101 protein-coding genes, 5 tRNA genes, 1 pseudogene and 1 riboswitch (2 of these 108 cut by a window edge) are annotated in these 115,343 nt (G+C 44.9%); of the genes and pseudogenes, 53 read left to right on the top strand and 54 right to left on the bottom strand.

The features are described 5' to 3' along the window. From FNC98_RS06315 to ybgC, 15 genes are all read right to left on the bottom strand, one after another. Positions 1-740: the 5' portion of a peptidylprolyl isomerase gene (locus FNC98_RS06315; RefSeq protein WP_143580451.1), read on the bottom strand. It extends 58 nt beyond the left edge of the window; the window shows 740 of its 798 coding nt (coding positions 1-740); it begins with the start codon at positions 738-740; the stop codon falls past the left edge of the window. Positions 741-762: 22 nt separating this feature from the next. Then, positions 763-2,379, bottom strand: a complete 1,617-nt coding sequence (locus tag FNC98_RS06310; protein ID WP_260680511.1) for an agmatinase family protein — start codon at positions 2,377-2,379, stop codon at positions 763-765. Between the two features lie 486 nt (positions 2,380-2,865). Continuing rightward, positions 2,866-2,953: transfer RNA gene (locus tag FNC98_RS06305), tRNA-Ser, on the bottom strand. Between the two features lie 479 nt (positions 2,954-3,432). After that, positions 3,433-4,476 carry a quinolinate synthase NadA gene (gene nadA, locus FNC98_RS06300; RefSeq protein ID WP_143580450.1) on the bottom strand — a complete coding sequence of 348 codons (1,044 nt, stop codon included), beginning with the start codon at positions 4,474-4,476 and terminating at the stop codon, positions 3,433-3,435. A gap of 474 nt (positions 4,477-4,950) precedes the next feature. Then, positions 4,951-5,026: transfer RNA gene (locus FNC98_RS06295), tRNA-Lys, on the bottom strand. A 76-nt stretch (positions 5,027-5,102) separates the two neighbouring features. Then, a tRNA-Lys gene (locus FNC98_RS06290) sits at positions 5,103-5,178 on the bottom strand. 57 nt (positions 5,179-5,235) lie between these two features. Beyond that, positions 5,236-5,311 (bottom strand) — tRNA-Lys (locus tag FNC98_RS06285). Positions 5,312-5,347: 36 nt separating this feature from the next. Continuing rightward, a tRNA-Lys gene (locus FNC98_RS06280) sits at positions 5,348-5,423 on the bottom strand. A 174-nt stretch (positions 5,424-5,597) separates the two neighbouring features. Next, the gene (ybgF, locus tag FNC98_RS06275; RefSeq protein ID WP_143580449.1) at positions 5,598-6,386 is read right to left on the bottom strand and encodes a tol-pal system protein YbgF; all 789 of its coding nucleotides are present in this window, start codon (positions 6,384-6,386) and stop codon (positions 5,598-5,600) included. Positions 6,387-6,411: 25 nt separating this feature from the next. Then, positions 6,412-6,963 carry a peptidoglycan-associated lipoprotein Pal gene (pal, locus tag FNC98_RS06270; RefSeq protein ID WP_143580448.1) on the bottom strand — a complete coding sequence of 184 codons (552 nt, stop codon included), beginning with the start codon at positions 6,961-6,963 and terminating at the stop codon, positions 6,412-6,414. Positions 6,964-7,008: 45 nt separating this feature from the next. Next, positions 7,009-8,361: a Tol-Pal system beta propeller repeat protein TolB gene (gene tolB, locus FNC98_RS06265; RefSeq protein ID WP_143580447.1), complete on the bottom strand. Its 1,353-nt coding sequence runs from the start codon at positions 8,359-8,361 to the stop codon at positions 7,009-7,011. Between the two features lie 61 nt (positions 8,362-8,422). Further along, the gene (gene tolA / locus FNC98_RS06260; protein WP_260680510.1) at positions 8,423-9,394 is read right to left on the bottom strand and encodes a cell envelope integrity protein TolA; all 972 of its coding nucleotides are present in this window, start codon (positions 9,392-9,394) and stop codon (positions 8,423-8,425) included. Positions 9,395-9,397: 3 nt separating this feature from the next. Beyond that, a complete protein-coding gene (tolR, locus tag FNC98_RS06255) occupies positions 9,398-9,823 on the bottom strand; it encodes a protein TolR (protein WP_143580446.1) in 426 nt (141 codons plus the stop codon). A gap of 18 nt (positions 9,824-9,841) precedes the next feature. Then, positions 9,842-10,522, bottom strand: a complete 681-nt coding sequence (tolQ, locus tag FNC98_RS06250; RefSeq protein WP_143580445.1) for a protein TolQ — start codon at positions 10,520-10,522, stop codon at positions 9,842-9,844. Beyond that, a complete protein-coding gene (ybgC, locus tag FNC98_RS06245) occupies positions 10,512-10,937 on the bottom strand; it encodes a tol-pal system-associated acyl-CoA thioesterase (RefSeq protein WP_143580444.1) in 426 nt (141 codons plus the stop codon). Before ybgC ends, tolQ begins: the two co-directional genes overlap by 11 nt. Positions 10,938-11,762: 825 nt before the next feature. Here ybgC and FNC98_RS16880 point away from each other — a divergent pair. Genes FNC98_RS16880 through FNC98_RS16865 form a run of 4 tightly spaced genes read left to right on the top strand, consistent with a single transcriptional unit; the run spans position 11,763 to position 13,205 of the window. Then, positions 11,763-12,215: a sulfatase-like hydrolase/transferase gene (locus FNC98_RS16880; protein ID WP_221932927.1), complete on the top strand. Its 453-nt coding sequence runs from the start codon at positions 11,763-11,765 to the stop codon at positions 12,213-12,215. After that, a complete protein-coding gene (locus tag FNC98_RS17070) occupies positions 12,182-12,526 on the top strand; it encodes a sulfatase-like hydrolase/transferase (protein WP_221932948.1) in 345 nt (114 codons plus the stop codon). Before FNC98_RS16880 ends, FNC98_RS17070 begins: the two co-directional genes overlap by 34 nt. Further along, on the top strand, positions 12,526-12,765 hold the full coding sequence (locus tag FNC98_RS17065) for a sulfatase-like hydrolase/transferase (protein ID WP_221932926.1): 240 nt from the start codon (positions 12,526-12,528) through the stop codon (positions 12,763-12,765). The genes FNC98_RS17070 and FNC98_RS17065 overlap by 1 nt, the downstream gene beginning before the upstream one ends. Then, positions 12,744-13,205, top strand: coding sequence for a sulfatase/phosphatase domain-containing protein (locus FNC98_RS16865; protein WP_221932925.1), 462 nt, complete (start codon positions 12,744-12,746; stop codon positions 13,203-13,205). Before FNC98_RS17065 ends, FNC98_RS16865 begins: the two co-directional genes overlap by 22 nt. A gap of 67 nt (positions 13,206-13,272) precedes the next feature. On the opposite strand, the gene FNC98_RS06235 is transcribed toward FNC98_RS16865, so the two are convergent. Continuing rightward, positions 13,273-14,499: an NADH:flavin oxidoreductase/NADH oxidase family protein gene (locus FNC98_RS06235; protein WP_143580443.1), complete on the bottom strand. Its 1,227-nt coding sequence runs from the start codon at positions 14,497-14,499 to the stop codon at positions 13,273-13,275. 240 nt (positions 14,500-14,739) lie between these two features. Between FNC98_RS06235 and FNC98_RS06230 the strand changes: the two genes are divergently transcribed. Further along, positions 14,740-15,090 (top strand): hypothetical protein, encoded by a 351-nt coding sequence (locus FNC98_RS06230; protein WP_143580442.1) that lies wholly within the window; start codon positions 14,740-14,742, stop codon positions 15,088-15,090. A gap of 904 nt (positions 15,091-15,994) precedes the next feature. On the opposite strand, the gene FNC98_RS06225 is transcribed toward FNC98_RS06230, so the two are convergent. Further along, on the bottom strand, positions 15,995-16,489 hold the full coding sequence (locus tag FNC98_RS06225; RefSeq protein ID WP_143580441.1) for a hypothetical protein: 495 nt from the start codon (positions 16,487-16,489) through the stop codon (positions 15,995-15,997). Between the two features lie 251 nt (positions 16,490-16,740). Between FNC98_RS06225 and FNC98_RS06220 the strand changes: the two genes are divergently transcribed. The 13 genes from FNC98_RS06220 (at position 16,741) to ggt (ending at position 30,196) form a co-directional block, all read left to right on the top strand. Further along, on the top strand, positions 16,741-17,721 hold the full coding sequence (locus tag FNC98_RS06220) for an XdhC family protein (protein ID WP_143580440.1): 981 nt from the start codon (positions 16,741-16,743) through the stop codon (positions 17,719-17,721). Then, entirely contained in the window at positions 17,705-18,406 is a 702-nt protein-coding gene (locus FNC98_RS06215; RefSeq protein ID WP_143580439.1) for an NTP transferase domain-containing protein, read from the top strand. The genes FNC98_RS06220 and FNC98_RS06215 overlap by 17 nt, the downstream gene beginning before the upstream one ends. 400 nt (positions 18,407-18,806) lie before the next feature. After that, a complete protein-coding gene (hisG, locus tag FNC98_RS06210; RefSeq protein WP_143580438.1) occupies positions 18,807-19,712 on the top strand; it encodes an ATP phosphoribosyltransferase in 906 nt (301 codons plus the stop codon). Between the two features lie 2 nt (positions 19,713-19,714). Continuing rightward, positions 19,715-21,031, top strand: coding sequence for a histidinol dehydrogenase (gene hisD, locus FNC98_RS06205; protein ID WP_143580437.1), 1,317 nt, complete (start codon positions 19,715-19,717; stop codon positions 21,029-21,031). After that, positions 21,028-22,164: a histidinol-phosphate transaminase gene (gene hisC, locus FNC98_RS06200; protein ID WP_143580436.1), complete on the top strand. Its 1,137-nt coding sequence runs from the start codon at positions 21,028-21,030 to the stop codon at positions 22,162-22,164. Before hisD ends, hisC begins: the two co-directional genes overlap by 4 nt. A 71-nt stretch (positions 22,165-22,235) precedes the next feature. After that, entirely contained in the window at positions 22,236-23,306 is a 1,071-nt protein-coding gene (gene hisB, locus FNC98_RS06195; protein WP_143580435.1) for a bifunctional histidinol-phosphatase/imidazoleglycerol-phosphate dehydratase HisB, read from the top strand. Continuing rightward, on the top strand, positions 23,303-23,983 hold the full coding sequence (gene hisH, locus FNC98_RS06190) for an imidazole glycerol phosphate synthase subunit HisH (protein WP_143580434.1): 681 nt from the start codon (positions 23,303-23,305) through the stop codon (positions 23,981-23,983). The genes hisB and hisH overlap by 4 nt, the downstream gene beginning before the upstream one ends. Continuing rightward, positions 23,980-24,717 (top strand): 1-(5-phosphoribosyl)-5-[(5-phosphoribosylamino)methylideneamino]imidazole-4-carboxamide isomerase, encoded by a 738-nt coding sequence (hisA, locus tag FNC98_RS06185; RefSeq protein ID WP_143580433.1) that lies wholly within the window; start codon positions 23,980-23,982, stop codon positions 24,715-24,717. Before hisH ends, hisA begins: the two co-directional genes overlap by 4 nt. Then, on the top strand, positions 24,699-25,472 hold the full coding sequence (gene hisF / locus FNC98_RS06180; protein ID WP_143580432.1) for an imidazole glycerol phosphate synthase subunit HisF: 774 nt from the start codon (positions 24,699-24,701) through the stop codon (positions 25,470-25,472). Before hisA ends, hisF begins: the two co-directional genes overlap by 19 nt. Before the next feature lie 198 nt (positions 25,473-25,670). Next, positions 25,671-26,288, top strand: coding sequence for a bifunctional phosphoribosyl-AMP cyclohydrolase/phosphoribosyl-ATP diphosphatase HisIE (gene hisIE, locus FNC98_RS06175; RefSeq protein ID WP_143580431.1), 618 nt, complete (start codon positions 25,671-25,673; stop codon positions 26,286-26,288). Between the two features lie 24 nt (positions 26,289-26,312). Beyond that, positions 26,313-26,804, top strand: a complete 492-nt coding sequence (locus tag FNC98_RS06170) for a GNAT family N-acetyltransferase (RefSeq protein ID WP_143580430.1) — start codon at positions 26,313-26,315, stop codon at positions 26,802-26,804. Between the two features lie 33 nt (positions 26,805-26,837). Further along, positions 26,838-27,779 (top strand): alpha/beta fold hydrolase, encoded by a 942-nt coding sequence (locus tag FNC98_RS06165; protein ID WP_143580429.1) that lies wholly within the window; start codon positions 26,838-26,840, stop codon positions 27,777-27,779. Between the two features lie 722 nt (positions 27,780-28,501). Continuing rightward, positions 28,502-30,196 (top strand): gamma-glutamyltransferase, encoded by a 1,695-nt coding sequence (gene ggt, locus FNC98_RS06160; RefSeq protein WP_144035482.1) that lies wholly within the window; start codon positions 28,502-28,504, stop codon positions 30,194-30,196. Positions 30,197-30,308: 112 nt separating this feature from the next. Here the strand turns inward: ggt and FNC98_RS06155 are convergent, their stop codons facing one another. Continuing rightward, entirely contained in the window at positions 30,309-31,280 is a 972-nt protein-coding gene (locus tag FNC98_RS06155; RefSeq protein ID WP_143580428.1) for an MBL fold metallo-hydrolase, read from the bottom strand. A gap of 487 nt (positions 31,281-31,767) precedes the next feature. On the opposite strand from FNC98_RS06155, the gene FNC98_RS06150 reads away from it, so the two are divergent. After that, positions 31,768-33,780 carry an amidohydrolase family protein gene (locus FNC98_RS06150; protein ID WP_143580427.1) on the top strand — a complete coding sequence of 671 codons (2,013 nt, stop codon included), beginning with the start codon at positions 31,768-31,770 and terminating at the stop codon, positions 33,778-33,780. A gap of 626 nt (positions 33,781-34,406) precedes the next feature. On the opposite strand, the gene FNC98_RS06145 is transcribed toward FNC98_RS06150, so the two are convergent. From FNC98_RS06145 to FNC98_RS06050, 20 genes are all read right to left on the bottom strand, one after another. Then, positions 34,407-34,814, bottom strand: coding sequence for a rod shape-determining protein (locus tag FNC98_RS06145; RefSeq protein WP_143580426.1), 408 nt, complete (start codon positions 34,812-34,814; stop codon positions 34,407-34,409). 72 nt (positions 34,815-34,886) lie between these two features. Then, the gene (locus FNC98_RS06140; protein ID WP_143580425.1) at positions 34,887-35,906 is read right to left on the bottom strand and encodes a TolB family protein; all 1,020 of its coding nucleotides are present in this window, start codon (positions 35,904-35,906) and stop codon (positions 34,887-34,889) included. 80 nt (positions 35,907-35,986) lie between these two features. Beyond that, a complete protein-coding gene (locus FNC98_RS06135; RefSeq protein WP_221932924.1) occupies positions 35,987-36,841 on the bottom strand; it encodes a tRNA-uridine aminocarboxypropyltransferase in 855 nt (284 codons plus the stop codon). A gap of 14 nt (positions 36,842-36,855) precedes the next feature. Further along, entirely contained in the window at positions 36,856-37,392 is a 537-nt protein-coding gene (locus tag FNC98_RS06130; protein ID WP_409574565.1) for a YcgN family cysteine cluster protein, read from the bottom strand. Between the two features lie 23 nt (positions 37,393-37,415). Then, complete coding sequence (locus FNC98_RS06125) at positions 37,416-38,459, bottom strand: lytic transglycosylase domain-containing protein (protein ID WP_143580424.1); 1,044 nt, start codon at positions 38,457-38,459, stop codon at positions 37,416-37,418. Between the two features lie 14 nt (positions 38,460-38,473). Beyond that, positions 38,474-38,752: a YcgL domain-containing protein gene (locus FNC98_RS06120; protein ID WP_143580423.1), complete on the bottom strand. Its 279-nt coding sequence runs from the start codon at positions 38,750-38,752 to the stop codon at positions 38,474-38,476. A gap of 424 nt (positions 38,753-39,176) precedes the next feature. Continuing rightward, the gene (gene rnd, locus FNC98_RS06115) at positions 39,177-40,319 is read right to left on the bottom strand and encodes a ribonuclease D (RefSeq protein ID WP_143580422.1); all 1,143 of its coding nucleotides are present in this window, start codon (positions 40,317-40,319) and stop codon (positions 39,177-39,179) included. A 458-nt stretch (positions 40,320-40,777) separates the two neighbouring features. Beyond that, a complete protein-coding gene (gene fadD / locus FNC98_RS06110; RefSeq protein ID WP_143580421.1) occupies positions 40,778-42,433 on the bottom strand; it encodes a long-chain-fatty-acid--CoA ligase FadD in 1,656 nt (551 codons plus the stop codon). Positions 42,434-42,840: 407 nt separating this feature from the next. After that, entirely contained in the window at positions 42,841-43,767 is a 927-nt protein-coding gene (locus tag FNC98_RS06105; RefSeq protein ID WP_143580420.1) for an alpha/beta hydrolase, read from the bottom strand. After that, positions 43,764-44,429, bottom strand: a complete 666-nt coding sequence (locus tag FNC98_RS06100) for a M50 family metallopeptidase (RefSeq protein WP_143580419.1) — start codon at positions 44,427-44,429, stop codon at positions 43,764-43,766. The genes FNC98_RS06105 and FNC98_RS06100 overlap by 4 nt, the downstream gene beginning before the upstream one ends. A gap of 148 nt (positions 44,430-44,577) precedes the next feature. Next, positions 44,578-45,282 (bottom strand): tRNA (adenosine(37)-N6)-threonylcarbamoyltransferase complex dimerization subunit type 1 TsaB, encoded by a 705-nt coding sequence (gene tsaB, locus FNC98_RS06095; RefSeq protein ID WP_143580418.1) that lies wholly within the window; start codon positions 45,280-45,282, stop codon positions 44,578-44,580. A gap of 30 nt (positions 45,283-45,312) precedes the next feature. Further along, a complete protein-coding gene (locus tag FNC98_RS06090; RefSeq protein ID WP_143580417.1) occupies positions 45,313-47,262 on the bottom strand; it encodes an ATP-dependent DNA helicase in 1,950 nt (649 codons plus the stop codon). Between the two features lie 184 nt (positions 47,263-47,446). Continuing rightward, the gene (gene adk, locus FNC98_RS06085) at positions 47,447-48,091 is read right to left on the bottom strand and encodes an adenylate kinase (protein WP_143580416.1); all 645 of its coding nucleotides are present in this window, start codon (positions 48,089-48,091) and stop codon (positions 47,447-47,449) included. 276 nt (positions 48,092-48,367) lie between these two features. After that, the gene (gene htpG, locus FNC98_RS06080; RefSeq protein ID WP_143580415.1) at positions 48,368-50,308 is read right to left on the bottom strand and encodes a molecular chaperone HtpG; all 1,941 of its coding nucleotides are present in this window, start codon (positions 50,306-50,308) and stop codon (positions 48,368-48,370) included. Between the two features lie 148 nt (positions 50,309-50,456). After that, complete coding sequence (gene recR, locus FNC98_RS06075) at positions 50,457-51,056, bottom strand: recombination mediator RecR (protein WP_143580414.1); 600 nt, start codon at positions 51,054-51,056, stop codon at positions 50,457-50,459. Between the two features lie 62 nt (positions 51,057-51,118). Continuing rightward, positions 51,119-51,988: a DMT family transporter gene (locus FNC98_RS06070; RefSeq protein ID WP_185968080.1), complete on the bottom strand. Its 870-nt coding sequence runs from the start codon at positions 51,986-51,988 to the stop codon at positions 51,119-51,121. Positions 51,989-52,051: 63 nt separating this feature from the next. Then, the gene (locus tag FNC98_RS06065) at positions 52,052-52,789 is read right to left on the bottom strand and encodes a hypothetical protein (RefSeq protein WP_143580413.1); all 738 of its coding nucleotides are present in this window, start codon (positions 52,787-52,789) and stop codon (positions 52,052-52,054) included. Beyond that, positions 52,789-53,454, bottom strand: a complete 666-nt coding sequence (locus FNC98_RS06060; protein WP_143580412.1) for an RNA polymerase sigma factor — start codon at positions 53,452-53,454, stop codon at positions 52,789-52,791. The genes FNC98_RS06065 and FNC98_RS06060 overlap by 1 nt, the downstream gene beginning before the upstream one ends. Positions 53,455-53,556: 102 nt before the next feature. Continuing rightward, positions 53,557-54,168 carry an energy transducer TonB gene (locus FNC98_RS06055; RefSeq protein WP_143580411.1) on the bottom strand — a complete coding sequence of 204 codons (612 nt, stop codon included), beginning with the start codon at positions 54,166-54,168 and terminating at the stop codon, positions 53,557-53,559. A gap of 196 nt (positions 54,169-54,364) precedes the next feature. Further along, entirely contained in the window at positions 54,365-54,976 is a 612-nt protein-coding gene (locus tag FNC98_RS06050) for an energy transducer TonB (RefSeq protein WP_143580410.1), read from the bottom strand. Positions 54,977-55,433: 457 nt separating this feature from the next. Between FNC98_RS06050 and FNC98_RS06045 the strand changes: the two genes are divergently transcribed. Continuing rightward, positions 55,434-55,829, top strand: a complete 396-nt coding sequence (locus FNC98_RS06045; protein WP_143580409.1) for an MAPEG family protein — start codon at positions 55,434-55,436, stop codon at positions 55,827-55,829. Positions 55,830-55,890: 61 nt separating this feature from the next. Here the strand turns inward: FNC98_RS06045 and ruvB are convergent, their stop codons facing one another. The 4 genes from ruvB to aspS form a co-directional block, all read right to left on the bottom strand. Next, positions 55,891-56,901: a Holliday junction branch migration DNA helicase RuvB gene (gene ruvB, locus FNC98_RS06040; protein ID WP_143580408.1), complete on the bottom strand. Its 1,011-nt coding sequence runs from the start codon at positions 56,899-56,901 to the stop codon at positions 55,891-55,893. 48 nt (positions 56,902-56,949) lie between these two features. Further along, positions 56,950-57,576: a Holliday junction branch migration protein RuvA gene (ruvA, locus tag FNC98_RS06035; protein WP_143580407.1), complete on the bottom strand. Its 627-nt coding sequence runs from the start codon at positions 57,574-57,576 to the stop codon at positions 56,950-56,952. Between the two features lie 194 nt (positions 57,577-57,770). After that, positions 57,771-58,298 carry a crossover junction endodeoxyribonuclease RuvC gene (gene ruvC, locus FNC98_RS06030; protein ID WP_143580406.1) on the bottom strand — a complete coding sequence of 176 codons (528 nt, stop codon included), beginning with the start codon at positions 58,296-58,298 and terminating at the stop codon, positions 57,771-57,773. A 186-nt stretch (positions 58,299-58,484) separates the two neighbouring features. After that, the gene (gene aspS / locus FNC98_RS06025) at positions 58,485-60,266 is read right to left on the bottom strand and encodes an aspartate--tRNA ligase (RefSeq protein ID WP_143580405.1); all 1,782 of its coding nucleotides are present in this window, start codon (positions 60,264-60,266) and stop codon (positions 58,485-58,487) included. A 535-nt stretch (positions 60,267-60,801) separates the two neighbouring features. Between aspS and cmoA the strand changes: the two genes are divergently transcribed. Beyond that, positions 60,802-61,548 (top strand): carboxy-S-adenosyl-L-methionine synthase CmoA, encoded by a 747-nt coding sequence (gene cmoA / locus FNC98_RS06020; RefSeq protein WP_143580404.1) that lies wholly within the window; start codon positions 60,802-60,804, stop codon positions 61,546-61,548. A 16-nt stretch (positions 61,549-61,564) separates the two neighbouring features. Further along, positions 61,565-62,530, top strand: coding sequence for a tRNA 5-methoxyuridine(34)/uridine 5-oxyacetic acid(34) synthase CmoB (gene cmoB / locus FNC98_RS06015; protein WP_143580403.1), 966 nt, complete (start codon positions 61,565-61,567; stop codon positions 62,528-62,530). A gap of 511 nt (positions 62,531-63,041) precedes the next feature. Here the strand turns inward: cmoB and FNC98_RS06010 are convergent. Then, positions 63,042-63,464, bottom strand: coding sequence for a hypothetical protein (locus FNC98_RS06010; protein ID WP_143580402.1), 423 nt, complete (start codon positions 63,462-63,464; stop codon positions 63,042-63,044). A 96-nt stretch (positions 63,465-63,560) separates the two neighbouring features. On the opposite strand from FNC98_RS06010, the gene FNC98_RS06005 reads away from it, so the two are divergent. Both FNC98_RS06005 and FNC98_RS06000 read left to right on the top strand, forming a co-directional pair. Continuing rightward, positions 63,561-64,907 (top strand): anti-phage deoxyguanosine triphosphatase, encoded by a 1,347-nt coding sequence (locus FNC98_RS06005; RefSeq protein WP_144035478.1) that lies wholly within the window; start codon positions 63,561-63,563, stop codon positions 64,905-64,907. An 89-nt stretch (positions 64,908-64,996) separates the two neighbouring features. Next, a complete protein-coding gene (locus FNC98_RS06000; protein ID WP_143580401.1) occupies positions 64,997-65,413 on the top strand; it encodes an ACT domain-containing protein in 417 nt (138 codons plus the stop codon). A gap of 51 nt (positions 65,414-65,464) precedes the next feature. Here the strand turns inward: FNC98_RS06000 and FNC98_RS05995 are convergent, their stop codons facing one another. Further along, positions 65,465-66,553, bottom strand: coding sequence for a choloylglycine hydrolase family protein (locus FNC98_RS05995; RefSeq protein ID WP_221932923.1), 1,089 nt, complete (start codon positions 66,551-66,553; stop codon positions 65,465-65,467). A gap of 136 nt (positions 66,554-66,689) precedes the next feature. Between FNC98_RS05995 and FNC98_RS05990 the strand changes: the two genes are divergently transcribed. Further along, entirely contained in the window at positions 66,690-67,742 is a 1,053-nt protein-coding gene (locus FNC98_RS05990) for a patatin-like phospholipase family protein (RefSeq protein ID WP_143580400.1), read from the top strand. Positions 67,743-67,866: 124 nt separating this feature from the next. Here FNC98_RS05990 and FNC98_RS05985 read toward each other — a convergent pair whose 3' ends face one another. The 4 genes from FNC98_RS05985 to FNC98_RS05970 all read right to left on the bottom strand — a co-directional run bounded on the left by FNC98_RS05985 (position 67,867) and on the right by FNC98_RS05970 (position 71,707). Next, positions 67,867-68,250 (bottom strand): VOC family protein, encoded by a 384-nt coding sequence (locus FNC98_RS05985; protein ID WP_143580399.1) that lies wholly within the window; start codon positions 68,248-68,250, stop codon positions 67,867-67,869. A 16-nt stretch (positions 68,251-68,266) separates the two neighbouring features. Beyond that, a complete protein-coding gene (locus FNC98_RS05980; RefSeq protein ID WP_260680650.1) occupies positions 68,267-70,132 on the bottom strand; it encodes a serine/threonine protein kinase in 1,866 nt (621 codons plus the stop codon). 44 nt (positions 70,133-70,176) lie between these two features. Next, positions 70,177-71,247 (bottom strand): CNNM domain-containing protein, encoded by a 1,071-nt coding sequence (locus FNC98_RS05975; protein WP_143580398.1) that lies wholly within the window; start codon positions 71,245-71,247, stop codon positions 70,177-70,179. Between the two features lie 64 nt (positions 71,248-71,311). After that, positions 71,312-71,707 (bottom strand): diacylglycerol kinase, encoded by a 396-nt coding sequence (locus FNC98_RS05970; RefSeq protein ID WP_143580397.1) that lies wholly within the window; start codon positions 71,705-71,707, stop codon positions 71,312-71,314. A gap of 491 nt (positions 71,708-72,198) precedes the next feature. On the opposite strand from FNC98_RS05970, the gene FNC98_RS05965 reads away from it, so the two are divergent. Beyond that, positions 72,199-74,106, top strand: coding sequence for an EAL domain-containing protein (locus FNC98_RS05965; protein WP_143580396.1), 1,908 nt, complete (start codon positions 72,199-72,201; stop codon positions 74,104-74,106). Between the two features lie 1,101 nt (positions 74,107-75,207). Here FNC98_RS05965 and FNC98_RS05960 read toward each other — a convergent pair. After that, a complete protein-coding gene (locus FNC98_RS05960) occupies positions 75,208-75,654 on the bottom strand; it encodes a hypothetical protein (protein WP_143580395.1) in 447 nt (148 codons plus the stop codon). Between FNC98_RS05960 and FNC98_RS05955 the strand changes: the two genes are divergently transcribed. Next, positions 75,624-76,820: a PQQ-dependent sugar dehydrogenase gene (locus tag FNC98_RS05955; RefSeq protein WP_143580394.1), complete on the top strand. Its 1,197-nt coding sequence runs from the start codon at positions 75,624-75,626 to the stop codon at positions 76,818-76,820. The genes FNC98_RS05960 and FNC98_RS05955 overlap by 31 nt on opposite strands. A 92-nt stretch (positions 76,821-76,912) precedes the next feature. On the opposite strand, the gene FNC98_RS05950 is transcribed toward FNC98_RS05955, so the two are convergent. After that, positions 76,913-78,163 (bottom strand): cyanophycinase, encoded by a 1,251-nt coding sequence (locus FNC98_RS05950; protein ID WP_143580393.1) that lies wholly within the window; start codon positions 78,161-78,163, stop codon positions 76,913-76,915. 406 nt (positions 78,164-78,569) lie between these two features. Between FNC98_RS05950 and rsxA the strand changes: the two genes are divergently transcribed. From rsxA to FNC98_RS05870, 16 genes are all read left to right on the top strand, one after another. Then, positions 78,570-79,148, top strand: coding sequence for an electron transport complex subunit RsxA (gene rsxA, locus FNC98_RS05945; RefSeq protein WP_143580392.1), 579 nt, complete (start codon positions 78,570-78,572; stop codon positions 79,146-79,148). 2 nt (positions 79,149-79,150) lie between these two features. After that, a complete protein-coding gene (gene rsxB, locus FNC98_RS05940) occupies positions 79,151-79,705 on the top strand; it encodes an electron transport complex subunit RsxB (RefSeq protein WP_143580391.1) in 555 nt (184 codons plus the stop codon). 9 nt (positions 79,706-79,714) lie between these two features. Further along, the gene (gene rsxC / locus FNC98_RS05935; protein ID WP_143580390.1) at positions 79,715-83,020 is read left to right on the top strand and encodes an electron transport complex subunit RsxC; all 3,306 of its coding nucleotides are present in this window, start codon (positions 79,715-79,717) and stop codon (positions 83,018-83,020) included. A gap of 2 nt (positions 83,021-83,022) precedes the next feature. Then, on the top strand, positions 83,023-84,087 hold the full coding sequence (gene rsxD / locus FNC98_RS05930; protein WP_143580389.1) for an electron transport complex subunit RsxD: 1,065 nt from the start codon (positions 83,023-83,025) through the stop codon (positions 84,085-84,087). Continuing rightward, positions 84,084-84,722, top strand: coding sequence for an electron transport complex subunit RsxG (gene rsxG, locus FNC98_RS05925; protein WP_143580388.1), 639 nt, complete (start codon positions 84,084-84,086; stop codon positions 84,720-84,722). The genes rsxD and rsxG overlap by 4 nt, the downstream gene beginning before the upstream one ends. Beyond that, positions 84,715-85,509 carry an electron transport complex subunit E gene (locus FNC98_RS05920; protein ID WP_143580387.1) on the top strand — a complete coding sequence of 265 codons (795 nt, stop codon included), beginning with the start codon at positions 84,715-84,717 and terminating at the stop codon, positions 85,507-85,509. The genes rsxG and FNC98_RS05920 overlap by 8 nt, the downstream gene beginning before the upstream one ends. 11 nt (positions 85,510-85,520) lie before the next feature. Then, complete coding sequence (nth, locus tag FNC98_RS05915; RefSeq protein WP_143580386.1) at positions 85,521-86,156, top strand: endonuclease III; 636 nt, start codon at positions 85,521-85,523, stop codon at positions 86,154-86,156. Positions 86,157-86,165: 9 nt separating this feature from the next. Next, positions 86,166-86,555, top strand: coding sequence for a lactoylglutathione lyase (gene gloA, locus FNC98_RS05910; protein ID WP_143580385.1), 390 nt, complete (start codon positions 86,166-86,168; stop codon positions 86,553-86,555). A 142-nt stretch (positions 86,556-86,697) separates the two neighbouring features. Beyond that, positions 86,698-87,240, top strand: coding sequence for a YaeQ family protein (locus tag FNC98_RS05905; protein ID WP_143580384.1), 543 nt, complete (start codon positions 86,698-86,700; stop codon positions 87,238-87,240). A gap of 90 nt (positions 87,241-87,330) precedes the next feature. Beyond that, positions 87,331-88,671, top strand: coding sequence for a M28 family peptidase (locus tag FNC98_RS05900; RefSeq protein ID WP_143580383.1), 1,341 nt, complete (start codon positions 87,331-87,333; stop codon positions 88,669-88,671). A 92-nt stretch (positions 88,672-88,763) separates the two neighbouring features. Continuing rightward, positions 88,764-90,608 carry a DUF885 domain-containing protein gene (locus tag FNC98_RS05895; RefSeq protein ID WP_143580382.1) on the top strand — a complete coding sequence of 615 codons (1,845 nt, stop codon included), beginning with the start codon at positions 88,764-88,766 and terminating at the stop codon, positions 90,606-90,608. A 196-nt stretch (positions 90,609-90,804) separates the two neighbouring features. Further along, entirely contained in the window at positions 90,805-93,204 is a 2,400-nt protein-coding gene (locus tag FNC98_RS05890; RefSeq protein WP_143580381.1) for an ATP-binding protein, read from the top strand. Between the two features lie 169 nt (positions 93,205-93,373). Further along, positions 93,374-93,742, top strand: coding sequence for an Rcs stress response system protein RcsF (gene rcsF / locus FNC98_RS05885; protein ID WP_185968079.1), 369 nt, complete (start codon positions 93,374-93,376; stop codon positions 93,740-93,742). Between the two features lie 2 nt (positions 93,743-93,744). Then, positions 93,745-94,458 (top strand): tRNA (N6-threonylcarbamoyladenosine(37)-N6)-methyltransferase TrmO, encoded by a 714-nt coding sequence (tsaA, locus tag FNC98_RS05880; RefSeq protein ID WP_143580379.1) that lies wholly within the window; start codon positions 93,745-93,747, stop codon positions 94,456-94,458. 69 nt (positions 94,459-94,527) lie between these two features. Then, positions 94,528-95,610: an OprO/OprP family phosphate-selective porin gene (locus FNC98_RS05875; protein WP_221932922.1), complete on the top strand. Its 1,083-nt coding sequence runs from the start codon at positions 94,528-94,530 to the stop codon at positions 95,608-95,610. 73 nt (positions 95,611-95,683) lie between these two features. Continuing rightward, positions 95,684-96,733: an MBL fold metallo-hydrolase gene (locus FNC98_RS05870; protein ID WP_185968078.1), complete on the top strand. Its 1,050-nt coding sequence runs from the start codon at positions 95,684-95,686 to the stop codon at positions 96,731-96,733. Positions 96,734-96,809: 76 nt separating this feature from the next. On the opposite strand, the gene FNC98_RS05865 is transcribed toward FNC98_RS05870, so the two are convergent. Further along, positions 96,810-98,378: a sodium/sugar symporter gene (locus tag FNC98_RS05865; RefSeq protein ID WP_143580377.1), complete on the bottom strand. Its 1,569-nt coding sequence runs from the start codon at positions 98,376-98,378 to the stop codon at positions 96,810-96,812. A gap of 518 nt (positions 98,379-98,896) precedes the next feature. Here FNC98_RS05865 and FNC98_RS05860 point away from each other — a divergent pair. Then, positions 98,897-99,883 carry a rhodanese-related sulfurtransferase gene (locus FNC98_RS05860; RefSeq protein WP_143580376.1) on the top strand — a complete coding sequence of 329 codons (987 nt, stop codon included), beginning with the start codon at positions 98,897-98,899 and terminating at the stop codon, positions 99,881-99,883. 1,049 nt (positions 99,884-100,932) lie between these two features. Beyond that, complete coding sequence (locus FNC98_RS05850; RefSeq protein ID WP_143580374.1) at positions 100,933-102,648, top strand: proline--tRNA ligase; 1,716 nt, start codon at positions 100,933-100,935, stop codon at positions 102,646-102,648. A 187-nt stretch (positions 102,649-102,835) separates the two neighbouring features. Here FNC98_RS05850 and FNC98_RS05845 read toward each other — a convergent pair whose 3' ends face one another. Next, positions 102,836-103,528 carry a hypothetical protein gene (locus FNC98_RS05845; protein WP_143580373.1) on the bottom strand — a complete coding sequence of 231 codons (693 nt, stop codon included), beginning with the start codon at positions 103,526-103,528 and terminating at the stop codon, positions 102,836-102,838. Positions 103,529-103,742: 214 nt separating this feature from the next. Here FNC98_RS05845 and FNC98_RS05840 point away from each other — a divergent pair, with 214 nt between their 5' ends. Then, positions 103,743-104,945 carry an iron-containing alcohol dehydrogenase gene (locus FNC98_RS05840; protein WP_260680494.1) on the top strand — a complete coding sequence of 401 codons (1,203 nt, stop codon included), beginning with the start codon at positions 103,743-103,745 and terminating at the stop codon, positions 104,943-104,945. Between the two features lie 93 nt (positions 104,946-105,038). On the opposite strand, the gene FNC98_RS05835 is transcribed toward FNC98_RS05840, so the two are convergent. Both FNC98_RS05835 and FNC98_RS05830 read right to left on the bottom strand, forming a co-directional pair. Continuing rightward, positions 105,039-106,346, bottom strand: coding sequence for a hypothetical protein (locus FNC98_RS05835; RefSeq protein ID WP_143580372.1), 1,308 nt, complete (start codon positions 106,344-106,346; stop codon positions 105,039-105,041). A 70-nt stretch (positions 106,347-106,416) separates the two neighbouring features. Further along, entirely contained in the window at positions 106,417-107,022 is a 606-nt protein-coding gene (locus FNC98_RS05830) for a lecithin retinol acyltransferase family protein (protein WP_143580371.1), read from the bottom strand. A 152-nt stretch (positions 107,023-107,174) separates the two neighbouring features. Here FNC98_RS05830 and FNC98_RS05825 point away from each other — a divergent pair, with 152 nt between their 5' ends. The 7 genes and pseudogenes from FNC98_RS05825 to FNC98_RS05795 form a co-directional block, all read left to right on the top strand. Continuing rightward, positions 107,175-108,392, top strand: a complete 1,218-nt coding sequence (locus FNC98_RS05825) for a pyridoxal phosphate-dependent aminotransferase (RefSeq protein WP_143580370.1) — start codon at positions 107,175-107,177, stop codon at positions 108,390-108,392. Positions 108,393-108,420: 28 nt separating this feature from the next. Next, positions 108,421-109,067 (top strand): annotated as a pseudogene (gene yfbR, locus FNC98_RS17060) (5'-deoxynucleotidase). 1,055 nt (positions 109,068-110,122) lie between these two features. Beyond that, positions 110,123-110,375: riboswitch (cobalamin riboswitch) on the top strand. A 205-nt stretch (positions 110,376-110,580) separates the two neighbouring features. Further along, a complete protein-coding gene (locus tag FNC98_RS05815; RefSeq protein WP_185968077.1) occupies positions 110,581-111,405 on the top strand; it encodes an ABC transporter ATP-binding protein in 825 nt (274 codons plus the stop codon). Next, the gene (locus FNC98_RS05810) at positions 111,402-112,388 is read left to right on the top strand and encodes a FecCD family ABC transporter permease (protein ID WP_143580368.1); all 987 of its coding nucleotides are present in this window, start codon (positions 111,402-111,404) and stop codon (positions 112,386-112,388) included. Before FNC98_RS05815 ends, FNC98_RS05810 begins: the two co-directional genes overlap by 4 nt. A 44-nt stretch (positions 112,389-112,432) precedes the next feature. After that, complete coding sequence (locus tag FNC98_RS05805) at positions 112,433-113,953, top strand: cobyric acid synthase (protein ID WP_143580367.1); 1,521 nt, start codon at positions 112,433-112,435, stop codon at positions 113,951-113,953. Continuing rightward, entirely contained in the window at positions 113,943-114,575 is a 633-nt protein-coding gene (gene cobO, locus FNC98_RS05800; RefSeq protein WP_143580366.1) for a cob(I)yrinic acid a,c-diamide adenosyltransferase, read from the top strand. Before FNC98_RS05805 ends, cobO begins: the two co-directional genes overlap by 11 nt. Beyond that, positions 114,575-115,343, top strand: the 5' portion of a protein-coding gene (locus FNC98_RS05795; RefSeq protein WP_260680493.1) for a cobalamin-binding protein. The gene runs 146 nt beyond the window's last position; 769 of the gene's 915 nt are visible here — the first part of the coding sequence; it begins with the start codon at positions 114,575-114,577; its stop codon lies beyond the right edge, outside the window. The genes cobO and FNC98_RS05795 overlap by 1 nt, the downstream gene beginning before the upstream one ends.

The raw sequence follows: 115,343 nt of genomic DNA, 5'->3' as shown, positions 1-115,343 counted from the left end.
TCGATCGACTCTCTCTCCAAAGCCGTTGTTACATCGATTCTAACCTGGTCTCGTATATCTGGGTACGGTATCAGCCTCGGGGCATGCCACTCCCGAACCCTGGTAACAAACCAACCATTGTCTCCGACAGACATAGCAAACCACTTGCCTTGTTCAGCCCTCTCTAACTGCTCCAACTGAGCCTTATCATAAAGCGCACGCAGTACACTTTTTCCGTAGCGGTCAAAGCTACGCCGCTGAACCTTGCCGATGTGTTTCAACTCTGGCTCTTTAGCCAAAAGAAACAATATTTGCGTGGTGTTCTTTGGTGCTTCGGGAAAATGAAACTGGTCAAAACTGATCTCAGATTCCGTTTTGTATATATCGAGATTACTGGAATAGTAATCCAGTAATTCGCCTTCGTCAGGAAGGTTAATATTGCTGACCATGTCCAGACGCATTCGCTCGACTAATACATCCCGAACTCTAGGGTCGTAACGATGAATCCCTTGTTCAAGGGCTTCCAGAAACAGGATTTCCCTATCAATAAACGCTTGAATGGTTCTCGCTTCCTCTTGTTGTTGCAAGGGCCTGCCAAGAAGCATAACTCGCTCTTCAAGTAATTGATTTTTGGTATAGTCGGAAACATCAACAGAATAGGTTGCGGTAGGTTTGTAATAGCTATGGACGCTGAAGATGATGGCACCACATAAGATAAACAGCCAGAGCGGATCCTTGATTAACCGGTCAATGAAAAGCATACCTATTCCCTAAAATCACAAATCAGCGTTCGTTTGGCTCATTACTATTTTTCTTCTCTTCTGGCTTTTTTCCTGTGCCATAGAGAGGGTCTGTTTTTTCCGTTTTTTCCGCTGCAACTGCTTTCATTCCGGCTTCAGGTTGCTGGTGTTCTGTGGTCAGTTCGGAATAGTAGTTTTCTTCAAAAATGCCCTTTTTGTGCATCGCAATGCCCGTCAAACAAGCGTTAACAATATAGTTAGCATTCATGGCAGAACGATAGGTTGGGTCCAGATTTGGCGCTAGCTCAACCAGTTCAAATCCAATAATATCGTTTTGTGCGCAAAGATTTCTGACGATTGGCATCGCTTCACGCATTGTCAGTCCGCCTGGGACTGGTGTACCTGTGCCTGGAATAAAAGCCGGGTCCAGAACATCAACGTCAAATGAAATAAAGAGTTTCTCAGTATTCTCCCGTGCTTCGCGAAGTGCATCTGTCATAACTGCATCCCAGCCACGTTTTTCAACCTCTGCCATGGTATGGTATCGCATGCCATTAGTTCGCATCCATTCAAAACCTTCCTTGCCAGGCCACCCGCCACGCAACCCTACCTGTATGAAATTTTTACCGGGAATGTGACCTTCCTTTATGAGGCGGTATACCGGTTGACCATGGGTAATAAAATGAGCGGCACCTTTGCCGGCATCATAATGTGAGTCAAAGTGAATCACACTAAAACTACCTTTCCCATGAACGTCTGCAAGGCCTGCAACATCGGGGTACTCTAGGCTATGGTCACCGCCGATGATAAAAGGTATAGCGCCAGTTTTAGCAATTTCAGCGACGCGCTCACGCACATGATGTACCGTAACCTCAGTGCTCCAGTTATCGACGGCGATATCGCCGTAATCGACAACCATCAACTCTTTACTGGGGTTGATCATGGTGGTCATATCGATTTCGCCGATCCCTTGCTCATTGCGCATTGCCATTGGCCCAAACTTCTGACCTCGGTGATAGCTCCCCATATCCAGAGGTGCGCCAACAATCGCAACCTCAACCTTACCTGCAATCAGATCTTCTGGGTATAAGGCGATAGGAAACCCACCAAAAGTTGCGATACCGCTCGTTGGTTCAGCGTACCGACTTACGTGAAAAGGCCCTGGTTCACGTTTTGGCTCAACATCCCTTGGACGCGCGACTTTCCACCAATTAAACCATGAGGAATCTGTATTCAATGGAATAGCTGACAAGTCAGAATCTTTGTTGTACGCATATTGGGAAAGGGTCGATTGAACTGCGTCGATGTACGCTTCGATTTCCTCTGTCGATTTTTTTTCGAGAACAACAATAAGTTTTTCTCGTGAACCCGCAAAAATCTCAGCATCCTTTTTTTGCAGAAACATGCGCTTCTCTTCAGGTAACGAAGCAACGCGCTCAGCCAACCAGTCAGGAAGTTGAATAAGTTTTTCTTTCTCCCCTTCCTGAGCCAGTGAAACTATTGAGACAGGTGCGAGTACCATTGTAAATGCTAATGCCTTTAAGCCTCGTCCAATATGCTTGCTTAACCATGGAGTTAATTTTGTACGCATCTTGACTTCACCTTCCCTTAGTTCAATCGTTAGTAACTCTATAATCGACTCGAAAGCAAATAAATTCAAGTTTTACTGCAAGTTGCAGTACTTTACATGATGAATTGACTTGGTTTAACACAAATGAACTTGGACGAAATTTCGACCATTATTAATCACCTTTTTGACAATCAACACTTACCAAATACAGCGAAACTGGCACACGATAATAGAGAGTTTTTTACTGAATAATGGCGGTTATAAACAAGGATGTTTTGTATGCCTACATCACATGAATGTAAAAGATAACGGTTATAAACATGGATGTTTTGTATGCAATCATTCCAGGGATGGAAGAAATGATTGTTATCGACATGGACGTCGTGTATGCCGACATCACATGGATGTAATAGATGTCGGCGACGGAGAGATATATCAAATACGTCCTGTATTTGACCCTGCGGGCGCGCAAGCGCGTGAAAATTTGCTCCAGACAAATTTTTCGAACTCCGAGTTCTCATCTCTCCAAGTATCAATAAAAAAGGCCCTGGTAAAAACCAGAGCCTTATTTATTAATGGCGGTGACGGAGAGATTCGAACTCTCGATACGTTTCCGTATACACACTTTCCAGGCGTGCTCCTTCAGCCACTCGGACACGTCACCTAAAATCGAATTGTAGTTTCAAACACTGTGTGCGTGAATGAGCGCGTATGTTAGGGAAAATTTTGCTTGGAAGCAAGTAGAAATCCGAAAACTTAAGTTTGTTTGCCGCTTTTTTCACCTAAAAAGCGGCAAAGACGGCAGAGCACAGATCGTAACCTTGATTACTCGCAAAGGTCAGGAAAAGCGCTCTGTCTGTCATCTGAATTCTGTGCACTGTCCACTTCGCTTAGACAGCAGACTGCAGATCGTAACCTTGGTTACTCGAAGTGCTCAGAAAAAGCAAACTTGCCAAGATTTCCGTATTCTGTAATCTGTAGTCTTCCATCTCATTCTGTGCACTGTCCACTTCGCTTAGACAGCAGAGCACAGATCCCAACCTCGGTTACTCGCAGAGTGCAGAAAAAGCAACCTTGCCAAGATATCCGTATCCTGTAGTCTGCCATCTTTTAGCCTTTGTCCGATAAACAAAGGCTAAACCGTTATCGATTCTTTAATTGCGCCGAAAAGTCGAGCATGCGGTTTAAGGATTTCAATGCGCCGTCGCGTAGATCCATATCGACAAAGATTTCTCGACCGGTACCATCGATTAGGGCATCATGAATGGCTTTTAAGCCGTTCATTGCCATCCAGGGGCAATGTGCACAGCTTTTACAGGTTGCGCCCTCACCTGCGGTTGGTGCTTCGAAAAATTCTTTTTCCGGGCACAACTGCTGCATCTTGTAGAAGATACCGCGATCGGTAGCCACGATGAATTTGTTGTTATCCAGCTCTTGAGCCGCTTTGATAAGCTGGCTGGTTGAACCAACAGCATCGGCCAAATCGATGACGGAAGCTGGAGACTCTGGATGCACAAGTACGGCCGCATCTGGATGCAAGGCTTTCATGTCTGCCAAAGCTTTGGTTTTGAATTCGTCATGAACGATACAGGCACCATCCCACATCAGCATGTCAGCACCGGTTTGCTTTTCAATGTAAGCGCCAAGGTGCTTGTCCGGGCCCCAGATAATCTTTTCGCCCTGCTCGTCCAGGTGCTCTACGATTTCCAGTGCGCAGGATGAGGTTACAATCCAATCCGCGCGAGCTTTTACTTCGGTAGAGGTATTTGCATAAACCACTACGATGCGATCCGGGTGCTTATCACAAAACTCATTAAATTCTTTGATTGGACAGCCCAGATCCAATGAACAGGTGGCTTCCAAAGTTGGCATTAATACGGTTTTTTCAGGGGTTAACACCTTAGCGGTTTCCCCCATGAACTTAACACCAGCGACAATTAAAGTTTCTGCCGGATGTTGATTACCAAAGCGCGCCATCTCCAGAGAATCGGCAACACAGCCACCGGTTTCTTCCGCCAATGCCTGAATTTCAGGATCGGTGTAATAATGGGCAACTAGAACCGCGTTCTTTTCCTTTAACAGCTGTTTGATTTTATCTTTGTACGCGTCTTTCTCCGCATCGCTCAGCTTTGCCGGCTTGGCAGGAAAGGTGTAATCAAAATCAACGGCTAAGGTGGTCTCTAACATTCGTAAACAACTCGTGGGACTTAAAAACTGCCGCATATTATAAATCAATCGATTTTAAATGCCTATAGTCCTGAAGAGCAGCAAATAGCACGCAATCGAAGATTGCTCCTGGCACACGATGAACGACATCGTTTCTAGCATGCGATAAACGACATCGCTTCGGGTAGCGGGTAAAAGCGGCTCTTAACTCGAAAGGCGTTTAGAATAAGTACACAATCAAAGATTGTTTCGGGTACGTGGCAAACGACGCCACTTCGGGTAGCGGGTAAAAGCGGCTCTTAACTCGAAAGGCGTTTAGAATACGGTACACAATCAAAGATTGCTGCGGGTAGTGAGTAAAGCGGCTCTCACCTCGAAGGGCGTTTTCTGCCCGTACTCGGAGTCAAAATTTATTTTGACGTACTCGGAGTGAATGGAACATTCACGTACTTAAAGTAAATTTGATTAAAATGATAATTTACGTACTGAAGAAAGTGGTGGGTCGTGAAGGATTTGAACCTTCGACAAATTGGTTAAAAGCCAACTGCTCTACCAACTGAGCTAACGACCCTAAGATATGTCAAAACAAATGCAATAACATTATAAAACGTAGTGCATAAAACAAGTTTTGGGAAACTTGAAGAAAGTGGTGGGTCGTGAAGGATTTGAACCTTCGACAAATTGGTTAAAAGCCAACTGCTCTACCAACTGAGCTAACGACCCTTGAGATATGTATTCACTAAATCTAGTGGACAAAGTGAATTTTTGGAAACTTGAAGGTGGTGGGTCGTGAAGGATTTGAACCTTCGACAAATTGGTTAAAAGCCAACTGCTCTACCAACTGAGCTAACGACCCTTATCAAGTTTTCAAATTGTACTTCTGAGGAAGAAGTGGTGGGTCGTGAAGGATTTGAACCTTCGACAAATTGGTTAAAAGCCAACTGCTCTACCAACTGAGCTAACGACCCACTTTGTGCTGCCAAGGCCTTGTGCCTCAACGCGGGGCATATGATACTCATATTAATTTTTAGTGCAACAACAAATTTGTTTTTTTTCGAAAATCCGGTTTGTTTGCACAAAATCTCAGCAGATAGAACATCTTATCGACTAGCACGGTCGATAAGATGCTGATAATACCAAGGTTAAAGGTTGTTTAAACGAGTTTGCGCGAGCTGCGCTGCAGAAGAGTTTGCGTATTCGTTAATGACCTTACGATACATCTGACGGGCTTTGGCCACGTCGTTTTGCTTTTGCGCCACCATACCGGCTTTAAGCATGGCATCGCTGCGCTTATTGGAACCTTCGTGGTTATCAATAACGATATTGAATTCCGCTTCGGCTTCTTGCAACTGACCTTTGTTAAACAACAATTGTCCTAACCAGTAATGGGCATTTGCCGCATAGCTGGAATTCGGATACTGGCGGGTAAAGGCTTTGAATTCCTGAATCGCCTGATCATATTTCTTTTCTTTCAACACCAGGTTAACGGCGCGATCATAAGATTCGTTTTCCGATAAATCGGCGGAATAATTAACGTTTGAGCCACCACCGGTATTATTGGTCGATGCAACCGGTTTTGCAGGCGGTGCACTTTTCATCGACGCGACTCTGTCCAGTTCCTGGTATAGCTCACGTTGACGTTGAAGAATCTGACTAATGGTGTAGGCCTGCTCTTCACTAACGCCCCGAAGTTCACTGACTTCAGTTTGTAATTCGTCAATCTGCAATTGCATATCATTTAGCGCACGGTTACGGGTTTGAACAGCACGTTTTAATGCCTCAACTTCATCCGTGGATGTCGTTGTTGTATTGGCAGACTGGTTGTTGGCAGGAGGTTGGTTAATATCCAGGACTGGAGCGGGTTGAGCAGCCAGTGCCACTGGGGCACCGGCTATAACCGCTAAACCTAATAAAAGATTATACGATTTCATTTAACGTCCTTTTGGAAAAACGTTATTAGTAAACTAGAACCGCACGACGGTTTTTAGCGAATGCTGATTCAGTGCGAGAGTTTACTGCAGGCTTCTCTTCACCGTAGCTAACGGTTTCGATTTGAGAAGAAGAAACACCAGCGTTTTCAAGATAACGTTGAACCGCTTGTGCACGACGCTCACCAAGAGCGATGTTGTACTCAGGAGTACCACGCTCATCGGCGTGACCTTCGATAACAACTTTAGCGTTAGCGTTGTTTGCTAAGAATTCAGCGTGAGCGTTCAACGTAGCAGTAACGTCAGAGCTTAGCTTAGAAGTATCGAAATCGAAGTAAATGGTATTGTCAGCAAGAAGCTTTTGCTTCTCTTCTTCTTTAATTTGCTCAAGACGAGCAGCTTCTGCCGCTGCTGCAGCTTCTGCTTGTGCTTCGCGCTCTGCTTGTGCCTGTGCTTCAGCTTGTGCTTGTGCCTGACGTGCTGCTTCTTCTTCGTCAACAGTTGAAGTTGAAGAACAAGCTGCAAGAGCCATCAATGGCAATGCAACTGCCATACCTTTTACTACTTTATTAAAGCGCATTTTTTTCCTTAATAATTTTAATAACAATGAGTTAACTAATTTTTATTATAAAAATGGTGACCATGCTGGTGATTTAACCTGCCCGTTTAACGCTGGTAAGCGGGCTTTAAATCGACCATCTAAGGAAACCAAGCCCAGAACCTGACGGTTATGGTGCAAAGTACTATAGATTATCATGCCACCATTGGGGGCAATACTTGGCGACTCATCCAATCGGGTTGTTGTTAGAACCTGAAAATTGTTTGAGCCTAATTCTTGCTTCGCAAGATGGTATTGTCCTTGTGTACGGTTAACCATGACTAGTTGACGACCGTCTGGTGTAATCGAACCTCCCAGGTTCATTTCACCGTCAAAAGTTAGCCTTCTCACTTTACCATCTGACAAATTTACTCGATATAGCTGCGCTTTACCACCCCGTTCTGAGGTAAAAACCAGAGAATTTCCATCCGGAGTCCAATTTGGCTCAGTGTCAATAGCCCTGTGGCGCGTTATACGGCGTAATTTTTTCGTTGCCAGCTCCATGACGTACACTTCCGGGTTACCATCTTTTGATAACACCATGGCCATATGTTTGCCGTCCGGAGACCAGCGCGGTGCACCATTAATACCCTTAAAGCTACTTAATAATTCACGCTTAGCCGTGTAAATATCCTGAACATAAATTTGCGCCTGACGATCTTCAAAGGTTACATAAGCAAGCTTACGACCATCCGGAGACCAGGTTGGTGACATCAAAGGTTCACGGGAGCTTAATAATACCTGTTCGTTGTAACCATCGTAATCGGCCATTACCAGCTGGTAAGGACGATCGCCACTGTCACGAACAATGATATAAGCGATACGAGTCTGGAAAGCGCCACGAACGCCAGTTAGCTTTTCATATACGCTGTCAGAAATTTGGTGAGCTTTCGGACGAAACAGGTTGCTAGAGATATATTGCGTCGGAGTTGAGTCAATCAGAATATGTTCATCGGATTGTACCAGTTGACCATTTTGCAATGAACGACGGTCGGAACCCACCAACTGACCTTTAACAATATCAACCAGCTGGAATGATACTAAAAACTGATCAATACCTGCTTCTTCGATATTACCTAAAACAATAGCTTCAACACCGATATCTGCCCAGGCCTGATAATCGATGTCATCAATCGTTGCCGGTATTTGTGGCATGTTCACCTGGCTAATCGGATTAAACTTACCGCTGCGCAGTAAATCATCACTTACTACCTTAGTAATGTTCTCAGGCAGTGGCGTGGTACCCGAATATTTAAATGGCAATACAGCAATTGGGCGAGCGCTGTCGACACCACCGGTGATAACAATATCCAGCTCAGCCATCGCCTTGCCCAGGCCCATGGTGAAAAAGATTAAGATAAACAAACTCTTTTTAAACATAATACTTCTTATTTTCCATTGTTTTCGTGGTTATTTTTCAATGAAACCCAAAACAGGTCAATTAAAATTCCGGTGCGTATTTTAAATTGATTAATGACATTTTCTCAAATACATCCGGATCTTTAGACACAGGTAATGTCCCGGCTTTGTTTACCGCTTTCACCGCTTCCTGGCAGACAATCTGGTCACCTTTTGTCGGCGTTACACTGATCACGAACCCAGAAGGCGCTAACTTAATGCGTAAATCACAGGATTTACCTTTCATGGTATTTTCATCCATGATGAAATTACGCTGAATAGTTTGAGTGATTAACGCTACGTATTTCTGTACTTCCGTCAGAACCTGTTGATTGCGCGCCTGCTGACGGCGTTGCATTTCCTCGGCCATTTGCTGTTCCAGCATACGTTGCTGCTCAGCTCGCTCTGCCGCTTCTTTTTTGCGACGTCGCTCTTCCGCCTCACGTTGCTTGCGGGCTTCTTCAGCTTTTTTCGCAGCTTCTTCCTCTTTTAAGCGTTTAGCTTTTGCATCGGCTGCAGCTTTTTCTGCCTGCTGACGCTCCTGCTCTTTCTTACGTCGCGCTTTCTCTTCCGCGTCGGCTTTAGCTTTTGCTTTTTTCGCCGCATCATCGGCTTTGCGTTTTTCCACTTCTAACCGTTTAATACGCTCCGCTTCCTGCTGACGCTTTTTCTGTGCTTCAGCTGCCCGGCGCTCTAATTCTTTAATGCGCTTGTCTTCTCTTTCTTTTGCTGCGGCTTTTTGTTGCTCAAGCTTTTCAACTTGTTTTTGTAGTTTGCTTTGATCAACCACAACGGCATCGATAACCGGCATACTAGGTTGCGGCATAGCCACAGGTTTCGGCGAAAAATCCGCATTGATTAACAGTGCCGCACCAAGGCCAATATGCAGCATCAATGCTACAGACAAGGCAATGGAATAGGTCTGTTTGCTGGTCTTTCCTTCCGGCAGATAGGTAAAGATCCCCATAAAGAACCCGACGATGCCACCGATTAATTTCTTAAGTACTGCAAACATGGTTTATTCGTTCTCCACCGAATCCGTCATCAGACCGACAGAAGGAACACCGGCTTTTTGCAGTAACACCATTAATTGAATAATGGAGTTGTATGACACGTTACCATCACCATTCACCACCACGGGTGTGTCAGGCTCAACCTGCAGGTGGGCAACCACTAAGGTTGCTAATTCATCAGGCTCTAATGGCTCTGTTTTGCTGTCACCCACATTCAGATAAAAGTTACCATTGATATCTACACTGGCAACCAATGGCGTTTTCGAATCCTGATCCATAGGTTCAGCATCCGCCTGCGGTAAATCCACTTTTACACCCTGGGTGATGAGCGGCGCGGTTACCATAAAGATAATCAGCAATACCAGCATGACATCGATGTAGGGAACAACGTTTATCTCGGCAACGCGTTTTCGTTTGGCTCTAACGTACATGGTTTAGCTCCTAGACGCTTATGCGCGTGGTGTCATCGCCTGACGTTGCAAGATACTGGAGAATTCTTCCATAAAGTTGCCGTAGCTGTTCTCAATCTTTTCAACACTGTGGGAGAAACGGTTAAATGCCATAACCGCCGGAATTGCCGCAAATAGGCCCATCGCCGTTGCGATCAATGCTTCTGCAATACCCGGTGCAACCATTGCTAGGGTAGCTTGTTGAACAGCGCCTAGTGCAATAAAGGAATTCATAATTCCCCATACAGTACCGAATAGCCCAATGTAAGGACTAATCGAACCAACGGTCGCCAGAAAAGACAAATGCGTTTCCAGACCATCGACTTCGCGGGATAAGGCAACGCGCATCGCACGATGGGTGCCATCGACCACCGCCTGCGGGCTGGAATCTGGAGATTTGCGAATTCTTGCGAACTCTTTAAAGCCAGCCATAAACAAGCTTTCGATGCCGGTGACACTGCCACGGGCACTGATTTCTTTATATAGACGCGATAAATCGGCGCCTGACCAGAACTTATCTTCGAATTGTTCAGCTTGAACTTTGGCTTTATTTAGCGCTTTTGAGCGCTGGATGATCATCGTCCAGGAGGCAATAGAAAAACCTAACAGACAAAGCATCACAGATTTTACAAGGACACTGGCCTGCATAAACAGATCGATAAAAGATAATTCAGAGTGCACTGGTTAAAGCTCCTAATATTTGCTCTGGAATAGCACAAGGTTTGGCGCGTTGTAAATTAACGCTGGCGACAAGTACGGTCAGTTGGCACAACAAGGTTCCTTCCTGATTTGTTATCACCTGCTCAAACGTCAAGCTGGCTTTTTTTAATTGTTTAACAGTTGTGGAAATGGTTAACAGATCATCTAGCTTTGCCGATGCTTTGTTATCCATCTCAACACGCCTGACTACAAAACCCAGATTTTGTTCAAGGAAAAATGATTGGGAAATACCTAACGAACGTAGCCATTCAGTTCTGGCGCGCTCGGCAAACTTTAAATAATTTGCATAATAGACGATGCCACCGGCGTCAGTGTCTTCGTAATATACTCTGAGCTGGTAGTCGAAATGGCTTGTTGTGATGTTTTTATCACTCATTAGCGTATTTATTATTAGTCCCAATTGAGTTGACTTATATTAAGCCAAGATTGCCGCGACACTCAAGGGAATAAAGGCGCTATTTGAGAGTTTTTTTGTCGATAGAAAAAGACTTTACAAATTTTCTATGGCATTGGTTTTTCTTACTTTGTAACAAAAGATCCTGTCAATCGCAAAAAGATCATTATTCCAGCTGATTCTAATTACTTTTTTTTAGCCTTATATATCAACAAAGTTACATTTGATTACACTTTAGACGCCCATTGACATTGGCTTTAAGCTGCATTCTCACAAAAACCACTAAAAACCACTAACCCATTAGAAAAACTAATGCGAAAAAATAATTTTTTTAGTTTGTCGAATTCCACCCTCGTCACTAAAATACGCACCATCTTATGAACATCCTTGATTTGGGATACATGTTCCTGGATTTATTTAACTTCCTTCTATCAACTATTTGTTGGCCCGCTACTTAGCGGGCTTTTTTTTTATACAGGGATTGTATTTCGTCGTGAAATAGCCTCCATGATTTCTCGACATTCAATACGTCCATGTATCTTTCCTTGCGATCCATGGATGGTGCTAGCAAGGGTTTGCCGGTAACAAGGGAGGGTTTATACATGGGTTGTTTATGGGGTCAGTGTCAATTATAGAAATAACAAACCTCATAAAAACATGTAGTTAACTTGGATAAGTTAATACTCTGTCCCCCTAAGAATACTCCATCTCCAACAATAATTACTGTCGTAACCTAGTCACAATTGACATCGACCATAAGTAAATTTTCCATACTTTCAGCTTGTTGTCTAAGAGCTCAGTGTAAAGATGATCAAGCATATAACCTTACTTCTTACCCTACCCCTTGCGTTAACTGGCTACTCCCCCCTCTCTTTCGCCGATGACAAACCTAATATCGTCATTATATTCATGGATAATTTGGGTTGGGGCGAGCCTGGATTTAATGGTGGCGGCATCGTCCGCGGAGCAGCTACCCCAAGATTGGATCAAATTGCCAATGAAGGGCTAAGGCTCACTAACTTTAATATCGAAGTGCAATGCACGCCGTCACGCTCCGCTCTAATGACCGGACGTTATGCCATCCGCAGTGGTAACGGCACGGTCCCGCTTGGTGAAGGCGTTTACGGTTTAGTGCAATGGGAAGTCACGATGGCGGAGATGTTATCAGAAGCTAGCTATGCCACGGGGATGTTTGGCAAATGGTATCTGGGCAGAACTAAAGGCAGATTCCCTACGGACCGGGTTTTGACGAATCGTTAGGTGTACCCAACTCTACCGATGAATCGGTTTATACATCGGCGCCAGGTTTTACCGAATCAGGTTTACCTGAAACCTATGTAATGGATGGTACAAAAGGAAAAACACTGAAAAAAGTCAGCCCCTATCGTCTTGATTATCGGCCATTGATTGACCGCGACCTAACCGACCGCGCCCTTGATTTCATGCGCAAACAAGCCAAAGCCGACAAACCATTTTTTGTTTATTTACGTTATACGGCGACCCATTTCCCAACCATGCCCCACCCCGATTTTGCCGGCAAATCCGGTAATGGGTTTGGGCAGATTTATTAATGCAAATTGATGCCTATACCGGTGAAATCATCGACACTCTGGATGAGCTGGATATCAGCGACAACACCATATTAATCTTCACCGCCGATAATGGCCCGGAAGCACTCAATGTTGGTGAGACTAACTTGACGGTAGAAACCGCAGCACATGGCTCAGCGGGCCCATGGCGAGGCAGTTTGTTTACCGGATTTGAAGGTGCTCTGCGAGTGCTTTTGCAATGCGCTGGCCGGATAAAATAAAGCCTGGTGGCGCCAGTGATGAAATTGTTCATGCCATGGACTTGTTCCCTACCCTTGCAAACATCGCCGGCGGCGAGGTACCTGATGACAGAGTCATGGATGGTATTGATGTATCGGATTTTCTGCTTGGCAAGCAGAAAAAATCTGGTCGCGAAGGCTTTGTCGTGTATATGGGCAATGACATTTTCGGGGTGAAATGGCGAAACTGGAAAGTCCACTTTAAAGAACAGGATAGTTGGGATTCAACCCTTCGCACCTTCACTATGCCAAGAGTGTACAACCTACACAGCGATCCATTTGAACGAGACAATGTGTTATTTCCCAATACCTGGGTGCTAAAAGCCGCTTTGCCGCAACTGGAAGAGCATGTTGCTTCGTTACAAGAAGAGCCGCCGATTAAAATGGGCACGCCGGACCCTTATGAGCCGTCCAGTAAGTAAATTGCGATAAAGGACTTTGAGGTCAGAGTGAGTAATAATGACTCTGCCCCCCATGAAAAGGTTTACTCTAGTCGATGAAGTTTTTGCGGTAGCGCTTATTTAATCGCGCTAGCTTTACTTGATCTAACATCAGGCTCACAACCGGGTGAATAGGCCGGGAAATTTTGTTGTGACCGTGGCGGCTCAAATGACGACGAATGGTAGCCATGGTTGCTAAAGCACGAGCTGTTTTACCCTTAAGCTTCACTTTCGGCAACTTAGGTTTGAACTCAGTGCGAGACTGCCACCACAATGGTAGATCTGGTTGCACAGCAAGGGCACTCGCCATACCAATTAATTCAATTTTACTTGCCAGTACTTTTGAAGCAGTACTGTAATTGCTGATACCACCAGTTACCATCAATGGCATCTTCGCCACTTTTAATAACTTCTGCGCAAAGCTAAGGAAATAGGCTTCTCTCGCCAACGTAAATTCATCGGCGACTCGCCCCTGCATCGCCGGTGCTTCATAGTTACCGCCAGAAATTTCTACAAACTCCACCTGATGCTGATTCAGCATCTCGATAACGTCAGCCGCATCTTCGGTTGAAAATCCACCACGTTGGAAATCCGCTGAATTTAGTTTAACCGCAACGATAAACTCCGACCCAACCGCCTCGCGGATCTGGCTAACCACAGCAAGCAACAACCTGGCGCGATTTTCAATATTACCACCCCATTTATCCTGACGCTGATTAGTTTTTGGCGAAAGAAACTGATTGATTAAATAGCCGTGAGCCGCATGAATCTGCACACCATTAAAGCCAGCTAATTGTGCCTGTTTACTGGTGGCAACAAAACGTTCAATAACATCTTCAATATCGGTTTCTGTCATAGCTGTTGGCTCTGCAAACATCGAAGAATGCTTGCCTAAATCCAGGGCAACTGCCGATGGTGCTATTGCTTTACCGCCCTGGCGCTTAAATACCTGACGGCCGGGATGGTTGATTTGCATGATGAGCTTACACTCGCTTTTATCAACCACAGAGCTCCACTCACGAAACGCATCCAGATTTGATTCCGCTTCTAATGCAATGCCACCGGGTCCGGTCATCGCCAAACGATCAACCATAACATTACCGGTGATAATGGCACCTACGCCCCCCCGCACCCATTGCCTGTAAAGATTCACAAGCTCATTGGATGGACCGAGTTTGGCGTCACCTAAATTTTCTTCCATTGCCGCCTTCACCAGACGATTTTTAATCACCTGACCATTGGCTAATTTAAGTGGTGTAAAAGGGCTTAGTAACATAAAGCGTCGACAAATTTTTATTGAATTAATGAATGGCTCGATTTTTACCCGATACACGGGCCAAACACAACGGCCGGTTACAAATTAACGCACTTTTTCCTCTACGCTAGCCATCCCAAAAAAGTTCATTTAATTCAGAGGGTTGAAAAGATTACCAGCAACCCAATATCAAGTATTAATTGAACAAAATGATGAAATACAAAAACTTAGCAAATTTGCAGATAAAGGGATCAAATCCGCATGGAATGGCAAAGATTAACGAAAACTCAAAAATTTCTCATAACCCTGGCTTTTATTGCGGTGTTACCTTTCGCGCCAGATCTTAAGCTGATAGCCGATATCGCCGGCATAGAGGTGTTGCTTTCGTGTTTGCTGATTTACTATCGTCCGGTGCTAATAAAACTGCAAACTGCGCTTAATGAAGGTAAGCAAATGTTGCGGATTTTCCAGTATTGTATTGGCAGTGCAGTGGTGAATCGCCCCGGCGTTTATTTCACTCAGGCCTCGTTTTACACCCTTGCAGTATTTCTATTTGGTACCAGCTCGTTCGCCCTGATATTTCTCATGCCTGGATTGTTGATTAGCGTTTAGGGCTTTTAGGTTGCGCTGAGATTCTGGCATGCCTTGGCGGCTTAGTTTTCGGAATACCTTTCTAGTTTAGATTCCGGATCGGGGTCCGGAATGACGAGTTACACTAAGATCCCGGAACATGGTCCGGGATGACGGTTTGGCGGAGCCCAACCAATCCTATACGTCATACCGGGGTCGCCCGGTATCTCTGGTTTTACATTTAGCTACTACATTAGTTGTGCCATAAAGATTCCGGATCGGAGTCCGGAATGACGAGTTACGCTAAGATCCCGGATCGGAGTCCGGAAAGACGATTCACGCTAAGATCCCGGAACATGGTCCGGGATGACGGTTTGGCGGAGCCCAACCAATCCTATACGTCATACCGGGGTCGCCCGGTATCTCTGGTTTTACATTTAGCTACTACATTAGTTGTGCCATAAAGATTCCGGATCGGAGTCCGGAATGACGAGTTACGCTAAGATCCCGGATCGGAGTCCGGGATGACGGTTTGGCGGAGCCCAACCAATCCTATACGTCATACCGGGGTCGCCCGGTATCTCAGGTTTTACATTTAGCTACTACATTAGTTGTGCCATAAAGATTCCGGATCGGAGTCCGGAATGACGAGTTACGCTTAGATCCCGGAACATGGTCCGGGATGACGGTTTGGCGGAGCCCAACCAATCCTTCACGTCATACCGGGGTCGCCCGGTATCTCAGGTTTTACATTTAGCTACTACATTAGTTGTGCCATAAAGATTCCGGATCGGGGTCCGGAATGACGATTTACGCTAAGATTCCGGATCGGGGTCCGGAATGACGAGTTACGCTTAGATCCCGGAACATGGTCCGGGATGACGGTGCATTATCGGAGTCCGGGATGACGGTACATTATCGGAGTCAGGAATGACGAAAAACTGAATTAGCTACCCGTCAGTTCAATTTCTGCCTGCTCGAGAAGCTGTTCATATCGTGTCTGATCAATCTTGCCTTTTTTCTTCAGTATCCTGGCCCGCTCCAGTTTGTCGTAATAAGCCACTTCCAATGCGCCTAGAACATTGCCGTATTCGCGGTCAGTAATTTGTCCCGATTCATAATAGTGAGCGGCAAGAGCCTGGTCCCACTCATCCCCTTTGGGAGGTTCGGGTACGGTGAAATCAACCGACATAAGCGAGTCATCCTGCAACTGATAACCCTCTTCAATCAGGTTTTTTGCACAATGCATATTGATATAGTCTACGGTTTGATCCGAGACATGCCAGTCGACGTAAAAACCTACACAACTGACCTGACGCTCGGTTTGCTGATGGGACAAAGATACTTCTTTGTACGCACAGCCTCCAAGACCAAATATGGTTAAGAACAGCAACAGTGGGGGTATTCGCTTGTTCCGTTTGAGATAGAGATGTAACTCCATATCGCTAATCCTCATCGGTAAAATTCTGAAGGAAATCCTTCGTTCCGTGAATTTAGTTAAGCTTGATACCAGCTCTTTCCAAACTGGCTCAAAATTCATACTGCCTTGGTTTACAACGATTTTCAACCAGGTTTGTGGGTGACAAGATTGTAGTTTGAGCCGGGATCTCATATCCTTAGCAGAGAACATAGGGGCTAGAGAGATACCTGAAATTTTCTTACCCCTTTAAAAATTATTTTTAAGATATCTATATGCAATTAACGGATTTTGACGTACTCAAGCAGGCCAATGTCTGGTTTGAACAGCGAAAAACGTTCTGGATGTGTACCATCATAGGCACCTACGGAAGCGCCCCCCGCCCTATTGGCTCAATTTTTATCACCGATGGCAACCAGCGTGTTGGTTCAATCTCAGGAGGATGTCTGGAAGATGCCTTCGTTGAAATGCTGGAACGCGGGGAATTTGAGCCTCATGACCAAATTTTTGTCTACGGGAAGCACCTGGACGACACCAATGTGGTTAAGGAACTCCCTTGTGGCGGCACCATTCGTTTATTGGTCGAGCCAATTACCCAAAATGACGACAATCGCGACCACCTGAAAGTCTGGCTCGCAAACGCAGAAGCGAAAAAGCCGTGTCAGCGCATCATCGACTTATCTTCCAAGAACAGTCACAAGCAGCTTATCGAACTTGCTAATGAAACGGCTCAGGTTATTGATGAAACCGAAACCACCATTACTCTCACCTATGGTCAGGTTTGGTCGCTACTACTGCTTGGCATTGGCCAGGTTACCCAACATGTTGCCGAGCTTGGCATTATGGCTGGATACGACGTTAAGCTTTGCGATATGCGCAAAGAGCTGGGAGACAGCTGGACCTTTACCAAAGACAATGGCGGCGTTGATATTGAATGGCGCTCTCCCGATGAGTTTATCGAACAGTATGCCAATGAACGCAGTGCCGTTCTCGCCCTCGCTCACGATCCTCGCATCGATGATGTGGGCTTAATGACCGTTTTTGAAACCGATGCGTTCTACGTTGGCGCTATGGGTTCTTCCAGAACCAGTGCCAAGCGCCAGGAACGCCTGCAGCGTATTTGTGGCTTTAGTGATAAAGAATTTGAACGCCTGCATGCACCGGTGGGCCTTCCTATTGGCAGTAAGACCCCAGTAGAAATTGCGATTGCCATTATGGCCGACATCATTCGGGTAAGAAATGGCAAACCCAAGTAACTCTCCACAACGAAACCAAACAACTAATCAACCAGGCAGCCAATCAGGTAACGAAAAAGTCAGCCAGGTAGAGAAAGTAGCGGGCGATGAGACAGTAGCTATCGTCCTCGCCGCTGGGTTTTCTAAACGCTTTGGTAGTGATAAACGCTTTCACCCGCTGCAACTGAGCAACAAAGAAACCGTGCAATCAAAACCTTTGTTGCAGGCAACTCTGGACAGCATTGTCCCTCAGTTTCAACACATCGTTGTCGTGCATCGCTTTGAAGATGAGGACATTTTAGCACTGTTGAAACATTACCCTGTCAATGCAGTAGCTGCCCCAAAAGCACCAATCGGATTAGGCGTCAGCCTTGCAACTGCAGCAAAATATATACTTGAGAAAACCCAGCCACCAAAACGGTTGATGGTGTTTTTAGGAGACATGCCAAATATCAAACATGCCACCATTGAGCAGTTGTTGGCACAGTCTGCTAAATCTCCAGATGCTGTAGTTCGGCCTCGTTATCAAGGAAAGTCCGGTCATCCGGTTTGCCTGCCTGCCACCTTCTTAAAAGCTCTCACCTCATTAAATCGTGATGAAGGTGCTGCAGCGTTGATCCAAACGTCTAATTGTCCCGTTTTAAGAGTCGACGTGAATGATAGCGGTGTATTGTTCGACATAGATACGCCAGAGCAATCGGGATAACTCCGAACAGGTAGCATCGGCCAGACTTGTTAATATCAAGTACAACGGTTGACGATAGAAAGCCGCGTTGTTATTCCATTTAGGTATATACATATTCACAAAAAATTAACCTTTAGAGCTTGACGAAGCCAAGGTGTAACCTTTAAGGTTATAAAAACATCAAGTAATCACTCTAATTGTTGTTCCCAGTTATGACGATAGAGCGAATCAGAATCCAATTTACAAGAGAGTACAACAGACATGATAAATACCCTGAGCTTGCACCATCACCATCATATCAACGGTTAGCCCTCAGGTTATTCGCTGAGAGGCTATGGACCTTTCAGTGTAAGTGCTCAAAAAGCAGATGCCCCGAAAGAGTCCACTTTTTCGGGTTTTTTATTTTTTGGAGCAATGAAACATGATTAACAATGATAACGGACGATTAAGAATCGCCATTCAAAAATCCGGACGCTTGTCCGACTCTTCTCAAGATTTATTCAAACGCTGTGGTCTGAAAATATCTCTTGCCGACCGCAAACTTCTTGCCCACGTTGGCAATATGCCAATTGATTTAATGTTGGTTCGCTCCAGCGATATTCCAGGCTTGGTCATGGATGGGGTGTGTGATATCGGTATTGTTGGTGACAATACTCTGGAAGAGCACGCACTGCAGCGCAAGCTTAATGGTGAAGCCAGTGCTTATAACAAAATCTGTTCGTTAAAGTTTGGTGGCTGTCGCCTGTCTATCGCCTTACCCGAAGAGGTGGACTATCAGGGCATCAAATCTTTAGACGGCCTGCGTCTGGCAACCACTTACCCTCGCCTGTTAAATCGCTTTGCCGAACAAAACGGCATTAAGTTCGAAACCTGTCGCCTAAATGGCTCGGTTGAAGTTGCACCGCGCGTGGGTCTAGCCGACGGCATTTGTGATTTAGTTTCTACCGGCACTACTCTTGAGGCCAATGGCTTAAAAGAAGTCGAAGTTATCTACACCTCAAAAGCGGCCCTTATCAGCGGCGAAAAGCCTTTGTCAGGTGAAAAAGCAAAGATCTTCGACAAGCTGTTGCCTCGTATTCAAGGGGTACTGAAAGCCAGAGAAAGTAAATACATCATGTTGCACGCGCCTAAAGATAAGCTTTCGGAAGTTATCACCTTAATGCCGGGCTCTGAAACACCGACTGTTTTGCCACTGGCGGAGCGTGATGACAGAGTTGCCGTGCACATGGTAAGCACCGAAACGTTTTTCTGGGAGACCATGGAAGAGCTTAAAGATTTAGGTTGTAACTCCATTCTTGTTTTACCAATTGAAAAAATGATGGGATAACCATGATCACCTGGCAGCAACTCAGTAAACAAGAACAAGTCTCGGTATTAGCTCGCCCTGCGATTAGCGACAACCTGGTACTTGAACAAAACGTTAGAAGCATCATCGACGCGGTTCGCGATAATGGCGATACCGCCTTGCTTGATTTCACCCAGACATTTGATGGCGTGACACTCGATGATTTGCGTCTACCTGAATCTCATGTGCAACGTGCCGAACAAGCGTTAACGGTTGAGCGTAAACAAGCGATTCAAACCGCTTATGAGCAAATCAAAGCATTTCACAGCGCTCAACAATTTCAGGATATCAAGGTTGAAACCCGACCTGGCGTTACCTGTCAGCTAAAATCAGAGCCGATTGAATCGGTTGGTTTATATATTCCCGCAGGCTCTGCGCCACTGCCTTCTACGGTATTAATGTTAGGTGTTCCTGCCGAACTTGCCGGTTGTGAACGTGTGGTATTAGTTTGCCCGCCAGATAAAAACGGCGACTTGGCCAATGAAATCATCTATGCCGCAGCGGTCTGTGGTATCAAAGAGATTTACCGCATTGGTGGCGCGCAGGCGATAGCGGCACTGGCGCTTGGCAGTGAAACCTTAGCGCCGGTTAATAAAGTTTTTGGCCCGGGTAACAAATTCGTCACCGAAGCAAAGAAACAGTTATCACAATCGGTGCCTGGCTTTGCTATCGACATGCCGGCTGGCCCTTCTGAGTTACTAGTCATTGCTGATGCCGGTGCTAACCCAGTATTTGTCACCGCTGACCTATTATCTCAAGCAGAACACGGCCCGGATTCACAAGTGATTCTGTTAAGCGATAGCGAGCAAATGATAGAAGCGGTTGGACAAGAGCTACAAACGCAGCTCTCTACTCTACCCCGCAAAGACATTGCCGAAAAAGCACTTGAACAAAGCCGTTTGATTTTATGCGCCAGCCTCGATGAAGCGGCCATCGTTTCAAATTTATACGGCCCTGAGCACTTAAGCCTGCAGGTTCGTGACACTGACGCATTACTTGGCAAAGTTCGCAACGCCGGATCCATCTTTGTTGGCGATTACTCACCTGAATCTGCTGGTGATTACGCCAGTGGTACTAACCACGTACTACCTACTTATGGCTATTCAAAAGTGATCTCATCATTATCACTTTCGGACTTTAGCCGTCGCTACACGGTGCAAACTCTGACTAAATCGGGATTAGAAAGCCTGGCGCAAACCATTGTTGAGCTGACCGATGCCGAAGGATTGGACGCTCACCAACGAGCAGTAACCTTGCGTGTTAATGCAAGCTCTGAAAACGCAGAGGGGACGCAGGCATGAGTATCGAAATAAACGCAAATCCGCAAAGCGACACCGCTAAAGAAAATACTGACAACAGTGTTCTTAATCTGGTTCGACAGGACGTTATCGATATGGTTGCTTATCAATCGGCGCGCCGCGAACAATCCGGCGGTACCGTATGGCTTAACGCTAATGAGCAAGGTGGCAACAACGTATTCTCACAACCGATTGAACAGTTAAACCGCTATCCGGATTTTCAACCTTCTGCTCTGATTAATGCTTATGCCAGTTACGCTCAGGTAAGCACTAAGCAATTGCTGGCTACACGCGGAGCCGATGAAGCCATCGAAGTTTTGATCCGTACCTTTTGTGAGCCGGGCAAGGACAATATCGTCATTTGTCCGCCAACCTATGGCATGTATGCCATCAGCGCTAAAGGGCATCTGACCGACACCACGACGGTGCAATTAACCTCAGAATTGCAGCTGGATTTAGCGGCGTTAGAGCAACAAATAGGCAAATGTAAACTGGTATTTATTTGCTCACCAAATAACCCAACGGGCGATTTAATCAATCAACAGGACATCATTCAAACACTGAAAATGTTCTCTGGCAAAGCGCTTGTGGTAGTTGATGAGGCTTATATCGATTATTGTATGCAAGCCTCTTGCGTAGAGCTTTTAGAGCAATTTGAGAATCTGGTTATTTTACGAACCCTGTCAAAGGCATTTGGATTAGCCGGGCTTCGTTGTGGTTTTGCCATCGCCAATCCTCAGGTTATCGAGCTGATGAGTAAGATCATTGCCCCTTATCCGATTGCCAAACCTGTGGCAGACATTGCCAGCGCCGCCCTATCCTCTGAAGCCACGTTAACGTTGCAACGTGATATCAAGCGCACACTTGAGCTCAGAGAAGAAATTGTCATCGAGCTCAAAGTGCTGCCTTGGGTTGAACAAGTATTTACCAGCAAAGCTAACTTTGTTTTGTTTCGCACAACAGATACACAAAAGTGCCAGCAGCTGTTTGCATTTATGAGCGAAAACGGGGTGTTAATTCGCAACCAATCCAAACAGTTAACCCTGGAAAATTGTCTGCGAATATCCATTGGCTCGGAGCAGGAACTGAACGAATTTAAGCGTCTGCTAGCAGCGTTTAACCAGACGATTTCATAAATGCCCGGCATTTAACGTATTAGTGTATTTAGAAATTCCGAATTAAGAAAATCCGAAGTAAGAAGATAAACATGCAAACCAATAATATTTTATTTATCGACCGCGATGGCACCTTAATTGAAGAGCCAGTAACGGATAAACAAGTCGATAGTCTGGAAAAGCTGGTGCTTGAACCTCAGGTTATTCCGGTACTGTTGAAACTGATGGAGAAAGGCTACCAGTTGGTACTGGTTTCTAATCAGGACGGTTTAGGGACGGATAGCTTTCCTCAGGAAGATTTTGATCTGGCTCACGATAAAATGCTGGAGATCTTTCTCTCCCAGGGCGTTAAGTTTGCCGACCAGCTGATTTGTCCGCACTTTGAAGAGGACAACTGCAGTTGTCGCAAACCAAAGCTGGGTTTAGTCAGCGACTACCTGCAGCAGCGCCGCATTAATTTTGCCAACTCTTACGTGATTGGCGACCGGGAAACCGATTTACAGCTGGCCGCAAATATGGGCATTCCAGGATTACAGTATCAACGCGATGGCCTTAACTGGCCGGCAATTGCCGAGCTATTGCTCACCAGCCCGCGCGAAGCAACCGTGGTTCGCACCACCAAAGAGACCGATATTCGTGTTAGCGTCAATCTTGATAAGCGCGGTGGCAACAGCATTGAAACCGGCATTGGCTTTTTCGATCACATGCTGGATCAAATTGCCACCCACGGTGGTTTCTCACTGCAATGTAAAGTCGATGGCGATTTACACATTGATGACCATCACAGTGTTGAAGATACCGCTCTGGCGTTAGGTGAAGTATTAAGACAAGCCCTTGGCGATAAGCGTGGCATTAACCGATTTGGTTTTGTCTTGCCTATGGATGAGTGCCGTGCCGAATGTAGCCTGGATTTATCCGGCCGCGCGCACATTGAATTTAACGCCGAATTTACCGATAACCGTGTTGGCGGTATGTCGACGCAAATGGTTGGTCACTTCTTTAAATCATTAAGTGATGCGATGGCGATTACCTTGCACCTATCAACGTCTGAAGGCAACTGTCACCACCAGGTTGAGAGTCTGTTTAAAGTGTTCGGCCGAGCGCTTGGTCAGGCTATCACCGTAAGCTCTGATGAACTGCCTAGCTCGAAAGGTGTGCTATGAGCCAACAGCAAGCCAGTGTAGAAAATAGTGCAGTAACCAATGCAGAAACCAGTGCCGTGATAGTGGATACAAGCTGCGCCAATATCAATTCGTTAAAGTTTGCTATTGAACGCCTGGGTTATAACGTTGCAGTCTCTCGTGATGAAAGCTTGATTCGCCAGGCTCCCCGGGTATTTCTGCCGGGCGTTGGTTCAGCAGAATATGCCATGCAAGGCATTAATGAGCTGGCGTTAAAACAACTTATCACCTCGTTAACCCAACCTGTGCTTGGTATTTGTCTTGGCATGCAATTGCTGACCAGAGAATCCTTTGAAAATGGCGTGCAGACCGATTGTCTGAACCTTATCGATACCGACGTTAGGGGTATCGATATCTCTGGTGCGAGTGACAAACAATCCGATGGTTCTGGATTACGTTTACCGCACATGGGCTGGAACACCTTGAGCAACATCAGTGATAACCCGCTGTTTACTGGCATTAGCGAAGACGATTATTTCTACTTTGTACATAGCTACTGTGCACCGGTATCCGCGCACACCTTAGCCCAATGTCAGTACGGCCAGGATTTTTCCGCCAGCCTTAATCAGAATAATTTTTATGGCGTGCAGTTTCACCCGGAACGTTCCGGACAAAGTGGCGCGCGATTATTACGAAATTTTATGGAGTTAGTTTCATGATCATCCCTGCGATTGATTTAATTGAAGGCACGGTTGTGCGCTTGTTTCAGGGCGATTACCAACAAAAAACCGAATATGCGTTAGAGCCAATGCAGGTTCTGAAAAGCTATGCCGAGCAAGGCGCAAGCTGGCTGCATATTGTCGATTTAACCGGCGCAAAAGATCCGGCAAAACGTCAACTGCCATTAATTAAAGCCCTGACCGATGCCAAACTATTAAAAATCCAAACCGGTGGCGGTATCCGTACCCGTGAAGAAGTCAAAGATTTGCTCGACTCTGGCGTTGAGCGTGTGGTGATTGGCTCGGTTGCGGTGAGCAAGCAAGATGAAGTCAGCCAATGGTTTGAAGAATTTGGCAGTGATAAAATCGTCCTTGCCCTTGATATCAACATTGACGAAGACGGCAATAAAGTTGTGGCAACCCATGGTTGGCAGCAAAGCTCAGGGGTAACGTTAGAAGAGTTAATTGCCACCTATCGCAAAGTCGGTCTGCAACACGTTTTGTGTACCGACATCAGCAAAGATGGCACCTTGCAAGGCTCTAATGTCAGCCTTTACCAAGAAGTAAAAGCTGAGTTTCCTGATATCTGCTGGCAATCTTCAGGCGGCATTGGCGCATTAAGTGATATTGAAGCCCTGATCCCAACAAATGTGGACGGTGTTATTTTGGGCCGCGCATTATTGGAAGGAAAATTCACCTTAACGGAGGCTATCCAATGTTGGCAAAAAGGATAATTCCCTGCCTGGATGTACGCGATGGTCTGGTGGTAAAAGGCGTTAAGTTTCGCAATCATGAAATCATTGGCGATATCGTTCCTCTGGCGCAAAAATACGCCGAGCAAGGCGCCGACGAGTTGGTGTTTTATGATATTACCGCCAGTGCCGATGGCCGCACTCTGGACAGAAGCTGGGTGGAGCGTATTGCCAAAGTTATCGACATTCCTTTTTGTGTCGCTGGTGGCATTAAGAGTGAAGCAGATGCTCAGAAAATGTTATCCATGGGCGCTGACAAAATCTCCATTAACTCACCTGCCCTTGCCGATCCGGATTTGATTAATCGCTTGAATCGCCAGTTTGGCCAGCAATGTGTCGTTATTGGCATCGACTCTTACTTTGATGAGCAAACTGGCCAGTATCAGGTGTATCAATATACCGGTGATGAAACGAAATCCTCGAAAACTCGCTGGCAGACGGTGGACTGGGTTAAGGAAGTTCAAAGCCGTGGTGCTGGAGAAATTGTTCTCAATGTGATGAACCAGGATGGTGTGCGACAGGGATACGATATCGAACAACTTAGCATGGTTCGTGAAGTCGCTAATATACCGCTAATTGCCTCTGGCGGCGCTGGCACTATGGAACACTTTGCCGACGTATTTAAACAAGCCGATGTTGACGGCGCGTTAGCTGCCAGCGTATTTCACAAGGGCATAATTGCCATTGAAGATTTAAAAGCATATTTGCGCCAGCAAAATGTGCCCATGCGAAATTAAATGCGAAATTAGGAAATTACTAATTAATAAAATTAATAATTTAGAATAAAGAATTCCGGATAAAAAATTAAATTCTGTATTCAGAATTGGTGTTAGCCACATTAAAGTCTGAACTCTGAATTCTTTTATCAATAACATTGAGTCCTGCGGTTTAAATCACTTTGATTAAGGAAAGCAGGCGAAATAGAGTAATAAATTATGATAGTTACGGCCGACAACGTTTCAGAACTTGCCTGGGATAAAATGCAAGGCATGATCCCTGCCATAATCCAACACGCAGATACCGGAGCGGTATTGATGCAAGGCTTCATGAATAAAGACGCACTGGACAAGACCTTAGAAATATCAAAAGCGACGTTTTTCTCCCGTTCCAAGCAACGCCTTTGGACCAAAGGTGAAACATCGAATAACACATTGGATGTACAAACCATTTATACCGATTGTGACAAAGACTCGTTATTGCTTGTCTGTCGTCCCAATGGACCTACTTGTCACTTGGGCGATGACTCTTGTTTTCCAGAGCAGGAATTTAATCAAAAACACTTTTTGTCCTTGCTAGAGCAAGTGGTAAAACAGCGTCAGTTTGATAAGCCAGAGGACAGTTATACTGCCAAATTATTGAGCCAGGGCACCAAGCGTTCGGCGCAAAAAGTTGGCGAAGAAGGTGTCGAAGTAGCGCTTGCGGCGGCAACAGGTGATCGCGACGAGTTATTGCAGGAATGTGCCGATTTGTTCTACCACACCCTAGTGTTACTTCGTGATCAGGATGTAGATTTAAGCGAAGTTATGGCAGTATTAAAGAATCGTCATCGTTAACAAGATTTAGGTTTTATCATCCCTATGACATCTCTTGCCATTGAATATCAAGCAAAACATTTTAATGAACTTAGCGCCGCCGAACTTTATCAGGCGCTAAAACTCAGAGTCGACGTGTTTGTCGTTGAGCAAACCTGTTATTACCCAGAGCTGGACAATAAAGATATCGACGCTGAGGTTCTGCATCTGTTTGCTTTTGATAACAACGGCACTGCAAATGAGCTAGGCCTTAAACCACTAGCAGCCTATCTGAGAATTCTCCCGCCGGGCCTTTGTTATCCGGGTATGGTTGCCATTGGCCGGGTAGCAACGGATATGGACTATCGCGGCAAAGGTCTTGGCCATCCTTTAATGAGAGAAGCTTTGCGTCTTTGCCAGCAATATTGGCCAGATTTTAGCGTAAAAATCTCCGCTCAGGAGCACCTTGAAGCCTTCTACAACAAGCATGGATTTACCCGTATCTCTGATATGTATTTAGAAGACGGAATTCCTCATATAGAAATGCTCAAAGATTAGAATAGACGAATAGAACGAACAAAAGTGACCAAGATGAATACCAGCAACGGCGCAATTAAAACAGATAACTGGAACCTCGAACTGTTAGAGGATGATTCCGGCTACCAGGTGCCGTTGGAAGTCTTTCGGCCAGAAGATCATCTTGGCAATTATGTTGAGAGCTCTCTTAAGAGTAATATCGAGTGCGACCTCGAAGGTGAACCAGCAACAAAGCAACACCTGATGTTGTTGCCTGCCATGGGGATGGCTGCCCGGTATTATCGGCCATTTGCTCAGCAACTCGCCAGGCAAAACATTACCGTATATTTGTTTGAGCAACGTGGCCATGGCCACAGCAGTATGCGCCCAGGACGAAAGTGTAATTATGGTTTTAAGGAGTATATCGCTGACATTGAACTCGCCAGCGCTTATGTATCAGAGAAGCATGATAATCAACCGATAAACCTGATGGGCCACAGTTTAGGTGGTCATCTGGCAAGCTGCTTTACTGCGTTAAATCCTAACCAAGTCGATCGAATCATTCTTTCTGGATGCGCATCCCCTTATCACAAAGCGTTTGATCGTAAGACCGGATTTTTACTGCAGGGCCTTTATCACAGCATTCCGCTAATGAATAAGGTACTTGGCTATTATCACGGTGAATTTACTGGATTTGCAGGCAAAGAAGGTCAGCAGTTAATGCTCGATTGGCGCAATCTTGTATTGACCAACATCTATAAAGCTAAAGGTGTAGAAAAGGATTTTGAGCATCATTTGCAAGGCTTTTCTGGCGACATTTTAAGCCTGCAGTTTAGTGAAGATATCTATGCCCCACCCCAGCCAAGTCAGCTGGTATTAGACAAATACCCCGCCGCCAACATCGAAACCATCACCCTTACCTCAGACGATTTAGGCTTTAGCGCCGATCATTTCCGCTGGGCTCGAAAACCAGAAGTTAGCGCGAGTACCGTGCATAACTGGCTGGTGAAGAGTTAGCGAAACCTAAAGTGCGGGACTTGAAACTGCATCAGTACGTATCGTAAACGATACTCCGAGGACGTGGCAGAAAGCGCCACTTCGGGTACACAATCAAAGATTGTTCCGGGTACGCGACACAAAACGTCGCTTCGAGTGAGGTAAGCTTCGCTTCGCAGGTGGAAGTGAAAGGTGGAAGGTGGAAGGTGGAAGGTTTTGGCCAGGGATGGACTATATGCCGAAAATGCACTAATACATGGATGTATGTAGGTAGAATAACGCAGGAGCAGTTATCGAGGAGCAATTTTCGGTGGAAGAAAAAGCAAAAACTCTTGCGTCATACCGTGATACTGCACGGTATCTCAGGTGTGAGACGAGTGTCTCTTAAGTGTCATACTCGGTCTGTTAGCAATTGCTAATATACGTATGTTTGGAGTTGTTAATCCTTTATTGAGACTCTTCCAAAGCAAACTAACATTTCACACCGCGAGGAATTTAATACGAACCAAGGCTTATTTGCTAGCCCCGCCATATAACTCCCTGATGATAAATGACTATTGTTAGTTTTTTGCTTAGAGTCCCCTATAGTTAAATTAAAATTTACACTGAAAATGTCGAAAACCATGAAACCACTTACGAGAAATAGTGCAGTGTTTTTCATTAGCACTCTATTAGTGTCTGCGATTGCCTATAGTGCTAACGAAGACACGATCATTGATGATGTTACCGGTGACGTAGTACAGATGCGAGAAGATGGTCGCGGCGACCGGGTCGTTGGCTCCCCCTGGGCGACACGTTCTCCCGTACTTGCGACTAATGGTATGGCGGCAACATCTCATCCGTTAGCCACACAGGTAGCGATCGATATTCTCAAAAAAGGTGGTACAGCAATGGATGCAGCGATAGCAGCCAATGCTGCTATCGGATTAATGGAACCCACGGGCAACGGTATTGGCGGTGATTTATTTGCCATTGTTTGGGACCCAGTAACCAAAAAGCTGCATGGAATCAACGGTTCCGGACGATCTGCGAAAGGTCAGAGTCTTTCGGAACTAAAAGTAAAAATCGGTGACTTTGAGTATATCCCAGACTGGGGGACGCCATCTGTTACCGTACCCGGCACCGTCGATGCGTGGTTCGAGCTTCATAGCAAATTCGGTAAACTGAAAATGACTGATAACCTTGCCCCGGCGATACAATACGCAAGAGATGGATTTCCAGTTACGGAACTCATTGCCTACGATATGGATTATTATCAAAAACGATTTCCAAGGATATTTAAAGCCGGAGGTGTAGTAGAAGAGATTGATAACTATAAGAAGACCTTTCTGATTAATGGTAAATCGCCTAAAGAAGGAGAGATGTTTAAAAACCCGGATTTAGCCAATACATTGGAAAAAATCGCCAAAAATGGTCGTGATGCCTTTTATCGAGGTGATATTGCCAAAACAATGGATAGTTACTTCAGGCGTATTGGTGGACCGCTGCGCTATGACGATTTTGCAAGTCACAAGAGTGAATGGATTGAACCTGTGTCAGTAAACTATCGTGGTTATGATATTTGGGAGTTACCCCCGAATGGCCAAGGGATTGCAGCTTTGCAAATGCTGACGATACTGGAAAACTACGACCTAAAAAAAATGGGTCATAATAGCGCTGATTACTTGCATGTCATGACAGAAGCGAAAAAGCTTGCTTTTGAAGACCGGGCTCGATTCTATGCCGATCCTGATTATCAAACCATCAATATTGATTATTTACTGTCAAAGGAATATGGAAAGGAAAGAGCAAAACTGATTGACTTTAAGGTTGCTGCTACGAAGGTTGAACACGGTGACCCTAAGCTTATCGAGGGAGATACCATTTATCTTACCGTTGCTGACAAGGACGGGATGATGGTGAGCCTGATCCAGAGCAATTTTTATTTGTTGGGTAGTGGATTGGTGCCCGATGGTCTTGGCTTTATGTTCCAGAATCGTGGCGCCCAATTTTCGTTATCGGAAAACCACCCTAATGCTTATGCACCGGGGAAGCGTCCTTTCCATACCATCATTCCGGCATTTATTACCAAAGATAACAAACCCTATATGAGCTTCGGGTTGATGGGCGGTTCAATGCAACCACAAGGGCATGCCCAGATGATTATCAACATGATTGATTTTGAGATGAACGTACAGCAAGCTGGTGATGCGGCTCGTTTTCGTCATGACGGTTCTACGTCACCGACCTGGGAAGGAAGAATGGATGACGGTGGCGTATTGGTATTAGAGAGTGGTATTAAAGCAGATGTCGTTAAAGACCTTCAGGCTAGAGGCCATAAGGTTCATGTATCAAACCTCAACTTTGGTGGTTACCAGGCAATTATGAGAGCCCCCAATACTGGTGTTTATCACGGTGCCAGTGAAATGCGGAAAGATGGTCAGGCACAAGGTTATTAACTTAGCGAATTCACAGACTGACGCAATCGTATCAGTCCTTCAGTAAAGGGTAATACAAAATTTTACCTTACACGATTTTTCTGTCAGCCCCTTGCTGGTTTAGATAACTTTATTATTTGACAATCCAAGTTGGTTTCACCCCCTCAGATATGGTGTAGATAGTGCCAACAGAGCCGTTAATCATATTTGACCTGTTTAATTCTAATTTGTCCCTGAGTGAATGTGTTGATTCGATTCCAGTGCAGTGAGCGCCGATAAAGTGCTTAACCCCCATTTTTGAAAGAGTGGTCGCAGTGGATGCCAATTGTGCCTCAGAGGCACTCATCAAATGAAATCCTCCTATTACAGCGTTTAGGTTACTTAACTTAGTAACCAATTTAGAATGATGTGCAATATTAATTAACCCAGCATGGCCACAACCAGAGATTATAACGGTGCCCTTGTCAGTTGCGATAAACAGTGACAGGCTTTCGGGCACGGTATCTAGAATCCACTCGTTTTCAATTTGGACTTTTAGCTTTCCATCAGTTGACCAATTTTCTTCGCCACTTTTTCTGGGGATGGGGCCACTCAACCAAACTCCCGGAAAAATCTCTTCCTCAGTATCATAAACAAATACCTTTCCACCCGTTTTTTCATAGGTTTTTCGCTCAGCGACCATTTGGTTGAATTCGCCATCAACGTCAGGGTGGTGTCTATGACTAAACATACCTTTATTAACATGAAGTCTTGACAGAGCTTTAGGGTTCTTAGCTGAAAGTCGTTTGCGCATGTTCAGTAAGCCTCCCGTATGATCGAAATGGTAATGGCTTAGAATTACATCTTCTACGTCCGAGAGTTCTATCCCTAGCGCATCAGCGTTTTCAAGAACTAGGTTCTCACTTCTGCCAGTATCAAACAGGATCTTCTTTCCATCTATCTCAACCAAAGCTGAGAACCCCCACTCACCAAAAAGAGGTTTTTCGGCCGTACCATAGTCCGCGATCATGGTAGATAGAATAGTTACTTTCACATCTTTTACTGTCTGGCCAGATGCTCCTGAAACTAACCCTACCATGGCAAAAAGCAAAATGAATATCTTCATATAAGTCTTCCAAGGCTGAGCGATTTAATTAACTAAGGCTTTAATTGTTAACGAAAACCAGAGCAAAAACAAACCATTAAAACTCAACCAGTTAGTTACAAGCTTTTGTTAATCATCTCAGACGGAAAAGTATAAAATTGGAAAAATAAGAAACAATTCTCAGCTGCCGCTTCACGCTCATTATAGTCCCCTGCCGTTATTCCAAAGTACCGGATTGCGCGGACCGAACTAAAAGTGCCATTTATAGTCTTTTTGCAATTTCTAATGTAAATACATTTTAATGATTTAACGCGAAATGTATTTACATCACAAAAGAGGACCGAGTAAACCTGTCACTATATTGATTTTAATTGTTTTTATTCAATAATTAACTGAGCCAAGCAGTCTGCCAGGAGTGAATGTAAACAAGGAATCTACGTATTAACTCCCAATAGCGTTAGAACTGGCAAGTAATAAAATTAACAACGTTACGTACAGCGGCACATTTATGATAATTAAAAATTTACTGATGGCTTTAGCTATCACCACTGCAATTATTTCTTCGGCCTTTGCCAAGCAAGTGACTCATTATGATTGGATCGTCAAGGGTCAAAAAACTGGTTTTCAAACGGTAACTCAAATTAATGAATATCAATATAGTTCGAATTATGAGTTCACTGATCGTGGACGCGGCCCCAAAGTTACCGAAACAATAACACTTAATGAAAACGGCCTTATCATTGATCAAAAGATTAGTGGAAACTCCTATTATGGAGCAAAAATCGATGAAAGTTATCAGTATAAACAGGGGGAAGCCAAGTGGAGGACCACATACGAAAATGAGTCTCGTAAATTAGATAAAAACTACTTTTACTATTCAGCAGATGGAACATACCTTAACTTAGAGTTGCTCGTGCAAGCGATTGATAAACAAAAAAACAAATCGCTAACCTTATTACCTTCAGGCACAGCGTCCATTCAAAAATTAATGAATACCAGAGTAACTAAAGGCGAAGAATCTAGAGAGGTGACACTTATAGCTATTAATGGCCTAGATTTAACCCCAATCTTTGCCTGGTTTGACCAAGATTTGAATTTCTTCGCTTATGGATCTTCATGGGGCGGATTAGTGCTTCGGGGGTGGGGGGACAACTTAACTCGATTACTTGAATTCGAAAATGAAACAACTATTCAATATTATCAAAAGTTGGCTGAACGTCATACTAAAGAGCTTACTGGCATAACATTATTTACCAACATAAATGTTTTTAATGCTGTAGATGATGAGTTAATAGGTAATACTCAGGTTGCCATTAAAAACGGAAAAATTATAGCTATTGGAGAAGGTGCAAGCGAACTGAAACAAGCTAAAACTATCGACGGCCAAGGCTTAACAATGATGCCAGGACTATGGGATATGCACTCCCATATGAGTTTGATTAGCGGTTTGCTCAATGTAGCTAACGGCGTTACGAGCGTCCGAGATCTAGGAAATGATCATGATCAGCTTATGAAATTGATTAAAGCGTTCGACTCCGCCGAAGCTATAGGGCCAAGTATTTATAGAGGCGGAATGCTCGATAAAAAATCTGCCTATTCCATACCTGTTGGAAAAATAGCAACAACATTAGATGAAGCATTGGAGTATGTTGACTGGTATTCCGAAAGAGGTTATCAACAAATCAAGATTTACAGTTCAATTGAGCCTGAGTGGGTAGAGTCTATCGTAGAACACGCTCATACGCGCAACATGAGGGTAGGTGGTCATATCCCCTCCTTCATGTCTGCGGAGCAGGCTGTAATGGATGGATATAATGAAATTCAGCATATCAACATGGTTTTTCTTAACTTCTTAGCTAGCGATAAGGACGATACCCGGACACCTTTACGATTTATGCTAGTAGCTGAAAAGGCGGGGGATTTGAATCTCAACTCAAAACAAGTAGAAGACTTCATTGCTTTACTCAACGAGAAAAACGTGGTTATAGACCCTACCGTTACAATTTTCCAAAGTATGTTCCTCAATAAAGCAGGAGAAATTGACCCTTCATATGAAGCGGTTGCAGATATCCTACCCGCGAGCTACCAGCGATATTTATTAGGTCAGCAGTTAGATATAACCAAAGAAAACGAAAAGCAATACGAAAGGTCGGCACAAGCATTACTGGATATGGTTCATAAGCTTTATCTTGGGGGCGTTCGTCTTGTTGCTGGAACTGATGGCTTAGCAGGTTTTACCTTACACCGGGAATTAGAACTTTATGTGAAGGCTGGGATACCCAATAGAGAAGTATTGAAAATTGCCACCGTAAATGCCGCACGAATCGCTGGTAGAGATGATGTAGGAACAATCGAAGAGGGAAAAGTGGCCGATCTTATATTGATAGATGGTAACCCGCTTGAGAACATTAGCGAGATCAGAAAAGTTGCTTTAGTCGTGAAAGACGGACGAATGTTCAAGCCACATGAAATGTTCAAATCAATAGGAGTTAAGCCGTTTACCACAGCGTATAGTTTTTAACTCACATAGCTGAGGTAGGGCGATTAGAACGATTAAACTAGATTTGGCCCAGTCAAGACCGATGAACGCGGCAAACTTGCCGGAGTAGAAACCCATCACTAACCTCCTAATACTGAAGTCAGTTACGTGGTCCTGCGCTCTTCGAAAGAAATATAGCTAGCTATCAAAAAGGAGCTTGCCCTGAGTATTCGTTAATGAGCAAAGGTTCTTGCTGAATCGAAGGAAAAACGGAGATCATTAAATGTTTCTCGCTCAATATTCGTAGACAGCAAGTACGTAACCAATAAGTATAATCTATGAATATTTGGGAGGTGAAAGACTATAAATCGCTCTAACTAGCCCGCGAGCTGCCCTACATTATCTGCAACGAAAACATTTGCCAGAAACGATCACTTCCCACAGATTTAAGCTGTTACTACTCAATGGTCGAACGCAATTTGGACAGGTAGAATTTTTGGTCATATATGAGCCAGCAAAAAACCAAAGAAAGAGTAAAACCGCACTCGCATTATTCGTTAAAAAGTAACCCGAAAAAAATAGTCGCAAATGCCACCTAGCACAAAAACCTTAAATACTTTCCTTATATCCATTAAATATTGCTGCCTCCTTTTCACTCAAAGCAGGGCTTATTCCGTAACATTACCATCTATGCCTCTCACCAGCACATCATAAGCTAACGTAAAATCGATAGGTTGCTCTGCTAAATATACGTCCATAGCTCCGGCACCGAATGCAGCCTCTCTAAATGCTTTTTTTTCAATGTTTGTGTAACCACCCTCGCTCAAACCTTGTAGGCAAATTAGTACATCTGGCTTTACCCAGCTTCTGGTAGCTAACTCCCCCATAACTTGTTTCATGTCTTGCTCTAAATGAAAAAAATCACCAGTTAAAGTTCTTGGGTGGGTAGAGGCTCTCACAACGCATGAAACTTTTCGATTAACTAGGTTTTCACCGACTATTTCAGTGGGTGAAACTTTAATTTGATACGCCTCTTTCAGCATTGGAATTTTCGAAATTATTCTTATGATATCCATTTAAAACTCGATCCTTTACTTTCCTTCCCAAACTAATGTCACTTGCTTGCTTTATTGTCATTCCTTAAGAGTTTATTCCGCTGTATTACAAACAAAAGCGAAGTAGCTTTTATCAGGACTCATTACCATGCGGGTGATATTGCCATCACAGCTATCCGAGAAATCATGCCACACGGCCCATTTACTGCCGCTGACTTCCGGTTGTTTCAGGGTGATGGCTTCGGCAGTTGGCGTTAAATTCACTTTCGATTGATATACTTTATTGCCAATCGCGGTTAATAAGGAACCGTCCTGATGCCAGGCGTAATACATGTTTGGCGATGGTAAATTGATATTGCCATAGGTTTTCTTTTCATCTGGGTTGTAGATGAACATTTGCCAGCCCTGTCCATGTTCTTTGTTGTAACTAAACAACTCAGTACCAGGAACCTGACGTAAGGTACGGCCGATATTGATATCCACCAGCTCAGATTCTTTTGCGTCAATATCGGCTCTTTGTAACTCCATCGGATCGCCTAATACAAACAACAATAGCTCTTCTTCGTTCAACCAGACGTGATAACCAATATCAAAAAGCTCAGGGTACAAAGAATTGCCAGGATTCTTGCGTTCCTCTAAAGGGTATTGCCATAACAATTGACGGCCATCGCTACCGACGCGAATCACACTAAAATGCTCGCCATCGGGAGTAACGGTTGGAGAATATTCACTGGCAGTAGACTCGGTAAGGTTCTCAAGCTTAGCGTTGGCGATATCAAAGCGCATGCTGTCGGTTTGCTGCGCCGTTTCCTCACCCTGTTTGGTGGTGAACATGGCAGTAAATAACAAAAACTTGGAATCCGGGGTGAAATGCGGTTGGTTGTCGTAACCTTGCCGGTTGGTTATGTTCACCACATCTGTGGCTTTATCATCGACAAGCGTTGCCAGATAAATTTCATCCTCTGCCTGAGCCGTTAACGCCATTAATAGGGTAAAAGGTAGGGTCACAGCCAATGTTACAGCCAATTTTACAGCCAGTGTTACAGATCGCGCCAAAGGTGCTGCTAGCCGCGATTTCCAAGACGAGCGTTTAGATGATCCGACAATTTTCATAGATGAATTCCTTTACAAACTTGCAACTTAATGTCGCCTGTTCACTATCCTTTGTCAATATCGGAGAGTGACCCGGATTGTCAGGAAGTTTTATCCAGGTAGCTTAGATAATGCTCGACAGCTTTGGCATCACCGGAATTGGTTTGTTTAACACCGCACTGATAACGGTAACTAAACACGTCAAACCATAACGCCAATACATCCCCTGCCTGCGTGTTTTGCGACAACTGTAATACTCTGGCAGCGACTTCAGCCGTTGCCAGTTGTTGTTCTTTAGACGCTGTTCTCACATGATATCGGGATGCGATTATTGAGTCCGATGAATCCGATGAATCCGATGAATCCGAAGAACCTGTCTTTGATTGTGGTTTATCGGCTATAGGTTCCTTTGCCATCAGTTCTGCCGGGATGGAAAGCATAGGAATATTGTGCAGATAAGGACTCTTGCGATACATTTTCCGCGCTTGTCGCCAGGTTGCATCAAGCATGATAAATAATGGCCTTGCCGAACTTTCCTCTGTGAAACACCTGTCTCTTAGCTTCTCAACTGGCAGCAAAGGTTGCTCATCGAGCGCATATTCATCGGGGAAAACCAAAATTGGTTGGTATTTTGGTGAGTTAATTAATGAAATGAATTCCGGCGAAATTTGGGTTCGGTCCCACAAAAATGCCTGGGTATCCGGTAACACATCGGCTATCAAGCGCCCGGTATTGCTGGGTTTTAGAACCTCATCATCAAACATCAGCAACACAAAAGATGCATCGGCGGTTTGCGGTTTGAGTAATTCGCAAATGCAGTGCTTGATATCAATGCGGCAGTATTCGCAGCGTTCAACACCCGAGCCTCTGGCATTGAAAGGTCGAGTGCTAATCGATTTTCGATATTGAAAAAGTTGATGTACGGCGTGGGGGAATGTTGCTGGATAGGTTGGCAATCGGCTAACTACTCTTAATCAACGTCTTCTAATGGCCAGGTAACAAGGTGATCTTCATAATCGTAGATATCCACGTCGTTATCTTTCAAAACCTTACCGCGTACCGACATACCAGCCTTATGCATTTCCGACTTTTTGCCTTTATTTAACAACGGATGCCAGGACGGCAAGCCCCTGCCCTCGTGTAAGCGACGATAACTACAACTCGGCGGCATAAAGAAAATGTCTTCAAGGTTATCCTGAGTCAGTTGCACACAATCGGGAACCAAGCGGGTGCGTTCACTGTACTTTGAACAACTGCAGGTTTTGTCGTTAAGAAGATGGCAGACAATATTGGTATAAAGCAGCTCTTCACCTTCACGAATATAATCCGTCGGACTCAAGGATTCGACCGGCTCATGATCTTCGCCCGGTTCTTCATCACTATCGTCTTCAATGATTTTGTGCAGACAACATTTTGCGCAACCGTCACAAATGGCTTCCCATTCCTGACGGCTCATCTCGGTTAAAGTTTTGTGCTTCCAAAACTCTGGGGGTAAGTTTTTACTCAAAATTTGAATCCAAATACCAACGCTTATGGATTGAATTTAATCCGGTCGGCTAAATGGCCAACACTGGTAACAAAATAATAGGACAAATTCCAATGCATCAAGCATTTGTAATTGTCATAGGCAAGATAAGCGCGCCCTTTTTCACCATCAGGGAAAACCAATGCCGCGGTGATATCAACCTTAGGCAGATCCTGACCGTTAAAACGTCTTACCCCGGCTTTTTGCCAGTCATCTAAAGACATTTCGGTGCGCTTCCAGGCTTTCAGCCAGTTTGAGCGACCACCGGTGTTTTGCGGAATCGCCAGCGAATAATCGAAATCTTCCGGCAGTTGTACCTGACGAGCCCAGGTAATGGAATCGTCCCAGCCGACGGATTTCAAGTATTTAGCAATCGATGCAAACACGTCGGTGGTATTATTCCAGATATCTTTTTTGCCATCGCCATCACCATCTGCAGCATAGGCAAGGAATGAACTTGGCATAAACTGGTTATGGCCCATAGCGCCAGCCCAGGAGCCTTTCATATCTTCGGCTTTGATATGCCCTTGATCAATAATGGTTAATGCGTTCATTAACTCGCGGGTGAAAAAACTTTCGCGGCGGCCTTCATAGGCAAGCGTGCTCAGCGCAGAAATTACATTGTAATTACCGGTGATGGCACCAAAATTGGATTCCAGGCCCCATAGAGCTACGATGAAACGCGGTTGTACACCGTACTCTTTGCCAACTTTCTGCAACTCATCACGGTGCAGTTTCATCATTTCTTTGGCTTTATTTACCTTCCAGTCGGAAACCCGAACCGGTAGATAGGTTTCCAGAGTTTCTACTTTCTCTGGTTGGTTTTTATCGGCTTTGATCGCGCGCTTATATAGCTCGACGTTAGCAAATGTGCTGTCTATAAATTCCTGACTGAAGCCCTTTTCCAGGGCCTGTTGTTTTAGACCTTCAACATATTGTTCAAAACCTTCCTGAGTCAGTTGTTTTTGAGCAATGGCAACATTGGAAAAAGCCGCACAGGAAATTGCGGAAAGGAAAAGTAGTCGACGAATCTTGCTTGTTGAAAACATAGCAACCCCTATAACTATTGTTGTGATAATTGTTCAGCTTTATGCTGTTTTAATAAATCTTCGGTTGGGGGCGGTAACTGCAAATAAAAGCCTTTGTCCAGTAGCTCTGATTGCACTTTATCGATATCGGCCAAAGCCAGTTTATCTCGATTCGCCAAATTTACCAGAGTTACCAGTTGAGGGGTACCAAAAGTAGTGAGTAATGCTTCCGGCACTGCCGAAAAGTCATCACGTTTGACAACATACAAGAAAGTTTGAGGCTTTTTAGGGCTTCGATAAACAGCGCAAATCATAATTCAATCACCGGCTAGAAAATGGCTCAGCAATATACCACGTAACCCTTATCAGGCCAACGTATTACGGCTTCAAATACCAGTCCGCATTGATATTGGAGCTATTCAGAATGTCAGCCGAGGTATTTTTCCAAAGCGTCGATATTTAGGAATGGTTATTCCATTTCAAATAGCGACAATGCAGTAAAAATTCATCTCTGGCATTCCCAGCGGGCGAATTTGAAAACGTAAAAACATTCGCTCTATTACAATACTGAATATTATCTTTGAATTACTCTGCAATGTTTATTGCTCGTTACATTCGCTGAATACTCAGTCTTTAATGCGGATTGGTATAAAGTCAATCTATGCGAAACCGTTTGTGGATGCAATTTTCTTGTTCGAGAAATTGAATTTCTGCTCGTGCTCAGGTCAGCTCTAGGCTTTAAAGTTTAAATCCCTGCTTAGCAAATTCGAGCAGATCTTCTTTGAAAAGTTCCCCGCGCCAACCATTTATCAGATCAACTTGTTCCGGGTGAAGGTCTTGTTCATTGAGCTGCCAGAACCAGGCAAGGTACTGATTCATCTGTTTTTTACCAGCAACTACCGGTAAATCCAGGTTTTGCTTTTCGGCAAGTTTGCCAAGATAGGTTTTAAGGTTTTTAAACACATTTTTGTAGCCTGGGTAGCTGTCCAGACGAGAAATGGGTTTAGGTAGGTGTTCAGGAGGAAGCTTCACCGCTTTTCTGATAACACTCAGCATCGCTTTGCCTTGATGGCGAACATCAAGAATGTCGATGCCTTCATAGTTTGCCATTGCGCCAACATTGGTTGGTTGGCGGCGCGCCAGCGTTAACAGGGTATTATCTTTGGCAATAAAGTTAAGCGGTAAATTGCGCTTAACGGCCAATCGGTACCGCCAGGCGTATAGCTCTTGCAATAACGACAGCTGCGCTGGCGTTAGACGAAAAGCCTGCTTGTTTTCCAGATACAATTGACTTTCATCAATCGGCTGGAATTTTTTGGCGATCATCCGCGTCGATTCCTGCAACGCTTCATCGTACCAACCTGCCTGCTTAATTTCATCAAGCAACTGAGCACTAATCTGATGCAAGTATTTAACATCTGCAGCCGCATACACCAACTGATTGTCGGTTAACGGGCGCTTTAACCAATTGGTACGGGATTCACTTTTATCCAGTTCGATATCCAAGTAATGCAGGATCATCGACGCATACCCCAATGACAGGCCATGACCAAGAAATGCCATCACAATCTGTGTATCTAACATATTTACCGGCTGGCAATTGCCGGCATGGAGAAAGACTTCCAGATCTTCAGAACAGGAATGAATGAGTTTCAGGATTTGTGGATTTTCCAGCAACTGCCAAAAACATGATAAATCGTCAATCGCCAGCGGGTCGATGAGCACCAGGCGATTACCATCGCAGGCCTGGATTAACCCTAAATTTGGAAATAGTGTTCTGGTACGGACAAACTCGGTATCGACAGCAAGCACTGCATCTTCGGAAATAGATTCGCAGAACGAATCCAAGGCGGATTGATCTTGTATGTATTCAGCTTGCACAGTTTCTCCGGGGGCTTGGCAGATTGGCAATATATTTATCACGGCAGACAACATCTACCAAAAACAACATGTTAACAACAAACTAAAAAAAATCACAGAACTAAAAAATCACAGAACTAAAAAAGCGCGGAGCCAGTTACCCTGACGCCGCGCTTATACCAATCACACTAAGTTTGTGCACAACTCAGAGTTAGGGCCGAGGTTCAGTTACAACATAGATTTTATTGATATAGTCATTCTATATTAATGAAATATAGGGCAGTAAATGGGCCTCTCACTAACTCCCTACGGGTGAGTTTTAAAGGCGTTTATCCTGCGTTACTGATTTTGGCTAATTTTGAGAGCGGAATAACCATTCTCTGCAATCAAAGCCTTGTCTAAAAGCCTTTAAATTCTCACTGAGTGAGCAATAATTTAATGTGATTGGTATTACATATCAAAATCACCGTGTATCAGGGTTATCGTAGTTCCCGGCGTAAAATCTTTCCGACATTACTCTTTGGCAACTCATCTTTGAACTCAACCAACTTAGGTACTTTGTAGTTGGTCAAATGTTCTTTACAGTGTTTAATCAAGTCTTTTTCGCAAAGCTCGGAATTACGAGTAACTACGAAAATCTTCACCATTTCGCCACTGACCTCATGGGGTACACCTATCGCTGCAGCTTCAACGATATCAGGATGCATCATTACTACTTCTTCAATTTCGTTCGGGAAAACATTGAAACCAGATACGATGATCATGTCTTTCTTCCGATCAACAATCTTGAAGTAACCATTCTCGTCCATGCAGGCGATATCACCCGTATATAACCAATCGTCTTTTAACACATCAGCCGTTGCCTCTGGACGATTATAATAGCCCTTCATTACCTGTGGGCCTTTAACAATCATCTCACCAGCTTCACCTAGCGGTCGTTCATTGCCTAGCTCATCGACGATTTTTACGTCGGTAGACGGTGCAGGTAAACCAATGGTGCCATTATAAGCTTGCTGATTATAAGGGCTTACGGTTACCAGCGGAGCACACTCGGTTAAGCCGTAACCTTCAAGTAAACGGGTACGGGTAACTTGTTGCCAACGTTCGGCAACCGGCTGCTGAACGGCCATACCACCACCAAGAGAAATCTTCAGGCTGGAGAAGTCCAAATCTTTGAAACCTTCGGTATTTAATAAGCCGTTGAACAAAGTATTTACGCCAGTTAACGCGGTGAACCTGTATTTCTTTAGCTCTTTCACAAAGCTTGGCATATCACGCGGGTTGGTGATCAGTAAGTTGCTACCACCTAACGTAACAAACAGCATGCAGTTCGCGGTTAATGCAAAGATGTGATACAGAGGCAATGCGGTAACCACAAGCTCTTTGCCATCTTCTAACATTGGTCCAAGCACGCCCTTTGCCTGTTCAAGGTTAGCAATCATGTTGCGATGAGTAAGCATTGCACCTTTGGAAACACCTGTGGTGCCGCCGGTGTATTGTAAGAAAGCTAAGTCTTCGCCTGCAACCGCCACTGGCGTGAAATCCAGTTTTGCGCCCTTCTCTAATACCTGATTGAAACTCACGGTATTATTCAATTGATAAGCTGGCACCATTTTCTTTACATGACGCACAACCAGATTGACCAGGTTGCCTTTTAAGAAACCTAAGCGATCACCTAGCGAGGTAAGAATGACTTTCTCTACCGGGGTGTCGGCGATAACGTCCTGAAGGGTTTTTGCGAAGTTTTCGATGATAACAATGGCCTTAGTGCCAGAGTCATTCAACTGATGCTTTAATTCACGAGCCGTGTATAGCGGGTTGACGTTTACAATAGTTAAACCAGCCATCAGACCACCAAACAATGCAATTGGGTACTGCAGTGTATTTGGAACCATGATTGCTAGCTTATCGCCTTTTTTCAGGCCTAAATCCTGTTGTAAGTAAGCGGCAAAAGCAGTGGCTTGTTGTTCCAGCTCGCGATAAGACAACTTAACATCCATATTGATGAATGCCGTTTTATCCGCATATTGCTGGCTGTATTTTGTAAATAGTTGCGCGAGAGACTGATACTTATCAGCATCTATCTCCGCAGGTACTCCGGGAGGATAACTTTTCTCAAGCCAAATTTTCTCCACAATACTTCTCCTAACATTTTTCAAAGCACCGTTTATTATCTGTACCAACTCTGCGGTTTGAACTTATTGTCAAAATAATCATGTTCTTCGCTGGAGATGATATCTGGTTTGTTTTAATCAAGCGTACGTTGTCCGTACTACTCAACTTCAGTGCCGTATCATTATTGTTTTTATATAGCAGGCGTTGTTCATTGAACTTGAGCTTGAAAACCGTCTTTAAATCCATGCCAAAGCGTGCGAAAGCGCAGATAAAAATTAAGTTAGCTCAATTATAGTCGAATTGAATGCCAGTCCCGCTAAAGAACCAAAGTGCTCTATGATTCCACACTGGCATCTAAAAGCAAGAGGTAAGACCAGAAAAATTCACATTCTTGTCATCGGCTGGTCATAATTACCGCAAATAAGCGCTACGACTGGCTCGTAGCAGGTAAATGGCTTGTTAAATGCCTGGCAAGTGATGCCACATCCTGCATATGAACATGATGACCACCGGTTAACTTATAACTTTGCAACTGTTTATAGGTCGATTGCCAATGGCTTAAGCCTTTTTGCACCGACTCAAACCCTTTGTCGCCATAAAATACCGTTACCGGACATTCAATATTAGCGATGATTTGATCTACTTCGGCTTGCGAATAACGAATGACTGAGGTATTTCGAACCCTGGGATCCGATAACCATTGATAGTCATCTTTATCATGGTCTGACTGCTTCATGCTTCTCTTAGTAAGAAGCTCTGCCTGAGCGTATTCGAGATCAGAGACATTAAGACGTGCCTGAATGGCCGATTCCAGGCTTTGGTGACGACTTTTCATGCGAGTTTTGCGGCGACTTAATATGCCATCACGTAATTGCTTAGCCGGATGTTCTGATAGAGGTAGCAAGCCAATACCTTCGATTAAAAATAACGATTCAACTTTTTCAGGAAAGGCTGCGGTGAACAGGTTAGCTACCATGGCGCCCATCGAGTGGCCAAGTAAGATCACTTGCTGCCACCCCTGGGATTCAATCAGTTGGTATAAATCGTCAACCCAGTCGGTGAAATAGTAATAGGCATCGCTTGAACGATGAGAAGATAAACCATGCCCTGCCCAGTCGATGGCAATAAATTGATAGTCGTTAACAAGCTCTGAGTTCGTCTCCTGCAAGTGCTCGAAAAAAGGGACGAAGCTGGCGGCATTATCAAGCCAGCCATGTAGGCATAGAACCACCTTGCCATGGGTATTACCGGTTGTCAGAGCTGCAAGCTCAAATGGTGCGACAGCCTCCATTGACGATTCAGCACTTGTCTGAGAAGATTTTTCTAAGGAAAAGCGGCGAGGTTTAATCGTCATCCTTTCGCTCCTTGATTACGTTTGCTCAACAATAATAGCCCCCAGATTGCCATCGCCAACCAGATAATTATCCAGATAAAACCTGGGATCATGGTGTATTGTGCCAGTAAATAGGCGTCGCTTTTCTGTGGTGTCGACCACAAATACCAGGGGCTTTGCAACGCATTTAATAAAACCACCAGGGAAATAATTTTTAAAATTGGCGCAAGCCAGGTGCTGCGACTGTAGGCTAGCTTTAAAGAGAATATTGCTGTCAGTACCAAACAGATCACTGCGGTTAGCAAATCTTTCACCCACAACAATAAGGTTACAATGATCATAGCGATTAATATGCCGCTGATGATCTTTGCGCCCTGACGATGAACACCTGCGCCCCAATACAAGAGCATGCCAAACAATACGGCGCCAGCATAGCCGCTGAATGCGACGAAAACCGAGTTACCGCCAGCGCTGGTGCAAAGGCCTGCGCCATTGGCGAATAGCTGGATACGGATGATATGTCCGCCAGAGAGAATTGCCGCTAAACCGTGGCTGATTTCATGGAAGAAGGTTTCTAACCACTGAAACGGGATGTTAACGATGGGGATTTGGCTGAACAGCACAGCGATCAATACCAGAAACCAGAAATTCTGTAATGGTAGCCAGCCGGATTTTGTACTCATAGTGCAACCTGTTATTGTTTTGAGTCGCTAATAATTTTATGAAGTTTTGTTTTTAAGGGGACAGAGTCGTCATTGAATGGCACTTAACTATATGAAATATATAACAATGATATTTTGATAATTGACTCTAACCCCATAGGGAATTTAGCTATTCGCGACCCGGGAGTTTTTTCCAGGTCACGGTATCGCGTACATAGACAGGTTGTGCTAACGCCGCATCAACGCCCTCACCGTTGGCAAAAGCGGCAGCGCCGATGGCCAACATGTATTCAGCTTTAGGAAAGCGCACCTGCTCATCAATGCGAGTTAATTTACAATCTGCTAATTGCTCAGGATAGGCCTGCCAGGCAGAGCCAACGCCGGCAACATCACTGGTGTTAATGGATAGCTCTTCCAGCTTTTGCGCCAACAATTCTGGCGAAAATACCTGTTCTGAACTTAGTTCCTGAACAATGCCATTTTCATCGGCTTTAAAACAGCCGCAATAAATTTCTGACATGCGCGCATCAATTGCAGCAACGGCTGTTGATTGACCATGTTGTTCAAAGGCCTGCTGGGCCATTGTCCGCAGTGTGGAAACACCAACCACAGGTAAATCGGCGGAATAGGCTAACCCTTGTGCCACACCAATACCAATGCGAACGCCGGTAAAACTTCCCGGGCCACGACCAAAAATCAAGCCATCTAAATCTTTAAGCTTCACCCCAGCTTCGTTTAGTACCTCATCCACCTGAGGCAATAACAATTTGCTATGAGATTGTGGGCTTAATTCGTAACGGCAAAAACGTTTGCCCTGATATTGAAGGGCGACAGAACAAGCTTCCGTCGATGCATCAATGGCCAGATAGTTCACTCAATTTCTCTCTCTGTTTAGCAATAAACGCTAGCGGTTTATCGCTTCTAAAAATGTTATGGCACGCTTCAGTTCCCGGGTACGCTGCATATCCGGCAGGCTGTTTAAAAACACCTGGCCATAGTGACGATTCACCAGACGAGCGTCACAAATTGCCATCACGCCTCTATCATCGATATCGCGAATCAATCGACCAACCCCCTGTTTTAGGGCAATGACTGCCTGAGGCAGTTGAATTTGCGCGAAAGGATCTTTGCCCTGACTTTTCACATCAGCACTCTTTGCCTGCAACAACGGATCATCCGGTGAGGCAAACGGCAATTTATCAATAATAACACAGGTCAGGTTGTTACCTCGGACATCAACCCCTTCCCAGAAACTTGCAGTGGCCAATAATACCGAATCTGGCTGGTCAATAAAATGATCCAAAAGCACTCTTTTCGCCATTTGCCCCTGAACAAGCAGTGGGTTTTCAATGGCTTCAGTCAATATTTGAGCAACCTGATTCAGCATTCGGTATGAGGTGAAAAGCATAAAACATCGCCCTTCACTCGCTTCTATTAACGGCATGGCAATATCGACCAAGGCCTGAGCGCGATTATGAGCCTGAGCGTCAGGCAAATATCTAGGCACTAACAACAACGACTGGTCGGCATAATCAAAGGGGCTATCAAGCAACATACTCTTTGCATTCGCTAAACCAAGCTGCTTGGAAAAGTGTTCAAATTGACCATCAACTGCAAGTGTTGCCGAGGTAAATACCCAGGCACTGTCGCTTTTCGATACCACTTCAGAGAACTTATCGGCAACACTAAGTGGTGTCAGGTGCAAGGTAATGTGACGGCGTGTAGTTTCATACCACAAACTAGTGCCAGGCTTGTCCACCTGTTGCATTAAATCACACAGGTTTAATAATTGTGTGGCACGTTCAAAGCAGTTATCAATTGTCTCGGTCCGCGATACACAAAGCTTAAGCACCTCGTACAAAAACTTGAGATCATCAACAACATGATTAAAGCCCTGCTTAAAGGTTGTCATTCTCAGGCGCTGACGCCAATCGCCCCGCTCCGGATTTTGCCCAAACAGCAAACGAAAATCCGCGGCAGAACGTTGCAGCTTTTCCGCGGCCTTGCTCAGTTGTTTTACATCGGTTAATTCAGTGCGATATTGCTGCATACAATCACTGGCTAAATCCAGTAATTGCCGTGATGAAAAGCTTTGGCCAAAATATTCTGTGGCAATATCGGGAATTTGATGGGCCTCATCGAAGATAATGGTTTGTGCACTGGGGATAAGTTCGCCAAAGCCGGTATCTTTTAACGCTAAATCAGCGAAAAACAGATGATGGTTCACCACTAACACATCCGCTTCTATCGCCCGTTCCCGCGCTTTTACCAAATAACAGGTTTCATAATCCGGGCACTGTCGACCTAAGCAGTTATCTGTTGTTGATGTCACTTGTGCAAAGATTGCAGAATCTTCAGCGACATCGGTCAGTTCGCCAAGATCGCCTGATTGGGTATGACTGGACCATTGTCGGACTTTTACCAAATCCGCCAATGCCGCAGCATCCAGCTGAACGCCGGCTTGTCTGCGTTTATGGGGCTGACTGGAAAAGTTTTCTTCTAATCGATAGGTACACAGATAATTACTGCGGCCTTTTAACAAGGCAATTTTCAATTTGCTGCCAAGGGCCTTTTTCACCAGGGGTAAATCTTTGTGAAATAGCTGTTCCTGCAGGGTTTTGGTTCCCGTAGAAACAATAGTTTTTTGCTCGCTTAAAAACGCTGGTACCAGATATGCAAAGGTTTTACCGGTACCGGTTCCGGCTTCTACCAACAAGGTCTCTTTGTCGGCGATTACCTGCTCGACTTCAAGACTCATATCGAGCTGTGCCTGGCGAGGGTTAAAACCATTAATCGCTTTTGCCAAAGGGCCGGTAGAAGAAAACGCTTGAGATACGCTTTTTGTTTTATTCATTAGTATTTGATCAAGCGCTGAGAAAACTCTGGCCAGTATAGCGAAAAGCTCTATATCGAGAAAGGGCGTGAATCCGCAGTTGTTGAAATATTGCTAATTTTCAATGACTGAGACCCTTGAGCGATAGAATCAAAAAAGCCACCTCGAAGGTGGCTTTTTCAAAGAAATATTAGCTTGTTAAGGCTTAGCCTAGCTTCTCAGCAAGGATCGCGCTTACCGCTTCAACAGGTTGCGTACCGTCGATAGTCAGGTACTGACAGTTACCTGCCTTTGCTTCTGCCTGATAGTAATCTACAAGTGGCTTAGTTTGCTCGTGGTAGATACCAAGACGCTTGCGAACAGTTGCTTCTTCATCATCCGGACGAATAGCCAGATCTTCACCAGTTTCATCATCTTTACCTTCCACTTTTGGTGGATTGTAAACGATGTGATAAACACGACCAGAACCAGGGTGTACACGACGACCGCCCATACGCTCAACAATAACTTCATCAGCAACGTCAAATTCGATAACGCTGTCGACGGTGATTTCGTTAGCTTTCATTGCATCAGCTTGTGGAATGGTGCGTGGGAAACCATCTAACAGGAAACCATTTTCACAATCCGGCTGAGCGACACGCTCTTTTACCAGGCCAATGATCAATTCGTCAGAAACCAGTTGGCCGGCATCCATAACCTGCTTGGCTTGTTTGCCTAGCTCAGTACCAGCCTTGATCGCTGCACGTAACATATCACCAGTAGAAATCTGTGGGATACCGTACTTGTTCATTAAAAACTGTGCCTGAGTTCCCTTACCGGCACCAGGTGCACCCAATAAAATAATGCGCATATTGCAAAACCCTAAGAAATAGTCGGATTAAATTTTTTCAATGCCAATTGTCAATGACATAGAAGCTGTATTTTTTAAGGCCTAATCATACTTGCATGCAGCAGCGCAAACAAGGGGCGCTGTGTAAATTAAATTTCGGTATGTTGTTATATATAAATTACACGTGAAAATAAAAAACGAGAAACCGAAAAAGGAAGTATTCCTTATCAATTTCTCGCTTTCGCTACCGATTTGAGTGCCGGCTTTAAGCTAAATCTGCCAGACTACCCAATATCATTATTTAGTCAGGCTTAGCATCAATTTATTCAAACGAGCAACAAAAGATGCCGGGTCTTTCAGACTACCGCGCTCGGCTAGCATTGCCTGCTCAAACAACACCTCTGCCCATTCACCGAATTTATCGCCATCGGCCTCATCGGCCATGTGCTTAATCAAATCATGCTCGGCATTGATTTCGAAAATTGGCTTGGACTCGGGTACTTCCTGTCCCACAGACTGCATTAGCTTCATCATCTGCGAGCTCATGTCATTCTCATCGGTAACGATACAGGCTGGAGAGTCGGTCAGACGTTGGGAAATTTTCACATCTTTGACCTTGTCACCAAGACTTTCCTTTAAGCGACTCACAACCGAATCAAATTCTTTTTCCAGCTGCTCCTGAGCTTCTTTTGTCTGTTCATCATCCATATCGCCTAAATCAAGGCCGCCACGAGTTACTGACTGGAACTGCTTGTCAGAGAACTCGGTCAAGTGGCTCATTAACCACTCATCGATACGATCAGACATCAATAACACTTCGATGCCCTTCTTACGGAATACTTCCAGGTGCGGCGAGTTTTTCGCTGCATCAAAGCTATCGGCAACCACGTAGTAAATCTTATCCTGACCTTCTTTCATGCGTTCGATGTATTCGGTCAGGGAAACGTTCTGTACTGGCGTGTCGTTTTCCGTTGACGCAAATCGCAATAACTTAGCAATCGCTTCTTTGTTTGCCATGTCTTCCGACGGACCTTCTTTGATCACCTGACCAAACTCGTCCCAGAAGCCCTGGTATTTCTCTTTGTCGTTTTTGCCAAGACGATCAAGCATGGTTAACACGCGCTTGGTACAACCTTTGCGCATTGCCTGAGTGACTTTGTTGTCCTGCAAAATTTCGCGAGAAACATTTAGTGGTAAATCGTTTGAGTCCAACAAACCTTTCACGAAACGCAGGTATGTCGGCATAAACTGCTCGGCGTCATCCATGATGAATACACGCTGTACGTAAAGTTTTAAGCCGTGCTGACGTTCGCGGTTGTATAAATCGAACGGCGCTTTGCTTGGCACGTATAACAGCGAGGTGTATTCGGTACTGCCTTCCACTTTGTTATGGGCCCATAGAAGTGGCTCGGCAAAATCATGGGATACGTGCTTGTAAAATTCCTGGTACTCTTCGTCTTTGATATCAGATTTTTCACGGGTCCATAGCGCTTCGGCCTTGTTCACCGGTTCCCACTCAGCAGGTTTGCCAGGCACGGCAGGGATCACTTCGCCATCTTCGCCGGTGCTCTCTGGTACTTCAGGAATTTCCGGCGTTAGCATTTCTACCGGAATTGAGATGTGATCGGAGTATTTGGTGACGATCGACTTTAAGCGCCAGTCATCTAAAAATTCCTGCTCATCTTCTTTTAAGAACAGGATGATATCGGTACCTCGTGACGATTTTTCGATATCTTCTACCGAGAAATCACCCTCACCTTTTGACGACCATTCAACGGCCTGATCGGCGTCAACACCTGCGGCACGTGAGCGAACCACCACTTTGTCGGCAACGATAAATGCCGAGTAGAAACCTACACCAAATTGACCGATAAGCTGCGAATCTGCTGCTTGGTCGCCGGATAAACGGCTGAAGAAATCAGCGGTGCCTGATTTGGCGATAGTACCTAAGTGAGTGATGATGTCATCACGGGTCATACCGATTCCATTATCGGAAATGGTAATGGTGTTGTTGTCTTTGTCGGCGCTAATACGCACGCGCAGGTTACCGTCACCGCCATAAAGGCTGGCATCGGATAATGCTTTGAAACGCAGTTTGTCGGCAGCATCAGCTGCGTTGGAAACCAGCTCGCGAAGGAAGATTTCCTTATTGGAATACAGCGAGTGGATCATCAATTGTAGTAATTGCTTTACTTCAGTTTGAAAGCCGTGAACTTCTTTATGACCTGAATCAGACATAAACACGTGTCTCCTAATCTTGTTATTGCCGAAGCATTGGTTCTAGAAATTAATGTGGGGATGGGGAATGGGTTTTAAAGAGGTACAAGAAAATTTTTTTTAAAGAAATTATCAAGGGGTCACTGATTGCTGAGCCCTTGATAAAAGATTAAAGTTTTTTGCGGCCGGAAAAGGCGTGGGATAAGGTGTTGCCGTCAACATAGCCAAGTTCGCCACCAACCGGAACGCCATGGGCGATTCGGGTAACCGACACGTCGTAAGAGCCAGCTAAATCGGCAATGAAGTGCGCGGTTGCCTCGCCTTCTACCGTCGGGTTTGTCGCCAGGATCATTTCATCAAATTCATCGCTGGCCAAAAGGTGTTGTAACTGGTCCAGGCCAAGCTCTTCCGGGCCAATACCATCGATAGGCGATAAATGTCCCATCAATACAAAGTAACGGCCAATGAATTCGCCGGTTTGTTCAATAGCGAGGATGTCCGATGGGGATTCTACGATACAAAGCAAACGGCTTGCCTGACGTTTGGGGCTTGCGCAGATGTCACACTGTTCCAGCTCAGTAAAGGTTCGACAGGTTCGGCAATGGCCAACATTTTCCATGGCACTGGCCATGGAATTGGCAAGCTTAGTTGCACCTTTGCGGTTGCGCTCAAGTAGATGAAACGCCATTCGCTGCGCCGATTTAGGCCCAACTCCAGGTAGGTGCTTCAAGTTATCAATAAGATCCTGTACTAACGGACTAAGTTTCATAAATACATCTGGTCAAATACTAATGTTGGCAAGAATAACACAGGAAAGTTGCAAGAGTGAATTTAAGCGCTTCGGGACTTATTTATAATCACCAGAAAAATGCCGCCTAGTACTAAGACACTGGCGATAATTAGCCGCAATGTGACAACTTCAGCAACGAAAAGTACCCCGCCGACCGCCGCTATCACCGGCACCGATAACTGCACCACGGCAGCTTCAATATTAGAAAGGTTTCGAAGAGCCTGATACCAGATGGTATAGCCCAATGCTGAAGCCACTGCGCCGGATAAACTGGCAAGAACCATACCTTTTACCGACAGGTTAATATCAGACCAGGTAACCAAAACTAGCAAGATTACCAATGGAAATGTCAGTACAAAGTTTCGAGCCGTATCGTTAAACGCTGATATTGAGCCTCTGCCCATAACCGTATAAAAGCCCCAGGCAATCCCGGATAACACCATTAAAATAAAGCCAAAAGCATCGGGTGTTGTTACGGTTGGCGCAACTAAATATGTAAGGCCAGAGAATGAAACCAATACGCCAATCCATTCAGCGAGCGACAATTTATCGCCTTGGAAATAGCTAATCGCGATAATGGTAAGTTGTACTACGCCAAATAGAATCAACGCGCCAGTTCCGGTATCCAATGAAATATAAGCAAAAGAAAAGGTAATAGCATAAAGAAAGAGCATGGAAGCCGAAAGCCATGGCTTTTTACTATTGGTTTGCTGTGTCTGTTGCTTGCCAGGTTTTCCATAGACAAGCATTAACAGCAAAAACATGGTTATGCCAGATACCAGGCGCACTGTGGTAAAACCTGATGCGTCGATAACACCATCTTTAAGCGCCAGTCTGCACAATACCGAATTAGCCGCGAAAGCGATAAGCGCCAATATGGTTAAGCTTGTGGTCTTCAATGTATGTGTCATAAATTCGCGCTGCTAATTACCTGTCTTCCGCTTTACTCCGTTGAAAATGCCCGTGAAATAAGGCTAATCGCACATCAATGGCTGAGTGTTTTGCAATAACGCAATAACGCCATTTTGATTGGAATAAACGTCAAACGTAATTTCCGATTGTGGGCCTGCGGGTGAAGCTGCCAATAACGAATGTTCGATAACGTCAGTGCGCAATCGCTCTCGTTGTTCGTTACAAAACTCGATAAACCAATCGCCGTCTAATTGTACTAACTTGCCCTGGCGCAGTTCATCGGCAAAATCTAAGCCTGCCATTTGCGCTGCATTATGAGCTTCTTCACGCAAGCTTTCGATTAGTTGATTAAAGTTATTCAGCTTTTGCTCCGGCGTACTGGCAGCGATTTCTCTGATCGCAATTTCAGGTCGATTAGAAAGAGGTAATTGCGGCAACGTAATTGCCAGTTGCGGTTGTTTAAGTTCATCCGAAGACAACAAATGCTCGTCAAAAGTCACCTCAGCATAGATCGGCGCTTCGGGATTTATTAACTGGGTTTGCTCTTTTACCAGACTAAACAGCGGCACAATCAGCACTAACGCAATACTGCAAATAATCACCGGTTTGAGGTAATTAAAACGACGATATTGACTCATAAAACCATGGGGAATCGCTTCATCTTGCGCGTTCTCAGCCGATGCCTGTTCCAGTTTACTGAAAAGCTTTTCTTTATCTGTTGAACTTAATCGGTTCTGAGCTTTATGCTCTTGATACGCCGATTGCAGAGTTTGCTCAAAGTCGCGCTTATTACTGCTCATTATTGACACTCCTTACCGGCAACGCAGACATTTTCAGCCTTATCTAGTGAATTAAAATTTACCATGTGTTTTTTCAATGCCTGTTTCGCATAACGTAAACGTGATTTTATGGTTTCGCGTTTTTCCGAGGTAATTGACGCAATTTCCTCAATTGAAAAGCCTTCCAATTGCAGCACCACCGCTTCTCGTTGCGCTAAAGTTAGTGATTGCAGCATATCTTGAAACTCTTGTTGAGAAAGCTCGCGTTGCTCATTATCACTCACTCGTTGTTCTGCAGAAATATGAGATAACTGCGCCTCACATTCAGACCCTGGTTTGCCATCCGCTGATACTTCATCGATATCGCTAAAGTCCCAACGTTGGGTTCTGCGCAATTCATCCACCAAAGTGTTGCGGGCAATGGTAAATAACCAACTTTTTACACTGGTTCCTGCAGCAAAAGATTGGCGTTTTTCTATCACCTTTAACCAGGTTTGCTGCAATACATCATCCGCATATGATGCTCCGGCCTGAGCCATCAGAAAGTGGTAGAGATCATCACTGAATCGTTCCACTAAAGGTTTTAATAGCGCAGGTTCCGGGTTTTGTGCGTATGCCAGCATTTGCTGCTCTGCACTTAATGCCGGGTTTAGCCAACTTTTAATGAGTGAAGATATCTTCGCCAAACTTACATCCTTTTGGTTTTATGGCTTGGAATGGTTTTAAACCGTGCGCTAACTTTGAAACGGATAGCCAGCGCTTAGCTGGCTATCATACAGTATTGAAACTTACGAGCCAGTGGCTTGGTCCATTTTGAAATCCAATTGCACCGTCAAACCCGTTTGCTTTAGTGGCTTGCCATCAACCATTTTTGGTTTATATTTCCAGCGTTTTAACGCTTTGATTGCCGCTTTGTCAAAGGTACGCTTTGGCGAGGAGTCAATGACTTCAATATCGGTTACGCCGCCAGCTTCATCAATGGAAAAGGCTAACTGAACCCAGCCGCTAATACCGTCACGCGCCGCAACAATGGGATATTTAGGACTCACCCGAACAATAGGTCTGGCATCGCCTCCGGCATTTGGCCCCAAAATTGTTGGACCTTCATTTACTAAATCGATTTTTGGCCCGGGAACATTAATTTTTACTGTTGCTTCTGTCGGATCAACCGCCGTCACTTGTTGCGGCGGTTGCGGCATAGGCTTAGGTTGAGGCGGAGGGTCTAACTTTTGCTTTTCCTGAACCTTGCTATCCTTTGGTTGGTCGGTAAATTCAACTGGGATATACGGCACTGGGTCTTGAGTAAAACCGCCGTTGTCTTTAACAAGCGCCGCCATAAACGCAAATAATCCAAAGCTTACTATGGATGCTAAAAAGATAATATTTATTAATCGAGCCATCAGCCTGCCTCACTTTCATCATTGTTAATCAGAGGGTTGGTTCGTGATCACAAGCAACTTTCCCTATTGCCTTGCTAGTAAAACGACTGAGGATTTGAAAAGGGGTTAAGAAATTTATTTTTATTTAAATTTAAATTCAGATGGATGATTATGGAGGTTAAGCTATTGAATATTATAGGCTTAGTATTATTTGGAATTATTTTTTCTTTTTACCAAAATCAATGCGAACGCTAAGATTTTCCTGCTTTACCGGTTTGCCATTATCCATTTTTGGGCGGTATTTCCACCGCGCCAGCGCATCAATTGCGGCCTGGTCGAATATCTGCTCCGGTTGCGACTCCAACACTTCGATATCCTCAGGCACTCCCTGCGGATTAATCGAAAACTTCAATTTCACCCAGCCACGAACCTTTTGTCTGGCCGCAGAAATTGGATACCGGGGTAATGCACGATAAATCGGTGTAGCTCCACCGCTTTCTGGCGTATCCATGGCAAATTCCTGAGACTGCAAACTCGTATCGATATCCATATCTGGCATTTCGATTTGCTTGATGTCTGCGGTAGTTTTGGCCGGAACAGCCCTTACCGAAGAGATCCCTCCGGGTTTTTGGGGTGGTTCAGGAGGCGGTTCTAAAATCCGCTTTTTATAAACCGCTTTGCTATCTTTGCGAGGCTCAGTCAACTCAACCAGTGGGTACTCTTCAACATTCTCAATATATACGTCATCTGACGATACAAGAGCAGCCATGATGGCAAGAATACCCATAGAGATACAGGCCCCGGCAATAATAGCAACGAAGAATTTCACCCTTCCTCCTTCTACAGGGAAATTAACTTGCAAGCTTGCTACCTCTCACTGCCTGGCTCGCATTAATTATAGTTGTTTGTAAGATTGTTTTTACACAAGTTAGTTCGCTATTGTGCGAAGCGCTTTTCGTCAACATATGTTTGCAGTAAACTAATACCAATCCCATTAAATTATTGCTCACTCAGTGAGAATTTAAAGGCTTTTAGACAAGGCTTTGATTGCAGAGAATGGTTATTCCGCTCTCAAAATTAGCCAAAATCAGTAACGTAGTCCAAATGCCTTTAAAACTCACCCGTAGGGAGTTAGTGAGAGGCCCATTTACTACCCTATATTTCATTAATATAGAATGACTATATCAATAAAATCTATGTTGTAACTGAACCTCGGCCCTAACTCTGAGTTGTGCACAAACTTAGTGGGGTTGGTATAACGTCACAAAAAGATTAAGGAAGTTAAAATGGAACATTCTTTAGCCATTACTGGTTTTTACACAGGTATCCTCGCCCTGCTTCACATCACCCTATCTTTCAAGGTCATTGGCCTGCGCCGTCGTTTTCAAGTAGGTTTAGGTGATGGCGAGAATAAAGACTTGAGAAAAGCGATTCGCGTCCATGGTAATTTTATCGAATATGTCCCGATGGCAATGCTTTTGTTCGCAATATTCGAGGTAAACCAGGGCTCACCAATGTTGCTGCACGCGATCGGCGGCGCTTTAGTAACCTGTCGATTTTTGCACGCCATTGGTGTGAGCAAAACTGCGGGAACAAGCTGGCAACGTTTTGTCGGCGTCTTGGGCACTTTTTTAGCGATACTTATTTTGGCAGTAATCAACATCGCTAATATTTTTTTATAAGAAAAGAGAATACAGAATGGGCAGCTGTTAAAGACTCAATACGCTGCCCTGTTTAAAGAAGTTACCGTTCTGGTTTATCCAAGCCAAAGTGCAAATAGGCTCTCTCCGTAACCATGCGGCCACGAGGAGTCCGCTGTAAAAATCCTTGCTGAATCAAAAATGGTTCAATTACATCTTCAATGGTATCGCGCTCTTCACCAATTGCCGCGGCGACATTGTCCAGACCAACCGGTCCGCCCATAAATTTATCAATAATGGCTAGCAGCAGTTTGCGGTCCATTAAATCAAAGCCTTCGCTATCCACTTCCAACATATTCAAAGCTTTTGAAGCGATCTCTTGATCTGCGGTACCATCATTTTTAACTTCAGCGAAATCCCTGACACGACGCAATAAGCGGTTACCAATACGTGGCGTGCCACGCGAGCGACGAGCAACTTCAATTGCGCCTTCGTTATCCAGTTCAACATTTAAAAAGTGAGCACTGCGGGCAATGATATCGGTTAAATCTTCGACTTTGTAAAATTCCAGACGTTGCACGATACCGAAACGATCGCGCAAAGGAGAAGTTAACGCGCCGGCGCGGGTTGTTGCGCCAATCAAGGTAAAGGGTGGTAAATCTAACTTAATGGAGCGAGCTGCTGGACCCTCACCTATCATGATATCGAGCTGATAATCTTCCATCGCCGGATATAAAACTTCCTCAACCACAGGACTCAAACGGTGAATTTCATCAATAAACAACACGTCATTTTCTTCAAGGTTGGTTAACAGCGCCGCGAGATCGCCGGCCTTTTCCAATACCGGCCCCGAGGTCGTGCGAATATTGACGCCCATCTCGTTAGCAACGATATTCGCTAACGTAGTTTTACCCAAGCCTGGAGGCCCAAAAATCAACAAATGATCCAGCGGTTCATTTCGTTTTTTTGCCGCCTCAATAAAGATTTCCATCTGCTCTTTTACATGCTCCTGGCCGGTGTAATCGGCGAGCATTTTCGGGCGTATTGCCCTGTCGATGGTTTCTTCTTCACGGGTTGTGGAAGTAGGTTGTATTAAACGATCCGCTTCTATCATCTTTATGGTTTGACCAAAGGTTGCTTACAGGTTTTGTTATAACGCTGGTTATAACATAGATTTCAATGCATCACGAATTAACTCTTCCGAGCTCATGCCATCCTGATGCACGCCAGAAACGGCTTTTTCCGCCTGATTCTGTTTGTAGCCTAACGATACCAATGCCGTTATCGCATCGTCTTTTTCATTAGCAACGGAAACAAACGTAGAGCCAACCTCTTCGCTTTGTAAGGCAAACTCATCGGCGTTCGGCGTGGCGATATCCTGCCCCCAGTCTTTTAGTCTGTCGCGCATTTCTATCAATAGGCGCTCAGCGGTTTTCTTACCTACACCTGGAATTTTTACAATGGTGGCTACGTCGTCGATTTGTACACAGTGCACAAATTGAGACGATGACATGTTTGACAGAATGGCCAGAGCCAGTTTTGGCCCGACGCCATTTACTTTAATAAGCAAGCGGAATAGCTTACGTTCGGTAACATTGGCAAAGCCATACAATTGTTGGGCATCTTCCCGTACCGCAAAGTGGGTATAGATAATGGCTTCTTCGTCGAGTTTGGGTAAATGGTAAAAGCTGGTCATGGGTAATGTGACTTCGTATCCCACCCCACCACACTCAATTAAAATTTCCGGTGGTTGTTTATCTACCACGGTTCCTCTTAATCGTCCTATCACGTTGCTTTCCTCGCCCTGATTACATGCGCTCTGGCAGAATTACTGATCACAGGCAATATACCTGTGTGGTTATCAATACCAGATGCGATTGAGTTGTTACTATTCTTGGATAACTCAAATACTATATATATATACAGTGATGTCAATTTTTAATTGCGGAATTTGTGAAATCGCTGGGGATATAAGTGGATTGATTAGCGTAAACGGCCACGAACGGTTTTCGATGCCTGCCCCGCCATTTTCACCAAGGAATCATAACTGTGGCCATGGCAAATAGCGACCGCTAATGCGTCAGCGGCATCGGCTTGTGGCGTACCCGGCAGTTTTAATATCGATGCCACCATATGCTGCACCTGTGTCTTATCTGCAGCACCGGTTCCCACCACAGATTGTTTGATCTGTCTGGCTGAATATTCGGCCACGGGTACATTGTTATTGGTTGCAGCAACCATGGCTGCGCCACGCGCTTGTCCAAGCTTAAGTGCCCCAGAAGGGTTAAGACCCATAAACACTTGCTCAATGGCGAATAAATCCGGTCTATATTGAATAATCAGTTCTGATACGCCGGCAAAAATTATCTGCAAGCGCTTTGATTGGTCATCCCCCGCCGCCAACGTCTTAATACAACCGCTGCCTAGATAGTTGAAGGTGCGACCTTTTTTTTCAATGATGCCATAGCCGGTAATTCTGGAGCCGGGATCTATGCCTAAGATGATGCTCAATGTCTGTATTATTCTTGCCGTTATTATTTGTCGCTAGTTTAAATGAGGCAAGATTTTATGTCATCAGAAAACTGATCGCATAAATGATTGTTTATCTGAAAATAGGATTCCATTAAAAAAGCCGGGGACAAAGTGCTTGTCGCCGGCTTTTGGGATTTAGGTTTTGGCTTCTAGGTTGTAAGGGAATTAGTCTTCAGACTTTTTCTCTTCCGCAACGATTTGGACGCCAAGTTCCGCTAATTGTGCTGGGTTGGCTTTGCCTGGTGCGTTGGTTAATGGGCAAGCCGCTGTCGTGGTTTTCGGGAATGCCATTACGTCACGAATAGAGGTTGCGCCTGTCATTAACATGACCAAACGGTCAAGACCAAATGCTAAACCTGCGTGTGGCGGCGTACCGTAACGCAAAGCTTCAAGTAGGAAGCCAAACTTCTCTTCGGCTTCTTCATCGCTAATACCAAGGATACGGAATACGGCAGCCTGCATTGCCTGGTCGTGGATACGAACAGAACCACCACCTAATTCACAGCCATTGAGAACCATATCGTAGGCATTAGAAAGCGCGCCTACTGGATTTGCTTCCAGCTCTTCTGCGTTTAGTTCAGAAGGTGCAGTGAATGGGTGATGCAGCGCGTGCATGTGACCATCCACTTCTTCAAACATTGGGAAGTCTACAACCCAAAGAGGCTTCCACTCATCGCTAACGATGTCTAAGTCTTCACCAAGCTTAAGGCGTAGCGCGCCCATGGCTTCAGTAACTACGGTGTAGTTATCAGCACCGAAGAAAATGATATCACCACTTTGTGCGTTAGTTCGTTCAAGCAAACCGTTTACCGCATCTTCTGGTAAGAACTTAAGAATTGGCGATTGAATGCCTTCCATGCCAGCAGCACGGTCATTAACCTTCATCCAGGCCAAACCTTTAGCACCGTAGATACCTACGAACTTGCCGTATTCATCAATGTTCTTACGAGAGAACTTCTCTGCACCACCTGGTACACAGATAACGGCAACACGACCTTTCTCATCGTTAGCAGGACCTGAGAATACTTTAAACTCAACGTCTTTTAATAAGTCGGCAACATCGACCAACTCAAGTGGGTTACGTAAATCTGGCTTATCCGAACCGTAACGAGTCATGGCTTCGGCATAAGACATGCGAGGGAAATCGCCCAAATCAACATTCAGTAATTTGCTGAACAAATCGCGGATCATGGTTTCGGTAACTTCCATTACCTGATCAGCGGTCATAAATGAGGTTTCAATATCGATTTGAGTAAATTCAGGCTGACGGTCAGCACGTAAATCTTCATCACGGAAACATTTTACGATTTGATAGTAACGCTCCATACCTGACATCATCAGCAACTGTTTGAACAATTGTGGCGACTGAGGTAGAGCAAAGAAGCTGCCTTTGTGAGTACGGCTCGGTACCAAGTAATCACGTGCACCTTCTGGGGTAGCGGCAGTAAGAATCGGAGTTTCGATATCCATAAAGCCCTGCGACTCCAGTGATTCACGAACCGCAGATGTTACCTTGGCACGAAAGCGCAAACGCTCAGTCATTTCCGGACGACGCAAGTCAAGATAACGATACTTTAAACGCTGCTCTTCAGAATTGTTCTGGTGATCATCTAGCGTTAACGGCAGTGGAGCCGCTTTGTTCAGGATAGTAAGCTCTAAACCAAGTACTTCCACAGCACCGGTCGCCATATCTTTGTTCACCTGACCTTCAGGACGAGCGCGAACCTTACCTTTTACCTGAACACAGAATTCGTTACGTAGGGTGTTGGCCTTTTCCAGTACTTCTGGGAAATCCGGATCGTAAACCACTTGCACAATACCTTCACGGTCACGCAAATCTAGAAAGATTACCGCACCAAGGTCGCGACGACGGTTTACCCAACCACATAGAGTGACTTCCTGACCAATGTGAGATTCATTTACCTCACCACAATATACGCTACGCATTATTGACTGTTCCTGATATGTAAATAGCTTGAACCCGAGTTCATTATAGCGGGATCATCATGGCACCGACGCGATCATCAATACCCATAAAATAATAAAGCGGCACTAAATACCAATCCGCACTGAAGACTGATCATTCAGCGAATAATTGGAATAGTAAACGCGGCCGATTAATTCATCGAAATTATTGATATGAAATCGAATGAATATAACCAGTAGAAATTATATTCGCCCATCCGGGAATGCCCGAGAGGAGTTTCTACGGCGTTGTCGCTATTTGAAATGGAATGGCCATTCCTAAATAACGACGCCTAGTATAAAAACCTCGGCTGACATTCTGAATAGCTCCCATATCAATGCGGATTGGTATTATAAGGAAAACCAGATAGAAGTCACCTGTATTGGCGGTATGTGTGGTGAAAAAAGCAATATTGCATAAATAGCCCGTCATAATTGCCAAATTTGTCCATGAACTTTCAATATCTCAGATATTTAAGATAAAATAAGCCCCATAGTATGCAATTGGACGACATTCATGTCCCGCAAAGATACACAAACCGATACAGACCTTATTTACTCAAAGCCGCAGGTAAAAGTTGCCGACTTTCGCTTTGATGCTCAAGTGGTTGAAGTATTCCCTGATATGATCAAACGCTCGGTACCGGGCTACAACACCATTATCGACACCATCGGCAACCTTGCCGGCCGTTATGCCAAAGACAATACCAATATTTATGATTTGGGTTGTTCTTTAGGTGCAGCAAGTCTCGCCATGCGCCGCAGCATTGAGGCCAAAAACTGTAAGATTGTTGCCATCGATAACTCTGAAGATATGGTAGAGCGCTGTAAAATCCACATTAATGCCTTTAAAGGCGACACCCCGTGTGAGGTTAAACTTGGCGATATCCTCACCGAGCCAATGGAAAACGCTTCGGTGATCGTGTTGAACTTTACCTTGCAATTTATCGCCCCGGAAAAACGTGCGCAATTGATTGAAAATATTGCTAAAGCGCTGGTTCCAGGTGGCTTATTTATTCTCTCTGAGAAAATTTACGATGAAGATGAAGCCTGTAAAGAGCTGCTGAATGAGCTGCACCACGATTTTAAACGCGCCAACGGCTACAGCGAATTGGAAATTGCGCAGAAGCGTTCTGCCATTGAAAACGTAATGAAGCCGGATCATTTGCAAAATCATTTAGACCGCTTAGAACAAGCAGGTTTCTCACACGCCACGCCCTGGTTTCAGTGCTTTAACTTTTTCTCTTTAGTTGCCATCAAATAAAATACCAATCACAACCATGACTATGTTTAATACCTTCTACCAACAAATTGCTACGAATCAGTTAAGTCACTGGTTAACCAGTCTTCCAGCGCAGCTGGAAGACTGGCAGAAAAACCATTTGCATGGTGAATATGGTAAGTGGCTGAAAACCCTGGATGCCCTGCCGCAAACTCAATACTCCTCGCTGGATTTGAAAGACAGTGTCACCATTGGCTCTGCCGATGACATTCCCGAAGGGCAGCGCAAACGCATTGAAGCATTACTGAAGAATTTCAAACCCTGGCGTAAAGGGCCTTTCCATATTCATGGTCTGCACATTGATACCGAATGGCGCTCGGACTTTAAATGGGATCGTTTACTACCCCATATCAGCTCGCTGCAAGGACGCACGGTATTAGACATCGGCTGTGGCAGTGGTTATCACCTGTGGCGGATGCGCGGCGAAGGCGCCGAGTTTGTTGTCGGTATTGACCCAACCCAGTTATTCCTGATGCAGTTTCAGGCAATTCAGCATTTCATCAAAGATCCAAAAGTAAACTTATTACCGTTAGGCGTTGATGACCTGCCGGCATTAAAAACCTTTGATACGGTATTTTCCATGGGGGTGTTATATCACCGTAAATCGCCAATTGATTTTCTGCAGCAGCTAAAAGCTCAGTTGCGTCCGGGCGGTGAACTAGTGTTAGAAACCCTAGTTGTGGAAGGCGACGAGCAAACGGTTCTGGTACCGGGTGAGCGCTACGCCAAGATGCGTAATGTCTGGTTTATCCCGAGTGCTGAAGCCCTGATGTTCTGGATGCGCCGTCTTGGTTTTAAAAATGTGCGCATGGTAAATAGCGACCAAACCGCTTTTGAAGAGCAGCGTAAAACCGACTGGATGGATACCGAATCGCTACAAGACTTTCTCGACCCTGAAGACAGCAATAAGACCATCGAAGGATATCCGGCGCCGCTTCGCGCGATTTTTATCGCCGAAGCGTAAAAAAGAAAGATATGAGGTAAGTTGGAGGTGGAAGAAAAGCAAGCCCCCTTCCCGAAAAATAAAAAGTCTCTTTCCACGTCATCTCCTTGACATAGGAGATCTCAAGCTAAGCTGAGGGCTTTGATTTCCAGTCGTTGCTGGAAATGACGGGGATAGTATGAAGGTGGAAGAGTAAGGTTTTGGCCAGGGATGGACTATATGCCGAAAATGCAGGAGCAATTTTCGGTGGAAGAAAGCTCTGACTCCATCAAAATAGCTCAGAAGCTTCTTAAAACGTCATCTCCTTGAAAAAGGAGATCTCCAGCTTAAGCCAAGGCTTTGATTTCCAGTCGTAGCTGGAAATGACCTAAAGCTATGACGGTAATTCAAAAGCCCCTCTAAACGTCATCTCCTTGAAAAAGGAGATCTCCAGCTTAAGCCAAGGCTTTGATTTCCAGTCGTAGCTGGAAATGACGGCTTCAGGATTAAGGTGGAAGAATGCTCTGACACCTTCCCTTCGCAAACACCTAGATCATTCCTCCGCTTTGACTATTAGCCGCAAATGCATGAAAGCATGGATTAGGTGAATCAAGGCGGCTATCGCCAATAAGCTTAATATCACCGTCATCAACCCTTGCAATGAGAAGCTGGCAATTAACGGCAGGAAAAATGCGAACGGTATCAGGTAAGCCAAGGTTCCGACTATTAAGGCTATTAGCCGCCACAGAAAGTTCATTTTCAAACCAAAGCAAACCGAGCACAGACTCCAGAAACTGAACACAACAGCAATTACCCAGATAACTAGTAAGCTTGCTTGTAATGGCGATTGCGAGGCTGCAGAGAGCTGTTCGTTTGAAAAGCTTCCGGTCATAAAGTTAATGAGCGAAATCATCACCGTCGCTAATAAGGCCAGCGATGGAAGCCAGGCAAAAACAATCGTTAAATTGATAAACATAGTGTTCTAATCATTTGAAAGGTCCTGAGAATTTACTTGTTCAAGACTGAAAATAGAGTAATCATAGGCATAAATGAAAATTAATTGCGCATTTTTATGAACGAAAATTGGTTACAACGTAAATTTTCTCCAAATTCCACTCGTATTCAGGACCATCGTTCGCCGTTCCAGCGAGACAGAGCACGTATCCTGCATTCGGCAGCATTCCGGCGCCTGCAAGCCAAAACTCAGGTGATGGGCGTCGGCGTTAGCGATTTTTATCGCACCCGCTTAACCCATTCCTTGGAAGCGGCGCAAATTGGTTCGGGGATCAGCGCGCAATTAAGAAACAAGCACAGCGATTTGGCAGACAAGTTGTTTCCAAACGATGATGCATTAATAGAAGCCATTTGCCTTGCTCACGACATTGGTCACCCGCCTTTTGGTCATGGTGGTGAAGTTGCTCTGAACTTTATGATGCATAAACATGGTGGTTTTGAAGGTAACGGCCAGACGTTTCGTATTGTCAGTAAACTCGAACCCTATACGGAAGCATTTGGGATGGACCTTACTCGCCGCACCCTACTCGGCTTCCTGAAATATCCGCAAACCATCGACGCTCTGCAGATTTCCTACCCAGAAACATTGCCAAACAATTACCGTCAGCTTAAAGCTGGTGACTGGCATCCACCAAAAGGCATTTACTCCGACGATTTGGATATGCTGCATTGGGTGTTAGAGCCACTGTCATACTCAGATAAAGAATATTTCCAGAGCAGTGTCGCTCGAGATAACAACCACAGAAAGACTCAGTTTAAATCATTGGATTGTTCAATCATGGAACTCGCCGATGATATCGCTTATGGCGTCCATGACTTAGAAGATGCTATCGTAACCGGCGTGGTTTCCAGACATTTATTTGAAGAGTATGTGACCAAACCAATGGCGGAAATCAATGACGCCTGGGTTCAGGATCATCACAACACTATCACCGATAACCTATTCAGCCAGCAGCATCACCTGCAAAAAGATGCGATTGGTTCATTGGTAAATTATCTGATCACGTCCATCGCTATCGTCGATTTAAATGAATTACAGCAAGCCGATTTCAGCGAAGATTTGCTGCGTTATAATGCCAAACTCTCTCCAGCACCGGCGAAAGTGCTCAGCCTATTAAAAGACTTCGTTTATCGATTCGTGATTAAGCAAACCGATATTCAGCGTCTGGAGTACAAAGGCCAGCAAATTGTGATGGAACTGTTTGAAGCCTTTGCCAGTGATCCCGAGCGCCTGTTGCCAGAATCAACCCGTCGTCGCTGGCAAAAAGTTGCCGACAATGGTCAGAATCCGAACCGGGTAATTGCCGACTATCTCAGTGGCATGACCGATGAATTCGCCACTCGGGTATACAACAATCTGTTTATTGCGAATGCCAGTGGTGTTAATGAAAAGCATTGTGTTTAGCGATTATTTTTAACCCCTCTCCTATTTCTTTTAAGGTGGAAGTGGAAGGTGGAAGTAAGCTTTCATATACCTGAAGTTAAGGAGTTACCTTGAGCGCCATTACTGATTTAAATCAACTCATTGCCAGTATGAAACCAGAACTTAGCGGACGAGAGTTTGTCTTTGTGACCCTGGCCGGTGATGTTGGTGATTATCTGGAGCTAAACCCATTGGCAAGTTTTGTCGAATCTGAAGGGTTAACCCTGATATTGGATAAGCATCAGGCAGATAGCGCTAGCATTGACTATCAGGGTGTGTTTAAGCAAATTACATTAACCGTACATTCGAGCTTAGAAGCGGTAGGCCTTACCGCAGCCATCTCCACAGCCCTTGCAAAGGAAGGGATTAGCGCTAATGTTGTCGCTGCCTATTTCCACGATCATATTTTTGTACCAAAAGATAAGGCGCAGCTAGCGCTACAGAGCCTGATAGCATTAAGCAATCTACCAAGCCCCAAAATCGTATAAACAGCCGCAGATAGGAGATGTGGTATCTGCGGGTCATCAATCACTCACCGCCTACTTCGGTGTGCGGTCAATCACCTGATATTTGCTATCTAACGGCAAATTCGTCACTTTCGAAATGTTTTGCAAAGCTTCGGCCAAGTCGATTTTCTCTAATCGCTGACTATCATAGGTTTTAATGTAATAAATAAGGTTTTTAGTATCCGCCACAGAAGTCCAGATGGTGTAGTCCATCGCCACCTCTTCTCCTTCTTCGCTACGAATTGCGCCTTTAGGAATATCAAAGGCATTTAAGATATGAAACGCATGAAAAACACCATCTTCAGCGGTCTTTGATGGAATTGCGGTATTTGCGAATACCGCAGCGCGCACAAACCGAGATGGACCACTGTAATCACCCGGCATGCCAACCAGCCCTGTCCCTTCACCAAATGGCGCAAACAATTTGCCGTTGATTTCTTTTGCAGGGCGATTAACGGGGGTCAATCCTAAATAATTAACCAGATTAGTCATATGCCAGCTGTATCTTGGGCTATTGGTAAATGCGTTGATATCATTGTCATAAAGACTCAAACCGTCTTCGGTGTATTCGATAACAATGCTTTCGCCTGAAGCATCGATTAAACGATAATGAACAGGTACATTGCCTTTGATTGCTTCAATATACGATTCAACTACCGTTGTTTTGGGTATGACTTTCTTTACTTCTTTAACTGTTGCAAAATTTGCTAGTAGCCAGCTTCCCAGCTCGGCGGAATTTATTGCACTAGAGGCATTTTCGTCAGTAAGCTTGGAAAACTTTGCCTGGCCAGTAAAATAGTGAGCGCCGAAATATAATCCCTTCTCGTTAAGGCCATCTACGATAACCGGCTCCTTCATGCCGTTTAAGCCGACAAATCCATATTTGCTTTTATATTTGAATCCTTTGTATTTCTTTTCGGTGATTAATGTTTCAATTTCGGTGCCTGCCGGGATAATGCTGATTTGCGATTGAATATCAAAGCTAAATTCCATAGTGCGACCTGGGATAGCTGCACCGTCTTCACTGTGTAATGTAATTCCAGTACAAGCCTGAGTAATAGGGGTAAAAATTAAACTTAAGGTTGAGAAAAAGGTGACGATAATGGTCATAGAACGCTTCATGATAACTCCTGAAAGTGTTTAATATTCAATCTAGCACAGGAAAAATAAAACGAAGTTGAATCTTGATAGCTCTTTTCCTTACCGGCAACAAGCCTTAAAATACCTCCCATAATTTTCGCCAGGAAGCTTAAATTCAATGTTAGATATTTACGCCGGCAAGAACGCACTTGCAACGCTCAAGCAACAAGGATTCTCCCAGGAATTATTCTCCACCATGATTGGTGCCAGCGGCGGCCCCAAATGGTTTTCTCTTTACGGCCTGGATAAATATCTCTTTGGTGAGCTATTTCAAGACCGGACATCTGAATTAAATTTAATCGGTTCTTCCGCTGGCGCATTTCGATTTGCCGCCCTCTCTCAAAAGGATCCTGTCGCCGGCATCACCCGGTTGGCAGAAAATTATTCACAAACCGTATATTCCGACAAAGCCGATGCCAAAGAAATTACCGGTAAGGCTTATGACTTGATGTCAGCGGTGTTTGGCGATACCGGTATCGACGAAATCATCAATAACCCGGTATATAAAGCACACTTTGTTGCTTGTCGTTGCAACGGCCTTACCAGTTATGAAAATAAAGCCCTGCAAATGCTCGGGCTTGTGGCCAGCTATGGATTAAATCGTATCGATCGGGGATTGTTAAAACATCAGTATCAGCGGGTCATCTACCATCACCCACAAAGCAATCTATCTATCAGCGATCCCTATCAATTTGATACCTCATATCTACCGTTAACCCAGGCAAATACCCTTGATGCATTACTTGCCAGTGGGTCTATACCTGCCGTGATGCAAGGCATAAAAGATGTGCCCGACTCTCCCAAAGGAATGTACCGGGATGGTGGTATTATCGATTATCATTTTGATTTAGACATTGTTGGTAATACCGGCTTGATATTGTACCCGCATTTTAGCGCTATCCCGAAAGCCGGTTGGTTTGATAAATCCTTAAATCGCTTTGTCGATAAGAAACATTATGACAATGTGGTGATGCTGGTACCATCTGAAGATTTTGTGGCGAGCCTGCCTTTTCAAAAAATTCCGGATAGAAAAGATTTCACTGATTTGCCGCCAACCGAGCGGATTAAATACTGGCAAACGGTTCTTGCGGCTACCGATCAGTTAGCAGAAAGTCTGGATGATTTTGTGCAGCACCAGAACCTTGACAGAGTAAAGCCACTGGCCTGGTAGGAATCAGCATTAATTTACGAGGATTCGTTCAAGGGCTCAGAGTTCATTGAGAATCAACACGTTGCCCCTTGATAGTTACAACGCGTACAGTAAAACCAAAAGCAATTGGGATTAATACTGGTTTTTAGGGTTTCTTATAATACAGGGCGCACACGGCGCCGGCAGGATCTTTGATAACCACATATTTATCTTCGCCGCCCATGGATTTTACTTCGGTAAGTAATTCCCCGCCTTTAGCGGTGACTGCGGCAATGGAAGCGTCGATATCGGCAACCAGGAAGTATGGCATCCATACCGGTGGTAAATCGGCATTGACGCCACGAGCATGACAAATCCCAGCTTGTGGTGAATCATTAGCAGGATTATTCATCGCATAATCATCATACTCTCCCATCGAGCAGGCTTCTACTTCCCAGCCAATAACCTGCTGATAAAAGTCCTTCACTTCACCAGCATTTTCAACGGTTAAATCTAACCAGGCCATTTCGGTAATATTATTGTTGCTCATGGATTTTCCTCTTCCGCTAACGTTTTGGGTTTTTAGGATAAAACTTGTCCGGTAACTGATTAATATGCTCAAAAAATCGCGTGTCTTTATAGGGTAGCTTCATAAAGCCAGATATCCCTAATCCTTTAATGGTTGGTAGCAATTCAATGATTTCCTTCAGACACTGAGCAAACTCTGCTTTTTTAGCGTGATTCAGCAGCATCAAATAGCTGTGAATTTTCAAATGGGTTTCCAGCACTTCGAAAATAATACAACCGGTATGATGAATCTTATTTAGCCGGGTTAACACCGCCATTATTTTATCTGGCAGGCGCAGATATTCGTCAGGATCTTTACCGTCTTCAAAATAAGAATGTAATCGTGTTGGCTTATCAACCTCATCAAGATTACTAACCTCAAATGGAATAAACTGCCCCGCTGCAGCCTTAAACGGAACGGCACTGCTCTTGCGCTCAACATGCAGGGTATTACGGGCGTCAAACAAACAGGATTTAAAGATACCGACCCGGAAAATCCCTTGTGCCAGTGTTACCATATTGTTTACCGCCGACTTAAAAGCGGTTTCCAATGTCTGATCAAACAAGGTCAGATTAGAATCCACATAAAGGCCATCTTTTTCCCAGCGAATAGCCAGACCACCCACCACCGGGTAACGGGCAAGCCGGCTAACGGCGGCGATAAATGCCTTTTCAGTTGCACCCATGCCCACTAAGAAATTTTTATAATATTTTTCCAGCTGTACATCGTCGATATCGACGAGCTTATCGCGCTCAGAAGACTCCCTTAAGAAGGATTTGCGGGAACCATAAACAACCGTGTCCATTTCCGCGACTTTGGGTTTGATCCACACCGGAATGACTGATTTGATCAGATTAATTTTAGGGTTTGGTTTTAACACCATGTTTTCCAGCAAAGGTAACTGAGAAAATAGGTAATCGCCGGCCTTTTGGCGCATATCGGCATCATCACCGAGCATGGCATCGAGTGATTTCCCTAAAACTTTTGGTAACCCTAATGACGAAGCGGTTATCACTTTATAACCATAACGACAGGATTGTCCGGAGGCTAACGCGTATAAGGTTGCAGCCATCCCCTGCTCATCAAAACGAGGTGAAGATAAACCGCCATTTAACTGTTCTTCGCCAATAAAATACACATCCCCCATGCGGGCATTAGTGTGCTGTAAATCGCCGCTCATCAAATCCATAACATTTGATGCTGTAGACTGGCCCTGGTTATCCACCTGTGCCCAAACCGATGAGCCCCAGTCAATTAACTGAATTTCGCCAGTAGAGGAATCAAACACCAGGTTTGACGGTTTTATATCGCCATGAACAATAGGCTTGAGTTGTTGATGGTTGGCGGGCTCTCTCAGGTATTTGAGGATTTTAATCAGCTGAATCGCAAGCTTTACCACAAGCTCCGGGGACAGTGGGCCGTGCTGATGGGAATACACTTCCATATCCACACCGGGCGCCCGGCTCATTTGCAAAATCGACTGGCGCTTTATTTTTCGATATTCAACCAGTCTTGGAATATTAGGATGGTCAATGGTCGACTGCATCAAGGCTTCATCAGCAAGGCGATCCTGAACGTGTTGAGGTAAGGTTATTCTGGAGAACTTGAATACCTGAGATTCACCGCCACCGTTTTCACCACAAAAGACAAAGCCATAAGCCCCCTTGCCCAACAATTCGATATTGGTATAGCCCAATTGTCGCAATTGCGATTTACAAAGCTCAATCCACTGCTTTAACTTCTCTGCATCTTTGTGGCTTAACAGGTAAATGGATTGCTCTTCAGCGATATAGAAATGCTGAAGATTTTTGTTTGGCTTGCTGGCTGACAAGGTGCCTTCTCTGGGTTGTTGTCTCTCGCGTATAGTCAACTGAAAAGCACCTTAAGTAAAGAGGCCACTCTTAACAATTACTCCTCTTTGTCCGAACCTGGATCGTTTACTTTATTAAACTTGGCTTTCAAACGACTTCGGTAATTTGCTTTAGCAAGCATTTGTAAGTCTTCTACCGAATCGGTTTCATCGACAATTTCGCGCCCCAAAATGGTCTCTATAGCATCCTCTAAAGTGACGATGCCTGCGGTTTGGCCAAAATGGTCTTCCACTAAAAACAAATGTTCCTGACGCTTTAAGAACAGATCGACCAAATTCAGAACCGGAAAACTTTCCGATATTCGATGCACTGGCATTGCCAGCTCGCGAAGCGCCACATCGGGTTGCCCATTTCGCTCAGACTCATACAACCCATTTTTAATGATAACGCCGGTTATATTATCGATACTGTCCTGATAAACCGGTATCCGAGTGAAAAACTCGGTCTGGGGCGAAGCTAAAGCCTCAGCCACTGTGGTGTCTTCACTCAGCGCGTGTACAACACTTCGAGGCGTCAGAATATCTGCAGCCTTGGCATCGCGCAGCATAAGGATATTTTGCACAAGCTGGCTTTCCTGGGTCGCGATTGTCCCTCCTTTGTGGCCAAGGGATGTAATCGCAACCACTTCTTCACGAGAAATTGCTGGTTGTTTATGTTTACTACTGAACAAACGAGTCAGAAACCCGGAGATCCAAACCAATGGATACACGAGTTTAACCAGAAAGTTGATGATAATGGCTGCAGGGATCGCTAACGCTCGCCAGTAATGGGCACCAATGGTTTTCGGAATAATTTCTGAGAGGTATAAAATCGCCAGCGTCAGTAAAAATGCTATTAACGTTTCCCATTTTTCTCCAAACACCTGCAGTGCCTGGGAGCCAACACCAGCCGCCCCCATGGTGTGGGCAAAGGTGTTCAAAATAAGAATACTGGAAATCGATTGATCAAGCTTTTGTTTTGCTTGTGTCAGCTGCTGATAACCACGAGCCTTTTTTTGTTGCAATTCAGCAACATAGCTCGGGGTAATCGATAAAAGTACAGCTTCAAGGATTGAGCACAGAAAGGATACGCCAATGGCGATACACAAATAAACAATCAATAAAGTCATCAGTTAGCAGCCGTTAATCCGTCAGTGTGCAATTCGTTTCTCCCGGGATTTAAGTTAGTAAAAATTACGACATTAAAAATAAATACAAATTCGTGCCCCAAAGCACAAGCAACCAGATAAACGCCACGAACACTAAGGCCGAACCGATGTCTTTGCAACGGCCAATCAGCGGATCATGTTCGGTACATACCTTATCTGCTAATGCTTCTAGCGCCGAATTAATTAACTCGGCAAACAACAAAAAGATCAAACTAAAAACCATCGCTAGCCAGTTTTCTAGCGATGTTGCCAGAACAAAGCTGAACGGCAACATAATGATAACAAGCAATAATTCCTGGCGAAATGCCGCTTCATATTTAAAGGCATCTCGAAACCCTTGCATAGAACAGAAGAAGGCGCGATAAATGCGCATGATGCCCTGACCATTTGGCTTTGCCGCAGGTTCACTGGGTGTTGTCATTATTGGAAAACCTGATTATTCGTTAAGAAAGTTAATTGTAGATAAAATAACAGCTTAATTAAACACTTCGCAAATAAAAGCTGGGCGCGCATTTTAATCTAAATTGGATTCAATCATATTACGTTTTCAGTATGCTAGTGCAGGTGAGATGATGGCCGTTGCCTCTAATTCTTGGTTATAAGGTATAGCTAAGCATTATGCTGTTGACTCGTAATAAAATATTGACGGAATTTCGCGAAAGCGCAAAGCAGTGAAAACAGATACTCAGGAGGTTAGCTTGTATGCCGCACCAGATAGCGTCAGCCTTCCGCCGCTCAAATATTCAGGAAATCTTTGAAATTATAGTTAGTTACTTAAATTCCTCGATAACGAATTCACACGTCAATATTGCATTGAACGAATAATAACCGTATCGTAGGATCTTGAAGCGAAAAGTCAGTACTGACTATTTGTAAAGGACTGGGAAATAATACTAACTGGGGAATTTTCGCATGTCGACAGTTGCAAAAATTTTGGCAAAAAACATCATCTTTGCCGTTATCTTTCTCATAGGATTTTTTACCCTAAGCCTTACTGGGCTTCAGGGTTTCATTGATCACCAACATCAACAGCACAGAGCGCAGATTCTGACCCATGCTATTACATTCCAAGGCTCTGAATTAGAGCGTTTCTCTACGACTCTACATAATACTTACGATTACGACTATTTGTCGGTTCGTGATCAGGCGAAAAATGACGTTGGCACATTTAGCAAACGTAAAATAGCCTATGCAACTCTGGCAAGTTGGTTACATGCCGATGATCTGCATACGATCACCGCGAAACCATTAACCGCGAAAGTAAGTTATCGCTTAAATCAGGATGAGCTAATCAGTTGGTTTAATACCCTGAGCATTTTCATTCTTCTGGTAACCATCTTTATGGTGATTGTCGGTACTTTTCTTACATCCCGGATGACTGTCCGTGCCAATCGTAAAGCATCGGAAAAGATTTCCAGTATGATCTCCGAAGAAATCAAACAGGCGATCAATAACCAACAGGATATCGAACAGTTCCAGTTGCCGAGTGCTTTTAACGAAGTGAACACTACCATTCAGCAGTTGAAAGAGTTCATTACCACCAAAGTATCAAAAACTGAAGAATTAAAGCAGACTGCGTATGTGGACCCTCTTACCGGTTTGTCTAATCGTAACAGCTTTGCCGAGTTCTTCGCTGCGTACGCTAAGCACACTCGCGGCAGCAGTTTTGGAGTACTTTTCATCACTCGCTGTACCGAGTTAAGAATTCTGAATAAGGTGCATGGCTATCAGGAAGGTGACCGTTACCTGTGTCAGGTAGCAAATATTCTGCAACGACAAATCAAGAATATTGAGGGCGCATCACTGTTCCGCCTTAATGGTTCTGATTTCGCGACCTTTATTCCCAACATTACCTTGAAAGCCTCTCAAACCTATGCCGATGAGTTAACGGGATTGTTTAATGAATATCAGGTACTCGCTGATATTGATTCCGTCGCCTACACCGGTATTGTTAATTTTGAAATTGATCGTCCACTAGGGGAATTACTAGCGCTGGCAGATACGGCAATCAGTATTGCTGAAACCAAACACAAGAATTCCTGGTATATCCAATCCTATGAGAAAATGGATGACAGCAATGCCATGGGCTACGGTAGTCAGAGTTGGGGCAAGGAAATCGACTACGTTATCGAGCATCAGAATGTTTCACTGCTAACTCAGTTGATTCAGCCAAATGCCCGTAACAATCGAATCTACCATGAAATCCTGGCACGTTTTACCAATACCGCAGGTGAACAAATGCCAACCGCGTCGTTTATCGCCATGGCGGAGAAACTCGATAAAATTATTCTGATCGACCGGTTGGTTATCGAAACCGCGTTATCTGAGATACGCAAAAAGAACCTGACTGAGCAATCTTTTGGTATTAACCTGAGCTCTCGCTCTATCCATGATGAGCACTTTATTATTTGGCTTGAGAGACGCCTGTTAAAAGACAAAGACATTAGCCAACGCTTAGTGTTCGAGGTAAGTGAATTTGGTTTACAGCAAAATGTTAAGGACAGTATCTACTTTATCAACATGGTCCATCGTGTTGGTGCGAAAGTATGTGTCGAACATTTTGGCGTTGGTATTACCTCGTTTAAGTTCTTTAGAGAGCTATCGCCTGATTTCATTAAGATGGATGGCAGTTATACCCGCAACATCGAAAACGATAAGAATAACCAATACTTCTTGCGTCTGATGATTGATTTAGCGCATCGTATGAGCATCAAAGTATTGGCTGAGGGTGTGGAAACTCAGGAAGAAAAACATACCTTTGATGAAATTCTGGTAGATGGTTGCCAAGGCTATTACATAGGTAAGCCTGAAGGTATCTAAGCGAAACGCCGAGTACACAATCAAAGATTGTTCATAGTACGTTGCAGAAAACGCCACTCTTAGCACGCTGGTGTTATCAGCTCCTAGCACACGCTGCTCCGAGAAAAAAGCAAAAAACTTGAGTCATACCGTGACTCTGCACGGTATCTAAGTTAATGGGCGAGCGTCTCTGATGTGCCACAAGCGGGAGTTAAAACTCCCTTAGTACGTATCGTAAACGATACTCCTAGAACGTGGCAGAAAGCGCCACTCCGAGTACACAATCGAAGATTGTTCCGGGTTACCGACATGGACGTTGGTATGCAGAATTTGTCTGGAACCGAAATTCTGTACCCGCGACAAAAAACGTCGCTTCGAGTAAAAAGCAAAAACCCTTGCGTCATTCCCTGATACTACAGGGAATCTTAGCTGGAGCCGAATGTCTCTAGTGTGCCACAAGCGGGAGTTAAAACTCCCTGAGTACGTATCGCAAACGATACTCCGGGTACGTGACGGAAAACGTCACTTCGAGTACACAATCAAAGATTGTTCCGGGTTACCGACATGGACGTTGGTATGCAGAATTTGTCTGGAACCGAAATTCTGTACCCGCTAAAAAAAACGTCGCTTCGAGTAAAAAGCAAAAACCCTTGCGTCATTCCCTGATACTACAGGGAATCTTGGCTTGGGCCGAATGACTCTTCAGTGCCAATAGCCGCTTGTTAGCAGTATCTAATATAAAAGCTAAACATTTTTATGTTCCGCGGATTACTTACTCAGAAATTACTAGGCTTACTTTTGTTTAACCAGAGCCGAAATAAGTAATCTGCGAAAATCGCTACAATGATTGATGCTATGAACCCAACTACAACATTATAGTTTCCAATGTTCAGTCCAATTAAGTCAAACAATACGTTGTTTACGATTCCAAAGCGAACGATTGAGGTTAACACCATTATAAGATAGGCCACAATGCCTAAAGCTGACTCATATTGAAGATCCAGTATATAAATGATCAGCGATGCAAAGTAACTTGTTAAAGTCATCAATAAGAAAATGTTTTTGATTGCTAACTTCATTTTTCTAATTTCTGAGGGGCCCTAAAGTGCCATTTAGTGAAAATTAGCTCTCGGCGGATTTAACCGCACTCATCCTAGCAAAAACATAGCCACCAATAGCACCTGCCAATAGTTGCGCATAGAAGCCCCAACCTCTTGCACCCGCAATAATGTTGATATTCATGATGGATTCAATGGCCAGCAATACCGTAATAAACGCGGCGATTCCAGCCAGGATAAATAAGGGCAATCTGTAATTCTCGAGCTTTTTGGAAATCCAACCGGCAATACCAAAAGCTATTAATAAGGCAACGGCGATTATCGTGCCGTATGTCGGTAATAACCCCAGCCAATCGTCGAACGTTAAATTCAGGCGGTCGCCAAATTCGACTACCACGCCAACCTTAACTAATTGATTGACAACATATTGGCTATGGAACAAGCTAGCTAAAGAAAATGTAAGCAACCAAGAAACTAAAAATGGAAGCAGGAAACGTGTCAAAAATTGCATGCTTATCTCAACTTAACGTAAAGTTTTTTTCTTACCCTAACAAAGGCTTGCAGCTTAAACAATTCATCCCTTTTATAGCACTGTCTATATTTACCACCTTTTCCTTGAACGCTCATTCCGCATTGCCCGATGAAGATTATCTGATAACCCCTGTCGCCAGTGAACTGCAATCGCCCTGGAGTATGGTCGCATTGCCGGATGGCACCTGGTTAATCACCGAACGAGACGGTCATGTAGTTATTGCTAAAGGTCCTGAGCAATCCAGAGTTAACCTCAATCTCGATGGTTTATATGTCGCAGGCCAAGGTGGTTTGCTCGACATCCTGTTATCTCCGGATTTTACCGAGTCAAATGAGGTTATTTTTACTTACGCCCAGGGAGAGCTAAAAGCCAACCGCTTGGTGATTGCGAAAGCGACATTTGACGGTGGCAAATTTTCCAAACCGGAAATTATTTATCAGGTAGCCACAGATAAAGGTACCCCTCAACACTATGCGGGTCGTGCGCTTATTCTTCCGGACAATACCCTATTATTCACAAGTGGCGATGGTTTTGATTACCGTGAACAGGCTCAGGTTCCAAGCTCTCAACTTGGTAAAGTATTGCGGATAAATCTAGATGGCAGTATTCCCAAAGATAACCCTTTTATTGATGATGAAAACCCAACCGCTCATGCGGTTTTCTCGATTGGCCACCGGAATACTCAAGGGCTGATTTATGATTACGATAGCAAACAAATTGTCAGCCATGAGCATGGCCCGGCAGGTGGCGACGAATTAAATTACTTAACCCCAGGCACCAACTATGGCTGGCCGGTTATCACCTATGGAAAAGATTACTCGCAAGCGCGTATTTCTCCATTCACCGAGTATGACGGTATGCAAAAGCCAGTTGTTGATTGGACACCTTCAATTGCTCCTTCGGGAATGGCCTACTATGGCTCTGCTGACAATGGCTTTGCGTCCCTGCAAGAACATGCCTTAATCACCACATTGGTAGACCGCAAGCTTTATGCGGTTGATTTAGCCAATGGTAAGTTTTCTCAATACCAGGTATTCCCGGAAGTGACTGGACGCCTAAGAGATGTATTGGTGACAGAAGATGGTAATGTCGCGGTCCTAACCGATGGTAAAGATGCCAAACTTCTGTTGATTGAAGCCGATTAATCAAGATTAGGGGAAAGGATGTTTCTTCGTGCTGCAGAAACATCCTTTATCGCAAAAGCCTTGGCTCATAACTTTTCTTACTTATTCCGAACTTATTCCGAAATACGGATTTTCAACGGTTGAATATCCATTTTCACGTTTTCAAAACTATAGACATCGGCAGTTACATCGGTATTCCAATAACCCTGGCTTTTCTCATCCTGACTAAAGGTCATCTTGATGGCCTTATCGCCATCGATTAACCAGGAAGACACCTGGTTTGTGGCTTTGTTGTCTAACAGGTCATAACCGATAAATTGGTAGAGATTACGATTGGCGTTAACCAAACCGGAAATACTTTGCTCCGGTACATTAAAATATTCTTTAGAGACCGTTTCATAAGCCCCTTGGCGTTTGGTTAATTTACCCGAGGTTAAATCGTAGCTATCACCAGGTTGCAAGAAGCTCAGGCGAATATTGTTGGCTTTAACCGGAAAGGTTCCTGTCTGATAGCCGGTAACATTTTCGACATCAACAATAGTAACGCCCCCTTCCCCAATAACGTTAATACTGCTGCCATCAACGATCATCGCCGTGCCTTCATCAACACCGAAGCCAAGTCCGTACTCTGGTTCGTTCAGCAGAGTAACGAGCAAACGACCGAGACGACCTTTGCGATCAAAGTGCTGATCGATAATTCCATCTTTGAAAAACCCTAGCCCCTTTGTGGTAGCCGCCGGGCCGTATTCCTGCTCATCCATGCTGGTATATTCATGTTTAAAGCCTGAAAATAGCGCGCCCTGGCTGTTACCACCAGCAATCATAATGTTCGACATAATTGCTGCCCCAGCGCTGGTACCGCCGATAGTTGTACCGCTCTCGAACACCTTACGAATCTGCTGTAACACTTTGGTGTCGGAACCATCGTTGTTGAGTAGCACTTTAGTAATTAAGGTTTGGTCGCCACCAATAAACCAGATACCACTTAAGCCGTTAATACTCGCAGCAACCTTTTCGGAATTACCATTATCAATCCAGCTGCCCTCATCAACGTCAGTATTTTTATCGTCTTTGGTCGCCAGTGGTAACAATTGAATGTTATTCAGAGAAACCCCGGCGGCTGAAAATTGTTGCTGCAGTAATTTGTATTGCTTGCCGATTGAACCAGAAGCGGCTGGAATTACCCCAATTTTGGCTTTTTCACCGCCGGATAGTTGGGCAAAGGTTTCAAAAATCTCAATACTTTTATGACTTATCGCCCCGCCAGCAATAACCAATTGCCCTTGATTAGATTCACTCGCTACCGCAGTTAAACTGTAAGCACCTAAAAAGATTACTGAAACAGCCGCCTTTAACATTTTCATTATTTACCTCAAAACCAGGATTAAGCGTTGCTAAATTGAAAACAAACTACGGTTTCAAAAACTAACTGTCAAACCCCAAAAACAAGTCGATTGTTCTTTAACTCGGGTAATTATTCAGGCCTATGACGGCAAATTCCATTGCTTCGCGATGATGACTGTCGGTAAATAATGTGCGAGCAAATACTTATGTACAAAAAGCGAATGAAACTTTTTTCAATCTGCTGGCAAATAACCCTTTTCTATTGAAAATAAGCCGGGATATCAATCCTAATCCCTGCCCTTAAGACAAATACTCAGCATTCTCTGTTTATATTTTCAGCAACTAAAATAACCCCACAAACTACAAGTTGTTAAATCACAGATAAACAAGGATAATAAGAGTAATTTTTCGATGTATTTATGATAAATGACTGATTATCTATTACTTTTAGTTGGCACGGTTTTAGTTAACAATTTCGTTCTGGTAAAATTCCTCGGCTTATGTCCGTTTATGGGGGTATCTTCTAAAACGGAGACCGCTATTGGGATGTCGTTGGCGACCACATTCGTGTTAACCCTGGCCTCATTGCTCAGTTATTTATTCTCTACCTATTTATTAAAACCCTTCGGTCTTGAGTACCTGACAACCATGGGCTTTATCCTGGTTATTGCTGTTGTGGTGCAATTTACCGAAATGGTGGTTCATAAAACCAGTGCCAGCCTCTATCGACTGCTAGGTATCTTTCTTCCTCTTATCACCACTAACTGCGCAGTATTAGGTGTTGCTTTACTCAACATGTACGAACAACATAATTTCTTCGAGTCCATTGTCTACGGATTCGGCGCCGCTGTCGGTTTTTCTCTGGTATTAATTCTTTTCTCGGCAATGCGCGAGCGTCTGGCCAATGCCGACGTTCCTAAGCCATTTCAGGGAGCTGCTATTGCGATGATAACCGCAGGCTTGATGTCATTAGCCTTCATGGGCTTTACCGGGTTGGTGAAATAACCATGAGTATTTTAATTGCCCTGTTAATTTTCGGGTTCATTGCGGTCATATTCGGCGCCATGCTTGGCTATGCATCGGTTCGCTTTAAAGTAGAAGGCGATCCTTTAGTTGAACAAATAGATGCCCTGCTGCCACAAACCCAATGTGGTCAATGTGGTTACCCCGGTTGTAAACCTTATGCAGAAGCTGTTGCCAATGGCGATGCCATCAACAAATGTGCCCCAGGCGGCGATGACACCATCAAACGCATTGCCGATTTAATGGGTGTGGATGCTATCCCAATGGATGAAAGCCATGAGCAGGATAACACGCCAAAAGTGGCATTTATTATTGAAGAAGACTGTATTGGTTGTACCAAATGCATTCAGGCCTGTCCGGTAGACGCTATCACCGGTGCTGCCAAGCAAATGCACACAGTACTAACCGATGAATGCACGGGTTGCGACCTTTGTGTCGACCCTTGCCCGGTCGACTGTATAGAAATGGTTCCGGTTAAACAAACCCTACAGAACTGGCAATGGGATCTCGATGCCATTGAAGTCGTTCAGATAGATTAAGAGGTAGTCATGGAATCTGTCATTGAACGTATTGATAACAATAAATTCTGGTCTTTTAGCGGCGGTATTCACCCGCCGGAACAGAAGTTTTTAAGTAACGATAAGCCTATTCGTCCATTGCCATTGCCGGGACGATTAATCCTGCCGGTGCAACAACACATTGGTAATGTTGCCGATATACTGGTTAAGCCGGGCGATAAGGTATTAAAAGGTCAGCCACTTACCGGCATTGCCACACCAATGACGGTGCCAGTGCATGCCCCGACTTCAGGTACGGTTACCGATATACGTAAATCGACCATTGCCCACCCTTCAGCAATGGCTGAGCTGTGCATCATTATCGAGCCAGATGGTGAAGATAAATGGCAGCCTCGCAAAATCAATACCGATTACCATTTGCTATCTAAAACTGACTTAGTCGCGAAAATTGCCCAGGCGGGTATTGCCGGTATGGGCGGTGCGGGTTTCCCAACCAATATCAAAGTGAATAATCAGGCCGGTGTTAAGTATTTAATTATTAATGCCGCTGAGTGTGAGCCTTATATCACTGCCGATGATTTGTTAATGCGTGAACACGCAGCAACCATTGCCGATGGCATTGAAATCCTCGATTACATGCTCGAACCTGAATATATTCTGATTGGTATTGAAGACAACAAACCGGAAGCAATCCAGGCGCTTAAAACCGTTACTAAGCATATCGAAAAAGTCAGAATTTGCGTGCTGCCGACCAAATATCCAACCGGTGGTGAGAAACAGCTGATTCAAGCCCTGACAGGAAAAGAGGTTGCCAGCGGCTCATTGCCAATTGACCTTGGCATCATCATGCAAAATGTTGCCACGGTATTTGCTATCGCAGAAGCGATTATCCACGACATTCCTCTGATCCGCCGCGTCGTAACCGTAACCGGTACGGCATTGAAAAAACCTCAGAATGTCTGGGCTCTGCTAGGCACAGAAATTCAGCACCTGGTGCAACAATGTGGTTATCAGCATCAGCCGCAACAACGTATTATCATGGGCGGCCCGATGATGGGCTTTACCTTGCCGTCGTTGCAGGTTCCGGTGGTAAAAATTACCAACTGTATCCTGGCGCCAACGACGAAAGAAATTGCGCCAGCCAGCAAAGAAATTGAATGTATCCGTTGTGGCCAATGTGCGGAAGTTTGCCCCAGTAACCTGCTACCTCAGGAATTACAATGGAGCGCCAAAGCTAAGGATTATGATCAACTGGAAGCGTTAAACCTTTCCGATTGTATTGATTGTGGTGCCTGTGCATATGTGTGCCCAAGCCACATTCCTCTGGTTCAATACTACCGGGTAGCAAAAGCTGAAATTAAGGCGAAAAAGGTTCAGGAAGCAAAAGCCGAAAAAGCCAAACTTCGTTTTGAGGCCCGTAAAAAGCGTCTTGAGAAAGAGAAACTTGCCAGGGAAGAGAAACAACGTCTGGCGGCAGAAGCCAGACGCAGTAAAGCGGCAACCAGCGGTGCATCTGATGCCGTTGCCGCTGCCTTAGCCCGCGTTAAAGCCAAGAAAGCGCAACAAGGTGCTACCGATGCAGCTGCCGATGCTAACGCCAATACCGAAGCAACCTCTTCCGTGAAAAGTGCGGCCGCAGCAGCGATCGCCAGGGCCAAAGCCAAACGTCTTGCAGCGCAGAAGAAAGCCGAGAAAGAAGCGGATACAACTAGATTCCAGCGCCCTGCAGATAATGCCGATAATGTAGAAGCTGTTGATTCACAAGCACCTTCAGACGATTCTAAAGAGTCATCCAGCGCTCCGAAAAAGGCAGATCCGAAAGCCGCAGCCATTGCTCGTATAAAAGCGAAGAAAGCTGCGGAAGCCAAAGCAACTGAAACACCAGCAGAATCGGATAAAGAAGATAAAAAAGTCGACGCGAAAGCGGCGGCGATTGCCAGAATCAAAGCTAAGAAGGCGGCAGAAGCTAAGTCAGAAAAGCCGCAAGAAGTACCGTCTGATAGCTCAAATAACAGCGAAGAAACTGCTGAAGCGGATAAAAAAGTCGATGCCAAAGCTGCAGCGATTGCGCGAATTAAAGCTAAGAAAGCAGCAGAAGCTAAGGCTGAAAATCCGCAAGAAGTAACATCTGATAGCTCAAATAACAGCGAAGAAACTTCAGAAGCGGATAAAAAAGTCGATGCGAAAGCGGCGGCTATTGCCAGAATCAAAGCCAAGAAAGCGGCTGAAGCTAAGGCAGAAAAGCCGCAAGAAGTACCGTCTGATAGCTCAAATAACAGTGAAAAAACTTCTGAAGCGGATCAAAAAGTCGATGCCAAAGCGGCAGCGATTGCGCGAATTAAAGCCAAGAAAGCAGCGGCGGCAAAACCTGAAATCGCAGAAGCTAAAGCTGAGATTGAATCGAAAGCTAAGCCTGGCGCGAATAGAGCGGCAGCTGCAGAGGTTGTAACCGAGACAAAACCTGCCGAAGAAAAGTCAGAGGCTGTCGCAGAGGCTGAAAAACCAAAAACCACTCGTAAATCGGCCACAAGAAAAGCGACTAGTAAGATTGAAGCGGTTGCAGAAAAGGCCGAAACGAAAGCTGCGACAACGAAAAAGGCCGCATCTTCAAAAACTCCAGAAGAGAAAGCATTAGCTAAGAAAGCTCCCGTTAAGAAAGCTGCAGTTAAAAAAGCGGCTGCAACCAAAAAAGCAACGACGACAACGAAAAAAGCCGCTGCAACTAAGAAACCAGCGACCGCAAAAGCTGCCGCTAAATCCACTAAAGCGAGCAGTACGGAAAAAGCAAAACCGGCAACTCGCAAAGCCGCGACTAAGGCCGCTGAAAAACCTGTGACGACAAAAGCGGCGAGCAAAACTACAAAGGCGTCAACAGCAAAAACTGCGGCAACAAAAGCCACAGCGACTAAAGCGAAGACAGCTGAACCGAACACAACTGAAACCAAGACAGCCAAAACGAATAGAACCAGCGCTGCGACTAAAACAAGCAGTGATGCCACAGAGGCTAAGGCGACAAAAACGACCGCCACAAAAACCAAAACGGCAGCGAAAAAAACCGTAACTCGAAAGCGCACCACTAAGACCGACGAGTCAAAGGTTAAGGCGACTACCAAAAAAGCCACGACAACCCGAAAAACTGCGGCGAAAGCTAAGCAAGCGGACTTATTCGCTGATGCCGATAGGGCTGACAGAGCCGATCGTCAAGCTACGACAAAAACATCCGCGGCAAAATCAAAAGCCGTGAGTGAAGAAGATAAAAAAGCAAAGATTGCCCAGGCCGTTGAAAAAGCCAGAGCTCGGGCAGATGCAAAGAAACAAGAAAAGGCAGATAGCTAAACATGGCATTTTGGATAGCAAGCTCCCCACATAACCACATCCAGGCGGAAACACCAAAGCTGATGCGCTTGGTCATTCTCGCAACGCTGCCTGGCATCCTTGCGCAATGGTATTTCTTTGGTTGGGGCAATTTAATTCAGATTGCTTTGGCAGTCACCTTTTGCGTTTTGGCTGAAATCACCTTTTTGGCGATTCGCGATAAAAACATAAAGGCACAAATTTCCGATTATTCGGCGGTATTAACCGGCGTACTGATTGGTATCTCCATCCCCTCTTTTGCGCCTTGGTGGATAACCGCCATTGGCAGTGTATTTGCCATAGGCGTAGTGAAACAGCTCTATGGCGGCCTGGGATTTAATATCTTTAACCCGGCAATGGCAGCCTATGTGTTATTACTGGTTTCATTCCCGGTACAAATGACTTCCTGGGCACCAGCAACGGATTTAATCGCTGAACCAGTAAGCTTCTTTAATACCCTGTGGTTGATATTTACCGGTTTTACCTGGGATGGCTTCTCGGTTGAACAGATCCGGATGAACATCGACGGTGTCACCATGGCAACGCCACTAGATACCCTGAAAACCGATATCGGTCGTGGCCTGACGGTTCAGGAAAGTATGGTAAACCCGGTATTCGGTCAGTTTTTCAGCCATGGTTGGGAATGGATTAACTTAGGATTTCTAGTCGGTGGTCTTTACCTGATTTACAAAAAGGCCCTTGATTGGCGCCTGCCAGCGAGCTTCCTTGGTGGCATGTTACTGTTTACCTTTATTGGCTATGTTGCCAGCCCAGACAGCTCAGCTTCAACCATGTTTCACTGGTTGAGCGGTGGTACTATGCTCGGCGCTTTCTTTATCATAACCGACCCGGTAAGTGGTTCGACAACGCAAAAAGGTCGTATTATTTTTGCCCTGCTGATTGCCCTGCTGGTTTGTGTTATTCGTAGCTTTGGCGGCTATCCGGATGCCATCGCATTCGCTGTGCTGTTAGCGAATATGTGCGTACCTTTGATCGATCAATACACCCGCCCTCGTACCTATGGTCACAATCGCGGAGGTGAGTCGTGAAACAAGCTATTCAATCAAACGCGAAGATATTAGCGGTATTTGCTTTAGTTTGTACCCTGATGGTGGCCCTTGTGGATTTGCTTACCGCAGAAACCCGAGCACGTCAGGCGGAGCAGCAACTGTTAAATACCTTGTATCAGGTTATTAACCCATCTCGCTTTAATAATGATATCTACATGGCCTGTCAGCATGTCGAAGACAAAGAGTTACTGGGCAGCACTCAGCCGCAGACCGTCTACACTGCGCGTCAGGATAACCTGACTGTGGCCGTAGCTATCACCAGTGTCGCCCCGGATGGTTACAACGGCAATATTGAATTGTTGGTCGCTATTAACAAAGATGGCAGTTTAAGTGGTGTTCGGGTGCTTGAACATCAGGAGACTCCGGGCTTAGGTGACAAGATTGAACCCCGTAAATCCGATTGGATTTATCGCTTTGAGAATAAAAAAATGACCAGTGACAAAGACAGTCGCTGGGCGGTTAAAAAAGATGGTGGTATGTTTGACCAGTTTACCGGCGCAACCATTACCCCTCGCGCTGTGGTCAATGCCGTTAAAAATACCATGCTATTTTTTGAAAAGAATCAAACCGAGATATTAGATAACACGACGTCCTGCCGAGGTGAAAATGGCTGAACCATCAATTGATACGCCAAACGTTAACCCAGGTGACGAACCTGGCGATAACAGCGTCGACAAGCCAGACACCAGTGAACCAAGAAAACCGGGCGAGTATCGCGAGCTGGTTTGGCAGGGTTTATGGAAAAATAACCCCGGGTTGGTGCAACTTCTCGGCCTTTGTCCGCTGCTTGCAGTAACGACCACCTTCACCAACGCCCTGGGCCTTGGTCTTGCTACCTTGCTGGTATTGATTTGTTCTAATGCCACCGTTTCGGCAATCCGCCAATGGGTGCCAAAAGAAGTTCGTATTCCAATTTTTGTTTTGATCATTGCCGCTTTCGTAACCTGCGTGCAGTTACTAATGAACGCCTATGCCTACGGCATTTATCAGTCGCTTGGTATCTTCTTACCTTTGATTGTGACTAACTGTGCGATCATCGGCCGCGCCGAAGCCTATGCCTCGAAAAATCCAATTAAACAGGCAAGTTTTGACGGTCTAATGATGGGTATCGGCTTTGCCTTAGTATTATTGGCCTTAGGTACACTGCGGGAAATTCTCGGTCAGGGTACGCTATTTGATGGCGCCCATTTATTGCTGGGTGACTGGGCTAAGGTATTAAAAATCCAGGTGTTTGATTTTGACGCTCAGTTCCTGTTGGCGATTCTGCCACCAGGTGCATTTATTGCCATGGGCTTCTTAATTGCCGCAAAAAATGCTATTGATAATCGCCAGGCAGAAAAACTGGCGAAACAAAATAAACCGAAAGAAATCGCCCGTGTACGAGTGAACTTCGAAGGCTAAAAAGAACAATAATGAATAAAGAAAAGCGCTTAGAAATCCTTACCCGGTTACGTGATAACAATCCGCATCCAACCACAGAACTAAATTTCTCCAGTCCGTTTGAACTGCTGATTGCTGTACTGTTATCAGCGCAGGCAACAGACGTTGGCGTTAATAAAGCGACAGACAAACTATTCCCGGTAGCGAATACGCCGCAGGCGATATTAGACCTTGGCCTGGAAAAGCTGAAAAGCTACATCAAGACCATTGGCCTGTTTAATTCAAAAGCCGAAAATACCATCAAAACTTGTCAGATGTTGGTGGATTTACATGGCGGTGAAGTACCGGAAAACAGGGAAGCGCTGGAAGCATTACCAGGCGTTGGACGAAAAACCGCAAATGTGGTGTTAAACACCGCGTTTGGCTGGCCCACCATTGCGGTAGATACCCACATCTTCCGCGTTTCCAATCGTACCAAGTTTGCGATGGGCAAAAATGTCGATTTAGTGGAACAAAAACTATTAAAAGTTGTCCCAAAAGAATTCAAGGTTGATGTTCATCATTGGCTGATCTTGCACGGTCGATATACCTGTGTGGCCAGAAAGCCCAAATGTGCATCTTGCATCATTGAAGATCTTTGTGAATTTAAAGAAAAGACATCAGATTAAGGAATCGACATGAGAATTCTACATACCATGCTCCGTGTAGGCGATCTTGACCGTTCAATTAGCTTTTATCAGGACGTGTTAGGTATGCGTCTGTTGCGCCGTTCCGATAACGAGCAATATCAATACACGCTGGCATTTATGGGCTATGACGACATGGCTAATTCAACAGTACTAGAGCTGACCTATAACTGGGGCGTAACAAATTACGATCTGGGTGGCGCGTTCGGCCACATTGCCATTGAAGTAGATGACGTTTACACCGCCTGTGAAAAAATTAAGTCGTTGGGTGGCGTTATTTCCCGTGAACCAGGACCGGTTAAAGGCGGCACTACCGAAATCGCCTTTGTTAAAGATCCCGATGGCTATGCGATTGAATTGATTCAAGCCAAGGAAGACTAGCTCTTCTGTCCCATATTGTTTGCACTCCTGCCCTTACCTGGAGTGTAAAATTTATCATCCAAAACTCTCGCCCCTTCGTATTTCTTCACTAACAGGTTATCATCTCTGCCCATCGCAACGAAACGATAGCCAAGGAATCAACGTGGCACAAAAATCTACCATTTATAAAGCATCGATGCAGATAACCGACCTGAATCGGGAGATCTACCCGCATGTGCAGTTAACCGTAGCCAGGCACCCTTCAGAAACTGAGCGCCGGATGATGCTCAGACTTCTGGCATTTGCCCATCAATACCACGAGCAATTGGAGTTGTGTAAAGGCATCTCAACCGACGATGAGCCGGATATCTGGGTCAAGAACTACAGTGAAGAGATTGAGCTTTGGGTAGAGCTTGGGCAACTGGACGAAAAGCGATTGAAAAAAGCCAGTAACCGCGCTCAGAAGGTTGTCATTTATGCCTACGGTAGCGCCAGTGATATCTGGTGGCAGAAAATTCAACATAAAGCCTCTCAGTTTTCAAACCTGTCGGTTTACCAGATTAATGAAGAACAATGTAATGCATTAGGCGATTTGATCCAACGCAGTATGGAGTTGCAATTTACCATCGATGGCTCACAAATCTGGGTTGGTAATGAAAGCACAGCGTTATCCATTGACATTAATTTGTTACAAGATGATACATAAACCATGCCAGCTATTGTTCAAACTGGTTAAATTCGATATGTTTCTGGCCTTACGAAAAAGATAACTCATTATAAAGATAACTAAGTCAAGATGAAGAATTCCTTACACTCAACTGTCGGCGCAATCGCCCTTATCCTCGCTCAATGTCTGCCCAAGGCCGCAGCAGAAGCTATCAGCCTCGAAAGCGTAACTGCTGATGTATTGGCCGTTGCTGGTGATCAAACCCTTGGTCGTTCAGCCGATGGAACAGGAATTAAAATTGCCGAAAAGTACATTGCCGATGAGTTAAAAGCAGCAGGCCTGCAGCCGTTTTTTGGCGATAGTTATTTTCAAACCTTCACCTTATATCAATATCAGCCGAAACCTTTCACCGTTTACATCAACGAAAAGCCGGTGGCTGCAGAAAAGCTATTCGCGGTAGGCAGTGCATCTGCCATCGATTGGCAACTTGATGATGTCAACATTACCCGCATCAAAGCAGATGATGACTTTCGCGCGAGAATTAGCGAACTGAATGGCCAAAGTGAAAGCCATCTGGTGTTGGTAGATAAAGCTCATCAACAAATCTTCAGTGGCTTTGCCAATTACTTAAAAGGCGGCAGCAAATCGCTAACGAAGCAAAATGGTAAGGCACTGGTCTTCGCATTAAACGATGCGCAATCCGTAGATTCAGCCTCTATCAAAGGCGGTTTCGAACAACGTAAAGTCGCCCTGAAGAATGTTGCTGCGGTACTTAAAGGTAAATCCCTTGCCGATGAATACGTGGTATTTTCTGCACATCATGACCACATAGGTACTCATGGCCTGTCGAATGAAGACGGTGCCGATATCATTTATAACGGTGCTAACGATGATGCATCTGGCGTTTCAGCGGTATTGAACCTGGCTCGTCATTACAGCGTTAAAAGTAATAACCAACGTAGCATTTTGTTTATCACCTTTACTGCCGAGGAAATGGGCTTGTTGGGCTCTGAGTATTTCGGTACTACCATAGATGCAGCGCAAATGATTTCCATGTTTAACATTGAAATGATTGGTAAAGCATCTGCCTTTGGCCCGGGTAAGATGTGGATGACCGGCATGGACCGTTCTAACCTTGGCACCTTGATAAATGAAAACCTGCCGCAATACCTGAAAGATGAAAATTATCGCATTGAGGCAGATCCGTATCCGGATTTTCAACTATTTTATCGCTCGGACAATGCATCCCTGGCACGCTTAGGTGTACCTGCACACAGTATTTCCAGCACCCAGATCTCTAAAGATCAGGATTACCACCAGGTTAGTGATGAAGTATCGACACTGGACCTTGAACAAATGACCGAAATTATTAAGGTCTTAGCCCATGTCAGTGAGCCGATTATTAATGGTAAGCAGACGCCTGAGCGCATCCAGCCGATGCCGGCTCGTACCAAGGGCAACTTTTTCTAACCCGTAAAGCATTAAAATTAACCCAGGTGATCACAGCCAAGCGGTTTCGCTTCATTATGTGTATCGCCCCAAGACAAAGAGTTGTAGCAAACATGAAAAAATCACTCATTGCTCTTACAGTTTCAGCAAGCTTACTTGCTGGCTGTAACTTAACAGCAAATAATCAAACCACTTCTGCAAAAGCTGAAGAAGCAACAGCACAAGCGGCGGTACAGACAGAATCAGAAAAGCTAAATGCATTTTTTGAGACGGTATTTATGGATGCGGTAATGCGCAGTCCACAATTCCAGACTTACCTAGGTATCAAAAAAGATTATGGCAAATGGGATGATAATTCTGAGCAGGCTGCTGCTGAAGAACTTGAATTAACCAAGCAAAACCTTGCGGCGTTACGTGCCTTCGATTATGAAGCCTTAGACGAGCAAACCAAAATCAGCTACAAGCTAGCTGAACAGCAAATGCAAAAGAGCATTGACGACCACAAGTGGCGTTATCACAACTACCCGGTTAACCAGATGTTTGGTATGCACTCTAACATTCCATCGTTTATGATTAACCAACACGGTGTTAAAAGCCTTGAAGATGCGCAAGCATATGTTAGCCGCTTAAACGGTGTAGACACGGTTATTGAGCAGCTAGTTGCTGGTCTTAAGATCCGTGAAGACAAAGGCATCATTGCCCCGTCGTTTGTATTCCCACACGTGATTCGTGATTCTCAGAACATCTTAGTTGGCGCGCCATTCTCAAAAGGTGAAGATTCAACGTTATTGGCGGATTTTCGTAAGAAAGTAAATGCGCTTGAGATTTCTGACGAAGAAAAAGCAACGCTAATTGACGATGCGTCAAAAGCACTTTTAACCAGCGTCCAGCCTGCCTATCAGGACCTTATCGATTATCTGATTAATCTTGAAACCAAATCATCTCCTGATGCCGGTGCCTGGAAATTCCCGAATGGTCTCGAGTTCTACAACAACGCGTTGAAGAACACCACCACCACTAACCTGACTGCCGAAGAAATTCACCAGATTGGTCTTGACGAAGTTGCCCGTATTCACGGTGAAATGCGTGTCATCAAAGACAAGGTTGGTTTTGAGGGTGACCTACAGGCATTCATGCAGTTTATGCGTGAAGATGACCAGTTCTACTACCCGGATACTGAAGAAGGTAAACAACGCTACCTTGACGAAGCAACGGCTTATATCGACAACATGAAATCTCGTCTTGATGAGCTATTCATTGTTAAGCCAAAAGCGGACTTAGTTGTTAAGCGTGTAGAAGCGTTCCGTGAAAAATCTGCAGGTAAAGCTTTCTATTCAAGCCCGGCTCCAGACGGTTCACGTCCTGGTATGTACTATGCCAACCTCTATGACATGAAAGCTATGCCTATCTATCAGATGGAAGCGCTTGCCTATCACGAAGGTATCCCTGGTCACCACATGCAACTAGCCATTTCTCAGGAATTGGAAGGTCTGCCTAAGTTCCGTAAGTTCTCAGGTTTTACTGCCTACTCTGAAGGCTGGGGCTTATACACCGAGTTTCTACCGAAAGAAATCGGTTTATATGAAGACCCATACTCAGACTTTGGTCGTCTGGCAATGGAATTATGGCGCGCGTGTCGTTTGGTTGTAGATACGGGTATGCACGTTAAGAAATGGACCCGTGAAGAAGGTATCGAGTACTACGTAAACAACACACCAAACGCTAAATCTGATGCCGTTAAGATGGTTGAACGTCATGCGGTAATGCCATCTCAAGCAACCGCTTATAAGATTGGTATGATCAAAATTCTTGAGCTTCGTAACAAAGCTCAAGACGAGCTTGGCGACAAGTTTGATATCCGTGAATTCCACGATGTTTACCTGAAAAATGGTCCGCTACCGCTATTCGTCGTTGAAGACATGGTAGACAGATACATCGCAGAGAAAAAAGACGCGTAGTCGATCAGCCTCAAATGAATATACAAAGCCTGCGTAACGCAGGCTTTGTTTTTTGTACGACGTTATAACTTGGCGTATGGCCTGCTTACCATTTAAATCAACAGCTTAATCGAGCATTAACGCAATTTTTCCTACCATCTGGTTTTCCCCTGATAAACTTAAGCTATGTTTAAACGTTTGCCAATGGCGCCATCCAATGACCCTTAATCGTTTTTTAGTACGATTTTTAATGTTATTGGTGTTTTTAATCGTCGCCAATATCGTTGCCTTTCATTTTTACAATAAAGCGATACAAGAGCTGATCGCTGTTCACGATGATCGTTTGGCTGTGATCGAGTTATCAGGCCTGATGCGCGACACCTCCAACAAACATACCCGTACCTCAAGAACCTATATCACCACCGGCGATACCGCTTACAAAGATTATTTCTATGAAGTCATTGATATTTGGCATGGACGCAGGGAGCGGCCGAAAAACTTTTTCAGTATTTACTGGGATAAGTACCATACAGAGCGACTGAGAAGCATCCATCACAGCATCCCGATTCGTGAACTGGTACAACACTTAATGTCCCCAAAAGAGATATTACTGGAACTGAACCAGGCCGCACTGCTTTCCGATCAGCTTGTCGACATGGAAGAGCGGGCGATCAACATCTTTGAAAATGACCCTGTTAATGGTCAACGTCGCGCCTTGACTATTCTTTATGGCAGTAAGTACCTGAAGACCAAATCCAAGATAATGGATCATATCGATAAATTTGAGGCAGATTACGACGCCTGGCACTTTCTGGAAATCGATAGCCTGGAATCCGAAACTAAGATCTTTCGAATCGGTAAAACTACGGTCCAATTGTCATTAATTTTAGTGCTGTTAATCGGTAGCTTCTTTATCTCCAGGCATGTCAGTCGACCAATATCCCGCTTGGTGGAACTCGCCAAAAACATTTCTGAAGGACATTTTAACTCACGAGTAAAACTCAAGTCTTCGGTTGCTGATATCAAGTGGTTGGTTCGGGCCATGAACCAGATGCAGGATAACATTGCCGAAACCGTGCAGCAGTACGAGCAACAGGCACTGGTTGCCAATGCTGCTAAGCAACAGGCGGAAGCGGCGAACAAAAGCCGGGGTGAATTTCTTGCTAATATGAGCCACGAAATTCGCACGCCGATGAACGGCATCATTGGCCTTAGCCAGCTTTTACAGCAGCAACAGGGTCTATCCTCTGAAGACCGCGCTTATGTCGATAAGATACTGCTTTCGTCCCGACAGCTACTGGATATTCTCAATGACATACTCGACTTTTCGAAAATTGACAGTGACAAATTACAAATTGAAGAACTGGAATTTGACGTGCTGACCATCTTTGAGCGATTGAGCAATGTGCTAGCCATTCAGGCTCAGGAAAAAGGCTTAGGCTTCTATTTTGATATTCCGCCAGGCTTCAATCAATCCTATCAGGGTGACCCAGTAAGAATTGGGCAGATATTGCTCAACCTGTGCTCTAATGCCATTAAGTTTACTAATCATGGCAGGGTTGAGGTGAAACTCGAACTGATGGATGAACAAGACGAAATAGCCTTTCATGTGCAAGATACTGGGATTGGCTTATCCGATGAGCAATTGCAGGCCATTTTTGATCCCTTTAGTCAGGCGGATAATTCCACATCAAGAAAGTTTGGCGGCACCGGCCTTGGACTGGCGATAAGCCAGAGCCTTGCCAATATGATGGGCGGTCGTATAGAGGTTACATCGAGGCAAAACTCCGGCAGTACATTTAGTTTAATTTTACCGAATCGATGCACCGTCCATGATTCTCCGGATGTACCTGACAAGCTGGCCATTTATTTATTTGCCTCTATTAGTCATCACATTAATCTGCTCCGTAATAACTGTGAGCACTATGGCGTCGCATTTCGCTACTCGCCATTAGAAACCCTGGGCGAAGTGCAACCGGACGACGATGAAAACCTATGGATTATCATTGATGCCTGTGGCAGTAATGATCAACCCCTTCAAGAGTTAATCGAAAAGAATCAACACTGGTTAGATAGTGAAAATACGCAGCTGATTCTAATCACCAATATCAATCAACCCGGGATCCGTGAGCTATTTTCATTCAAGGACGAACTGTTGCAGATACAGGCACCAATGGTATTTAAGGATATTGAAAAAATACTGTTCACCAGCGACGGCGAAGCGCTACCGCAATCCGCCAGTGCCTGTTTCCCGGGCACTAAGGTACTGCTTGCAGAAGATTTCAAATTGAACCAACTTGTGGCTAAAGGATTGATGGAAAAACTATGTCTGGAAGTGGATATTGCCGAAAATGGCGAACAGGTTTTAAAAGCATTGCAGCACAACGATTATCAATTGATATTCATGGATGTGCATATGCCGGTTATGGATGGTCATGAAGCCACCCGGGAAATCCGGCGAAACAGTCAATTTGATCATATCCCGATCATTGCCCTGACCGCAGATGCCCAGAGTCACCATATCCAACAATGCCTGGATTCCGGTATGAACGATTTTCTCGCAAAACCTTTCCTACTCGCCGATATCGAGAAAATGTTGCACAAATATGTGCGTTGATGTGTCTGACATGATAGGTTAGCGGCGCAAAAAGAAAAAAGGCGGGCTAAGCAAACCCGCCGAACGGAGCACTTCAAAGATATAGCAATTCAAACGACCAAAAGAATTGGTATACAATACTAAGCTACTGGACAATTGTGACAATTTTATGACAATGATAACAAAAACAATGAGTTTGGCTCTGGGGCTTAGTTTCCTGGCTGGCTGCTCAACCAATATGCAGGTGGAAACCAATCTTGATGAAGACAATTTCACCGAATATTTTGCAGCGGGTTCTGTAGAGGTATTTAACTCTACGAATGAATTGCCAGGACCGGCAAAGTTTATCGGTCTGGTGGAAGGTGAAAGTTGTCAGATGCGAGCTTCCGATGCACCAGCCAGTGAAGCCGATGCTCGAACAGAAGCCCGTAAGAAAGCTGCAGGGCTAAAAGCTAATGCCGTGGTATTTACCTCCTGCATTGATATCGATGAACCGCAGTGTAATCAGTTATTGGTCTGTTACGGCAAAGCGTATCAATTAACTACTGAACCGAAATAAACATGGTTGAAAATAGCACTTTTAACTTTTCGCCAATCGCGGTGGCGCGCACTCCGTATAAAGAGAAATTTGCCATTCCCAGACAACCTGGCCTGGTAACCGCCGCTAAAGGTAAGGTTGAATTCCTTTCCCCATATAACAACCCGGAGATGCTTCGCGATATTGAACAACATTCGCATCTCTGGTTGCTGTTTATCTTCCATGGTACCGCCGGACAAGGCTGGAAACCTCTGATTAAAGCTCCCCGTTTAGGTGGTAATCAAAAAACCGGAGTGCTGGCCTCACGCTCAACCTTTCGCCCTAACCCTGTAGGTATGTCAGTGGTTAAATTCGACGGGGTTGAAACTCATGGGAAGAAGACCTGCTTGCTAATTTCTGGCATGGATTTAATGGATGGCACACCGATAATCGATATCAAACCCTACATTCCCTACTCCGATGCACTCACCGAAGCGACTTCTGAATTTGCTCCACAAGCTCAGCAACATGATATTGACGTGAGTTTTGCGGAACAAGCGCTAGCGGCTTTGAGTAAAGTTGCCAACGCCCGCGAGCTTAAAGAATTAATCTTTCAGGTTCTTAAACAAGACCCTCGCCCGGCCTATAAAAAGAAAGATACCTCCTGGCAGGAATATGGCATGGCACTGGATAGTTACAATATCCGCTGGAAAATTTCTGATACCACCTGTGTCGTTATCGACATTTCACCAAATTAAGAACTTCAACGCATTATTAACTTTTAACAACTAAACTTGCTCTAACTTTTGTAAATCGCGGTTTGGGTAGTGAACAAGCTTTGTGGTGTCTGTGTTGTCGGTGGAATATTGCTCTTGCCTGTAAGCGATTCTAAGGCAGAAGCTGATACTTCGTCATTCACTTTAGGTGGTGCCCTTCGCGGAAATTACTCCTGGCTAGATTACAGCACCGATAGCAATGGCAGCTTCGATTTCGATTTATTTCGCCTTGACCTCAAAGCCGAAAAGAACCAATGGTTTGTTGACGTTCAATATCGTTGGTATAAAGCCTTTGATGCCATCCATCATGCCGAGTTGGGCTATCAATTTAGCGATCAGCAAAGTATTCGCGCCGGTGTTACGCAAGTACCGTTTGGCATTGAGCCTTACGCTTCTCACAGCTTCTGGTTCGGCGGCACTTATTATCTCGGTTTCGAAGACGATTATGATACTGGCATAAAATGGCGTTTTGTGGGTGAACGCTGGACCTTAGACACCGCTTACTTTGTTCATAGTGAATATAACGATGCAGATCGTTGGGACCGCTACTCCTTTGATTTAGCCAACTCCAGCAAGGACGGAATCGGTTTTGAAGAAGACGGTCAGTTTAATATCAGGGGTCAGTACCAGCTTGGCGTCCACCTTATTGGCACCTCTGTACAAATCGGTAGATTCAATAACACCAGCACTAATGAATCTGGTGAACACCGGGCCATAGCCTTTCATATCGATAGTCGTTTTGAGCATGACTGGAACCTGCAACTGCAATACATCAACTACGACTATGAAGCGGAAGAAGCGTTAGGGACTGACAATAAACGCATTACCATGGCAGCCTTTGAAGCGCCCTTTGAGATAGCCACAAGGGCCGATGTTATCAGTGTCAACCTGGCAAAATCCTTTACCGTAAATAATCGTTTTATTGACTCATTCACCTGTTATAACGATCACACCTATATTGCCCCTACCTCTGGGGCAGGACTTACCGATTCCATCCAAAACGTTACCGGTTGTTCATTCGTCAAAGGCGGCCTGTACACCTATGTGGATTGGATTGCCGGTAAAAATATGTGGTTTGTTGGCGGTCCGGGCATTGGCATGACGAAGGCCTGTCAAAATGGCGTTCGCGATTAAATATCAATATCGGTTGGTACTTTTAACGCATTGTTGCATAAGCTTTAAAAAGCATCGCAACGGAGAAAGTACATTGTCCCCATTACCTGTCTTAAAAAAGTTTTTTGCATTGATTACCGCGCTTTTTCTCATAGTAACCCTGAGCTCCTGTGACAGATTGGTAAAAAGTCAGATTAAAAAGCAGATACAACAACTTCAGGAAAGTCAGGAACAGCTATTAACCAGCGAAAACCTACATGTGGTTACTCTCGGCACCGGCGGCCCAATCAGCAATAAAACCCGGGTAAGCAGTGGTATCGCCGTTATCGCCGATGGAAAATTTTTCCTGATAGATGTTGGCCCGGGTATTGTCAGAAACCTGAACCTGGAATCTCTACCTGGTGGCCGTATTACCGCGGTTTTGCTTACTCATTTTCATTCCGACCATATTTCTGAGCTGGGCGAACTGAACTTTATGACCTGGGCTTTGGGTCGCCCTTATCCTTTGGATGTTTATGGCCCTGAAGGCGTTGACGAAATCGTCAACGGATTCAATCAGGCCTATGCACTGGATTCAAGTTATCGAACCGCCCATCATGGTGAAAAGTGGATGCCTTCGAAAAACTCAACCATGCTTCCCAATACTATTGGTATTGCAGCAGGACAAGATTCCTCAGTGATTTATGAAGAGAACGGACTCAAGATCATCGCCTTCCAAACCGATCATTCCCCCGTCAAACCATCTCTTGGTTATCGCTTTGAATATAAGGGCAATGTCGCGGTGATATCCGGCGATACGGTCGCCACCGAGACACTGGCAAAATATGCCGAGAATGCCGATCTTTTCTTTTGTGAAGCCCTTAACAAAGAGTTAATTTCGACCTTCTCTGAGATTGCTGAAGAAGCTGGTAACCCAAGATTGTCGGCGCAAATGCACGATGTTCTCGATTACCACGTCAGTCCGGTTGAGGCGGCAAAATTGGCTCAACAAGCCAAGGTTAAAAAGCTGGTGTTAGTGCACATCGTCCCGCCAGTCGAAAACATGATCGTAAAATCGCTATTTCTTGACGGTACGAGTGAAGCATTTAACGGAGAGATTATTGTTGCTGAAGATGGCGATCATTTTGAGTTAACGCCCAAATAAGGCGAATAAAAAGGCCAATAAAAAAGCCGGCGAACCGGCTTTTTTGATACATTTAGTTAATGGGTAAAGCCTGTGCTTACCACCACGTCGCGTAAAGCGCGGTGAGAATAATCGCCACACCGATAGCTGCAATGTTGAACGTCTTGTCCGTTGCAAAACTAACTTCATCAAGGCTCACACTTTCATCGCTTTGCGGTGGTTTGGTCATCATCGAAACCAGATAACATAAGCCTAAGCAAAGCAGGAATACGATTCCGACACGGTCCATAAATGGCAATTCAGGCCAAAAGTATTTTAGCGTCACTGAAAGCACCGCAGAGCCAATTGCTGCGGTTAGCGCGCCAGCAGAGTTAGCACGTTTCCAGAACATCCCCATAACGAATATCACCACAATACCTGGAGTAAAGAAGCCAGTGAATTCCTGAATATACTGGAATGCCTGGTCAAATTTACCTAATAACGGCTCAGCAACAATCAATGCGATACACAAAGATAATAACGACGCAATTCGGCCAATATGCACATAATGACGCTGGCTCTTACCCGGCTTAACGTGCTGATAAATATCCATAGTGAAGATAGTAGAAATACTGTTGGTCATCGATGCCAGCGATGAAACAATCGCCGCTACTAAGGCTGCAAATACCAGACCTTTGATACCGACCGGCATTAGTCCCATCATCGATGGATATGCTTCATCTGGTCGGGTTAAGTCCGGATACAGGATAACCGCAGCAATACCCGGTAACACGACGATTACTGGCATTAGAAGCTTCAGGTAAGCAGCAAAGGCAATACCCTTTTGCGCTTCTTTGACATCTTTTGCAGCCAACGCGCGTTGGATGATGTATTGGTTAAAGCCCCAGTAACTGAAGTTCATTACCCACATACCACCGATTAAAACGGAAATGCCCGGAAGGTCTTTATAGAAAGGATTGTCTTCAGACAAAATCATATCGAAATGCGACGGTACTTTTTCCGTCAATACCGTAAATCCAGCTATCATGCCTTCGCCATCGCTGACCGCCACAAGCGCCAGGTAACTTAAGAACAAACCACCGAACACTAATAAAACAACTTGCAGAATATCGGTATAGGCAACGGCTTTTAAGCCACCGTATAAAGAGTAGGCAACTGAGAATACCGCCAGGAAAATCATCCCGAACATCCAGTCGACACCAGCCACCGTCTGAATCGCCAGGCCACCTAACCATAAAATTGCAGTCAGGTTTACGAAGATATAAACCCCAAGCCAGAACACCGCCATGGTGGTTTTAACTTCTTTACCAAAACGCTGCTCAAGATACTGCGGCATGGTAAATATCTTGTTTTTCAGGAAAATCGGCAACATGTATTTACCGACAATAATCAACGTGATTGCCGCCATCCATTCATATGAAGCAATCGCCAGGCCAACAGCATAACCTGAGCCTGACATACCAATAATTTGCTCTGCGGAAATATTGGATGCGATGAGTGATGCGCCTATGGCCCACCATGGCAGGGCTTTTGACGCGAGGAAGTAATCTTTGGTATCTGCGCCACCTTGCTTATCGTTTCGGGAAATCCAAAGTGCAAGGCACAATAGACCGATAACGTAAGCAATAAAAACGCTGATATCCAATGTTGCTAATGTTGTTTCCATAACAGGACACCTTAAGTTTTTGTTATTTTTCTGATGTTTCCAACAGTTATCCTTGCAACAACTCTAACCGGAACAAACCGTAATTGAAAGTAGAATGAAACCGCTTTCAACAAGTTCCTCTATGATTTTTTTTCATCCGAACTTGCAAAAATCTCAACAAAATTTATCAAGACCAACTGCAAGTTAGCTTTTCATATTCGCAAAAGTCGGGGGAAATAATAACACCTAATATCCTCAGTCTACGCCCTTGTGGAACCAGTTATTTTTTTCTTAATCGGTATTCCTTCGTTACTCTATGCCGAAAGATTCAGCCTTCGAGCAAGCAATAAATTACTGAGGGTGGTAATTTATGGAGGATTTTTCTTGCTGGAAAACAAACGATCCAACCAATTTTAAGATCTTAATAGTTTGTAAACCAATAACCGCGGTATTGCCCGAACATTACGATTCTTTTATAATTGCCGCCGTTTTATTAACCCTGCGCCAGTTTTACGTTCTGGACAGCAAGAGGAATCTACATGTCACAATACGTTGTTTGTGCTCTGTATAAATTTGTCCGTTTGGAAAATTTTGAGCAAATCCGAAAGCCGCTTCATCAAACCATGGAAAATAATGAAGTTAAAGGTACGTTGTTATTAGCATTGGAAGGGATAAACGGTACTATCGCCGGCCCTCGCCAGGGCATTGATAATGTCTTAGCATTTTTGAAAGCCGATGAACGCTTAGCGGATATTTCTTACAAAGAATCTTATACCGACAACGCGCCATTCAAGCGTTGCAAAGTAAAGCTTAAAAAAGAAATCGTTACTATGGGCGTCGAGGGTATTGACCCGCGTCAGGTAGTAGGTACTTACGTAAAACCAAAAGACTGGAACGAATTAATTTCTGATCCGGAAGTTTTCGTTGTTGATACCCGTAATGATTACGAAGTTGAAATCGGTACCTTTAAAAATGCCGTAAATCCAAATACCGAAACATTCCGTGAATTCCCTGATTATGTTGCGAAAAACATGGATCCGGCGAAACACAAGAAGGTTGCGATGTTCTGTACCGGTGGTATTCGTTGTGAAAAATCTACCGCTTACATGAAAGAACAGGGATTTGAAGAGGTTTATCACTTAGAAGGCGGCATCTTACAGTATCTGGAAGATGTGCCGGAAGCCGAGACCATGTGGGAAGGTGACTGTTTCGTATTTGACGATCGCGTAACCGTAGACCACAGCCTGGAAAAAGGTATCTACGATCAGTGTCACGCGTGCCGTATGCCAATTACCGAAGAAGACAAACTACGTCCTGAATATCAAAAAGGCGTCAGTTGTCATCGTTGTATCGACAAAGTCACTGACGAGCAACGTGCTCGTTATGCTGAGCGTGAAAAGCAGATTAATCTTGCCAAAGAGCGCGGTGAAGACCATATCGGTGGTGGCGTAAGTAAAGTGATTGCTGAGCGTCGCGCTGAGAAAAAAGCTGAAGTTGAGCGTCAGCGTCAAGGCCAGAAAGGCTAATCCCTCCTCTAATGGGCGATATTCAATATCGCCCATTTTTTTAGTGCACAGAATTCAGAGTTCAGAAAGGGCAAGTCATTATTGCCACGACTGCGAATCTTAGCCAACCTGAATGATCGGGTTGTGCCAGGAACGGGAGTTGGAACTCCCTTAGTACGCATCGTAAACGTTACTCCGAGCTGCCGACATGGATGTTGGTACGCAGAATTTGTCTGGAATGTTAATTTGCATTCAGGATTGAGCCGAAAAGACAACAAAGTTGCATTCAAAACTGAGCCAGGTGCGGTGGTACTAATCGTGTGACGAAATTAAAAAAATAATGATTAAAGCGGATCAGTTTTCAATGCAAATCGTGGAGCAATTTTAACTGCAAATTAACAGACCGGGCGTTTTAACCACCAAAATACCAACACAGGTGAAAGCGAAGCCTTGCTCTACATAAAAACTAATGGCGAATACACAATACAATAACGACTAGGCAGACAATTCCACATATTGTCTTGTTTTATCGAATCTTCGCAGCATTATTTCGCATTTTCACCCCGACCGTTAACTCCTGCAAACTTTCGTATCCGGATGATTCAAAAAACAATCGTTTAAAGTTGTAAACAGAGTGGCTCAAAAGTGGCGAAAATAAAGGCTATGTCTTAAAATTTGCTTCGAACTGACCACTTTCGAGGTACCATTGTGGCGGAACACAAATCCGATAATGCCGCGCTAGTCGACGAGCGCATTACCAGCATATTCCCTTCGAAAAAAACAACAAAGCCTACGACCACTGCCGTCGAGCATGGTTTCCAGGCAGTATCCTGGTGGCTTAACAGCCGGCGCCGTTGTCATAAGCACACAGTACATAAACGCAGTGTCGTAAGACGAAAAATCAGACGATAGATAATACCAATCAACAAATCCCAACGCGCGTGACGGAATCCGAAGCGAATCGGAGGGTTGCTGACACTTTTGCAAAATTAGCGCTTTGTCACCTACAGTTGTACTGATAGAATATCCGCCACATTAAATTTCACTCATCAGTATGGATTTGTAGAGCAATGCGTACCAGTAAATATCTTCTTTCTACGCTTAAAGAAACTCCGGCAAACGCCGAAGTCATCAGTCACCAATTTATGTTACGAGCAGGTCTTGTTCGTCCTGTAGCTTCAGGTTTGTACACCTGGTTACCGACAGGTTTAAAGGTGCTGAAAAAAGTAGAAAACATCGTACGCGAAGAAATGGACAAAGCCGGTGCTATCGAAACCCTGATGCCTATGGTTCAGCCGGCTGACCTTTGGGAAGAATCTGGTCGTTGGACCGATTATGGCCCAGAGTTGCTGCGTCTTGAAGACCGTCATCACCGTCCATTCGTGCTAGGTCCAACTCACGAAGAAGTGATCACTAAGTTAATCAGCTCTGAGCTTTCCAGCTACAAGCAATTACCGATTAACTTATATCAGATCCAAACTAAGTTTCGCGATGAAATTCGCCCTCGTTTTGGTGTAATGCGTGGCCGTGAGTTCCTGATGAAAGATGCCTATTCTTTCCACTTATCTCAAGAATGTCTGTCTAACACCTACCAGGATATGCATACCGCGTATTGCAATATCTTTACCCGTTTAGGTTTAGATTTCCGTCCGGTAATCGCTGACACCGGCTCTATTGGTGGCGATGCCTCGCACGAATTCCACGTATTGGCCGATTCTGGTGAAGATGATATTGCTTTCAGTGATGGCAGCGATTACGCAGCTAACATCGAAAAAGCGGAAGCCCTAGCGCCAAATACCGAGCGCGGCGCTGCTACCGCAGAGTTAACTAAGGTAGAAACGCCAAACGTTCACACCATTGAAGAAGTTTCGAAATTCTTTGATGTTGCAGCAGCAGACGTGGTGAAAACCTTATTAGTTCTGGGCGAGCACGAAGAAGGTGAAACCGCGCCGGTGGTTGCTTTGGTATTGCGTGGCGATCATGAGCTAAACGAAATTAAAGCCGAAAAGATTGCTGGTGTTGCCGCACCGCTAACGTTTGCAACTGACGAGCAAATCAAAGCGGTTGCCAATTGCGATGCAGGTTCTATTGGCCCGGCGGGTTTAGATATCGACATCATTGTTGATCGCAGCGCTGCGGTTATGTCTGACTTTATCTGTGGTGCCAATGAAAGTGGTTATCACTTCACTGGTGCAAACTTCGATCGCGATATCAACAACTACAACGTCGAAGATATCCGCAATGTTGTCGCTGGCGACCCAAGCCCTTGTGGTAACGGTAATCTAACCATCAAACGTGGTATTGAAGTAGGTCATATCTTCCAGTTAGGTGAGAAATATGCCGATGCCATGAATGCAGGTGTTCTCACGGAAACCGGTAAAAACCAGACCTTAACCATGGGTTGTTACGGTATCGGTGTTTCCCGAATCGTTGCTGCGGCAATCGAGCAAAACCACGATGAAAACGGCATTATCTGGCCGGATGCTATTGCACCGTTTAAGGTTGTGATCATTCCCATGAATATGCACAAGTCGCATCGAGTTCAGGAAACTGCTGAGAAGCTATACGCAGAACTAACAGCCGCCGGTGTTGAAGTGCTATTTGACGATCGTAAAGAGCGTCCGGGCGTTATGTTCAAAGATATGGAGCTAATCGGTATTCCCCACGCCATCGTTGTTGGTGAGCGTAATATCGACAATGCTCAGGTTGAATACAAAAACCGCCGCAGTGGTGAGAAATCACTTATCGCTATCGATGAAGCGGTTGAGTTTGTTATCAATAAATAATAGAACGACGTTTTTTAGAAGATAGCCAAAAGCTTTAAGCCTCGCGTACTAGATGAGAATCACAGGCTGAAACAAAGACCTAAATCGAATGTCATTCCCTAACACTACAGGGAGTCTGAAGCAAATTTAAGGGCGGTAAACTTAGGATTATCAGAATCTTATGTTACCGCCTTTTCTAATACTAGGTTTAATTTGCCAGGAACTGGTTAAAGTAAGGAATAAGCACTGGCATTGACGCCATCATCAAAACATTCATCGCCACAACAAAGCTGATACCCGCGTATGTTGCTTTGTGAATTTTGTTGTTAATACTTAGGTCGTATCCTACCGGTAATGCGATCAATATAATGGGATATACGGCGAAATACAGCATCACATTGACATCTAACACCTCTAAATATCTTCCTATCGCGGGGCCAATGATAGATAAAGAAGCAATAATGATCATTCGCTTGTGAGTATCAACATTGCCTTTGCTAACTGCATAAATCGCGCTCCCATAAAGGCACAGAAATGTAAACATTGTAAAAGCATTTCCAACCAAAAGGTCGGTTCTTTGATGTTCAAAAAAGAGGTTGATTGAAGCCCACTCGCCAGTAGTTATCATCGCGATAACTAGCAAAATACTGATGCTGCCCAGTTGTTTATGGCGTTTTAGGTTACCCAAAGTAACCAAGCGAGCTTGATAGGCGAACAAAAACAACCAGGCCATCATAAAGCCCGCATGAGCGATAACTAAAGGCGTGTAACGTGCCAGACGAAAAGGATGCACTATAACTTTCAGACTGAAGCCGATTATTACAAATATTGATAAAACAATGGCGCTGTAAAATAAATACTGAGAGCGCGGTTTGACCTCCGTCCCTATGGCTGCTTCCATGTCCCCTCCCAACTTATTAATAAAGTTACAAATTTGATTTATTCATTATGCGAACAACCTGAACAAAAAGCGAACAAGGCTAAATGTTTTGGGTAGAAAGCGCTTCCAATTTCCTCGAAAATATGGCGAAATCCCAACATTAGAAAATCGTGCAGGCTTGCTCTTCTCGCCCCTCAAGTTATAAGTGCTTGCACACAATAAAGGCAGTGTCAGTTTGTTCATTAAATTATTCTCCCGTTTATACCAATTCGGTTTAAAGCTCTTCGTTCTCGTCTTCCCTTTTCCAAAGCCTAAGCTTTATCAAGGCAGTGAAGGCCTGCAAGACTGGGCCAAAACCATTAAAGACAAAGGCGAGACTAAATTATTACTGGTTACCGATGAAACCTTGGTAAACCTCGGGGTCATCAATCCCGTTATTGCCGCTCTGGAAAATGAACAGATAAGCTATTCCCTGTTTAGCCAGGTGCAGCCGAATCCTACCATTGCTAATGTTGAACACGGCTTGCAGCAATACCTTGATAACCAATGTCAGGCGATTGTTGCTATTGGCGGCGGTTCGGTAATGGATTGCGCTAAGCTGATTGGTGCCAGAGCGGTGAAACCGAAAAAGTCCGTTAAACAGCTTAAAGGTCTGTTCAAAATCCTGAAAAAACTTCCGCCTTTCTATGCGATTCCTACCACAGCGGGAACCGGCTCGGAAACAACTATTGTTGCGGTAATCTCTGACCCAGAGGTTCAGCAAAAATATGCGGTAACTGATTTAGTGTTAGCACCGAAAGCTGCGATATTAGTACCGGAGCTTACCACCGGATTACCTGGACATATCACCGCAACAACCGGGATGGACGCCCTTACCCACGCCATTGAATCTTATATTGGCAATAATGCGACACCATTTACCAAAAAGCGCTCGTTAGTGGCCTGTAAGCTCATCTTTGTAAACCTGCCTAAGGCTTATGCGAACGGAAGTGACACCCAGGCACGTCTTGCCATGTTGCAAGGCTCTTTCTATGCAGGTGAAGCTTTTACCCGCGCAAGCGTTGGTTATGTTCATGCCATCGCCCATCAGTTAGGGGCGATATACAATACCCCGCACGGTCTTGCCAACTCGGTGATCCTGCCCAAAGTATTACGTTGGTACGGAAAGTCTGTAGTGCGCAAATTAGCTGAAATATCTGATCACTGCGCTTTAGCATCCCCCTCAAAAACAGCGACCGAGAAAGCACAAGGAGTTATCGAGTTAATTGAATCGATGAATCAGGAAATGGCAATTCCGAATCAGTTATCGGAAGTGCAAAACCAGGATATCGACCAGATAGTCGATGCGGCGCTAAAAGAAGCGCAGCTGGATTATCCGGTGCCTAAATTTATGGAAAAAGCAGATTGTCGCGGTGTGGTTGAAAAGCTGGTAGCTTAGCTTAAAAAATTGATTGAGAGTTTTAGCAATAACTTGTGCAAATATTTGTAAACCTCAATACAGCTTGCCAGCTATTTCGATATTTCTGCGGAGTTACTTCATCGGCGCATAAAACGGTAGACTTGATAGCTGCTCGTCTATCAAAGTCAGCATTTGCTGATAATTTTCAGACTGGGTATTGGTGTAATCAGCGGTAAACTGATTGGCATCAATGCCCTCTGGCAAATCTTTTGGAAACGGTATTAATTGCTGTTCCGTTTGCATTTGCAGAAAGGTTTGTTGAATTGCTTTGGCGCTGGTTTCATTCTCAGTGGCATATTGTGCCAGACGCGTTCCCGCCCTATCTGCGTATAAATCAACGAAGCTAAAACCACTGCCTCCCGGATTCGAATCTAATAATTCTTTAAACTCCCCAAGCGCGAAACCCGCATTGGCATCGCTTAACAATTGCAGTGCCATGGAATAAACAAAGTGCTTTTGCAGATCATTGCGATTTAACAAAGTTGTGGTGCGCTTATGGGTATTACGCAGAACCTGTTGCTCCCTTGTCATCGGCTGCATTTCTCCGGTAAACAGCGCAAACTTATTCGAGCCAAAATATAAGGATAATGCCATCATCGCATCGCGATTTTCATCAACGGTCCGTCGGCCCGACAACTGCGAGTTCTTATTTGCCTCTACAAATTGGTGCTTGAGAAAATACAACAGACTATTGTCTCGCTTTGGCAGTTGTGCAAACGCGAGTAGGTTGGTGTAGTACGCCTGAACATTTTCAAGGTTTACCCCCGGTAGCAAAGAGTTTCGAAGCGATAATAAGCTTGCCAACCGACCCGTATCTGCAAGAGAATTCTCTCCCTGATCCAAATCAATTTGCAGTTGTTTTTCGCTTACCTCCACCGCTTTTACCATTTCTATCACTTCATAGTGTTCTGGTTTTAAGCGACTGCTCAACAGGCTTAGAGTTGTCTCAAACAACCATTGGCCACTTACGGTCAGACCACCAATTTGTGCGTCACCAAACACCAAGCCTTCAGTAGAATCAGGTAAGGCCATGGAGAAGTTTAGATAAATGTCGGTGTTAAAGGGCTTAACGTAACCTTGGAACAGAGCTTTGGAGTCGGATAGATTTACATTGGTGGTAATTTTCGGGCTAAGGTTATTAGCCAACATACTTAAGCTTTGCAGCTCACTTTTGCTAAAAACGTATTTAGACTTTCCACCCTGTTTAATTTGTCTGGCGGTGCGCTGCAAGATAGAGCGGGCATCGGATGCTCTGGCACTGGACAAACGCTCGGGTTTCTGGAGCTCAGGTTGAGTTTCCACTACCACAAATAGCAGTGCCACAGCGGCAATGGTGCTGAGGATGAACAAATACTTAAATAAGCGGAACAAAAACGCCAATCTGAATCCTTGTTATTTTAATACTAACGACCAATAGATTTACCATATCTGATAATGTTAGAGCAACTGTCTATTTCCAACCGTCCCAGCGATCCCAGTAGATGATTCGATTGCTTTTTCGTGACAGGAAATTGTTAAGCAGGTAAAAGGTCGTTAACTCCATTTCCTCGCCATTAATACAAGTCCAGGCAAATCGGTGACAGTTGTTTTTGATCAGGTCGTACTGCTGATAGCTGTATACTAATTTAGCCGCGCGTTCCGCCGTTTCTTCACTGGCGAGCGCCTCACCCTTTGAATCGCAAGCGACATAGATCTCACTGCCCGAGCGCTCCGCCAAAAAACGCTCTGGAGATATGGCTTTTACCAGCCCACTGCCATGCAGTTCGACTATGGTGAAACGGTCGATAAGAATACCGGTGTGCTCCAGCACTCCCCCTAAACCACAACACAATAATGCCCCGGGTTTGATCTTAGCCAGGGTTTCTTTGCCTTTTTCTTTGGCCAGTTTTTGTTTCGGGTATTTACCAATACCACTGGCGTATTTACCCAGGCCTTTTCGAGTATGGCCTTGTGGTGTTGGTCGTCTTAATTCCGCCTGACGATTGCGCTCAGACAATTCGCCCACTGCAACCGCAGAGGCGATTGCCGCACCGACCCATACCAAAGGTAAAACCATAACGCCCTCTAATTTTTTTGAATCCTTTTAATTAATAGTTATAAACAATTCAAAAAATTATGCTGAAATAAATTGTCAGAAAGTGTTGCAATGCGTATGGTTATCAGTCTATTAGTGCAAATATTCAGACAACCAGAAGTTAAACACCCGCGATGAAAACCTTTGAAAAATCTTCCAAGCTCTCCGATGTTTGCTACGACATACGTGGTCAGATAGCGACCGAAGCACGCCGCCTAGAAGAAGAGGGTCATAAGATCCTTAAGCTAAACATTGGCAACCCTGCCCCGTTTGGCTTTCTGGCACCGGACGATATTTTGCGGGATGTGATTCACAATCTACCTACAGCACAGGGCTACAGCGAATCCCAGGGGATATACTCCGCTCGTGTCGCCGTGATGCAGTACTACCAGCAGCGCGGCCTGAAAAACCTCAATGTCGACAACATTTACATTGGTAATGGTGTTAGTGAGTTAATTGTGATGGCGATGCAGGCACTGTTAAATACTGGTGATGAGGTGTTGATACCTGCGCCGGACTATCCGTTATGGACCGCTGCAGTATCGTTATCGTCAGGAAAGCCGGTGCATTATCGTTGTGATGATGAAAACCACTGGTATCCGGATATCGATGATATCAAGAGCAAAATTAATGAGAATACTAAGGCTATTGTCCTTATCAATCCCAATAATCCAACCGGTGCGGTTTACCCACAAGAGGTATTGCAACAAATCATCGATGTTGCCAAACAACATCAACTGATTGTGTTTTCCGATGAAATTTACGACAAGGTCTTATACGATGGTGCTGAGCATGTGCCTACAGCACGCTTAAGTGAAGATGTGTTGGTCGTCACCATGGGGGGGTTGTCGAAAAATTATCGTATCGCCGGATTCCGCGCCGGCTGGATGATGTTAACCGGTCCATTGCTCAGAGCTCAGGGTTATATGGAAGGGCTGAATATGCTCTCTTCAATGCGGCTTTGCGCCAATGTTCCCTGTCAACACGCGATACAAACAGCATTGGGCGGTTATCAAAGTATTAATGAGTTGGTTAATGACGGTGGACGGTTGAAGAACCAATTAGACATTGCTCATTCGATGCTCAATAACATCGACGGCTTGAGTTGTCATAAAGCCAAAGGTGCCATGTATTTGTTTGTGAAGGTTGATGGCGAGCGATTAGGCATCAATAATTGTGAACAGATGGTGTTGGATATTCTGCGTCAGGAAAAGATATTGTTGGTGCACGGCAAAGCCTTTAATTTCAAAGAAGGTATATATTTCCGCCTGGTATTTTTACCACACTCCGAAGATTTGATTGACGCTATCAACCGACTGAAGCACTTCTTCAGCCATTATTCGCAGTATTAAAGGGTTTAATTAGCGGTTTAAACCCTGGATGTGTCGCTGCATCACGCAGCGGCTTCACCTAAACCGGGAGAATCTGATGGAAAGTACCTTTCTAGCCTGGATGTTCCGCATGCCGCTTATCAAACGATGGGCGCTGATGTATTGCGTGAAAAAAGAAAACGTTGCCGAACATTCCCATCAGGTGGCGATTATTGCTCACCTGCTGGCCGTGATTAAAAACGAAAAATTCGGTGGCAATATCAATGCCGATAAAGTGGCGACAATCGCCCTCTACCACGAAGCCTCAGAAACCCAATATGGCGATGTGGTTTCTCCTACCAAATATGCCAACAAAGAAATCTCCCGGGAATTTAAAAAATTGAAGCCCTAGCCGAACAGCAATGTCTTGAATCGTTGCCGGAGGATATTCGCCACGTATTTCACGACATCATTGTTCAGGATAATGTTGATGAGGAATACAAAGCCATCGTCAAGGCCGCCGATAACCTCGCCGCTTATATCAAAACACTGGATGAAATCCGCCATAACAACGTTGAGTTTGAGCATGTAGAACAGCGCCTTCGAGCCAAGTTAATGGTTACTCAACAGCAAATGCCTGAGGTTGGCTACTTTATGGAAACCTTTTTGCAATACTGCACCGCCAGTGTTGATAAGCTCAGTGAAAAGCGCACTTAGCTAGCCATTTAAACGTCATATCGGGGTCGCCATTTAAACGTCATATCGGGTCGCCATTTAAACGTCATATCGGGGTCGCCTCTTAAACGTCATACCGGGGTCGCTGCTTAAACGTCATACCGGGGTCGCCCGGTATCTCTTCCGTTAATCTTAGATTCCGTATCGGAGTACGGAATGACGGTTTGGTTTTGAATAGCCTTACATACGACAGCCATTTCAACGTCATACCGGGGAAGCCCGGTATCTCTACACTTGCCTTAGATTCCGTATCGGAGTACGGAATGACGGCTTGGTATCGGGTACGGAATGACGGCTTGGTTTCAAACAGCCTTTGAAATAGCAGCTTATTAAACGTCATGCCGGGGTCGCCCGGTATCTCTACACTTGCCTTAGATTCCGTATCGGAGTACGGAATGACGACTTGGTATCGGAGTACGGAATGACGGCTTGGTTTCAAACAGCCTTTGATTCAACAGCCAAGTAAACGTCATACCGGGGTCGCCCGGTATCTCTTCTTTTACCTTAGATTCCGTATAGGAGTACGGAATGACGACTTGGTATCGGGTACGGAATGACGACTTGGTGTTGAACAGCCTTTGATTCAACAGCCAAGTAAACGTCATACCGGGGTAGCCCGGTATCTCTACACTTGCCTTAGATTCCGTATCGGAGTACGGAATGACGACTTGGTATCGGAGTACGGAATGACGGCTTGGTTTCAAACAGCCTTTGATTCAACAGCCAAGTAAACGTCATACCGGGGTCGCCCGGTATCTCTACACTTGCCTTAGATTCCGTATAGGAGTACGGAATGACGACTTGGTATCGGGTACGGAATGACGACTTGGTGTTGAACAGCCTTTGATTCAACAGCCAAGTAAACGTCATACCGGGGTCGCCCGGTATCTCTTCTTTTACCTTAGATTCCGTATCGAGTACGGAATGACGTTTTGCGTACTGCTATCTGCAAGCGATTCTGTTTATCGCGTTCTGTACACTGCAGTCTTAGCTAGGGCGATTAAGGTTTTGGTTTTAAATCAGTTTTACTCCTGCTACAATGCTCGGCGCAAAATGGTGCCGCAACTGGCGGCTGAAAAGGGAATGTGGTGCGAGACCTTGTCGAATGCTAAAAGCAAGTCTTTATCCCACAACTGTACCCGCAACTGTAAATAGGGCCAGGTTCAAAATCCACTGACCACACACTTAAGTCAATTAAGTTAAGCTTTTGATGATAGCGATAAGGTTGGGAAGGTTGATACTGGGTTATCTCTATGAGTCAGGATACCTGCCTTTTTGTATACAGCAACTCGTGCGGGAAAACACGATGATGTCTGGCACTGCATTGATTCAATAATAGCTTTTGTGATTGCTCCGTCGGTCTATAGACAAAATGAGTACAATAGGCAAAGTCGCCTCTGGCTGTTATTTAGCAATAATGTTGCCCTTCCATCGGTTCCACCGCGCTTATGTTTAAGCAGTTGTATAAACAGTTATTTAAGCAGTGGAAAACATCTTGGCGGACCAGCCCTTACAAGCAGCACTCGAGGTTCAAAACCTTACCTGGAATGTTGCTGAGCAAAACATACTCACCGATATCAATCTGAGCATTGAACAGGGTGCACGTGTGGCTATTATCGGCCCGAATGGCGCCGGTAAAACCTCCCTGCTCAAATGTATCGCAGGTTTGCAAAAAGACTTTACGGGTGACATCAATATTGGCGGGGAGCCAATATCCTCACTTTCCACCAGGCAGATTGCCCAGCGCCTGGCCTATGTCAGCCAACATCAAAGTACCCCTTTCGACTTAACCGTAAATGACATCGTGCGCATGGGACTGCTCGCCAACAAACCCCTGCTTGCCTTAAATGGCGCTTTTGATGATTCCCATGACGATCAGCACATTGCTGAATCACTGCAATTAGTCGGCCTTAAACACAAACGCTGGCATTCATTTAATACCCTTTCCGGCGGTGAGCAACAGCGAGTATTAATTGCCCGTTCGGTCGTACAATCGCCAAAACTATTAATCATGGATGAGCCAACGAATCATCTGGATATTTACTACCAGCATCAGATTTTAGCGCTTGCCAATGAATTAGATTTAACCCTTATTTTTTCTATTCATAACCTTGAGTTGGCCAGTCAGTATGCAAATACACTAGTACTGCTAAATGAAGGGAAGATCGTTGCCAAAGGAAATGCAGATTCAGTATTAACGTCGAATCTGTTAGAACAGGTATTCAAACTGCCCTGCCTGGTTGAGTCGCATCCAATAAACCCAGGTAAGCGTATTACGTTTGCCGCGAATACACCGGATGCAGCGAGGAAAGCGCAATGATAAAAAGACTCTCTTTGTCGATCAACGCCCTGCTAATTCTCGGGTTGCTGGTAATCTCAATTTTCTTTTCATTGGGTATGGGTACCCAGAGTGTTGGCTTTGAAGCCGTTTATGCTTGCTTGTTTGAGCAATGTAAGGGGCCATTCGACCAGCAAATACTGTTTGATATTCGACTGCCGCGCATTGTCACCGGCTTTCTTGCTGGCTTTGGTCTGGCCATGACTGGCGCCCTGATGCAAAACATCACCCGCAATCCTCTGGCAGACCCTTACCTTTTCGGCATTGTTGCCGGTGCCGGTCTTGGCGTTACTTTGGTGAGTTTTTTCGCCGAGTCTATCGCCCTTTCAATCCCTTTGGCGGCCTTTATCGGCGCATTACTGGCGGTAGTTTTGGTTATTGGCATTGTTTTTAATCGCCATTGGCAGCGCATAGAATTCTTATTACTCGCCGGTGTTGCAGTGTCATTTTTACTCAGCGCCATTACCAGCTTTACCCTGTATATCAGCGATGCCTTTGCAGCCAATCGGGTGATTTTCTGGCTGATGGGTTCACTCGCTCGCACCGACAACCAAGCCATTTACTGGATAACACCAGTCATTATTATTGGCCTGGTTATCTCACTGCTGCTATCAAGACAGTTAGATGCCCTGCTGATCAGTGATGAAAGTGCCCGCAGCTTAGGGGTATCGGTCAATAAGGTCAGGATCAGCATATTAATTTTATCTGCGGCGATCACCGCTGTCATCGTCGCTTTTTGTGGCGGTATTGGCTTTGTGGGATTGATGATCCCGCATTTAATACGCAAATGGGTCGGCATCACCACTGGCAAGTTAATCATCTTTAGTGGTTTGCTCGGTGGCATCTTCCTGATGCTGGTAGATGTGGTTGCCAGAACCGCATTAAACGGTCAGGAAATTCCAATCGGGGTGATCACTGCTGCCATTGGTTCGATATTCTTTTTAGCGCTGATGCGAAAAGAATAGGGAGAAAAGCGTAAGTGGCTAAGTGTAAGGTACAAGTGAGTTAGATGATTAATTGCAAAAACAACATAGCGCCAACTCTGATGATTCAGGGGACGACATCCGATGCTGGAAAATCGACCCTGGTAGCTGCCCTCGCCCGGGTTTGGCAACGCCGCGGCTTGCATGTTGCTCCAATGAAACCCCAGAACATGGCGCTTAATGCCGCGGTTACGCCCTGCGGTGGTGAAGTTGGCCGCGCCCAGGCGATTCAGGCCCAGGCGGCAAAGGTTGACCTTAACGTCCACTTTAACCCGATTTTATTAAAACCCAATTCAGACACCGGAGCTCAGGTAATTGTTCACGGTAAAGCGCTGACAATCATGCAAGCGGCGCAGTACCAGGATTACAAGAAAGCGGCGATGAATGCGGTATTAGAATCGCACCAATATCTGCAGCAAGAATACCAGCGTATTGTGGTTGAAGGTGCTGGTAGTCCCGCAGAAATTAATCTTCGCGAAGGCGATATCGCCAATATGGGCTTTGCAGAGGCCACCGACTGTCCGGTAATTCTGATAGCGGATATCGACAAAGGTGGTGTATTCGCCCACCTGGTTGGTACGCTCGAGCTGTTGAGTGAATCTGAGCAAAATCGGGTGGTCGGTTTTGTGATAAACCGCTTTCGTGGTGATATCAAATTGCTGGAAAGTGGTCTCGACTGGCTTGAAGAAAAAACCGGAAAACCAGTACTTGGTGTCCTGCCCTATTTGCATGGTCTAACGCTATCAGAAGAAGATGCGGTTAATAGCCAAGTAGCTAGCAACAACGGCAATTACCAACGGCTCAAAGTCATAGTTCCTGTCCTGCCAAGTATGAGTAATCATGATGATTTTGATCCATTACGCTGGCATCAGGACATTGATTTTAAATTTATTTACACCAATCCAGATAATCCGAAGCCCTTGCCTGCCGCGGATTTAATTATTTTACCCGGCAGCAAATCCGTTGCCGCAGATCTGCAGTTTTTACGCAGCCAGGGATGGGACAAGTCAATATTGCGCCACCTTCGTTATGGCGGCAAAGTTATCGGTGTTTGTGCTGGAATGCAGATGCTCGGGCAAGAAATTAACGACCCATTGGGCGTGGAAAGCACTGAAATAAAAGCCATCGGATTAGGACTGTTGCCGATCAGTACGACTCTTTCGATGGAGAAAACTTTAACCAACGTCGAATTTCAGCTCAACCCTAGTCTGCAAAACGCAAAGGTTAAAGGCTATGAAATTCATGCCGGACAAAGCCAGCTTATATCACGCACGCAAAGCAAGGCCCTGTATAAAGATGCGCCAATGGAGCTGGGCTTTATCAGTGATGATGGCAAGGTAATGGCAACCTATGTACATGGTTTTTTCAATGAACCTGAGGTTCTACAAGCCATTTCCCGATGGTGTGGACACAACATAGCTCAATCAGATTCCGCCTGGGAGCAGCAGGAAAAAGCCATCGACCGTCTCGCGGATGCCTGTGAACAGGATTTAAATCTTAACCTAATCGAAGACATACTGACTAAGTGGTACCAAGATGACAAATGAAAACCAAGAGCTAGACCATAAAGAGCCAAGCCGCGAAGAGCAGCGCCACAAAGAGCGGCAGCAAAAAATTAAAGAAAAAGTTGATGAGAAAATTGCTCAGGCGCAGGAAGAGCGAGGCCTGCTGGTTGTTATTACCGGTAATGGCAAAGGCAAATCAACGTCTGGGTTTGGTACCGTTGCCCGCGCTGTCGGACATGGTCAAAAAGCTGCCGTCGTGCAGTTTATCAAAGGTACCTGGGAATGTGGCGAAGCGAATCTGTTAAGGCAACATGGCGTTGAGATTTGCGTGATGGCCACAGGCTTTACCTGGGAGACGCAAAACAAAGAAGCGGATATTGCTGCAGCCACAGAAACATGGACAGACGCTAAACGATTGCTGGCAGATCCCAGCATCGATATGGTGCTTCTTGATGAACTTACCTACATGGTTAGCTACCACTATCTGGATTTGGACGAGGTGATCCAGGCCATCGAAAATCGTCCTAAACACCAACATGTTTTGATCACCGGCCGCGCCTGTCATCGTCGTTTAATCGATCTCGCTGATACCGTATCTGAGGTTCAGGAAGTAAAACATGCCTTCCAGGCCGGTATTAAAGCGCAAAAAGGTATGGACTGGTAATGATCAAGTTGGCTCAACAATCGATGCGGTTGGTTATGTTTATGGTTTTGTTTATGCTGGTAGTCTTTTCCAGCATCAGCACCAGTGCGATTGGCAAATCTGACGTTAAACCGAAAGCGGTTCGGATTATCGCCCTGGCCCCGCATATTGTTGAGATGCTTTATGCCATCGACCTGGGTGACAATATCATTGCCACCTTAGAACACGCCGATTACCCAGAAGCTGCCAAAGCTATCCCTAGGGTTGGCAACTATGCGCAGTTAAATATTGAAGCCATTGTCGCTTTGCAAGCGGATGTCATTATCGCCTGGAAAACCGGTAATCCCGATGCCGATATCCAGCGCTTAAAACAACTTGGGCAAACCGTTATCTATTCGCACCCGCAACGCCTTGTTGATGTGGCCAATGAAATTGAAAGTTTTGGGATGCGTTTTGGCAATGCTGATGCGGCAAACGTTAAGGCCGATGAATTTCGACAAGCACTGCAGCAATTACAAGCAAGCTATCAGGATAAAGCGCCGGTAACCGTGTTTTACCAGCTTTGGCCGCAACCGCTAACTACAGTGGCAGGCAACGCCTGGCCACAACAGCAACTGGATTTATGTGGCGCCGAAAACCCTTTCAAGAATGCCGACAATGACTATCCGCAAATCAATATCGAAGACGTGTTGGTGGCGAATCCGCAGCTAATCATTTACCCAACCAGTCGCCATAGCAATGAATCGATGAGCATCAACTGGCAACAATATAAAAATCTGGATGCGGTAA

It is taken from the genome of Thalassotalea sp. PS06 (assembly GCF_007197775.1).
In the GTDB taxonomy this organism is placed as follows: Bacteria; Pseudomonadota; Gammaproteobacteria; order Enterobacterales; family Alteromonadaceae; genus Thalassotalea_A.
The sequence above is the reverse complement of the archived record's forward strand: the minus strand, read 5'-3'. Positions and strand labels throughout refer to the sequence as shown.

Coding starts and splice junctions, on each gene's coding strand:
- FNC98_RS05860 (WP_143580376.1), top strand. CDS start 98,897: ATGTCACAATACGTTGTTTGTGCTCTGTATAAATTTGTCCGTTTGGAA.
- FNC98_RS06140 (WP_143580425.1), bottom strand. CDS start 35,906: ATGAAAATTGTCGGATCATCTAAACGCTCGTCTTGGAAATCGCGGCTA.
- FNC98_RS06235 (WP_143580443.1), bottom strand. CDS start 14,499: ATGTTACTAAGCCCTTTTACACCACTTAAATTAGCCAATGGTCAGGTG.
- FNC98_RS06165 (WP_143580429.1), top strand. CDS start 26,838: ATGAATACCAGCAACGGCGCAATTAAAACAGATAACTGGAACCTCGAA.
- hisB (WP_143580435.1), top strand. CDS start 22,236: ATGCAAACCAATAATATTTTATTTATCGACCGCGATGGCACCTTAATT.
- FNC98_RS05805 (WP_143580367.1), top strand. CDS start 112,433: ATGATTAATTGCAAAAACAACATAGCGCCAACTCTGATGATTCAGGGG.
- FNC98_RS05895 (WP_143580382.1), top strand. CDS start 88,764: ATGAAAAAATCACTCATTGCTCTTACAGTTTCAGCAAGCTTACTTGCT.
- tolR (WP_143580446.1), bottom strand. CDS start 9,823: ATGTACGTTAGAGCCAAACGAAAACGCGTTGCCGAGATAAACGTTGTT.
- pal (WP_143580448.1), bottom strand. CDS start 6,963: ATGCGCTTTAATAAAGTAGTAAAAGGTATGGCAGTTGCATTGCCATTG.
- FNC98_RS06230 (WP_143580442.1), top strand. CDS start 14,740: ATGGAATGGCAAAGATTAACGAAAACTCAAAAATTTCTCATAACCCTG.
- ruvB (WP_143580408.1), bottom strand. CDS start 56,901: ATGATAGAAGCGGATCGTTTAATACAACCTACTTCCACAACCCGTGAA.
- FNC98_RS05865 (WP_143580377.1), bottom strand. CDS start 98,378: ATGGAAACAACATTAGCAACATTGGATATCAGCGTTTTTATTGCTTAC.
- hisA (WP_143580433.1), top strand. CDS start 23,980: ATGATCATCCCTGCGATTGATTTAATTGAAGGCACGGTTGTGCGCTTG.
- FNC98_RS06155 (WP_143580428.1), bottom strand. CDS start 31,280: ATGAAGATATTCATTTTGCTTTTTGCCATGGTAGGGTTAGTTTCAGGA.
- rcsF (WP_185968079.1), top strand. CDS start 93,374: ATGAGTTTGGCTCTGGGGCTTAGTTTCCTGGCTGGCTGCTCAACCAAT.
- hisH (WP_143580434.1), top strand. CDS start 23,303: ATGAGCCAACAGCAAGCCAGTGTAGAAAATAGTGCAGTAACCAATGCA.
- FNC98_RS05985 (WP_143580399.1), bottom strand. CDS start 68,250: ATGAGCAACAATAATATTACCGAAATGGCCTGGTTAGATTTAACCGTT.
- FNC98_RS06005 (WP_144035478.1), top strand. CDS start 63,561: ATGAACGAAAATTGGTTACAACGTAAATTTTCTCCAAATTCCACTCGT.
- rsxC (WP_143580390.1), top strand. CDS start 79,715: ATGGAATCTGTCATTGAACGTATTGATAACAATAAATTCTGGTCTTTT.
- tolB (WP_143580447.1), bottom strand. CDS start 8,361: ATGTTTAAAAAGAGTTTGTTTATCTTAATCTTTTTCACCATGGGCCTG.
- hisG (WP_143580438.1), top strand. CDS start 18,807: ATGATTAACAATGATAACGGACGATTAAGAATCGCCATTCAAAAATCC.
- FNC98_RS05955 (WP_143580394.1), top strand. CDS start 75,624: ATGGAAGCAGGAAACGTGTCAAAAATTGCATGCTTATCTCAACTTAAC.
- FNC98_RS17065 (WP_221932926.1), top strand. CDS start 12,526: ATGCAAATTGATGCCTATACCGGTGAAATCATCGACACTCTGGATGAG.
- recR (WP_143580414.1), bottom strand. CDS start 51,056: ATGAAACTTAGTCCGTTAGTACAGGATCTTATTGATAACTTGAAGCAC.
- cobO (WP_143580366.1), top strand. CDS start 113,943: ATGACAAATGAAAACCAAGAGCTAGACCATAAAGAGCCAAGCCGCGAA.
- FNC98_RS05810 (WP_143580368.1), top strand. CDS start 111,402: ATGATAAAAAGACTCTCTTTGTCGATCAACGCCCTGCTAATTCTCGGG.
- FNC98_RS06010 (WP_143580402.1), bottom strand. CDS start 63,464: ATGTTTATCAATTTAACGATTGTTTTTGCCTGGCTTCCATCGCTGGCC.
- ggt (WP_144035482.1), top strand. CDS start 28,502: ATGCGAGAAGATGGTCGCGGCGACCGGGTCGTTGGCTCCCCCTGGGCG.
- FNC98_RS06065 (WP_143580413.1), bottom strand. CDS start 52,789: ATGAGCAGTAATAAGCGCGACTTTGAGCAAACTCTGCAATCGGCGTAT.
- FNC98_RS05830 (WP_143580371.1), bottom strand. CDS start 107,022: ATGGTTTTACCTTTGGTATGGGTCGGTGCGGCAATCGCCTCTGCGGTT.
- aspS (WP_143580405.1), bottom strand. CDS start 60,266: ATGCGTAGCGTATATTGTGGTGAGGTAAATGAATCTCACATTGGTCAG.
- hisF (WP_143580432.1), top strand. CDS start 24,699: ATGTTGGCAAAAAGGATAATTCCCTGCCTGGATGTACGCGATGGTCTG.
- cmoB (WP_143580403.1), top strand. CDS start 61,565: ATGACTATGTTTAATACCTTCTACCAACAAATTGCTACGAATCAGTTA.
- hisD (WP_143580437.1), top strand. CDS start 19,715: ATGATCACCTGGCAGCAACTCAGTAAACAAGAACAAGTCTCGGTATTA.
- hisIE (WP_143580431.1), top strand. CDS start 25,671: ATGATAGTTACGGCCGACAACGTTTCAGAACTTGCCTGGGATAAAATG.
- rsxD (WP_143580389.1), top strand. CDS start 83,023: ATGGCATTTTGGATAGCAAGCTCCCCACATAACCACATCCAGGCGGAA.
- FNC98_RS06090 (WP_143580417.1), bottom strand. CDS start 47,262: ATGAATAAAACAAAAAGCGTATCTCAAGCGTTTTCTTCTACCGGCCCT.
- FNC98_RS05995 (WP_221932923.1), bottom strand. CDS start 66,553: ATGAAGCGTTCTATGACCATTATCGTCACCTTTTTCTCAACCTTAAGT.
- tolA (WP_260680510.1), bottom strand. CDS start 9,394: ATGTTTGCAGTACTTAAGAAATTAATCGGTGGCATCGTCGGGTTCTTT.
- FNC98_RS06170 (WP_143580430.1), top strand. CDS start 26,313: ATGACATCTCTTGCCATTGAATATCAAGCAAAACATTTTAATGAACTT.
- ybgC (WP_143580444.1), bottom strand. CDS start 10,937: ATGAGTGATAAAAACATCACAACAAGCCATTTCGACTACCAGCTCAGA.
- FNC98_RS06215 (WP_143580439.1), top strand. CDS start 17,705: ATGGCAAACCCAAGTAACTCTCCACAACGAAACCAAACAACTAATCAA.
- FNC98_RS06120 (WP_143580423.1), bottom strand. CDS start 38,752: ATGATTTGCGCTGTTTATCGAAGCCCTAAAAAGCCTCAAACTTTCTTG.
- FNC98_RS06105 (WP_143580420.1), bottom strand. CDS start 43,767: ATGACGATTAAACCTCGCCGCTTTTCCTTAGAAAAATCTTCTCAGACA.
- gloA (WP_143580385.1), top strand. CDS start 86,166: ATGAGAATTCTACATACCATGCTCCGTGTAGGCGATCTTGACCGTTCA.
- FNC98_RS06225 (WP_143580441.1), bottom strand. CDS start 16,489: ATGGAGTTACATCTCTATCTCAAACGGAACAAGCGAATACCCCCACTG.
- FNC98_RS05850 (WP_143580374.1), top strand. CDS start 100,933: ATGCGTACCAGTAAATATCTTCTTTCTACGCTTAAAGAAACTCCGGCA.
- FNC98_RS05950 (WP_143580393.1), bottom strand. CDS start 78,163: ATGAAAATGTTAAAGGCGGCTGTTTCAGTAATCTTTTTAGGTGCTTAC.
- rsxA (WP_143580392.1), top strand. CDS start 78,570: ATGACTGATTATCTATTACTTTTAGTTGGCACGGTTTTAGTTAACAAT.
- FNC98_RS05845 (WP_143580373.1), bottom strand. CDS start 103,528: ATGGAAGCAGCCATAGGGACGGAGGTCAAACCGCGCTCTCAGTATTTA.
- cmoA (WP_143580404.1), top strand. CDS start 60,802: ATGTCCCGCAAAGATACACAAACCGATACAGACCTTATTTACTCAAAG.
- nadA (WP_143580450.1), bottom strand. CDS start 4,476: ATGTTAGAGACCACCTTAGCCGTTGATTTTGATTACACCTTTCCTGCC.
- FNC98_RS05900 (WP_143580383.1), top strand. CDS start 87,331: ATGAAGAATTCCTTACACTCAACTGTCGGCGCAATCGCCCTTATCCTC.
- hisC (WP_143580436.1), top strand. CDS start 21,028: ATGAGTATCGAAATAAACGCAAATCCGCAAAGCGACACCGCTAAAGAA.
- FNC98_RS06070 (WP_185968080.1), bottom strand. CDS start 51,988: ATGACACATACATTGAAGACCACAAGCTTAACCATATTGGCGCTTATC.
- rsxB (WP_143580391.1), top strand. CDS start 79,151: ATGAGTATTTTAATTGCCCTGTTAATTTTCGGGTTCATTGCGGTCATA.
- FNC98_RS05890 (WP_143580381.1), top strand. CDS start 90,805: ATGACCCTTAATCGTTTTTTAGTACGATTTTTAATGTTATTGGTGTTT.
- FNC98_RS05975 (WP_143580398.1), bottom strand. CDS start 71,247: ATGACTTTATTGATTGTTTATTTGTGTATCGCCATTGGCGTATCCTTT.
- FNC98_RS05825 (WP_143580370.1), top strand. CDS start 107,175: ATGAAAACCTTTGAAAAATCTTCCAAGCTCTCCGATGTTTGCTACGAC.
- FNC98_RS06045 (WP_143580409.1), top strand. CDS start 55,434: ATGGAACATTCTTTAGCCATTACTGGTTTTTACACAGGTATCCTCGCC.
- ybgF (WP_143580449.1), bottom strand. CDS start 6,386: ATGAAATCGTATAATCTTTTATTAGGTTTAGCGGTTATAGCCGGTGCC.
- nth (WP_143580386.1), top strand. CDS start 85,521: ATGAATAAAGAAAAGCGCTTAGAAATCCTTACCCGGTTACGTGATAAC.
- FNC98_RS06100 (WP_143580419.1), bottom strand. CDS start 44,429: ATGAGTACAAAATCCGGCTGGCTACCATTACAGAATTTCTGGTTTCTG.
- FNC98_RS05920 (WP_143580387.1), top strand. CDS start 84,715: ATGGCTGAACCATCAATTGATACGCCAAACGTTAACCCAGGTGACGAA.
- FNC98_RS05970 (WP_143580397.1), bottom strand. CDS start 71,707: ATGACAACACCCAGTGAACCTGCGGCAAAGCCAAATGGTCAGGGCATC.
- FNC98_RS06125 (WP_143580424.1), bottom strand. CDS start 38,459: ATGTTTTCAACAAGCAAGATTCGTCGACTACTTTTCCTTTCCGCAATT.
- FNC98_RS16880 (WP_221932927.1), top strand. CDS start 11,763: ATGATCAAGCATATAACCTTACTTCTTACCCTACCCCTTGCGTTAACT.
- htpG (WP_143580415.1), bottom strand. CDS start 50,308: ATGTCTGATTCAGGTCATAAAGAAGTTCACGGCTTTCAAACTGAAGTA.
- adk (WP_143580416.1), bottom strand. CDS start 48,091: ATGCGCATTATTTTATTGGGTGCACCTGGTGCCGGTAAGGGAACTCAG.
- FNC98_RS05965 (WP_143580396.1), top strand. CDS start 72,199: ATGTCGACAGTTGCAAAAATTTTGGCAAAAAACATCATCTTTGCCGTT.
- FNC98_RS06055 (WP_143580411.1), bottom strand. CDS start 54,168: ATGGCTCGATTAATAAATATTATCTTTTTAGCATCCATAGTAAGCTTT.
- FNC98_RS06220 (WP_143580440.1), top strand. CDS start 16,741: ATGCAATTAACGGATTTTGACGTACTCAAGCAGGCCAATGTCTGGTTT.
- tsaA (WP_143580379.1), top strand. CDS start 93,745: ATGGTTGAAAATAGCACTTTTAACTTTTCGCCAATCGCGGTGGCGCGC.
- FNC98_RS16865 (WP_221932925.1), top strand. CDS start 12,744: ATGCGCTGGCCGGATAAAATAAAGCCTGGTGGCGCCAGTGATGAAATT.
- FNC98_RS05990 (WP_143580400.1), top strand. CDS start 66,690: ATGTTAGATATTTACGCCGGCAAGAACGCACTTGCAACGCTCAAGCAA.
- FNC98_RS05960 (WP_143580395.1), bottom strand. CDS start 75,654: ATGCAATTTTTGACACGTTTCCTGCTTCCATTTTTAGTTTCTTGGTTG.
- FNC98_RS06145 (WP_143580426.1), bottom strand. CDS start 34,814: ATGGATATCATAAGAATAATTTCGAAAATTCCAATGCTGAAAGAGGCG.
- FNC98_RS06150 (WP_143580427.1), top strand. CDS start 31,768: ATGATAATTAAAAATTTACTGATGGCTTTAGCTATCACCACTGCAATT.